Raw genomic sequence first — 110,515 nt, forward strand, 5'->3', positions numbered from 1 at the left:
GTCATGGCCGTGACCGGTCTCCTCTCCGGCACCCTGGCCGGGCTGCTCGGCGTTGGCGGCGGCATCGTCATCGTGCCGGTGCTGTTCAACGTCTTCCCGCTGCTCGGCATTCCGGAGACGGTGCAGATGAAGCTGGCGGTGGGCACCAGCCTCGCCACCATCATCCCGACCTCGATCGTCTCGGCGCGCAAGCATCACGCCAAGGGCGCCATCGACACCGGGCTGCTGAAGGCGATCTGGCCGTCCATGATCATCGGCGTCGCCATCGGCACGGTGGCGGCGATCTGGCTGCATGGCGATGCGCTCTCGGCGGTGTTCGCCACCATCGCGCTGCTGGTGGCGATCAACATGGGCTTCACCGGCGTCGACTTCAAACTGCGCGACACCACGCCGCGCGGCCCCGGCCTGTGGGGCATTGGCGGCTTCATCGGCACCGTCTCGGCCATGATGGGCATTGGCGGCGGCACGGTGGGCGTGCCGATCCTGTCGATGTTCGGCACGCCGATCCGCTCGGCCGTCGCCACCTCCTCGGTCTTCGGGCTGATCATCTCGATCCCGGCCACGGTGGGCTTCATCTATGGCGGCTGGGGCGCGCAGGACCTGCCGCCCTTCTCGCTGGGCTATGTGAACCTGATCGGCTTCGCGCTGATCGTGCCCAGCTCGATCCTGGCGACGCCCTGGGGCGTGCATCTGGCGCACACCATCCCGCCGCTGGCGCTGAAGCGCGCCTTCGCCGTGTTCCTGGCGGTCACCGCCATCCGCATGTTCTACGGGCTGATCTTCTGACGCCGAGATGACCGGGCGCGGCCTCCGCCGCCGCGCCCGGCCATGCTACAGCCCTCGCCGGAGCCGAAGCGGGCGAGGGAGGCGGCGTTGGCGAGTCGGGATGACGGAAGGGCGGAACGCAGGACCCTGATCGTCTCGATCCTGCTGACCATCCTGCTGGCGCTGGCCGGCATCGCCTGCGGCCTGCTGATCAATTCCAGCTCCATCCTGTTCGACGGCGTCTATTCGCTGGCCGATGCGGCGCTGACGCTGCTGGCGCTCGGCGTCTCCGTGCTGCTCGACCGCGGCGAGACGCGGCGCTTCCAGTTCGGCTTCTGGCATCTGGAGCCGATGCTGGTGCTGCTGAACTCCACCGTGCTGGCCATGTCCTGCGGCTATGCGCTGCTCGGCGCGGTGAACGACCTGCTGGGCGCCGGGCGCAGCGTCGCCTTCGGCCCCGGCCTCTGGTACGCCGCCGGCTCCGGCGCCGCCGCCCTGGCGCTGTTCCTGGTGATGCGCCGCCGCGCCCGCCGGCTCGGCTCCGAGCTGCTGGCGATGGATGCGCGGGGCTGGCTGGTCTCCGGCCTGCTCAGCCTGGCGCTGGGGGCGGGTTTCCTGGCGGCCGGCGCGCTGCAGGGCACGCGGCACGCGGCTCTGGTGCCCTATCTGGACCCCGCCGTGCTGGCGGCGCTGGGCCTCATGCTGCTGCCGGTGCCGCTCGGCGCCGCCTGGCGCGCCGGCAAGGAGATCCTGCAGCTGGCTCCGGCCGGGCTGGATGGCGAGGTGCGGGCCCTGGCCGCCGGCATCGCCGCGCGGCATGGCTTCGAGGCCTACACCACCCATGTCGCCAAGACCGGGCGGGTGCGCTTCGTCGACATCACCTTCCTGGCCGGCCCGGCGCTGGCGGCGAAGCCGCTGCGGGAATTCGAGGCGATCCGCGCCGAGATCGCCGCGGCGCTGGGGGCGGAGCCGCCCGGCCACTGGCTGAACATCGACTTCACCACCGACCGGCGCTGGCTGTAGCGCGCCTCAGGCGCCGGCCGGCGGCGCCTTCTCCTTCTCGCCCCAGCTTTCCCAGAATTTGCGGAAGCCTTCCTGCAGCTCGCTGCCCTCGGGCATGTGCCCGCGCGCGGCGTGGAAGCGGCAGAGATATTCGGTGAAGCCATAGCCGAGGCCATAGGTGGTGCTGCCGGCGACGGCGGCGGTGATGGCGCCGCCGGCCAGGCTGCCGAGTCCCGGGATCAGCTTCAGCACCTGCCCCGCCACCATGCGCCCGCCGGCCGAGGTGGCCAGCGCGCCCGCCAGGCTCGCCGCCATGGCCAGCATGTTCTTCTGGTCCATGGTGACGCCCATCGCCACCGCGATGGCGGCCACCATGCCGACATTCACCGCGAAGATGCCGGCGGCATCGGCCACCGGCACCGGCACGGCAGCCGCCGCCGCGGCCGAGGCGGCGGCGCCGGCGGCGAGCTTCAGGGCGCGCCGGCGCTTGCGCTCCACATCCACCTGCTGGGCGGCGATGAAGGCGGCCTGGCGCGCCTCGGGCAGCAGCGCCTCGGTGACGCGGATCAGCTCGTCCAGGCCGAAGGGCGGGCGGTCATCCCAGGGCTCGGCCAGCACGCGCACGATCTGCCGCGCCTCCGGGATCTCGGCGCGCACCGTGTCCTGGAAGGCGCGCGGGCCGATCGCCTTGGTCAGGATCGCCACCGTCGGGATGCCGTGCCGGGCGCAGAGCCTGGCCACCTGGCGCTCGCCCTCCTCGACCCGGGTGCCCGGCTCGCTGATGCACAGCCACAGGATGTGGATGCGCTGGTCGAACTGGCCGGTGGCGTTGGCGCGCTCGATCTCCGCCTCCAGCGCGGCCAGCGTCGCGTGGTAGGCCTCCATCTCCAGCCCCTTGGTGTCGCAGAGGCGCACCGGCAGGGCCGGGGGCTCATACCAGGCGATGTCCTGGGTGACGGGGCGGCCCATGCCGGTCAGCGCCACATTGTGGCCGAACACGGCGTTCACCAGCGTGCTCTTGCCCACCCCGGTCTTGCCGGCCAGCAGGATGTTCACCTTGCCCATGCGCTGCCTCTCCTCCTCCGCCCGCTTCTGGAAATCGGCGAGCAGCGGGGCGTTGCCGACGAACTGTCCGATGGTGGTGAACAGGTCCTGCACCAGGGGCGTGTCCTTTCGCGTCTTCGCCGTCCATATGGGGGCGCGCAGCGGCAGGCGCATCCGCGCGGCGCGCGCCAGCAGCGGCGCGCGCAGCCGGGCGAGGGCCAGGGCCAGCCCGGCCAGGGGCGAAGGCTCGGCGAGCGATCCGGCCCGTTCCAGCAGCAGCGCCTCCAGCGCCGGCAGGGTGGCGGCGGCGGGCGGGGCGGCGCCGGCCTCGGCCAGGGCGGCGGCGGCGAGGTCGGCCTGCGCCTCGCCATACAAGGCGGGGGCGTGCTGGCGGGCGGCCTGCGCCACCGCCTCGGCCAGCAGCGGGGCCGGGCAGCCCAGCGGCGGCGGCGGCGGCCCCGCGGCCGGCAGCCGGCGCAACGCCGCCTCCAGGGGCGCGCGCGCGGCCGGCCTCACCGCCAGGAACAGCCCGGCCAGATCCAGCAGCCAGTCGGAATGCTCATCCGTAGAGGTGTCGGCGGGCGGGGCGGCGGTCGGGTCCATGCGGGGTCCGGCTTGCATCGGGGGCAGAAGCTAACAAACTCCGCAGCGCGGTCGAGGGAGGCAGGTGGGCATGGCGGAAGGGCCGCTGGGGCGCGGGGCGGAGATGGCCGGGCGGCAGCTGGGCGACTGGGCGGCCGATCGCTGGGGCGCGCCGATCCGCGAGGCCTTCGAGAGCGGCAAGGGCCTGTCCGGCCCGCTGGCCCGCGCCCTGCTGGACGGGGTGGTGGTGGAGCAGGTGGTGGGCGCGGTCTGGCCCTCCTTCCTGGTGCTGGCGGCGCTGCTCGGCCTGCACGCGCTGGCGGTCTGGCTCGGCGCGCCGGAGCTGGAGCGGGTGATGACCGGCCTCGTGGTGTGCAGCGCCCTGCTCTGGACCGTCTATGGCGTCGTGGCAGGGCTGCGCGCCGCCATGCCCATGCTGCGGCTGTGGCTGGTGACGCGGCTCTCGCCGCTGGCCCAGGCGCGGCTGGTGCTGTTCCGGCTGATCCGCGCCGAGCATCGCCGCGCCCGCGCCCTGCTGCCGCAGGACGGGCTGGCCGGCGCCCTGCTGCGCGCCGCGCTGGCCGAGCTGGAGCGGCGGCTCGACCTCACCCCCGAGCGCGCCGCGCATGCGCTGGCCGAGCATCTGGCGCCGATGCTGCTGACGCATCTGCTGGGCCGGCTGGGGCTGCTGGTGGCGCCGGTGGCGGGCGCGCTGGTCTATTACCGCTTCGCCATCTATCCGGGGCTGCTGGCCATGGCCGGGGCGGGGCCCTGGGCGATCGCCCTCTACCCCTTCGCCGCGCTGTCGGACGCGCTGCTCGGCACCGGGCTGCGGGCGGCGCTGCTCGGCCTCTGACGCGGCGGGCCCGCCGCGCCGGCGACCGCCCTGCCTGTGCCGCGCCTCAGGCGGCGTCGCTGCGCGCCTCGCGCATGCGGCGGATGCGCTGCTTCACCGCCTGCAGCAGCAGCTCGGCCCCGTTGCGGTCCTTGACGATCCACTCATCGGCGACCGGGACCTGTGCCGGCCGGTCGTCGCGGGTGAAGACGATGGCATAGGGGCGCGGCCCGGCCCCGGCGCGGCCGGACAGGGCCAGGCCGTTGCCGTCGGGCAGGTTCACATCAATGATCAGGATGTCGAAATGCTCCTCGGCCAGCAGGCGCTGCGCCTCCTCCATGCCATGCGCCGAGCGCAGCACCACCTGCGGCGCCAGCAGCGAGGCCACGACGTGGCAGAGATCGCGGTCGTCATCGACATGCAGGGCGCGCGGCATCTCGCCCTGGCGCAGCACCGGCACCGGCTGCGGCACGCGCGGCCGCAGCAGCGGCAGGGTGATGGTGAAGACGGTGCCGCCGCCCTCGCGCGCCGCGAAGCCGATGCTGCCGGCATGGTGCTCGACCAGCGCCTTGGTGATGGCGAGGCCGAGGCCGGTGCCGCCCTTGGCGCGCCGGTCCGAGCCATCGGCCTGGGCGAAGCGGGAGAAGATGCGGCTGCGGAACTCGGCCGGGATGCCGGGGCCGCGATCGGCCACCGCGATGCGGGCGAGGCCCTCCTCCTCCAGCAGCGACAGGTGCAGCTCGACGCTCTGCCCGACGGGAGAGAATTTGATGGCGTTCGACATCAGGTTGCAGAGGATCTGCATCAGCCGGTTGGCGTCGCCATGGATCGGCGCCGGCACCAGGTCGCCATCCAGCTTCAGCTGGATGCCGAAGCTCGCCGCATAGCCCTCATTCGCCTCCAGCGAGCGCTGCAGGATGGTGGTGAGGTTCAGCTCCGTCCAGTCGAACTGGATGCGCCCGCTCTCGATCTTCTGCAGGTCGAGGATGTCGTTGACCAGCAGCACCAGCCGCTCGCTGTTGCTGAGCGCGATGCCGACCAGCCGCGCCGCCGCATCCGGGATGGTGCCGAGCTTGCCGGCGGAGACCAGGCTCAGCGCGCCGCGGATCGAGGTCAGCGGCGTGCGCAGCTCATGGCTGACGGTGGAGATGAATTCGTCCTTGGTGCGCTCCGCCTCCTTGCGCTGGGTGATGTCGACCATGCTGCAGAGCAGAGCGATCTGGCCGCGCTCATGCACCGGGGTCAGGCTGCATTCGACGGCCACCAGCGTGCCGTCGGCGCGGCGCACCGGCAGCTCCTCCACCCGCGCCGGCAGCGCCGCGCCATCCTCCGCGGTGGCGGGCGCCTCCAGCTGGCGGGTGATCCAGGCCGGATCGGCCAGCAGCTCGCCCATCGGGCGGCCGCGCAGCTCGGCCTCGGCCAGGCCGAGCAGCTCCTGCGCCATGCGGTTGCAGGATTGCACCCGGCCCTCGCGGTCGAGGCCGAGAATCGCATAGGGCGAATGGTCGATGATGATACGGCGCTGCTCCGCCTCCGCCCCTAGCGCCTGCTGCGCGGCCTCGAGCGAGCGGGTGCGCTCGGCCACCTGCTGCTCCAGCCCGCGGCCGAGTGCGGCGAGCCGGCCCAGCATGCGGTCGAGGTCGCGCACCAGGTCGCCGATCTCGCCATGCCGCACCGCGGGCAGGGCGATGGCGGGCAGCGCCGCCTCGCCCTCGCCGGCGGCGACGCTGCGCACCGCCTGGCTGATCTGCGCGATGGGCCGGGTGACGCGCCGCGCCATCCAGCCGCAGAGCAGGATCACCGGCGCCAGGGTCAGCGCCAGCAGCCACAGCGTGGTGTCGCGCTGCTCGCGCAGCACCGCCTCGCCGCCGCCGGCATCGCTGACCACCTGCACCGCCAGGTCGAGGCCACGGAACGGCCCTTCCTCGGCCACCCGCAGGATGTGCTCCTGCCAGATCCTGGGCAGCCCGGCCTCGCCCAGCTGCGCCAGCCGCTGGCCGCCGGCCAGCAGGGTGATGGAGACGCTGCGCGGCGCCAGCAGCCCGCCACCCAGCAGCGGCTCGGGCAGGATGGCGGCGACCACGGCGCCCTCCACCCGGCCGCTGACCAGGCCGGTGACCGGCGTCACCAGCCAGAGCACGTCGCTGCCGGGCAGGCGCCGCGCGGTCTGGCCCTGCTCCAGCAGCCCCTCCAGCGCCAGGTGGGGGGGCAGCGGCTCGGGCTCGTCGCGGCTGGCCGCCAGCCGCGTGCCATCCTGCCCGTACAGGCCGAAGGCCGGGCCGATATGGTGCGCCTGGGCCAGGCTGCGGGTGCTGAGCTGCAGATAGGGGCCGGCGGCGGCGGCGTCCTGCATGCCGCTCTCCACCAGCGGCTCGCGCGCCACGCTGGAGAACAGCATGGCCAGCTCGGCCAGCTCGGCGCTGAGGCGGCGGGCGATGCCCGTGGCCTCATTCGCCAGATCGCGCTGCTGCGAGGCCTGCACGGCCATCTTCACATGCATGTAGCCGAGCATGGCCTGCAGCCCGATGCCGATGATGGCGATCAGCCCGGCGGCCAGGGCGACCTGGGTGGAGAAGCGGCGGAAGGGCCGGACGCGGCGGTTCCACCAGGTCACGGCGCTTCCCCCGGCCGGGTGGCGGAGGCGGGCGGCGTGGGCGGGCTCATTCCCCGCCCCCGTAATAGCCGGCCAGGCAGAACAGGTCGGGGGCGAAGCGCAGCACGTAGCTGACCTTCTCCTCGAAGCGGCCGCTTTCCGGGTTCAGCCAGACATAGCTGACCCAGCCCTCGTCCCGCTCCAGCACCAGCCGGCGCATCTCCAGCGCGAAGGCGAAGCCATGCGCGTCGCGCAGCGCGCTGGCCTGGCGGCCGACCGTGGCCGGGTTGGCGCCGAAGGCCAGGATCTGCAGGTCCATGGTGGCGCAGGCGATGTAGTTCTGCCGGTCGCCGAAGCGGCCCTCCGCCCGGGTGAAATCGGCCATCGCCCGCTCCCGGCCGACGGTGCGGTAATGCGCCAGCGCGTCCTGCAGCAGGGCCTGCACGCGCTGCCGCGCGGCGCGGTCCTGCGGCGAGACGGGCGCCACAGCCGCGCCCTGCGCCGGCCGTTCGGCCGCCGCCGCCTGCGGCAGGGCCAGCGCCGCCAGCACGGACAGGGCGGGCAGGAGGGCCCGTGGCGCGGCGGGCAGGAGGGACAGGAGGGCGGCGGGCCAGGCGGGGCGGGCGGTGGGGCGCATGCGGTCGACCTGCGGCAGGGGACGAGGCGTCCCGGACCGCGCCAGTCTTGCCGAGGAAAGTGAGCAAGCGGTGAAGCGGCGACGCCCGTCGCTGCATCGCCGCAACCACCGGGCCGCGCCGCCGCCCGGCCGCCCGGGGCGGCGGCGGCGCGTGGTTCAGACCGGGGCGGGCGGGCTGATGGCGGCGTAGGCGCCCAGCACGACGATGGCCAGCGCCGCCAGCAGCAGCGGCACCGCCCAGTATTCCATGCGGATGAAGAAGAGGTCGTGCCGCGGCCGCAGCCGGATGCGCTCGCCGGTCTGCGCGTCGATCAGCTCGCGCCCCGGCGCGCCGTTCAGTTTGCGGCCCGACCACCAGACCAGCCAGGCCGACAGCAGCAGCCCGCCGGCCATGCAGGCCAGGGTGGCCGTGGTCGAGCGCGGCAGCACCAGATCCTGCACCGCGATCGCGGCGATGCCGCCGAGCAGCACGATGGGCAGCACCAGGATGCCCCAGCCGCGCCAGATGAGCATGATCGGTTCTCCTCGAAATCCTTCGCCCTTCCTTCGCGCCGCGCGCCGGGCCGCGTCACGCCCCGCGCCCGACACAAACCGGTGACGCCGCGCCTGGCGCGATCAAGGGCGTGCGAGGCGCGGGCCCGGGCGGTGGCTTGACCGGGCGGCGCGCCCCTCTAGCCTCCTGCCCGCAACGGAGCGGGATGCGCGCGATGACACTGGCCATGGGGTGGGAGGAATGGGCGGCGCAGGACGCCACGGCGCTGGCGGAGCGCGTGCGGCGCGGCGAGATCAGCCCGGCCGAGCTGGCGGCCCAGGCCGCCGCCGGCATCGCCCGCACCGATCCGGCGCTGTCGGCCGTGGTCGAGCTGTTCGAGGATGTGGTGGCCGACCCGCTGGCCGATGGCATGGACCCGCAAGGGCCCTTCGCCGGCGTGCCTTATCTGATGAAGGATCTGGGGCCCACCCTGAAGGGAAGGCTGCAGGAGATGGGCTCGCTGCTGATGCGCGGCAACCGCGCCACGGCGGACAGCTACCTGACGCGGCGGCTGCGCAAGGCGGGGCTCAACATCATCGGCCGCAGCACCACGCCGGAATTCGGCGTCTGCAGCTCGGCCGAGAACCCGGCCGTCTATGTCACCCGCAACCCCTGGGACACACGCTACACCACCTGCGGCTCCTCGGCCGGCAGCGCGGCGATGGTGGCCGCCGGCGCGCTGCCGATCTCGCATGCGACGGATGGCGGCGGCTCGATCCGCATCCCCGCCGGCGTCAACGGCATCATCGGGCTGAAGGCCTCGCGCGGCGTGTTCTCCATCGCGCCCGGCGCCTCCGACCTCACCGGCCTGGTCTCCACCCAGGGCTGCCTGACGCGCAGCGTGCGCGACATGGCGCTGTTCGTCGATTCCTGCCGTGGTGGCGCGCCGGGCGAGTTCATGCCCTACTGGACCGCGCCCGAGCCCTATACGACGCTGGTCCAGCGCGACCCGGGCCGGCTGCGCATCGCCCTGTCGCATGAATGGGGCGATTACCGCGCCACGCCGCAGCGGGTCGAGGAGCTGGCGCGCATCGGGCGCTTCCTGGAAGGCCTCGGCCATCATGTCGAATGGGCGCTGCCCAAGGTCGATTTCCGCGCCGCCTTCGCCGCGCAGACGCTGTGCTATGTCAGCAACTTCACCCAGACCATCAACACCATGCTGGCCCCCCTCGGCCTGGAGCGGCCGCCGGAGGACAAGGTGGAGCCGATCAATATCCGGCTCTGGGAGGCGGGGCGCGACATCTCCTATGCCGAGCGCTACCGCATGCAGGCGGCGTTCAACGCGACCGCGCGCGGCTTCGGCGAATTCTTCGAGGCATGGGACATCATCCTGACGCCGATCACCGCGCTGCCGACGCCGCTGATCGGCACCACGGAATACCTGACCACCAGCGACAACCCGGATGTCTGGGACTGGTTCGAGAATCTGTGGCGCAATTTCGCCTACACGCCGCTGACCAATCTCTGCGGCATCCCCGGCCTGTCGCTGCCGCTCGGCCGGCAGGACAACGGCTTGCCGCTCGGCATCCATTTCCAGGCGCGCCAGGCGAATGACGGGCTGCTGCTGCAGCTCGCCGCACAGATCGAGCGCGCCATCGAAGGGCGCTGGAATGAGGGAAGCCGCCCGGCCGTGCATGTGACCACGCCGGCCGCCTGACGGGTGGGGCAGGCGGTGTCCGGCGCGCCCGCCTGCCCAAGCCTTGCGCAGCCCGGCCAATCCGGTGGCGATCAGCGGGCTGTCGCGGTGTTGCGGCGGCGGATCGGGCCGGCCCGCCCCCTGGACGGGGGTGACCGCGCCGGGCAGGCTCCCGCCGCTTCAGCTGAGGGACAGGCGGCAAGGTGGTGAAGATCCTGGTGAAGTCCGGCGGGCCGCAGGCCGTGCCGGAATGGCGTGACGGCTTCGCGGCGGTCGATCCGCGGCTTTCCGCCCATTGGTGGGAAGACGCATCGGTGCGGCCGGAGGAGGTCGAATATGTGGTGGTGTGGGAGCCGAAGCCCGGCTGGCTGACCAGCCTGCCCAATCTGAAGATCGTTTTCTCGTCCGGCGCCGGGGTGGACCACATCACCGCCGACCCGGCCTGGCCGCGCCATCTGCCGCTGGTGCGCATGGGCGGCGACGCGACCGCGCAGCGCATGGGCGAGTTCATCGCCTGGTCCTGCCTGTCGCTGCTGCGCGACACGCGGCATTTCGCGCTTGGCCAGGAGCGCCGCGAATGGGCGCAGAAGGAGGTGCCGCACACGGCGCGGGAGCGCCGTGTCGGCATCATGGGCCTGGGCAATCTCGGCAGCCAGGCGGCAAAGATGCTGCAGGGGCTGGGCTTTCCGGTGCAGGGCTGGGCGCGCTCGCGCAAGACGCTGCCGGGGGTGGTGAGCTTCGCCGGCCCCGCCGAGCTGCCGGCCTTCCTGGCCAGCACCGACATCCTGGTCTGCCTGCTGCCCTCGACCCCCGAGACCACCGGGCTGATCGATGCGGCTCTGCTGGCCCAGCTGCCGCGCGGCGCCGCGGTGGTCAATGCCGGGCGCGGCGCGCATCTGCGTGTGGCCGACCTGCTCTCGGCGCTGGAATCCGGCCAGATCTCGGGGGCCGTGCTGGATGTCTTCCCGGAGGAGCCGCTGCCCGCCGACAGCCCGCTCTGGACACATCCGAAGGTGATCGTCACGCCGCATATCGCCTCCCTGCCCAGCCGGGCGGAACGCGCGCGTTATGTCGCCGGCGCCATTGCCGCCCATGAGGCGGGGCTGCCCTTGCCCAATCTCTTCGACCCCGACCGAGGCTATTGATGCCACTGCCCCCGCCGCCGATCCGCCCCGACCCGAACCGCGAGCCGACCGAGCAGGAGCTGCGCGAGGATCTCGCCTGCGCCTACCGGCTGCTGGCGCATTTCGGCATGACGGATCTGGTCTACACCCATCTCTCGGTGCGCATCCCGGGCGAGGGGCACCGCTTCCTGGTCAATCCCTATGGCCTGCTGTTCGAGGAGATCACCGCCTCCTCCCTGGTTGCCGTCGATGCCGAGGGCGCGCCGCTGCAGGAGACGAGCTGGCCGGTGAACCCGGCGGGCTTCGTCATCCATTCCGCCGTGCACCGCGCCGTCGATCGCGCGCGCTGCGTCATGCACACCCACACTTTGGCGGGCATGACGGTCGCGGCGCAGCAGGGCGGGCTGCTGCCGCTGAACCAGATGAGCATGGAGCTGCATGACCGCGTCGCCATCCACGACTACGAGGGCATCGCGGCCGACGACAATCTCGGCGAGCGCGAGCGCATCGTGCGGGACCTCGGCGCCAGGCCCTGCCTGATCCTGCGCAATCACGGGCTGCTGACCATCGGCCGCACCGTGGGCGAGGCCTTCTACTGGATGTACTATCTGGAGCAGTCCTGCCGCATCCAGGTGGCGGCGCAATCGACCGGCGCGCCTCTCGCCATGCCGCCGCTCGAGATGGTGCAGCGCGTGCGCGAGCAGTCGACGGATTCCCCGGTGAAGGGCTGGCTGCCCTGGCAGGCGCTGAAGCGCAAGATGGACCGCGAGCAGCCGGATTACCGGGACTGAGCCGGTGCCGGGGCTGGATCTCTCCCTGCGCGGCCTGGGCAAGCGCTATGGCGGCCAGGAGGTGCTGCGCGACGTCTCGCTGGAGGTGCCGGAGGGCAGTTTCCTGACGCTGCTCGGCCCTTCCGGCTCGGGCAAGACAACGCTGCTGATGGCGATTGCCGGCTTCGTCGCCCCCGATGCCGGCCGCGTGCTGCTGGGCGGGCGCGACATCACGGCGCTGCCGCCGGAGCAGCGCGATTTCGGCATGGTCTTCCAGGGCTATGCGCTGTTCCCGCACATGACCGTGGCGGAGAATGTCGCCTTCCCCCTGCGCGCCCGCGGCCTCGGCCGCGCCGCGCAGGCGGAGAAGGTGCGCGGCGCGCTCGACCTCGTGCAGCTCTCGCGCTTCGCCGATCGCCGCCCGGCCGAGCTGTCGGGCGGGCAGCAGCAGCGCGTGGCGCTGGCCCGTGCCCTGGTCTTCGACCCGGCGCTGCTGCTGCTGGACGAGCCGCTCTCCGCCCTCGACCGCCAGCTGCGCGGCGAGCTGCAGGCGGAGCTGCGCGCGCTGCAGCGGCGCATCGGCCGCAGCTTCGTCAATGTCACGCATGACCAGGAGGAGGCGCTGGGCCTGTCGGATCGCATCGCCATCCTGAACCAGGGCGTGCTGGTGCAGCAGGGCAGCCCGGCCGAGCTGTATGACGCGCCGCGCACCCGCTTCGTCGCCGGCTTCCTCGGCCGCACGAATTTCCTGCGCGGCGTGGTGACGGCGCCGGGCGAGGTGGCCTGCGGCGAGACGCTGCTGCGCGTGGCGCGGGCGCCCTTCGCCGGGCCGGTGCTGCTGTCGCTGCGGCCGGAGCGCATCCGCCTGCTGGCGCCGGGCGAGGCGGCCGACAACATCCTGGCCGCGCGGATCGAGGCGGCGACCTATCTCGGCGGCAGCGCCGCGCTGCGGCTGCACTCGCCGCTCGGGCCGCTGCAGGTGGTGCGGCAGGGCGGCGGCGCCTTGCCGGCGGAGGGCGAGACGGTGTCGCTGGGCTGGGGGGCGGACGCCGCGCTGCCGGTGGTGGAGGATGCGGAAACGGTATCGCAGGGCGCGCCGGGCTGAAGCCTGGCCGCGCTGCGACCGGTCCACGGAAACCGTAACGGAGCCGTTGCGCTTTCGTTTTTCCCGGTCTATCCCATCATGGTATCGCATCGCGCATAGCGTGATCACGCTGCAATGCAGCGTATGCCCGTGCCCTGGGCGCAAAAGGCATGGATTTGCCTGGAGCGCAGGCAAACCTGTTTGTGCTGCACTGCAAACCCCCTCACGACCGGTTGACGGGCTTCCGCACGGCTGATGACATTCTCCCAACCTGAGGGAGTTGGGTTCATGAATGTCGCCACCTCGCCCGCGCGGCTGGCCTGTTCCGAGGAAGAGTGGCGCATCCGCTGCGACCTTGCCGCGCTCTATCGCCTGGTCGCGCATTTCCGCATGACCGACTTCATCTACACCCATATCAGCGCGCGGCTGCCGGGGCCGGAGCACCATTTCCTCATCAACAAGTATGGCGTGCTGTTCGATGAGATGCGCGCCTCCGACCTGGTGAAGATCGATCTCGACGGCAATGTCGTCGAGGAGGGCACGGATTCCAAGCCGGTGAACGCCGCGGGCTTCACCATCCATTCCGCGCTGCACATGGCGCGGGATGACGCGATGTGCGTGGTGCACACCCACACCGCCGCCGGCATCGCCGTCTCCGCGCAGAAGGACGGGCTGCTGCCGATCAGCCAGCACGCGCTGAAATTCTACGGCCATCTCGCCTATCACGGCTATGAGGGCGTCGCCCTCGACCTCGATGAGCGCGAGCGGCTGGTCGCCGATCTCGGCCAGCACCGCGCGATGATCCTGCGCAATCACGGCCTGCTGGTGGCCGGGCGCAGCATCCCCGAGGCCTTCAACCTGATCTACTATCTGGAGCGCGCCTGCCAGGCGCAGGTGGCCGCGATGTCCGGCGGCGCCGAGCTGGTGCTGCCGCCCGAGGAGGTGCGCCGCAAGACCGCCGCGCAGTTCAATGGCGATCCGGAGCGCTCGCTGGCGCATAGCGAATGGGCCTGGGCCCCGGCGCTGCGGCTGATCGAGAATTCCCGGCTGGACTGGCGCCAATGAGCGCCGAGCTGCTGATCGAGGGCCGCATCTTCCGCGGCCTGCAGAACGGCTTCGCCGAGGCCGTTGCCATCAAGGATGGCCGCGTGCTGGCCGTGGGCTCGCGCGACGAGGTCGCGGCGCAGGCCGGCCCCGCCACCCGGCGCATCGCGCTGGGCGAGCGCGTTGCCATCCCGGCCTTCAACGAAGCGCATATGCATCTGCTGCCCTATGGCCTCGGCCTGTCGCAGGTGAATCTGCGCGCCGAGGAGGTGCGCAGCCTGGACGAGGTGCTGAGGCGCATCGCCGCCGCCGCCGCCACCACGCCGAAGGGCGAGTGGATCCTCGGCCGCGGCTACGACCATGGCGAGCTGGATATCGGCCGCCACCCGCTGGCCGAGGAGCTGGACCGCGCCGCCCCCGACCATCCGGTCATCATCACCCGCACCTGCGGCCATGTGGCGGTGGCCAACACCGCCGCGATGAAGCTCGCCGGGGTCAGCCACAACACCCCCGACCCCGAGGGCGGCGCCATCGAGCGCAAGGGCGGCAAGCTGACCGGCCTGTTCCAGGAACGGGCGATGCGGCTGATCCGCGACATCATCCCGCCGCCCTCCGAGGCGCAGATGGTCGACGCCATCGAGGCCGCCGGGCGCAACCTGGCGGCGCTGGGCTTCGCCACCGCCAGCGACATGAATGTCGGCATGACCGCCGGCATGGCCGAGATCGCCGCCTATCGCCGCGCCGCGGCCGAGGGGCGCCTGCTGCAGCGCATGTGGCAGGTGCTGGCCGGCAATCCGGAGGGCATCGCCGCCGCCGCCTGGGCGGAGGGCCTGCGCCCGAATGTCTGCGCCGGCGAGACGGCCGACGATCTGCTGGCCTGGGGCGCGGTGAAGGTGTTCGGCGACGGCTCCGCCGGCGGGCTGACCGCCGCCTTCTTCGACCCCTATCTGGACAGCGCCGGCGGCGGCACGGGCATCTTCTGCTTCCCCGAGGAGACGATGCACGCGCTGCTGAAGCGCTACCATGAGCAGGGCTGGCAGCTCGACATCCACGCCATCGGCGATGCGGCGATCGAGCAGGTGCTGGCCGGCATGGAGGCCGCCTCCAGCGAGGCGCAGCCGATCGCGGGCCGCCGCCACCGCATCGAGCATTGCGGCTTCCTCAACGCCGACCAGCGCCGCCGCATGCTGCGCCATGGCGTGCTGCCGGTGCCGCAGCCGGTCTTCATGTATGAGTTCGGCGATCTCTATGTGAAGAATCTCGGCCTGGCGCGCACGGAAGTGGCCTATCCGATGAAGACCTGGCTGCAGGAGGGCCATCACCCGGCGGCCTCCTCGGACAGCCCGGTCTGCACCGTGGACCCCTTCATCAACCTTTATGCCATGGTCACCCGCAGGACCAATCGCGGCACGGTGCTGGGGCCCGAGGAGGCGCTGACGCCGGAAGAGGCGGTGCATTGCTACAGCTGGTGCGGCGCCTACAGCCAGTTTGCCGAGACCGAGCGCGGCACGCTGGAGCCGGGCATGCAGGCCGACATCGCCATCCTCTCGCGCGACATCTTCACCTGCGCGCCGGAGGAGATCCTGACCACCCGGGCCGATCTCACCCTGCGCGGCGGCCAGGCCATTTTCGACCGGCATGGCGAGGCCGCCTCGCTCGCCGGAGCCGCGGACTGATCCCATGTTGCGTCATGTCTTCCAGCGCCTGCTGACCACCATCCCCGTCATGTTCGGCGTGCTGCTGATCGGCTTCCTGCTGATGCAGGTGGTGCCGAACGACGCCGCCACGGTGCGCGCGGGCCCGACCGCGACCGCCGAGCTGGTGGAGGAGATCCGCCGCGAGCTGGGTCTCGACCAGCCGCTCTACATCCAGTTCGGCCTCTATCTCTGGCGGCTGCTGCAGGGCGATTTCGGCGTCTCCATCATCAACAACGTCTCGGTCACCGCCGAGCTGGCCGGCACCATCGGCCCGACGCTGGAGCTGATGTTCGCCTCGCTCTTCTGGTCGATCCCGATCGGCATCGGCCTCGGCACCATCGCCGCCTATTGGCGCGGCTCGGTGCTGGACCGCGCGGTCACCGCCTTCTCGGTGGCCGGCGGCTCGGTGCCGGTGTTCTTCCTCGGCCTGATGCTGATCTGGTATGTCGGCTTCCAGTGGCAGCTGCTGCCCTTCACCGGCCGTGGCGGCCCGCTCTGGACGGTCGAGGGCTGGCAGGCCATCGCCCTGCCGGCGCTGACCCTGGGCGGCACCTTCATCGCGCCCGTCGCGCGCATGACGCGCACCGCCGTGCTCGAGGTGCTGGGGGCGGAGCATGTCCGCACCGCCCGCGCCAAGGGCCTGGCCGAGCGCGCCGTGGTGCTGCACCACGCGCTGCGCAACGCGATGATCCCGGTCGTCACCCTGATCGGCCTGCAGATCGGTTTTCTTCTGGGTGGCGCGGTCGTCACCGAGACCGTCTTCTCCTGGCCCGGCGTGGGCCGGCTGGCAGTGGGCGCCATCCTCTCCTCCGACTTCCCGATGGCGCAGGGCACCATCATCGTGCTCTCGCTCGGCTTCATCATCGTCAATCTGGTGGTCGATGTGCTCTATGTGGCGCTCGATCCGCGCATGCGGGGGCATTGAGCATGGCCGCGACGCAATCCGTGGCCGCCCCCGGCACGCCTTCCGCCACCGTGCCGCCGCCGCGCCGCCCGGGCCTGCTGAAGCGCCTGCTGCGCGAGCCGGTGGCCGCCATCGCCTTCGCCCTGGTGGTGCTGCTGATCGCCGCGGCGGTCTTCGCGCCGCTGCTGGCGCCGACCGACCCCTATGACAACAACCTGGCCGCCGCCATGGCGGTGCCGGGGACCGAGGGCCTGCCGCTCGGCGCCGACAGCCAGGGGCGCGACATGATCACGCGCCTGCTCTACGGGCTGCGCGTCACCATGCTGATGGGCCTCGCCTCGGTGCTGCTGGGCGGGCTGACCGGCGCGCTGATCGGCTTCTGCGCCGCCTATTACAGCCGCGTCGACGGGCTGCTGATGCGGCTGATGGATGTGCTGCTCTCCTTCCCCGCCATCCTGTTCGGCCTGGCCATCGCCGCCATCTTCGGCCCCGGCGTGCTGGCGGTGGTGCTGGCGCTCTCGGTCGCGACGGTGCCGCTGATGGCGCGCATCGTGCGCGGCGCCGCGCTGGTGGTGATGCGGCAGGACTATATCGAGGCGGCGCGCGCCACCGGCATGGGCGATGCGCGGCTGATCCTGCGGCATCTGGCGCCCAACTGCCTGTCGCCGATCTTCGTCTTCGCGACGCTGCGCTTCGGCCAGGTGATCCTGCTGGGCTCGGCGCTGTCCTTCCTCGGCCTCGGCGCGCAGCCGCCGGTGGCAGAGCTTGGCGCCATGGCCTCCGAGGGCCGCAACTTCCTGTTCTTCGCCCCGCATATCGCCGTCATCCCCTGCGTGCTGATCTTCGTGGTGGTGCTGGCCTTCAACGTGCTGGGCGACGCGCTGCGCGACGCGCTGGATCCGCGGCTGCGGGTCTGAGCCGCTCCTGGATGATTTCGCGCCGGCCCTTCGCGCCGGCGCCGCATGACCGAACCGGGCCCGGCGAACGGGTCCATGGGAGACGAGTGGATGAAGAAGACCCTGGGGGCCGCGCTGCTTTCGCTGGCCGCGACCATCCCGGCGCACAGCGCCTTCGCGCAGGCGGCGCCGCGCGACACGCTGGTGGTGCTGCGCGAATACGACGCCGACCGCTACGACCCGGCGCGCTCCACCGCGCGCAGCGCCGGCGAGGTCATCTACATGATGTCCGACACGCTGGTCTCGCTGGATTTCGACCAGAAGACGGTGCGCCCGGGCCTGGCCGAGAGCTGGTCGGTCAGCGAGGACGGCAAGCTCTACACTTTCCGCCTGCGCCGCGACGTCACCTTCTGCGACGGCAAGCGCATGACGGCGGCGGATGTCGTCTACTCGATCAACCGCTGGATCGCGCCGGAGACGCGCAGCCCGGTGCGCTGGCGCGCCGGCCCGGTGAAGGAGATCCGCGCGGTCGACGACTACACCGTCGAGTATGAGCTGACCGAGCCCTATGGCGAGCTGCTCTACCAGCTGACGCTGTTCTTCGCCTCCATCGTCGACAAGGAGAGCGTCGAGCGGCTCGGCGCCAATTTCGGCGTGCAGGGCTTCAACGGCACCGGCCCCTATTGCTGGCAGTCCTGGACGCCGCGCCAGGATCTCGTGCTGACGCGCCACCCCAACTACAGCTGGGGCCCGCCGATGTACCAGAACCGCAGCCCGCAGATCGGCCGCGTGATCTGGCGCATCATCCCCGAGGCGAATACCCGCCTGGCCGCGCTGCAGACCGGGCAGGGCGACATCACCCAGTATGTGCCGCCCTTCGCGGTGGCGCAGCTGCAGCGCGTGCCGACGGTGCGCGTCTCCACCCAGCCGAACTATTTCTGGGACTACTTCCTGGGCTTCAAGGTCGACAAGCCCGTGGTGAACGACCCGGCGATCCGCCAAGCGGTCAACATGGCGGTCAACCGCGAGGCGCTGGTGCGCGCCGTGTTCTTCGGCGCCGCCGAGCCGGCCAATGGCTATGTCAACCCGAACACGCTGGGCTATGACGCCGAGGCGGCGCGGCTGGTGCCGGAATTCAACGTCGAGGCGGCGCGCAAGCTGCTGGACGAGGCCGGCTGGCGCCCGGGCGCCGATGGCATCCGCGAGAAGGATGGCCAGCGCGCCAGCTTCAACGTCTATGGCATCCAGAGCGCCGAATGGCGCCGCATGACCGAGGCGATGCAGGCCGATCTGCGCCGCGTCGGCATCGATCTGCGCATCCAGCTCTGGGACGCGACGGTGGCCTGGGGCAAGCTGGCGACGCAGGAATTCGACAGCTTCGTCATGTCCTATCCCTACATCTCGGCCACCGACGGCTTCGCGCTGTATTTCGACGGCGCCAACCGGCCGACGCCGAACCGCATGAACTGGAATGACGAAGAGACCAACCGCCTGCTGAACACGGCCAAGACCGCGCTCTCGGCCGAGGAGCGTGCGCGCGCCATCGCCGAGGTGCAGCGCATCGTGGCGCGCAACAATGTCTGGTTCCCGATCGCCCGCGAGAATCTCTACGTCGCCTCGGCGCAGCGGGTGGAGGGCGCGCGCGCCCATGGCATCTACGGGGCGGGCCTCTACAAGGGCCTCGACCTGCGCCTGACGCGCTGACGAGAAGAAGGAAAAGGGCAGGGGACATGGCCACCACCGTCATCCGCAACGCCGACCTGGTGATCGCCTGGGACGCGTCCGAGCAGCAGCATATCTATCTCACGGATGCGGAGGTGGCCTACCGGGACGGCCAGATCACCTTCGTCGGCCGCGGCTATGACGGCCCGGCCGATGAGGTGATCGACGGCAAGGGCATGATGGTCATGCCCGGCCTGGTGAACATCCACTGCCACCCTTCCTCGGAGCCGATGAACAAGGGGCTGATCGACGAGATCGGCTCCCCCGGCCTCTACAATTCCTCCCTGTATGAATACATGCCGATCTTCCGGGCGGACGCGGAAGCGGTTCCCTCCTGCGTCCGCGTCGCCCTGTCGGAGCTGCTGCTCTCCGGCGTGACGACGGTGGCCGACCTCTCCATGGCGCATCCCGGCTGGCTCGATTTGCTGGGCGAGAGCGGCATGCGCGTCTGTGTCGCGCCGATGTTTCGCTCGGCGCGCTGGGCCACCAAGAACGGGCCACACCGTCGAGTATGCCTGGGACGAGGCCGCCGGCGAGAAGTCGATGGAAGAGGCCTTCAGCCTGATCGAGCGCGCCGAGCAGCATTCCTCCGGCCGGCTCTTCGGCATGGTGGTGCCGGCGCAGATCGACACCTGCTCGGAAACCCTGCTCCGCGAGAGCTTCGAGGAGGCGGCGAAGCGGAACCTGTCCTGGCAGATCCACGCGGCGCAGAGCGTGCATGAGTTCCACGAGATCACCCGCCGCAGCGGCTTCACGCCGATCGGCTGGCTGGACAGCATGGGCCTGCTCTCCGAACGCTCCATCATCGGCCATGGCATCTTTCTCGACGACCACCCGCGCACCAAGTGGCACACGGAGAACGATCTCGACCGGCTGGCCGCCACGGGGACGACGGTGGCGCATTGCCCGACGGTCTTCGCGCGCCGCGGCATCGCCATGCGCAGCTTCGGCCGCTACCGCAAGCGCGGCGTGAACATGGGGGTCGGCACCGACACCTATCCGCACAACATGCTGGATGAGCTGCGGCTCGTTTCCTACCTGGCCCGCACCCAGTCCGAGGATCCGCGCAGCCTGAACTCGACGGATCTGTTCGATGCGGCGACCATCGGCGGCGCCAAGGCGCTGAACCGCGACGATATCGGCCGGCTGGCCCCGGGCTGCCGCGCGGATTTCGTCATGGTCGATGTGACGCATCCGCAGATGCGCCCCGCGCGCGACCCGATGCGCAGCCTGATCTACGCGGCGGGCGACCGCGCCATCCGCTCCGTCCATATCGACGGCCAGGCGGTGGTGCGCGACGGCAAGGTGCTGACCATGGATTATGAAGGCGCCGCCGCGCATCTCGATGAGGCCCAGAAGCGCATCATCGCGCGCGCGCCGCAGCAGGATTGGGCGCATCGCCCGGTCGACAAGATCTCCCCTCCGACCTTCCGCTGGGCCTGATGCAGCACGATCTCCTGCGGCTCGAAGGGCTGCGCACCGTCTTCAAGACCTCATCCGGCCTGGTGCGGGCGGTGGACGGCATCGATCTCTCGGTGCCGCGCGGCCGCACCCTCGGCATCGTGGGCGAGAGCGGCTGCGGCAAGTCGATGCTCTCGCTCTCCATCATGCGCCTGGTGCCGCCGCCCGGCAAAACCACCGAGGGCCGCATCCTGCTGGAGGGGCGCAACCTGCTCGACCTCTCCACCGCCGAGATGCGGCAGGTGCGCGGCGGCCAGATCGCCATGATCTTCCAGGAGCCGATGACCTCGCTGAACCCGGTCCACACGGTGGGGCGGCAGATCACCGAGGCGATGCGGGTGCATTCGCCGAAGGCCAGCGCGTCGCAGCTGCGCGACGAGGCGATCGCGGCGCTGAAGCGGGTGCGCATCCCTTCGCCGGAGCGGCGCTTCGACGAATATCCGCACCAGCTCTCGGGCGGCATGCGCCAGCGCGTGATGATCGCCATGGCGCTGGCCTGCCGGCCCAAGCTGCTGATCGCCGACGAGCCGACCACCGCGCTCGACGTGACGGTGCAGGCCCAGATCCTCGACCTGCTGCGCGAGCTGCAGGAGGAGACGGGCATGTCGATCATCCTCATCACCCATGATCTCGGCGTGGTCGCCGAGATGGCCGATGAGGTGGCGGTGATGTATGCCGGCCGCGTGGTGGAGCGCGCCGCGGCGCGCGCCATCTTCGAGGACCCGCAGCACCCCTACACGCTCGGCCTGCTCGGCTCCGTGCCGCGCCTCGACGAGGATCGCGAGCGGCTGCTGGCGATCGATGGCTCGGTGCCGCCGCCCTTCGCCTTCCCCGCCGGCTGCCGCTTCAACCCGCGCTGCCCCTTCGCCATCGGCCCCTGCCGCAGCGAGATGCCGGCGCTGCGCGAGATCGTGCCTGGCCATGAGGCCGCCTGCCTGCGCGCGCCGATCGAGAATTCCCTGGCGATGGAGGCCGCATGACCCGCCTGCTCGAGATCGAGGGCCTGGCCAAGCACTACCCGGTGAAGAAGGGTGTGGTGCTGCAGAAGCAGGTCGGCACGGTGCGCGCGGTGGATGGCGTGTCCTTCCATCTCGACCGCGGCGAGACGCTGGCGCTGGTGGGGGAGAGCGGCTGCGGCAAGTCGACCACGGCGCGGCTGGTGCTGCGGCTGATCGAGCCCTCGGCCGGCAGCATCCGCTTCGACGGCCAGGACGTGACGAAGGTGACGGGCGGCGCCATGCGGACGCTGCGCCGGCGCATGCAGATCGTCTTCCAGGATCCCTATGCCAGCCTCAACCCGCGGCTGACGGTGGGCGATGCCATCGCCGAGCCGATGACGGTGCACAGGATCGGCGATTCCGCCAGCCGCCGCGCCAAGGTGCATGAGCTGCTGCGCCTGGTCGGGCTGCAGCCCTTCCATGCCGATCGCTACCCGCATGAATTCTCCGGCGGCCAGCGCCAGCGCATCGGCATCGCCCGCGCCCTGTCGGTCGAGCCCGATCTGGTGGTGTGCGACGAGCCGGTCTCGGCGCTCGACGTCTCGATCCAGGCGCAGGTGGTGAACCTGATGAAGGATCTGCAGGCGCGGCTCGGCCTGTCCTACCTGTTCATCGCGCATGACCTGGCCGTGGTGAAGCACATGGCCGACCGCATCGCCGTGATGTATCTGGGCGCGGTGATGGAGGTGGGGGGCAAGCACGCGCTCTTCGCCCGGCCGCTGCACCCCTATACGCGGGCGCTGCTGGCGGCGATCCCGCATCCGGACCCGGCGCGGCGCGGCCGCGTCACCCCGCTCGGCGGCGATCTGCCGAGCCCGATGGCGGTGCCGCCGGGCTGCCGCTTCCACACGCGCTGCCCCTTCGCCCAGGCGCGCTGCAAGGATGAGGTGCCGGCGCTGCGCCCGGTCGGGCCGGATGGCCAGCAGGTGGCCTGCCATTTCGCCGAGACGCTGCCGGATGCCGGGCTCGACTACACCGGCGGCCTGACCGAGGCGGCGACGCGGCGCCTCGCCCTCTACGACGCGGCGCGCCGCAAGGCGGCCTGAACCCATCCCGGCCCCGGAGGCGCCGCCGGCGCCCCGCGGCCGGGGAATGCCTCAGCCGCCGCCCACCACCTGCCAGGCCACCGGCAGCGCGCCGCTCACCGGCTGGGTCGGCTTCTGGAACACCAGCAGCGGCGAGCCGCCGCCGCTGCCATTGGTGAAGGTCAGGGTGAGGCCGCCGGCCACATCGTCCAGCGCCGTGTCCGGCAGGGCGCCGCCCCCGCCGCCGCCGCCACCACCGCCCTCCGGCTGCGGGGTGCGCCATTGCAGCAGCTCCTGCGCGGTGACGTCGAAGCCGGCCTGGCGCAGCAGCGCCACGCGCTGTTCCAGCGTCAGACCGGGCTCGGCCAGGCGGTTGCGCAGCGCCGGATAGGGCTCCATGGCCTGCAGCAGGGGGATCCAGTTCTCAGGGGTCATCGCATCCTCGGCCGTCGAGGGCCCGGGCGCCGGGCAGGCGGGGGCGGGGTTTTCGGGGATCATGGGGTGATGGCCGCAATGCTGCCGGCGCCGCTGTCCGGCCCCGGCGCCGCCAGCGCGGCGCGCAGGGCGGGGCGCCTGGCCAGCGGGCGGGTCCGTTCGGCAGGGCTCATCGCATCCATCCTCCGGCGCCGAAGGGCGGCGCCGCGATGCGGAGGCTAGGGCAGGGCGGGCCGGCGAGTCCCGGGAGGCACGTCTCTAATTCTGTGGAATCCGTCTCGGCAGCATCTCCAGCACGGCGGCGGCGGCGGCGGCGCTGGGGGTGCCCTCGGGCGGGCGCAGCCCGTCCATCACCCGGGCGAAGCCCTGGCGCTGCGCCTCGGCGGCCGCCGGGTCGGTCAGCAGGCGGTGCAGCCCGTCGGCCAGGCGCTCCGGCGTGCAATCCTGCTGCAGATATTCCGGGATGATGGGCGCATCGGCCAGCAGGTTGACCAGGCTGACATACTTCACCTGGATCAGCCGCCGGGCGATGGCGGCGGTCAGCGGGTTGACCCGGTAGCCCACCACCATCGGCACGCCGGCCAGCGCCACCTCCAGCGAGGAGGTGCCGGATTTGATCAGCCCCGCCCCGCCCTGCCGCGCCGCGGCATAGGCATCGTATTTCTCGGCCACGCCACGCAGCAGCAGGGGCTGCACCGCCCAGCCGGCGACGCCCTGGCGCACCGCAGCCTCGACCGGGCCGGCCAGCGGCAGCACCGGGCGCAGCCCGGGGAGCCGCGCCGAGAGACGCTCCAGCGCCGCGCCGAAAATGGGCAGCAGCCGGGCGATCTCGCCGCCACGGCTGCCCGGCATCACCAGCAGCACACGCTCCTCCGCGCCGATCCCATGGGTGGCGCGGAAGCGCGCCGCATCGCCGCGCTCGGCGCCCGATTCCAGGATGGAATGGCCGACGAAGCGCACCGGGATGCCGGCCCGTTCGAAGAAGGGCGCCTCGAAGGGCAGCAGCGTCATCAGCCGGTCGACCTGGCGGGCGATCCGGCGCACCCGGCCCGGGCGCCAGGCCCAGATCTGCGGCGCCACATAGTGCAGCACCGGGATGCCCATGGCCCGCGCCCGCGCAGCGACGCGGAGCGTGAAGCCAGGGCTGTCGATGGTCACCACCAAAGCCGGGCGGCGCGCGGCGATGTCGGCGGTCACCTCGTCCAGCCGGCGCATCACCCGGCGCAGCTTCGGCAGCACCTCCAGGAAACCCATCAGCGCCAGCTCGCCCAGCGGGAACAGGCTGTGGAAACCCTGCTCCGCCATGCGCTCGCCGCCGAGGCCGGCGAAGTCCAGATCGGGCCGCGCCTGGCGCAGGGCGGCGATCAGCCGCCCGCCCAGCGCGTCGCCCGAGGCCTCGCCGGCGACCAGATAGACCAGCGTCACGCGAATTCCGCCGGCAGGGGCTGCGGGAAGCTCTGGCGCGGCCAGTCGCGATGGTTCAGCACGGCGCCGTCGCGCCGCACCGCCGCGATCCGCGCCGGGTCGAGATCGGCATAGACCCATTGCCCATGGCCGGCCGTGCCCTCGGCGATCAGCCCATCCTCCGGGAAGCCGCGGTCGATCGGGCCATGGACGGAGGCGGTGCCCCGGTTCTGGTCGAGCGCCGCCGACCAGGGCGCATCGCCCACGGTGGGGGAGACGGCCACGAAGCACTGATTCTCCAGCGCCCGCGCGGCGGCCGAGAAGCGCACCCGGTTGAAGCCGTGCAGCGTGTCGGTGCAGGTGGGCACCAGCACCAGCCAGGCGCCGGCCTCGACCTGGGCGCGGACATGCTTTGGGAATTCGCTGTCATAGCAGATGGAGATGCCGATCCGCCCCCAGGGCGTGTCGAACACCCGCGGCCCCGCCCCGGCCGAGACGCCCCAGCGCTCGGTCTCGAAGCGGGTCATGGCGTGCTTGTCCTGGAAGGCCAGGCGCCCCTCCGGGGTGATCAGCGGCGCGCGGTTGCGGATGGCGCCATCCTCGTCGCGCATCGGCAGGCTGCCGGGCAGCAGCCACAGGCCGGCGCGCTGCGCGGCGCCGCGCATCGCTTCCAGGATCTCCGGCGCGGCGGCGACCATGGCGGAGAGCTCCTCCGCCTCGCTGGCCGGCGACAGGCCGGAGAGCGCCGAGCCCAGCTCGACACAGGCATATTCCGGCATCACGGCGAGCTCCGCGCCATGGGCGCGGGCCTCGGCCAGCCAGCGATCCAGCTTGGCTTCCCAGGCGGCGATGCTTTCCGGCCGCTCCACCGGATACTGGTGCAAGGCGAGGCGCAGGGTGGTCATGGCAGGGGCGCCCCCTCCAGCGCGCGGATCCAGAAGGTCAGGCGGTGCGGGCTCTCCTCGGCCTGCCCGGGCTCGCGCCAGGTGAATTCGCAGGCGAGGTCGGGATAGGGCGTATAGCCGCGCCTGCGCCAGAATTCGTCGAGTGGCGTGTAGTCGGCCGGGCGGCGCGGATCGTCGGCCGCGCGCTGCACGGCGCAGAAGGTCGCGTAGTCGAGGCCGAGGCTGCGCGCGTGCGCCTCCCGGTGCCGGAAGAAGGCGACGCCCGCGCCACGGCCGCGCCAGGGGCGGCGCAGCACGCTCTCGCCGAAATAGCAGAAGCGCGCGGGGTCGAGCCCGGCCGCGGTGAAGGCCTGGCGCACCGTGGCGTGGGTCTCGGCCATCGGCTCGCAGGTGGCGGCGCCCACCGCCTCCGCGCCGTCGCGGCAGAGGATCACCGCCGCCCCCGGCGCCTCGGCATAGGCGCGCATGTAGCGGGCCTCATAGGCCTCGTCGCCCTCGTAGAGATAGGGCCATTCGCGGAACACCTCGATGCGCAGCCGGGCCAGCGCCGGCAGCCAGGGGTGCAGCGCATCGCCGCGCAGGGTTTCGAAGGCGAGGGGGGAAACCGACATGGGGGTTGGAAGTAGGATAGAACGTCTCCGGGAAAAAGCCTGGGATCCGGAAAATCCCGGGCGGGCCCGGGCGTTGTGTGCGGATCGCCGCCCAGGCGGCGCAGCGGGAGAGCAAGGCATGGAACAGCAGCGGAAGAAGCGGATCCGGGGTGGCGTGCTGGGGGCGGGGCTGCTGGCCCTGCTGGCCGGCTGCGCCAGCGGCTCGGGCGACATGGCCAGCCCGCTGGCCGGCAATTGGCGGCTGGAAAGCCTGGGCGGGGTCGGCATCCGCAATGAGGGGCCGCGCGCCGCGGCGGTGGAATTCGGGCCGCAGGGCCGGCTGATGGGCTCGGGCGGCTGCAACCGCATCGCCGGCAGCTACACCCAGTCGGGCAGCCGGCTGACCATCGGCCCGGTGGCGGCCACCCGCATGGCCTGCATCGACCCGGTGGCGACGCAGAACGAGACCGCCTTCCTGGCGGCGCTGCAGAATGTGGCGAGCTTCCGCTACGATGCCGGGCGGCTGTTCCTGCTGGATGCGCAGGGCCAGGCCCTGGCCAGCCTGACCGGGCCCTGAGGCCCGGCCGATGCGTGGCGCCGGGGCTGAGCCCCGGCCCCCTTGGGCCTGACAGGCGCGAGCCTGCTCAGGCGCTCTTCTCCATGTTCCAGAAGAACTGCACGGGGGAGAGCACCATGCCCTTCAGGCTGTTGCGATAGGCCATGGGCTGCTGCACCAGCCCACCCGGGGCATAGGGCACCACCTCGAAGGCGCGGCGCTCGATCCGCGCGGCGATCTCCTTCTGCCGCGCGGCATCGTCGGTGGCGATCCATTCGTCACGCAGCGTCTCGATCGTCGCATCCTCCGGCCAGCCGAACCAGGCGGCGCTGCCATTGGCGCGGATCAGCGGGTGCAGCGCCGGGTTCAGCACATCGGCGCCCGACCACAGCGTGTGGAAGACCGACCAGCCGCCCTGGTCCGGCGCGCCGCGATTGGCGCGCTTGCCGATGAAGCTGGCCCAGTCGGTCGAGATGAACTCGACATTCATACCGAGATTCTTCAGCAGCTCCTGCGTCACCAGCGACTGGTTGTAGGCGATGGGCTGGTCGGCCGGGGCCAGCAGCACGACCTTCTCATTGTTGTAGCCGGCCTCCTTCAGCATCGCCTTGGCGCGCTCCAGATCGGCGCGCATCGCCTCCGCCCCGCCGGCACCGGTCGACATGGGCGAGCCCGGGGTGAAGAAGGTCTTGGCCTCCTGGTAGTATTCCGCGCTGCCGACGACGGATTGCATGTAGTCGTCCTGGCGCATCGCCATCATCACGGCGCGGCGGATGCCCGGATTGTTGAAGGGCGGCTGCTGGTGGTTGAAGCGCATCAGCAGGATCAGGCCGAGCGGCACGTTCTGGATGGTGATGTCGCGGTTGCGCTTCAGCACCGGCAGCAGATCGACCGGCGGCTGCTCATACCAGTCGACCTCGCCCTGCATCAGCGCGCCGGTGGCGGCCGAGGCCTCGGTCAGCGCCAGCCATTCGATGCGGTCGATCTTGGCGACCTTGCCGCCGGCCGCCCAGGAGGGCGCCTCCTCGCGCGGCACGTAGCGGTCGAAGCGGGTGTAGATGGCGTTCTGCCCCGGCACCCATTGCCGGCTCTCGAAGCGCCAGGGGCCGGAGCCGATGGCCTCCGAGATGGGCCGCGCCGCATCGGTCTGGGCGATGCGCTCCGGCATGATGAAGGGCACGTTGGAGGAGAGTTTTCCGAGCGCCGCCGGCAGCATGGGAAAGGGCTTCTTCAGGTCGATGCGGAAGGTGCGGGCATCGATGGCGGTGTAGCCGGCGGCGAAGCCGGCGAAGGTCTGGCCGAAGGCGTCGCGCTTCGACCAGCGCTGGATCGAGGCGATGCAGTCCGCGGCGGTGACCGGCGCGCCATCGTGGAAGACCAGCCCGTCGCGCAGATGGAAGGTCCAGGACAGCCCGTCCGGCGCGGTCTGCCATTCGGAGACCATTTGCGGCCGGATGTTGAACTGGGCGTCGGTGGCGAAGAGGGTGTCGTAGATCAGGTAGCCATGGTTGCGGATGACGTAGCTGGTGGCGACGATCGGGTCGAGCGAGGGCAGCGGCGTCGAGGGGATGAAGCGCAGCGTGGCGCTGCGCCCGCCCTGGGCGCGGGCGAAGGTGGGCGTGGCGAGGGCTGCGGCCCCGGCCAGCAGCTGGCGGCGGTTCAGCTTCATGACGAGCACTCCTGCGTCGGGGCGCGCAGCCCCCTGATGGCGGGGTCCGGGGGGACCCTGTCCCCCCGGCGGGGGTGCGGGGGCGGCGCCCCCGCGCATCGGGTCAGGCGGCGCGCGCCAGCGCGGGCAGGGCCGGCCGGTTGGCCAGTGCCGCGGAAATCAGGATCTCCACCTCGGCGCGTTCCTCGGCCGAGAGGGCCAGGCGCGGCGGCCGGGTCAGCGCCGAGCCGCGGCCCATGATGTGCTCGCACAGCTTGATGCACTGGACGAGGTCCGGCCGCGCATCGAGATGCAGCAGCGGCATGAACCAGTCATACAGCGCGCGCGCCTCGGCGTAGCGGCCGGCGCGGGCCAGGCGGAACAGCGCCTCGCCTTCCTCGGGGAAGACGTTGGACATGCCGGAGACCCAGCCCTCGGCGCCCAGCATGACGCTTTCCAGCACGGTGTCGTCGAGGCCGGCGAACATCAGGAAGCGCTCGCCCACCAGGTTGCGCAGATCGGTGAAGCGCCGGGAATCGCCCGAGGATTCCTTGAAGCAGACGATGGTGTCGCAATCGGAGAGGGACGCCAGGATCTGCGGCGTGACGTCGTTCTTGTAGATGGGCGGGTTGTTGTAGACCATCACCGGCAGGTCGGTGGCCGCCGCCACGCCGCGGAAATGCGCCGCCGTCTCCTGCGGCTTGGCCGAATAGACCAGGGCCGGCATCACCATCACCCCATCGACGCCGATGCGCGCCGCTTCCTTCGCCATGGCGCTGGCGAAGGGGGTGGTGAATTCGGCGATGCCGGCGATGACCGGCACGCGGCCGCCGGCGGCGTCCTTCGCCGCCTCCATCACCGCCACCTTCTCGGCGGCCGAGAGCGAGCAATTCTCCCCCACCGTGCCGCAGACGATCAGGCCGGAGACGCCATCGGCCACCAGGGCGCGGATGACCCGCGCCGTGGCGTCGAGGTCGAGGCTGAAATCCTCGTGGAACTGGGTGGTGACGGCGGGGAAGACGCCGGACCAGGCGGGCTTCTGGGCCATGGGAAGCTCTCTCCGGATTGCGATTTTGGATACGGTAGATTTTATACAATCGATGAGTCAACAATGCGCGGCTGGAAAAACCGCCGCATCCCGGCGATAGCCCGGCCCATGACGAAGCCCGGCCGCCCGGCCGGGCCAGAGGAGAGCGCATGAGCACCGCCCTGAAGCACCGCACCGTCTCGGCCGCGCTGCTGGAGGAGATCCGCCGCCGCGTGCTGGACGGGCGCTATCCGGCCGGTGCCCAGCTGCGGCAGGACATGCTGGCCGAGGAGTTCGGCGTCAGCCGCATTCCCGTGCGCGAGGCGCTGTTCCAGCTGGAGGCCGAGGGGCTGGTGCGCATCTCGCCGCACAAGGGGGCGACGGTCGCCGAGCTGTCGCCCGAGGAGCTGGAAGAGGCTTTCGGCCTGCGCGCGCTGCTGGAGCCGCGGCTGCTGCGCGCCTCCGCGCCGCGCCTGACGGAGGCGGATTATGCCGGGCTGGAGCGCATCCTGGAGGATTACGCCCAGGCGATGCGGCAGGGCGACACCGCCCGCTGGGGGGAGCTGAACACGGCGCTGCATCTCGGCCTTTATGCGCGGGCCGGGCAGAAGCGCACGGCCGGGCTGGTGGCGGCGCTGCTGCAGGAATGCGACCGCTACACCCGGCTGCAGCTGACCACCGAGACGGAGGGCCTGGCGCGGGCCGATCGCGAGCATCGCGAGCTGGTGCGGCTGTGCCGGGCCGGTGCGGTGGAGGAGGCCGCCGCGCTGCTGGCCCGGCATGTCGAGCAGGTGGGCCAGGCGCTGCTGGATTTCCTGCGGGGGCGGCAGGCGGGGTAGGGCCTGCCCGCCGGCGGTGCGTGCGGCGCGGTTGCCCGGCGGGGATGGGAAGGCGGGCCTGGCCCGGGCCGCTTCATCACGTCGCCATCGTATCGCAACACGGAAACGTGAGTAACTCTCCCTGTCCGGCCCTTACGCCGTTTCCATTTCATATATATAACGATATTCCTGCCGGGGGGGACATCATGGTTTCGATTTCGACCGAGTACAGAATTACTTTGGCGCGCCTGAGCGATAATGAATTCCAGGGCTATGGATTGTCCGGCAGCTATCTGCAGACGGAAGCGGTGGATGACGGCGTTTTCGAAATCGGCGAGACGGTCACCGTGACCTATCCGGGAGGGGATTTCGATTACGAGGTCCTCGGGACCTCGTCGGGGGGCTGGGTCGGATACTCCGCCAGACTTGGGGAGTATCACCTGTTTTCCGACAACCAGGATGCCTGGGGCGCGACGATCACCCTCACCCCGCAAAGCTTCACCACCTGCTTCCTGGAGGGCACGCGGATCGCCACCCCCGGCGGCGAGGTGCCGATCGAGGCGCTGCGCATCGGCGACCTGGTGCTGACGGCGGACGGCAGGGCCTGCGCGCTGCGCTGGATCGGGCGGCAGAGCGTGGTCACGGTCTTCGCCGACCGCGCCCGCCAGTTTCCCATCCGCATCCAGGCCGGCGCGCTGGGCAGCGGGCTGCCGCGGCGCGACCTGCTCGTCTCGCCCGATCACGCGCTGTTCCTCGACGGGCTGCTGGTGCAGGCCGGCGCGCTGGTCAATGGCGGCAGCATCCGGCAGGTGGAGCGGCCCGCCGCGCGCTTCACCTATTTCCACCTGGAACTGGCGGAGCACGCGCTGGTGCTGGCCGAGGGCACGCCGGCGGAAAGCTTCGTCGACAACGTCACCCGCGCCCGCTTCGACAACCATGCCGAGTATGTCGCGCTGTATGGCGAGGCCGCTTCGCCCACCGGCGAGCTGCCGGCGCCGCGCGTCAAATCCGCCCGCCAGCTGCCGCAGCGCCTGCGCGCCCGGCTGGCCGAAGCGGCGGCGCCCGAGAGCGAAGCGGCCTGACGGGGCAGGCGGGCCTCCGCCCCCCCCTTGGCAGGCCGCGCCGTCCGGCGCAGAAACCGGCCATGGCGGCTTTCATCCCTGGCGACCTCCTGCCCCCGCTCTCCCTGCCGGATGCCTCCGGCACGGCGGTGGATCTGTTCCACCAGAGCCTGGCCGGGCTGTCCTGCGTGCTGCTGCTGGGCTTCGCGCCCGGGGCGGCGGCGCTGGAGGCGGCGCGGCAGCGGGCCGGGGCGCTGCAGGCGCGGCTGTTCCTGGTGGCGCGCGGCCGCCCGGATGGCGCGGCCGAGGGCGCCGTGCCGCGCCTGTTCGACCCGGAGGGCAAGGTCTTCGCCGCGCTCGGCGCCAGCGGCCCCGCGGTCGCGGTGATCTCGCCGCGCGGCCGGCTGGCCCTGCTGCGCCCCGGCGGGCCGGAGGCGCTGCAGGCGGTGCTGGAGACGCTGCCCGAGCCGCCCGCCGCCCCGCCCGAGATCCGCCGCGCCGGCGCCCCGGCGCTGATCGTGCCGGAGGTGCTGGAGCCCGCCTTCATCCAGGCGCTGCTGGCGCATTGGGAGAAGGGGGAGAAGACGCGCGACCGCGTCGCCACCACCGCCGGCCAGGGCCAGGTGCAGAGCATCAAGCGCCGCACCGATGTCTGGCTGGACGATCAGGGCCTCTACGCCACCTATCGCCAGCGGCTGGAGCGGCGCGTGCTGCCGGAGCTGTGGCGCGCCTTCCGCTTCCGCGCGGCCAGCTTCGAGATGCCGCGCATCGGCTGCTACGAAGCGAGCGATGCCGGCGGCTTCGGCGCGCATCGCGACAACCGCACGCCCTTCACCGCGCATCGGCGCTTCGCCATGAGCCTGAACCTGAACACCGGCGACTATGCGGGTGGCGCGCTGAATTTCCCGGAATTCGGGCCGGAGCTGTACGAGCCGCCGGCCGGCGGCGCCGTGCTGTTCTGCTGCGACCTGCTGCATGAGGCGATGCCGGTGACCGCGGGCCGCCGCTTCGCCATCTTCACCTTCCTGACCGACGCGGCCGGGGCGGAGCAGGAGAAGCGGCTGATCGCCGAGCGCCAGGCGGCGGGCGAGCGCGGCGTGGCGCTGCGCTGAGCGCTACTCGGCGTAGATCATCTTGCGGGTCATCCCGCCATCGGAGACGAAATCGGCGCCGGTGACGAAGCCGGCATCGGGCCCGACCAGCCAGGCCGCCAGGCTGGCGATGTCATCCACCCGCCCGACGCGCCCGGCCGGGTGCTGGGCATGGTCCTCGGGGCGCAGCGCCTCGCCCTCGACATCGATCCAGCCCGGGCTGATGCAGTTGGCGCGCACCTCCGGCCCCAGGCTGATGGCCAGCGAATGGGTCAGGGCGACGATGCCGCCCTTGCTGGCCGAATAGGATTCGGTGTTCGCCTCCGACATGCGGGCGCGGGTCGAGGCGATGGTGACGATGCTGCCGCGCGCCGCCTTCAGCAGCGGATGCGCGGCGCGGGCCAGCAGGAAGGTGCTGGTCAGGTTGGTGTCGAGCACCCGGCGCCATTCCGCCAGGGACAGCTCGACGATCGGCTTGCGGATCATGATGCCGGCATTGCAGACCAGCGCGTCCAGCCGGCCCTCCTGCGCGGCCACGCCCTGGACCAGCGCGGTGACGGCGCCCTCATCCGCGATATCGGCGATGACGTGGCGGCTGCCGGCCGCGCCCGGCTTCAGATCGGCGGTGACGACGTGCCAGCCCTCGCGCTGCAGCCGCGCGGCGATGCCGGCGCCGATGCCATGCGCCGCCCCGGTGACGAGGGCGACACGGGAGGGGGAAGGGGAAGCAGGGCTGTCTGACATGTCGGGCAGTGCAACGTGCCCGTCAGGGGCGGGTTGCCGCCATCAGGCATCCGTGAAGGCCAAGGGGGCGTGAGGCCAGGGGCGCGAAGGCCAGGGAGCGTGAAGGCCAGCGGGCGTGAAGGCCAGGGGCGCGAAAGCTAGCGGGGGTGAAGGCCAGCGGGCGTGAAGGCCTGGCGGGCGCAAAGGCAGGCAGCGCTGGCGGGCGCGCAGTGCGGCGGGGGCGCTGACCGGCACCCCGGCGGGCCGGGCGGCAGGACCGCCCGGCGAGGGGGAAGGGGCGGGAGGGGCAGGCCCTCCCGCGCCCTCACATCATCGGCGCGTAGCGGGCGACCTCGGTGAAGATGTCGCGCACCGCGTCGGAGAGGGTGCGGTTCAGCTCCTCCAGATTGGCCACCTGGTCGATGCGCGGCTGGGCGCGGTCCAGCTCGGCCGGGGCCAGCAGCAGCGGGAACAGGCCGGCGGCGCGGGTCAGGCCGATCAGCAGCGAATCGCGCGGGTCGGGGATCTCGTCATTGAAGATCACCGCCATCAGGCGCGCCTTCACCTCGCGCTCCTCCTTGTCCGAGATCACCGGGTAGCGGCGCTCGGAGAAGAACCACAGGAAGCGGCCTTCCTCGCGCTTCAGCACGCCGCGCTGCACCAGCCGCTCGAAATAGACGTCGCGATACTTGTCGGCATCGCGCGCCAGGGTCTCGATCCACCAGCGGCTGTCATGCGGCTCGGGCTCGGCCATGATCTGCTGCACCACGCCGTCCAGCACCTGGTCGCCGGTGGGCTTGGTGTCGCCGACGAAGAGGCGCTTGGGGTCGGTGTCGATGCGGCCGGCCAGCGCCAGCTCCGCCAGGATGGCGCCGGCCAGCGCGTAGTCGCCGGACGGCGCCGCGCGGTCGATCAGCCGGCCCGTCTCGTCATCGAGCATGAGGAGCAGGATCTCCTCCGGCATGGTCAGCGACATTCTGGGCGCGCTCCGGTCATCAAAGGGTGGTTGCCGGGCTGAAAGGAAGCGCGTGGGGGGGCGCGCGTCAATTGCTCGTTCAGCTCAGGCCGTCTCGGAGCCTGTGCGCGTGGCCTCGACGAAGGCGGCGAGGCCTTCTTCCACCACCGCGCGCGGCAGGTCGCGCAGGATAAAGACGAGGCGGGAGCGGCGCTTTTCCCCCTCCGGCCAGGCCGGCAGCAGGGTCGGGCGGTGCCAGACGCTCTGCACGCCATGGATGGCGACGGGCCGCTCCTGGCCTTCGAGGTCGAGGATGCCCTTCACCCGCAGCACCGAATCGCCGCGCGTGGCGGAGAGCATCTCCAGCCAGGTGGCCAGCCCCTCCCAGGGGAGGGGGGTGTCATAGGTCAGGCAGAAGGCGTGGATGCGCGAATCGTGGCGGTTCGGGTCATGGGCGTGGTGCGCATGGCCGTGGTGACCGTCGTGATGGTGATGGTCGTGATGGTGATGGTCGTGGTGGTGATGGTCGTGGTGGGGATGCGCCTCGGCCGGCGCCAGCTCGGCCAGCCAGCGGGCGACATCCTCGCCGCGCGCGGCCGGGTCGAAGGGGCCGCAGGCCAGCAGCGCCGCGGGGTCGGCCTTGCCATGCGCCACCTCCAGCATCGGCGCGGCGGGGTTCAGCGCGCGCAGCCGGCCGCGCAGCGCCGCCAGGGCGTCGGGCGCGGCAAGGTCGGTCTTGCTCAGCAGCAGCCGGTCGGCGACCGCCGCCTGGCGCCGCGCCTCGACCTGGCTGTCCAGCGTGGCGAGGCCGGCGACGGCATCGACCAGCGTCACCACCCCGTCGAGCACGAAGAGCCGGGCGATGGCGGGCTCGGCCATCAGGGTCTGCAGGATGGGCAGCGGGTCGGCCAGGCCCGTGGTCTCGATCACCACGCGGTTCACCGCCTGGCCATTGCGCGCACGCTCGGCCAGGCGCTGCAGCGCGCCGACCAGGTCGCCGCGGATGGTGCAGCAGAGGCAGCCCGATTGCAGCAGCACCGCCTCCTGCTCCAGGCTCTCCACCAGCAGATGGTCCAGCCCGATCTCGCCGAACTCGTTGATCAGCACGGCGGCGCCGGCGAGCGCCGGCTGCTGCAGCAGATGGTTCAGCAGCGTCGTCTTGCCGGCGCCGAGGAAGCCGGTCAGCAGCGTGACGGGGATCGGGAAACGCGGCTCAGCCATGCGAAGGCTGCCCGTACAGCACGGCCGGATCCACCTCCGGCGCCGTGATCGGCACCAGCGCATCCTCGCGCAGCGCCTGGAAGAAGCAGGAGCGGCGGCCGGTGTGGCAGGCCACGCCCTTCTGCCGCACCAGCGCCAGGATGGTGTCGCCATCGCAATCCAGCCGCAGATCCACCAGATGCTGCTCCTGGCCCGAGCTCTCGCCCTTGCGCCAGAGCGCGTTGCGGCTGCGGCTGAAATAGACCACACGTCCGGTGGAGAGGGTTTCCTCCAGCGCGGCGCGGTTCATCCAGGCCATCATCAGCACCTCGCCGCTGGCCGAATCCTGGGCGATGGCGGGCACCAGCCCATCGGCGTTGAAGCGGGTGGCGGCCAGGAAGCGGGCAATGGCCTCGGCGCTGGGGCGGGTCTCGCCGTTGGGCAGGGTCTCGGTCATGGCGGGTCCTCACAGCGTCGGGTTCGGTTACTATATAACGTGGATGCAGCGAGGGGAGAGGGTCGAATGACGGCAGGTCAGGGCAGCGCCGGGCGGATGCCGCAGGCGGAGGCGACCCCCGCCCTGGCGCAGGCGCTGCACGCCGCCGAGGCGCGCTGCCTGCGCGCCGGGGTGCAGCTGACCGAGCTGCGCCGCCAAGTGCTGGCGCTGGTGCTGGAGGCGGAGCAGCCGCTCGGCGCCTATGCGCTGCTGGACAGGCTGAAGGCGCAGCGGCCGGGTGCTGCGCCGCCCACCGTCTACCGCGCCCTCGACTTCCTGCTGGAGCAGGGGCTGATCCACAAGGTGGAGCGGCTGAACGCCTTCATCGGCTGCGTCGAGGCCGGGCACGACCATGCGCATGAGCATGCCCACCCGCACCAGTTCCTGATCTGCGGCCAATGCGGCGCCACCATCGAGCTGAGCGACCATGCGGTGGCGCATGCGCTGGAGGCGGCGGCGCGGAAGGCCGGCTTCCAGATGCGCCATGCGACGGTGGAGGTGGAGGGGCTCTGCGCCGCCTGCGCCGCCGCGCCGGCGCCGGCCGCGGGGTGAGCGCCATGGCGGCGGTGGTGGCCAGCGCGCGCCGGCGGCGCAGCGAGATGATCGAGGAGACCCGCGCCCGGCTGATCGCCGCCGGGCGGCGCGCCTTCGCCGCGCATGGCTATGCCGCCGCCTCGATGGACGAGCTGACCGCCGAGGCGGGGCTGACGCGCGGCGCGCTCTACCACCATTTCGGCGACAAGAAGGGGCTGCTGCAGGCCGTCGTCGAGCAGATCGATGCCGAGATGTCGGTGCGGCTGGATGCCGTCACGGCGCGGGCGGCAACCCCCTGGCAGGGCTTCCTGGACCAGAGCGTGGCCTATATCGAGATGGCGCTGGAGCCCGAGATCCAGCGCATCATGCTGCGCGACGGCCCGGCGGTGCTGGGCGACCCGGCGCAATGGCCGAGCCAGAATGCCTGCCTGGCCGCCACCACGCGCAGCCTGCGGGCGCTGGTCGAGGATGGCACGCTGCGCCCGGTGGATCCGGAGGCGGCGGCGCGGCTGCTGAACGGCGCGGCGCTGACCGCCGCGCTGTGGACCGCCGCCGCCGAGCAGCCGGAGGCCGTGCTGCGCAAGGCGGTCGAGGGTTTTCTCCTGTTGGCCTCCGGGTTGCGGCGGCCGGAGGTGGAGCAGGGCAGGGCGGGGCAGGGCGGCGCCTGAGCGGCACCGCCCCGTCAGGCCTCAGCGCGCGCGGCGCTTCTTCGTCTTCAGGCAGAACAGCAGCAGCGAGCGGCCGGTGACGGTGTAGCTCTCGCCCACCGCGAAATCCGGCTCGTCCTCCTCCTCATCCGGCAGGTTGGTGTCCACCAGCCGGGTCCAGGCGACGCCGTCCTGCACCGCCGGCAGGGTGAACTCCACCGCGTCGTGATAGGCGTTCAGGATCAGCAGCAGCGTCGCGTCATGCGCCGCGACGCGGATATTGCTCTCCTGCGCCCGGCCATCCAGCAGCTTGGCCAGGCAGCGCGTGTTGGGGTCGTCCCAGTCGGCGCCTTCCATCTCCTCGCCCGAGGGCTTGATCCAGGACAGCGCCTTGGCGCCGCTGGCCTCGTGATACTCGCCGGAGAGGAAGCGGCCGCGCCGCAGCACGGGGAAGCGCTGGCGAAGGGCTGCCAGGCGCTGGGTGAAGGCCACCAGCCGCTCGCCGCGCTCGCCATAATCCCAGTCGAACCAGGAGATCTCATTGTCCTGGCAATAGGCGTTGTTGTTGCCCTGCTGGCTGCGGCCGAACTCGTCGCCGGCCAGCAGCATCGGCGTGCCCTGGCTCAGATACAGCGTCGCCAGCATGTTGCGGATCTGCCGCTCGCGCACCGCGTTGATCTCGGGGTCGTCGGTCGGCCCCTCGACGCCGTAATTGTGCGAGAGGTTGTGCGAATGGCCGTCGCGGTTCTCCTCGCCATTCGCCTCATTGTGCTTCTCGTCATAGGTGACGAGGTCGTTCAGCGTGAAGCCGTCATGCGCGGCCAGGAAGTTGATGCTGGCCCAGGGCTTGCGGCCATTGTGGTCGAACAGGTCGGCCGAGCCGGAGAGCCGCTTGCCGAGATCGGCCGCCTTGCCTTCCTCGCCCACCCAGAAGCCGCGCACCGTGTCGCGGTACTTGTCGTTCCACTCCGCCCAGCCGGGCGCGAAATTGCCGACCTGGTAGCCTCCCGGGCCGATATCCCAGGGCTCGGCGATCAGCTTCACATCCGACAGCACCGGATCCTGCATGCAGGCCTTGAGGAAGGCGGATTGCGTGTCGAACCCGTCCGGCTCGCGCGCCAGGATGGTGCCGAGGTCGAAGCGGAAGCCATCGACATGCATCTCATTGACCCAGTAGCGCAGGCTGTCGGTGACCATCTGCAGCACGCGCGGGTGCGAGAGGTTCACCGTGTTCCCGGTGCCGGTGTCGTTGATGTAGTAGCGCTTCTGGTCGGGCAGCAGCCGGTAGTAGCTGGCATTGTCGATGCCCTTGAAGGACAGCGTCGCGCCCTTCTCATTGCCCTCGGCGGTGTGGTTGTAGACCACGTCCATGATGACCTCGAGCCCCGCATCGTGCAGGCGGGCCACCATCTCCTTGAACTCGGCGAAGGCGAAATCCTGGTTGCGCGCATAGCGCCGGGCGGGGGCGAAGAAACCGAGGCTGTTGTAGCCCCAGTAATTCACCAGCCCCTTCTGCAGCAGGTAATCGTCATTCAGGAAGAAATGCACCGGCAGCAGCTCGACCGCGGTGACGCCGAGCGACTTGATGTGCCGGATCATCTCGCGGCTGGAGAGCCCCGAATAGGTGCCCTGGCGGTCGGGCGGGATCAGCGGGTGGCGCTTGGTGACGCCCTTCACATGGGTCTCGTAGATCAGCGTGCGCTCCCAGGGGATGCGCGGCCGGCGATCATCGCCCCAGGTGAAGGCCGGGTCGACAACACGGCATTTCGGCATGAAGCGGGCGCTGTCGCGCTCGTCGAAGGAGAGATCCTCCGCCTCATGCCCGATGGTGTAGCCGAACAGCGCCGGGTCCCATTGCAGGTCGCCCACATGGCTCAGCGCATAGGGGTCGAGCAGCAGCTTGTTCGGGTTGAAGCGGTGGCCTTCCTCGGGCGCGTAGGGGCCATGCACGCGATAGGCGTAGATGGTGCCCGGCCGCGCATCCGGCAGGAAGCCGTGGAACACCTCATTGGTGTATTCCGGCAGCTCGATCCGCTCCAGCTCGGTCTCGCCGCGATCGTCGAACAGGCACAGCTCGACCTTGGTCGCATGGGCGGAGAACAGGGCGAAATTGACGCCGAGCCCGGTCCAGGTGGCGCCCAGCGGATTGGGTCGGCCCTCGGTGATGCGGGAGCGGTGGATGGAAGCGGACACGGGTCACCTCAGGGCGGGGGGATGGCGGCAGCAGTGAGACGCGCCGCGCTCCGCAAGGTTGCAGCGCACCCGCTCGCTGCGCCGTGTTCCACGCTGCCGGAGTGTTGAAAGGGCGGCGCGGCGCGGAATGGCTAAAGCTCGGCGCGCGGCCCGCGAGGGGCCGGGGAGAGAGGAGAGCGCCGGCGCATGTCCTGGACCAATGGCTACACGCCCACGGGCGGGGTGACGATGATGCTGTCACCACAGGACCGCAACCAGCTGGTCATGGCGGTGGACCGTACCAATGCGCTGCGCGGCTCGGCCATCGTGTTCTGCCGCGCCGGCCAGTGCGAGAAGCTGCGCGAGGCGCCGCCCTGGGGCCCGCGCACCGTGGTGGTGTTCGAGGCGACCGGCGCGCCGCCCAACCCGGCGCCGCAATCCGTGCCGCCCGCGCGCAAGAGCAAGCTGGGCTGGGAGCTGTTCCAGCTCGGCCTCAATTGCGGCGGCACGGCGCTGGCCGCCGTCGGCACCATCTTCTTCAGCGCGGCGGCGGCGCCGACCGGTGGCGTGGCCGGCGTGGCGGCGGTCGCCACCGGCGCGGCGACAGCGGCCGGCGCGGTGCAATGCGCCGCCTCCGGCTATCGCGTCTACAATGAGCTGACCGACCAGGGCGCGACCAATGACAAGCTCGACGCCAACCCGGTCTATACCAACTCCATGCTGGCCCTCGACGTGGTCGGGCTGGCCGGGGTCGGCGGCGCCACGCGCGGCACGGCGCGCTTCGTGGGCTCGCTGAGCAAGGCCGGCGCCTCCAGCCGCGCCGTGCTGGCCGGGCAGAGCCTGTCGCGGCCGATGCGCAAGGCGGTCACCGCGAATCTCGGCGGCACCGGCCGCTTCACCTCGGCCGCGCTGACGGCGCGGGCGCGGGAGGAGCTGCTCTCCTCGATCGGCAGCGGGCTGAACCTGACCAGCAGCGCCACCGGCGGCACCATCAACGAGATGGTGGTCTACGTCGCCGAGAAGCAGTGAGGCGCGGCGCCCCCTCCCGGGGGGCGTGACCGGCCCGGCATTCGCGGCGCGGCCGCCGGTCGTGCTAGGCTTCCGGCATGAACCGCGACCCTCAACCGCATCTGCCGCGCCCCTCCGAGGCCGCGGCGGCGCTCGGCGTCTTCCTGGGCCAGGCGGTGCTGCCGGCGCTCAGCCTGGCCGTCGCCTGGCTGGCGCTCTTCGCCGAGCCGGCGCCGATCGCGGCCATCCTGGCGGTGGCGGCGATCTCGGTCGGGCTGTCGCTGAAGCTGCTCTACCGGCGCGGCCGGCCCTGGCCGCTGCCGGCCCTGCCGCTGCTGGCGCTCTGCGCCATCCTGGGCCGGCTGGCGCTGGGCCGGCCGGGCCTCGGGGAGATGGTGTTCCTGACGGCGCTGCTGGCGCTGTCGCTGGGCAGCGCGGCGCTGGCGCGCTCGCCGGCGCTGGAGCGTTTCCTCCGGCGCGGCCATCGCTGAGAAGGCGGGGAGAACAGGCAGGGCAGGGCGGCGGGACAGCCCGCCGCCCGCCCGCCTCAGCGCGGCAGGCTGTCCAGCCCGGCCTCCAGATCGGCGATCAGGTCGGCCGCATCCTCCAGCCCGATATGGAAGCGCACCGTCGGCCCCTGCAGCGCGCCGGCATCGGTCGCGGTGCGGGAGATGTAGTTGGTGGTGGGCAGCGCCAGGCTCTCATAGCCGCCCCAGGAGGCGCCGATGCCGAACAGCTTCAGCCCATCCACCACCGCGTCGATCTGCTGCGTGCTGTAGCGGGGCTGGAACACCACGCCGAACAGCGAGGCGCCGCCGGTGAAGTCGCGCTTGAACAGCGCGTGCTGCGGGTGGCTGGGCAGGGCCGGGTGGATGACGCGCAGCACCTCGGGCCGGCCCTCGAACCAGCGGGCGACGGCCAGGCCGGCCTCATACTGGTGCTTCAGCCGCATCGGCATGGTGCGCAGCCCGCGCAGCGCCAGCCAGCAATCATCCGGGCTGGCGTAATGGCCGATCTCGCGCGCTGCACCCGCGATGATGCGCCAATCCTCCTCGGTCGCCACCGTCACGCTGCCCAGCAGCACGTCGGAATGGCCACCGACATATTTGGTCAGCGCCTGGATCGAGACATCGACGCCCTTGGTGAAGGGCTGGAAATGGTGGATGCCCCAGGTGTTGTCCATCAGCACCTTGGCGCCATGCGCATGCGCCACCTCGGCCAGCGCCGGCACGTCCTGCAGCTCGAAAGTGTGGCTGCCCGGGCTTTCCAGATAGACGACCTTCGTGTTCGGCCGCATCAGCGGGGCGAGGCCGGCGGCGTCGATGGTCGGGTCGTAATATTCCGTCTCGATGCCGAAGCGCTTCAGCATGCCATCGGCGATGCGGCGCGTCGGACCATAGACGCTGTCCGGGATCAGGCAGTGGTCGCCGGCCGAGAGATAGGCCATCAGCGGCAGGGTGCAGGCGGCGAGGCCCGTGCCGGTGATCAGCGCGCGATGGCCGCCCTCGATCTCGGCGACCATGTTCTCCAGCGCGAAATGCGTCGGCCCGCCCGCGGTGCCATAGGTCATCACCTGCTCGAACGAGCGGGCATTGATGCTGCCGCGTGCCTCGCAGGAGGGGTAGAGCACCGTCGAGCCGCGATAGACCGGCGTGTTGACGAAGCCATGCTCGCGCACGCCGGGGCGGCCGCCATGCGACATGCGCGTGGCGAAGCCATGCCCGGAATTGTGGCCGGCGCTCTGGCCGGGCTTGCGGCCAGGGGGGAGGTGATCGGGCATCAGGGCGTGCTCTGCTTCGGGGTTTCGGGCCGCGCGGCCCATTCGGTCCAGGAGCCGTCATAGACGGCGGGCTCCGGCAGCCCCGCCTGCACCAGGCCGAGCGCCAGGACGCAGGCGGTGACGCCGGTGCCGCAGGTGGTGACCAGCGGCCGCGACCCGTCGACGCCGGCGGCGGTGAAGATCTCGCGCAGCCGCTCGGGCGGCAGCATGGTCTGGTCGGGCGCCAGCAGCTCGTTCACCGGCACGTTGCAGGCGCCGGGCATATGGCCGGAGGGCAGGCCCGGCCGCGGCTCCGGCGCCGTGCCGTCGAAGCGGCCGCGGGCGCGGGCATCGAGGATCAGCGCCGAGCCATCGGCGACGATGCGCTTCATGTCGCCGATGCCGGCCAGGCGGCGCGCCACGAAATCGGCCCAGAAATCCTGCGGCGCCGCGGCGGCCGGGGCGCCGCCCTCGGTCGCATGGCCCTCATCCCGCCATTTCGGCAGCCCGCCATCCAGCACCGCCGCCCGCTCATGCCCGAACAGCCGCATCAGCCACCAGCCGCGCGCCGCCGAGAACAGGCCCTTCTGGTCGTAGAACACCACGCGGTGCCGGTTGGAGATGCCGAGCTCCCCCAGCAGCCGCGCGGCGCGCCCCGGGGTCGGCGCCATATGCGGCAGGTTGGTCTCGGGGTCGGCGACCTCGTCGATGTCGAAGAAGCGGGCGCCCGGGATATGCGCCGCGGCGAATTCGGCCCTGGCGTCGCGCGGCTCGTTCGGCAGGTATTTGGTGGTGTCGAACACCAGCAGATCCGGCTGGCCGAGCTGTTCCGCCAGCCAGCGCGCGGAGACGAGATTGTCCATGCTGCCTCAGCCCTCCAGCGTCAGGTAGACGCGCCGGTTCTGCCGGCCCTTGTTCTCGAGCTTGGTCACCGTGATGGCGCCGATCTCCCCGGTGCGGCGCACATGCGTGCCGCCGCAGGGCTGCAGGTCGACCGGCGCATCCTCGGCGCCGATGCGCACCAGCCGCACCTGGCCGCTGCCGCGCGGCGGCTGCACCGAGAGGGTGCGCACCAGCGAGGGGTTGGCGTCCAGCTCGGCATCGCTGATCCAGCGCTCGGTCACCGCATGGTCGGCGGCGGCGAGCGCGGTCAGCTGCTCGGACAGCCATTCCTTGGTGGGCGGTTCGGCCAGGTCGAAATCCAGCCGCGACTTCTCGGTGCCCATCTGCCCGCCGGTGACGCCGGCGCCGGGGATCAGGCTGCACAGCAGATGCAGGCTGGTGTGCATGCGCATCAGCCGGTGCCGCCGCGCCCAGTCCAGCCGCGCGGTGACGCGCGCGCCCACCGGCGGCAGCGCGGCCTCGGGGCCAGGCACATGCAGCACCGCGCCTGCCTCGCCCTTCACCGCATTGGCGACCGGCATCTCGCCGCCTTCCCAGACCAATACCCCGACATCGCCGGGCTGGCCGCCGGCCTGGGCGTAGAAGGGGGTGCGGTCGAGCACGACCCCCTCGGGCCCGGCGGACAGGACGGTGGCCTCGGCTTCCTGCAGATAGGCGTCGGCGCGGTACAGCAGCTCGGTCATCGGGTGGTCCACTCTTCCTCCAGCCGCTTCGCGTTCAGCTGCAGCCACATCAGGGCCATCGCCGCGGTCACGTTGCGGATCTCGTTGCGCGCCACCATCGCATAGGCGGCGTCGGCGTCCAGCACCAGCACGCGCGTCTCCTCGCCCTCCGCCTCCAGCCCGCGCGTGCCGATCAGGCCGGGCTCGGGCAGGCGGGTGCGGCCGCAGAAGAAATGCATGCGCTCGTCGCAGCCGCCCTGCATCAGCAGGAAGGCGCCGATCGGCGCCACGCGGTCGGGGATGAAGCCGGTCTCCTCCTCCACCTCGCGGCGGGCGGCGGCCTCGGGGTCCTCGCCGGCCTCCAGCAGGCCGGCGGGGCATTCGGTCATCATCGGCTCCTCGCCGGCGGCCAGCGCCGGCAGGCGGAACTGCTCGATCAGCGCGACGCGCCGCGTCCAGGGATCATAGGGCAGCATCACCACCCCCTGGCCGCGTCGCCACAGCTCCCAGGTCAGGCTGTTGCTCGGCGTGCCGTCGCTGCGGCGGTAGCGGAAGCGCACGATCTGCAGCGCGAAGCGGCCGGACCAGACGACCTCGTCCCGCTCCGGCAGGTAGAGCGGGTGGGGCGGTACCTCCGGCGCCTTGGGCGGCCGCGCCGCGGCGCCGCCGGTGTCAGCGATGCCTTGCGGGGCAGGGGCCGGGGGTGGGCTGGCCTTCATGCGGGGGTGCGCCTAACCTGTCACGAAACACATCAGCGATCATGAGCCGGTCCACGCCCCGCGTCCATTCCCCCAGCCAGACCCCGTCCGGCGCCGCGGCCCTGCGCGCCGCGCGCGGCCGGGCCATCCTCTGCGTCATGGCGGCCGCCGCCACCTTCGCCCTCGCCGCGGTGGCGGTGAAGCTGCTGGGCGGCGAGGTGCCGGTGATGCAGGTCATCCTGTTCCGCAACCTCTTCGCCATCCCGCCGCTGCTGGCGCTGGCGCTGTGGACCGCGCCGCGCGGCCAGCGCCGCTCGGTGCTGGCCACCCGCAACCCGTGGAGCCATGCGCAGCGCACCCTCTACGGGCTGATGGGCATGTTCGGCAGCTTCTACGGCTATATGCACCTGCCGCTGGCGACGGTGACCGCGCTCGGCTTCACCATGCCGCTGTTCCTCACCGCCCTCTCGGTGCCGCTGCTGGGCGAGAAGGTGGGCTGGCGGCGGGCCAGCGCCGTGGCGGTGGGCTTTCTCGGCGTGCTGCTGCTGCTGCGCCCGGGCATGGGCGGCGGGGCGCTGCACCAGGGCGCGCTGCTGGCCGTGCTGGCCGGCGCGGTGGGCTGGGCCATGGCGATGATCACCATCCGCCGCATGGGCGAGCAGGGCGAGAGCGGCGCCGCCATCGTGCTGTGGTTCGCCATCGGCGGCGCGATCGTGGGCGCCGCCGCGGCCATCCCGGGCTGGGTCTGGCCGACGCCCACGCAATGGGCGCTGCTGGCCGCGGTCGGGCTGGTCTCGGCCCTGGCGCAGCTCTTCATGACGGCGGCCTATCGCAGCGGCGAGACCACGCTGATCGCGCCCTTCGAATATTCCGGCATCCTCTGGACCATGAGCTTCGGCATGCTGATCTGGGGCGAGATGCCGCAGGGCTGGGATTTCGCCGGCATCGCCGTGCTGGTCGCCTCGGGCCTCTACATCTGGCACCGCGAAGTCCGCCTCGGCCTGAAGCGTTAGTTTTTCGGGCTGCCGCCGTCTTGTGGGGCGGCGGGGCGCTACACCGGGCTCGGCGGGGCGGTTTTGAGCGCGAAGCCCAGATGCCGCGCCTGTCCTGCCCGTGTCAGCGCCTTCCGCAACGCGGGGCCGGAGCGAAGGCTGCCCCTGCAGCACCTCCCCTCCCGGCCCTGACCGGCAGCGGACAGATCAACGGATCTGGGTGAGGAAGGTGGCGACGGCGTGCTGCATCTCGCCGGTCTGGCGGCCGAGCGCGCCGGCGGCGCCGGTCAGCTGTCCGGCGACGGCCTGGGTCTCGTCGGCGCCGCGGGTCAGGCCGGCGGCCAGCTCGCTGACCTGGCGGTTGCCGGCGGCGGCCTGCTGCACATGGGCGGCGATCTGCCGGGTGGTCTGGCCCTGCTCCTCCACCGCAGCGGCGATGGCGCTGGCGACGCGGCTGACCTGGTCGATGCTGCGGGTGATCGCCTCGATCGCCTGCACGGCTTCCTGGGTCGCCGCCTGCACCTGGCCGATCTGGGCGCCGATCTCCTCGGTGGCGCGGGCGGTCTGGCTGGCCAGCGTCTTCACCTCGGAGGCGACGACGGCGAAGCCCTTGCCGGCCTCCCCGGCCCGCGCCGCCTCGATCGTGGCGTTGAGCGCCAGCAGGTTGGTCTGGCCGGCGATGCTGCTGATCAGCCCGACCACGTCGTCGATGCGGCGGGCGCCATCCGCCAGCGCCTGCACCACGCCATCGGTGCGGCGCGCCTCGGCCACCGCCTGGCCGGTCAGCTGGGCGGAATGCGCCACCTGGCGGCGGATCTCGGCCACCGAGGCGGAGAGCTGCTCGGTGGCGCTGGCGACATTCTGCACCGTGCCATTGGCGCCCTCGGCCAGCCCGGCCAGGCTGCGGCAGGATTCGGTCATGCGCCCGGCGGTGCCCGACATCGCCTGCACCGCCTGGTCCAGCGCGGCGGCGGAGCTGCCGACACCGGCGACGACATGGCTCACCTGGCTCTCGAAGCTGCCGGCCAGGCGGTCCATCACGGCGCGCTTGCTGGCGGCCTCGGCCGCCGCATAGCTCTCCAGCAGCACTTCGAGGTCGAGCCAGGCGATCTTCACCAGCGCCTCGCGCAGCCGCTCGGCGCGGCGGCGTGCGGCACCGCGGCGCAGCCAGGCCAGGGGGCCACGCGGCGCGGCGGCCTCGGCCAGCAGCCCGGCCACGGCGCGGGCCACGGTGGCGTGGCAGATGGCCACCGCGTAGCCGGGCACGCCATGGCGGTAGAAGGCATCGGCCAGCGCCCGGGCGGAGGCGGTGAAGCCCTCGCCGATCTCGCCGCCGGCCAGCCGCGTCCAATGCGCCAGCCGCACCCGGTGCACCTCGGGCCGGGTCAGCGCCGCCTGGATCTCCGGCCAGGCGTCGAAGCGGCCATGCAGGGATTCGAGCAGGGCGGGCAGGCGCTGCCGGATCAGGCCGGCCTGGCCGCGCAGCAGGTCGAGCTCGGCATCGCCGAGCTGAAAGGCCGCCAGCAGGGCGTGGCGAGCCTTGGGGGTATCCATGGGTGGGGTCCGTCAGGGCGGGGGGCGAGGGGGCCGGATCTTCCAGCCGGAGCCAAAAGCCGCCGCCCCCCGGCGAGTTGCAGTCCGAGGGGCGAGGCGGCGCGCCTCTTTAACGATTCTTGCAGATTATGGGAGAGAAATTTCCGATTCCGCCCCGTCCCAGCGCTTGGCGAACCACAGCCGGTCATGCCCGGCCGGGCGGCCGCGCAGCCGGCCGATCTCCGCATAGCCCTGGGCGCGGTAGAATTCCGGCGCCTGGAAGCTGCTGGTGTAGAGATGCGCCCCCACGGCGCCGAGGGCGCGGGCCCGTTCCTCGGCCGCGGCCAGCATGCGGCGGCCGATGCCCTGGCCGCGCAGCGCCTCATCCACCCAGAACTTGTCGACGAACAGCCAGTCCAGCGTGACGTCGCCGATCAGCCCGGCGCGGATCCGCCCCCCGGCGTCGCGCCAGACCAGCGAGACGGGCGGGCCGCCGGCGCTGTCCGGCCGCGCCGGCAGGGCGCTAGCGCGGTGCGCGGCCAGGCCCGCGCGCACCGCCGCCGCCTCCGGCCCGGCATTGTCGGCGATGAATTCGAAGCGATCCGCCAGCATCACCCGCCGAACCGCCCCCAGCCGGCGACGATGACGGTGAGAAGGCCGAGCGCCAGATTGGCCTGGATCAGCTGCCGCACCTTGTCCGCCGACGCCGCCGCGCCGGCCGTGTCGCCCGCCGCCAGCGCCGCGCGCATGCCCTTCCACGGGCCGAAGAACACCGCCAGGAACACCGCCGACATCAGCAGCCCGGTCAGGTGCATGGTGTGGATGTGCCAGCCGGCGCCGCGGAAGCCGCCATACCAGCCGAACAGCAGCGCATAGCCGCTGGCCAGCATCACCGGCATGGCGTGCCAGACCAGCAGGAAGAAGCGGCGATGCGCCGCCTGCGTCACCGCCAGGCGCTGCGGGCCCGGCAGCTCGGCCAGGGCCGGGCGCAGCACCAGCATGCCGAAGGCCATGCCCCCCACCCACAGCACCGCGAACACCAAGTGCAGCACATAGACCAGCGTCATTCCGTCACTCCTTGAAGGTGCCCGGGGCTTGGGGCTTGGGGCCCAGCCCCGGGGGGCAGTCAGGGTGGATTCAGGACCCGGCCGGGCCCAGGGATTCCTCGATGGCGCGCAGCACCGCCCGCGCCTCGGCCGCGGCGCTGCCGCGCGGCGCCGTCTCCGCCACGCCAAGCCCCAGGGCGAAGGCGCTGGCGAAGGCCGCCCGGTTGCCGAAGCCGTATTCCAGCAGCGGCAACCCGCGCCGCTGCAGCTCGGCCACGATCTCCTCGCGCAGCCTGCCATTCGGCGGCACGCGGTTCAGCAGCAGCCGCACCGGGCGCTTCTCCTCGGCCGCCACCGCCAGCGTCGCCTCCATCGCCCAGAGATCGGCGGCGGAGGGCTGCAGCGGCACCAGCACCAGATCGGCGGCGCGGATGGCGATTCGCGCATCGCTGTCGGCATGTGGCGGCGTGTCGATCAGCAGCGTGTCATGCGCGCCGCGCAGCCGCTCCAGCGTGGCCGGCATGCGCCAGCCCGACACGGCGGCGAATTCCAGCGGCCGGGCCTGGGCCTGGCCGGCGCGCAGGCCGTGCCAGCGCGCCAGGCTCTGCTGCGGGTCGCTGTCCAGCAGCGCCACGCGCTGGCCCTGCACCGCCAGGCTGGTGGCCAGCGTCGCCGCCACCGTGGACTTGCCCGCGCCGCCCTTGCGCTGCGCCACCGTCACCACGAAGGCCATGCCTTGCCCCTTCCTGCCTGTCGCCCCGCCGCCTGCCGCACCGCATCCCGGGCCCATCCTGCCCTGCGCCGGCCGATCCGGCCAGGGCGCAGAGGACCCGCCGGCGGAAGGGTGACCGGCGGTGGCATGGACGCCGGCCGGCCGCGACCCCACACTCAGGGGGAACGGCCACCGAGACGGAGGAACGCCATGAGCGTCGCCGACATTCCCCCCCGCGCCACCTGGGACGCGCTGAAGAGCGACCCCGAGGCGGTGCTGATCGATGTGCGCACCGATGCCGAATGGAATTTCGTCGGCCTGCCCGACCTGGCCGAGGCCGGCAAGCAGCCGGTGCTGATCCCCTGGCAGGTCTATCCCAGCATGCAGGTGAACGGCGCCTTCGCCGAGCATCTGCGCAAGGCCGGCGTCACCCCGCTGCACAAGCTGTATTTCCTCTGCCGCTCCGGCGCGCGCAGCCTGGCCGCGGCCCAGGCCGCCCAGGCCGCGGGCTACGCCAATGCCTACAACATCGCCGATGGCTTCGAAGGCCCGCCCGACGCCGAGGGCCATCGCGGCCAGGTCGCCGGCTGGAAAGCCGAAGGCCTCCCCTGGCGCCAGCGCTAGTTTTTTTTCGGGCTGCCGCCGTCCCGTGGAGAGGCGGGACGCTTGGTCGGGCGGCCGCCGTCTTGTGGAGAGGTGGGGCGCTTTTCCGGGCTGCCGCCGTCTCGTGGAGCGGCGGGACTCTTCGGGGATTGCCGCCGTCGGGTGGAGAGGTGCGCTTCTGGTCCGGGCGGCCGCTCTGCGAAGCGGGGCGCTTTTCCGGTGTGCGGCCGCCTCGCGGAGAAGCGGGGCGCGGTGAAGGCGCGCGGTTGCGGGGGAGCGGGGCTTCGCTCTCCCGGAACCCTCGGGCCTGACGCCTCAGCCGGCGGCGCGCGCCTTGCGGGTCGCCGCCGCCTTCTTCGCGCTGGCCGAGCGGGCGGCGGCCGGCCGGCTGGCCGAGGCCGCGCCGCCCTTGCGCCCGCCGCGATGCGACGCCGCATTGCTGTCCGGCGTGCCGCGGCCGGAGCCGCTCTGCTTGCCGCCGCCGGTATCCTTGTTCACCGTCGCCCAGGCGCGGCGCTCGGCCTCCGCCTCGGGCACGCCGCGCGCCTCGTAGCTTTCCTCGATATGCTCGGCCTTGCGCTTCTGCTTGTCGGTATAGGCGGATTTGTCGCCGCGGGGCATGCCGGCCTCCTCCTGGCTGGGACTGACCGGAAAACCGGTCAGGCCGGGGGAGGGTTGCCACCATCACCGCCGGCGCCGCCGCAGGGCGCGCGCCGCCCGGCTGCTCCCGGGCCATGCTCCGCGGGCCCCGGGGCCGGGAGGAGGGCAGGGCCGCCGCGCCGGGCGGCCCCGCATCATGGGGCGGCCGGGCCGCCTCAGCTGCAGCGCGGCTCGTGCGGGGTCGGGTCGTAGCCGGGCAGGCCGGGCACGCCATAGCCGGGGAAGACGGTGTTCTCGGCGTCATCCGCCGCCGGGCGCACGCCGAACCACTTCTCCGACAGGGCGGCGATGGTGCCGTCCTTCTTCATGCATTCCAGCACATTCTCGACCTGGTTGCGCAGCTCGGCATTGTCGCGGCGGAAGGGCGCGGCCCAGTGCGCGCGGGTCTCCTTGATGGTGTAGTCCGCCACCAGCAGCGGCGTGCGCGTCGCGGCGTAGCGGATGCCGGTGTTGCCGCCGAGGGTGGCGAAGGCGCGCCCCGCCACCACGGCCTGCACCGCATCCGGCTGGCTGTCGAAGGTCTGCACGGTGAAGCCCATGGCGGCGGCGTTGCGCTGCGCCCAGGCGTCATAGGCCGAGCCCTTGTTCACCGCGATGGTCTTGCCGCGGATATCCTCCAGCGAGCGGATCGGCGCCGAGCCGCGGCGGATGCCGAACTGGAACTCGGTGTAGAGATAGCCCTCGGTGAAAAGCAGGTTCTCGGCGCGCTCCGGCGTCACCGTCACCGGCGCGGCCAGGAAGTCGTAGCGCCCGGCATTCAGCGCCGGCACCAGGCCGGAGAAGCTGGCGCTGTCGATGGTGATCGGCCGGCCGAGACGCTTCGCCACCTCGGTGAACAGATCGACATTGAAGCCCTGCACGCCGCCATCCAGCTTGGGGAAGGCATGCGGGGCGAAGGTGCCGTCCACGGCGGTGCGCAGCGGCTGCTGCGCCTGCGCCCCCGCTGCCGCGAAAGCGAGCGGCACGGCGCAGAACAGGGCAAGGGCGAAGGAACGCATCGGCAAGAGACTCCCTGGCGGCCCGATATCGGCCGGAATGGCGTCCGGACCTGCAAGAAGCGTGCAAGGATGCGCGGCCCAGGCCAAGGGTGCCGCGCCGCGCCCCGCATGGCGCCTTTGCTGACGGGGCCGTGAGCAGGGCGGGCAGGGCCGCGTCGCGCGGGGCGTATCGCGTGGGCGGTACCGGTTGGACGATCGCGCGGCGTGGCGCCCGCCGGGCGTCTCGCCATCCCACCCGGGGCAGGATCGGCCGCGCCGCCCTGGCCGGTCATCGGAAAAGGGGCGGGCCCGCGCGGACCCGCCCCCTGAAACAGCCCGCCGGCCGATCCTGCGGCGCCCCGCTCCCGGCCCGGTCGCCCGGAGGAATCAGGCCGCCTGGCTGGCCATCTCCGGATAGAGGGAGAGCAGCCCTTCCTCGGAGGCGGCGCAGCGGCCGCGCTCGGTGATCAGCCCGGTGACCAGGCGGGCCGGCGTCACGTCGAAGGCCGGGTTGGCGCCGGCGCTGCCGGGGGCGGCGGTGCGCACCGTCTCGATGCGGCCATCCCAGGTCTGGCCGGTGGTCTCCAGCACCTCGCGCGCGTCGCGCTCCTCGATCGGGATCTCGCGCACCCCGTCGCGCACGCTCATATCCAGCGTCGAATGCGGCAGGCCGACCCAGAAGGGCACGTTGTTGTCATGCGCCGCCAGCGCCTTCAGATAGGTGCCGATCTTGTTGGCCACATCGCCCTGGCGCGTCACCCGGTCGGTGCCGACCAGCACGATATCCACCTGGCCATGCTGCATCAGATGCCCGCCGGCATTGTCGGCCACCACCGTGTGCGGCACGCCATGCTTGCCCAGCTCCCAGGCCGTCAGCGCCGAGCCCTGGTTGCGCGGCCGCGTCTCATCCACCCAGACATGCACCGGGATGCCGGCATCATGCGCCTGGTAGATGACCGAGAGCGCGGTGCCGTAATCGACCGTCGCGATCCAGCCGGTGTTGCAATGGGTCAGGATGTTGACCGGCTGGCCCGGCTTGCGCGCGGCGATCTCCTGGATCAGCGGCAGCCCGTGCTGGCCGATGCGGCGGCAGGTCTCGACATCATCCTCGGCGATCTCGGCGGCGGCGGCATAGGCCGCGGCGGCGCGCTGCTCGGGCGCCACCGGGCGCAGCGCCCGCAGCATGCGGTCCAGCGCCCAGCGCAGATTGATGGCGGTCGGCCGGGTGCGGCCCAGCATCGCCGCCACGCTCTCCAGCGCCGCATCCGAGGCATCGCGCCGCAGGGCCAGCCCCAGCCCATAGGCGGCGACCGCCCCGATCAGCGGCGCGCCGCGCACCTGCATCGACTTGATGGCGTGCGCGACCTGCTTCTCCTCGGTGAGGCGCAGGATCTCGACCGTCCAAGGCAGCCGGGTCTGGTCGAGGATGCGGACCGACCAGCCATCCTCCGGGTCCACCCAGACGCTGCGATAGGGAACGCCATCAATCTTCATCGAGGTAAGGCTCCGTCCGGGGTTGGCCGCGCGCGGGCGGGTTCAAGCATCGCGAGCGACGCATATAGTCGCATCCGGACCCCGGCGTCATGCGATGCGCGGGGGAGAGCCCCGCGCCGCCTGTCGGCCGGGGCATGGCCCGCCCGGAGAACCACCCCGCATGCGCCTGAGCTTCACCGTCGACGCGCCGCGGCGCCGCATCCTGCTGCTGGCGCTGCTCGGCCTGGTCCAGGGCCTGGCGCTGTGGTGGCTGGCCCGGCAGGCGCGGCCGGAGCAATGGCCCTTCCCGCTGAACTCGCCGGCGCTGTTCGCCTGGATCACGCTGGTGGCGGGGCTGCTGCCGCCGCTGGTGATGCTGGGCCTCGGCCATTGGCGCGGCCGGGTGCTGGCCCTCTGGATGGTGGCGGCGGCGGCGCTGCTGGCGGTGATGGCCTGGTTCGAGACGGCGCTGTTCGGCACCGAGCTGCCGGACCGGCTGCTGCCGCAGGCGGGTCTGGCGCTGCTGGCGCTGCACTGGCTGCTGGGGGCGGGGCTGGCGCGGCCCGGCCCGGAGGGCGGCCGCTTCTGGCCCAGCTATCCGGCGCTGTATCACGAGCATGGCCAGCTCGCCCTGCGGATCGGCCGCTCGGTGCTGTTCCTGCTGGTGTTCTGGCTGGTGCTGATCGCCGGGGCGCAGCTTTTCGTGCTGATCGGGCTGGAGGGCCTGTGGCGGCTGCTGCGGCGCGACCTGTTCACCTGGCCGCTGTCCGGGCTGATCCTGGGCGCGGCGCTGGCGGCGCTGCCGGCGGGCGAGCCGCCGCGCATGGCGCAGCTCGGCTGGCTGACGCCGATGCTGGCCGGGCTGGTCGCGCTGTTCCTGCTGGCGCTGCCCGTCACCGGGCTGCAGCCGCTCTGGGACACCGGCTTCGCCGCCGCCGGGCTGCTCGGCGCGGCGCTGCTGATGGCCTCCCTGGTCAATGCGGTGCATGAGGATGGGCAGCTCCGCCCGCCGGCGCTGCTGCGCGCTTCGGCGCGGCTCGGCGCGCTGGTGCTGCCGGCGCTGGCCGGGCTCGGCCTGCTGGCGCTGTGGCTGCGGCTGCAGCAGCACGGGCTGACGCCGGATCGCGTGCTGGGGCTGGTCGCCGCCGGCTACGCCGCCCTGGTCTCGCTGGGCTATTTCTGGGCGGCGCTGCGGCCGCGCATGGCGCCGATCGGCACCGTCAACACCGCGGCGCTGCTGCTTGGCGCGCTGCTGCTGGTGCTGCTGGCGACGCCGCTGCTCTCGCCCGAGCGGATCAGCCTGCGCAACCAGCTGGCGCGGCTGGAGAGCGGGGCGGTGGCGCCGGAAGATTTCGATCTCGGCCTGCTGCGGCGCAAGCTGGGCCGGCCCGGCCAGGCGCTGCTGGCCACGCCGCGCTTCGCCGAGATCGCCACCCTGCAGCGCAACCAGCGGAGCAGGGCCGACCAGCCGCTGGAGCCGGTGCTGTGGCCCGAGGGCGCCGCCATGCCCGCCGGCCTGGCCGAGGCCGCCGAGCGCACGCTGCGCCGCCGCTGCCGGGTGGACCAGTGCCATGTGCGGCTGATCGACCTCGATGGCGATGGCGCGGTCGAGGCGCTGATCGGCGACAACACGCCGGAGGTCTGGGGCCAGCGCGACGGGCGCTGGCAGCTGGTCGCCCGGCTGCGCTCCTGCGGTGTGGAGGCGGATGCGCTGCAGCTGCCGGTCATCGCGCTGCGGCCCTCGCCCTGGCCGGAGCTGGTGCTGCCGGATGGACGGCGCCTCTGGGTCGAACCGGTGGGCTGCCCCTGAGGCGCGCCGCCTCAGATCCGCTGGTGCAGCGCGCAGACCAGGGTGAAGAGGCGGCGGGAGGTCTCGAAATCCAGCGCCACGCGGCCTTCCAGCCGCTGGCAGAGCAGCTCGGCGCCTTCGTTGTGCAGGCCGCGGCGGCCCATATCGATCGCCTGGATGCGGGCTTCCGAGCCGCCCTCGGTCACCGCCTGCTCATGGCTCGCCACCACCAGGTGGTAATCCTTGATCAGCCGGCGGAACGGGCCGAGGGCGAGCGCGATCAGCCGCAGCGGCGCCTCGGCCGCGTCGCGGATGTCGAAGACCAGCCTGCCGTCGCGGATCTCCAGATGCAGCGCATAGGGGCCGGGCGGCAGGCCCTGCGGGTCGAAGCTGTTGCTGGCCAGCAGGTCGGCCACCGCCTGGGCGCGGTCGGCCTCGGCATAGGGGTTGGGCAGCGGCGCGCCGCCATCCGGCAGCGCGATGCTGATCAGCCTCTGGTCAGCCATCGCGCCGGGCCGGGGCCAGGGGGCGGGGGCTGGCGCGAGGCGGGGCCGGCGGCGCCTCCGCCTGGGGGTCTTCCATCAGGCCCAGGCGCAGCATCAGCCCGACCGTCGCCCCCTTGATCGGCCGCAGCATCAGGGTGGAGATCAGCGCGAAGAGCGGCAGCCACACCGCCATGTGCAGCCACATCGGCGGCTCATAGGCCTTCTCCACCCAGAAGATCACCGGCACCAGCAGATGGCCGACGATGAAGATGGTGAAATAGGGCGGCGCGTCATCGGCGCGCAGCCGGCCGAGCGGGGTGTGGCAATGGGCGCATTCCGGCACCACGCGCAGGAAGCCCTGGAAGACGGGCCCCTCGCCGCAGACCGGGCAGCGGTTGCGGGCGCCGCGGGCGAGCAGGGTGGTCATCGGCGGCAGGGGAGGGGGCGGCTCCGCGGCGCGGGCGGGCTCCCAGCGCGCGGGCTGGCTGTCCATCATCGTCATCCTGGCTGTTGTCGTTGTTCCGGCCCGCGCCTTTCCTGGCCCGGTGCCGGCTCCTCCGTGTGCAGCGCAATATCCGCATGTCCGGCTGCGCCGATCAAGAGAAGCCTGGGCGCGGAGGGGGCGCCCGTCTTGCCGGGGCGGCATGGCGCGGCGATGCTGGGCAGATGGGCAAGCGCATCCTGGTCATCAACCCGAATTCCTCGCAGAGCTGCACCGACGGCATCGCCGAAAGCCTGCGGGCCTTCGCCGCCCCGGGGCGGCCGGTCTTCGAGACGGTCTCCCTGCCCGGCGGGCCGCCGGCCATCGCCTCCTGGCGCGACTGGTACGGGGTGGCCGAGCCGCTCTGCCGCCTGGTCGAGACCAGCCCGGCCGATGCCTATATCCTGGCCTGCGTCTCCGACCCCGGGCTGGAGGCGGTGCGCAGCGTCACGCCGAAGCCGGTCTTCGGCCCGTTCCGCAGCGCGGTTGCCGCCGCCCTGGCGCGGGCCGAGCGGTTCGGGGTGATCGCCTTTGTCGACGCCTCCAAGGCGCGGCAGCGTCGGGCCCTGCAGGCGATGGGGGCGGAGGCGCGGCTGGCCGCCAGCATCGCGCTGAACCTGCCGATGGAGGTGCTGACCGACCCGATGGCCGCGCGCGGCGCGCTGTGCGACACGGCGCGCGCCCTGGTGGCCGAAGGGGCGGAGGTGGTGATCCTGGGCTGCGCCGGCATGGCCGGCCACCGCGCGGCGGTGGAGGACGCGGCCGGCGTGCCGGTGATCGAGCCCTGCCAGGCCGCGGCGGCGCAGGCGCTGCTGGCGCTGGCCTGACAGGGGTCGGGCGGGGAGACCCCGCCCGCCGCCCGGTTCAGGCGGGGCGTGCCGCGTGGCTCAGCCGAGGCGTGCCGCGTGGCTCAGGCGGCGCGTGCCGCGCCTGGCTCAATCATCATCATCATCATCCCGCTCCCGCCGGCGGCGCCAGCGGCGGCGGCGGTCATCATCGTCATCATCGTCGTCGTCATCATCGTCGCGGTCGCGCCGCCAGCGGGCCTGGCGGCGGCGCTCCTCCTCGCGCCAGCGCCAGGCATCGTGCCAGGGGTCGCGCCAGCCCTCGCGCAGGCCCTGGCCCCAGCGGGGACCGTCATCATCGGCGCGGGCGGCGCCGGCCAGGCCCAGCGTGCCGAGCAGCGCCAGGCCCAGGCCACGGGCGAAGAAGCGGCGGGTGGAATGGGACATGCATCACCTCCACCCGCAGAATCGCCCCAGCCTGCGGCAGGGTTGCGGCGGGCCGCGCCGCAATTCCGCCGCCGGCCGGCAACGCGCCTCAGCGCGAGGGCGTCCACTCCGCCGGCGCCTCGCTGCCCACCTGGCCGGTGATGCGGCCATAGGCCTCCGGGCGGCGATGGGCCGCGAAGTTGAAGATCGTCGTCCGGCCCAGCGTGCACTGGTCCAGATTGCAGTCGGCGACGATCAGCTCGTCATCCCATGTCGTGGCCTGGGCCACGATCTCGCCCTGCGGGTTGACGATGATGGAATGGCCGAACAGCTCGCACCCATCCTCGACGCCCGCCTTGGCGACGCCGGCGGCGAAGCAGGCATTCTGGTAGCAGCCGGCGCGGATCGACAGATGGCTGTGCTCGACGCGCAGGTGATGCGCCTCGAAGCCCTTGGCGTCCTGGTTGATCGAGGGGGTGTTGTAGCCCAGCATCACCAGCTCGACCTGCTGCAGGCCGAGCTCGCGCCAGGCCTCCGGCCAGCGGCGGTCATTGCAGATCAGCATGCCGATATTCACCGGACCGGCCTGGCCGATCGGCGCCCGCACCACCGGGAAGCCCAGATTGCCGACCTCGAAATAGCGCTTCTCCAGATGCTGCACCTTGCGCTTCGGGTCGAATTCGCGATGCCCGGGCAGATGCACCTTGCGGTATTTCAGCACCACCTCGCCATTCGGGTGGACATAGACGGCGGTGTTGAAATGGCGCTTGCGCACCACGCCGGTCTCATCCGCCTCATGCGCGATCTCGGCATAGCCGAGATGGAAGCCGATATTGAACTTGCGCGCGGCCTCGAACAGCGGCGCCGTCTCGTTGGAGGGCAGGCTCTGCTCGTACCAATGGTCGGCGTTGTTGATGTCCTCCTCATACCAGCGCGGGAAGAAGGTGGTCAGCGCCAGCTCGGGGAAGACGACGACCTCGGCGCCGCGCTTATGGGCGGTCTCCATCAGCCGCACCATGCGGCCCGTGACGACATCGCGCCCCTCGGCCTTCTGGATGGGGCCGAGCTGCGCGGCGGCGAGGGTCAGGCGACGGGACATTTTTTTCGGTCTCTCCAGGCGGGTCGTTCAGTTGGTCGCGGGCGGCATCGGGTCGATGAAATCGGCCGCGTATTCCTCCTGGACCTCGGAGACGGCGCGCAGGAAGGCGTCGTCCCAGGCATCCTCCAGCGCATCCACCAGGGCATGCGCTGCCGCTTCCGTGCGCAGCACGGCCAGGCGCTCGCCACCGGCGATCCAGACGGCAAAGGCGCCGTCGCGTTCCTCACGCACTTCGAACATCAGCCATCTCCTTGCCGGGGCCGCCAGGCCGGCGGCGGGACGGGGTGCGGGGTGGGCGGGGCGGCGCCCGGCGCCGCCTCCGTCCCGGTCTCCGCCTCCAGCTCCCGATCCGGCTCCGGGGCGGTGTCGTGGTCCAGGGACCGTGGCGTAAGCAAGCGATAGGCCAGCCGCCCCGCCAGCAGCGCGAAGATCCCGCCGCCCAGCGCCAGCATCAGGCTGGTGCCGGGGCCGGTCAGCCAGACCCACAGCGCCAGCGCCGCCAGCCCGGTTCCGGCCACCAGCGCGGCGCGCATCAGCCGAGCGCGCTGTCGCGGTGCTGGCGCGGCACGAAACGGCCCTGGCCGGGGCGGGCCAGCACCGCGCTGCCATCCCACACGCAGGCGCCGCGCAGGAAGGTGGCGGCGACGCGCCCGGTCATCTTCCGCCCGTGATAGGGCGACCAGCGCGCATCCGGCCGGTCCTGGATGGTGGATTCGTCGAACAGATACTCGCCCTCCTCCATCACCAGGAAATCGGCGTCGGAGCCGAGGCGGATGGCGCCCTTCTTCGGGAACAGCCCGTGATAGCGCGCGGTGTTCTCGGCGCAGTACTTTGCCATCAGGGTCAGCGGCAGGCCGCGCTCGCGCAGCAGGCTGAACATCAGCGGCGCGAAGGATTGCAGCCCGGTCAGCCCGGCGCCGCAGGCGAAGATGTCGTCGCCGAGCTTCTTCTCGCGCTGCCAGGGCGCGTGGTCGGTCGAGACATAGGCGATCTTGCCGGCGGCGAAGGCCGCCCACATGCGCTCCACCTCCTCCGCCGTGCGGAAGGGCGGGTTGCACTTGCCGAAGCCCTTGAGGCGGACCAGGTCCTCCTCGGTCATGCAGAGATACTGGATGCAGGCCTCGCCGCTGGCCTTGGCGCCCATGGCGCGGAAGCTCTCGGCGATGTCGAAGCCGCGGGCGACCGAGGAATGCGCGATATGCACATGCGCCCCCGTCTCCAGCCCGATCTCGAAGATCTCGAGATCGGCCATGGTCTCGGCCAAAGGCGGGCGGGTGCGGGCATGCATGATCGGGTCGACGCGCCCCGTCGCCTTGGCCTCGGCGGTCAGCCGCTCGACCAGCTCCTGATCCTCATTGTGCACCGCGACCATGAGACCGGTTTTGGCGATCTCGGCGAAGGCCGCGACCATGGTCGGGTGGTCGATGCGCGGGAAACGCACCGCGTCATACTCATAGGTGGAGAGCTTGAAGGCCGAGGCGCCGGCCTCGGCGAGGCCCGCGATCTCGTCGACTCCGCCGCTCTTGCGGATGGTGGCGTAGAGCGCGACATCGACATGCGATAGCTGGTGCACCGCCTCCACCTTCTCCTGGAAGATGGCGGCGGAGGTCACGGCGCGCGGCACGTCATAGGGCATGTCGCAGATGGTGGTGACGCCGCCGGCGGCGGCCGACATGCTGGCGCCCTCAATGCCCGGCCAGCCGATGGCGCTGCCGGTGTGCATGTGACCGTCCACCAGCCCCGGCAGGATATAGCGTCCGGAGAAATCATCGACCGCGGCGGCGGGCGGCAGCTCGCCCTCGCCGATCGCCGCGATGCTCTCCCCGCGCACCGCGACATAGCCATCCTGCAGGATGCCGTCGGGCAGCACGAGGTTGCCGCGCAGCACGCGGTCATAGGGAAGCGGCATGGGCAGAGGCTCCGTTCTGGCGAAGGAGGGCGAGACTAGGCCCCGTCTCCTCCTTTGTCAGCCCAGGGGCCCTGTTCCTTTCCCGGGCGGTGCCGGTTCCAGTCTCAGGGAGAGATCACCATGCAGGGCCCGCGCAACGCGCCGCAGGCCTGGCGCGCGCTGGCGGCGGACAGGCCGGTGACGCGCGCCCGCCAGTAGGTGCGGCCATTGACGCGCACGCGCTCCACCTCGCCCTGGCCGGCGGCGGCGTGGTGGCCCCGGCTGGCGGCGCGGTTGGCGGCGCTGCGGGCGGTGGCCTGGTCGCCGAAGGCGCCGACCTGGATCGCCCAGGCGCCGCGCTGCGAGCCGGGCGCGCGGGCGGCGGCGCGGCGCGGCTCGGGCCGCGCCGCAGCCCGCGGCTGCGGCGGCGGCACGGCGCGGGCGCGCGGCAAGGCCGGGGCGATGGCGGCGGCCTGCGCCGCCCCCACCAGACGCGGGCCGGCGGGCAGCGGCGCGCCGGCGCGCCCGGCCACCATCATGTCGCTGCCGCGCCCGCGCTCCTGGAAGCCGCGATCGAGCAGCGCCATCACATGGTCGTCGCGCTCGCGGCTGGTGGCGCCGCCGAAGACCACGACGATCAGCCGCACCCCGCCGCGCTCGGCGCTGGAGGCCAGGTTGAAGCCGCTGGCGCGGATGAAGCCGGTCTTCAGCCCGTCGGCGCCGTCATACTCGTCCAGCACGCGGTTGTGGCCGCGGATGGTCTGGCCGCGCCAGCTGAAGCTGCGCGCGTTGAAATAGGCATAGTGCTGCGGGAAGTGGCGGATCAGCGCGCGGCTGAGCAGCGCCATGTCGCGCGCCGTCGTCACCTGGTTGGCATCCGGCAGGCCGGAGGCGTTGCGGAAGCTGGTATCGCGCATGCCGAGCGACTGGGCGCGCCGCGTCATCATGCGGCCGAACTGCACCTCGCTGCCGCCGATATACTCGGCGACGGCGGCGGCGACGTCATTGGCGGATTTCGTCACCAGCGCCAGGATGGCGTCGCGCGCGCTGATGCTGCTGCCCGGCTTCAGCCCGAGCTTGGAGGGTTCCTGCCCCGCCGCGTGGCGCGAGACGGGGATGCGGGTCGCCAGCGTCATGCGGCCCTGCTGCATCGCCTCGAACATCATGTAGAGCGTCATCATCTTGGTCAGCGAGGCCGGGTAGCGCGAGGCGCCGGCATTGACCGAGATCAGCTCCTCGCCGGTCGCCGCATCCATGACGATGGCGGAGTAGCGCGCGCCGCCGATCTGCGCCGCCGTGGGCTGCGCGCCCATGGCCAGCAGCAGCAGCGCCAGCATGGGCAGCAAGGCGCGCCGCATGGCGCGCGCCGCGATATGTCCGATCCCCGGCATGGCGTCCCCCTCGTGCCGCGCGCCGCCCGGCGGGCGCGCGGCCTCACACTCCCCAACACAGGGCCCGGCCGGCATCCCGCCGCCGAAGCGGCGACGGGTTCCCCAGCGCGGCGGGGCCGGCTGCAACATGCCGACATCCAGCGTGAGAAGAAAGCGCTTATGCTCTGATTGGCCAAGAAAATTACGGCCAGTTCAGCTTGACGGAAGCGTGGCGGCGGGTGGGAAGACACGCTGCGCGACGCTGAGCGCCGCCGCCGCCGCCTCGCTCGGCCGCTCCTCATTCCAGGCCAGCGCCACGGCGACGGCCTGCACCGGCGCGCCGCCCGGCCCCTGCACGGCGCGGAAGACCACGCCCGGCGGATGGATGCGCGCCATGCCCGAGGAGACGAGCGCGATGCCGAGGCCCGAAGCCACGAAGCCCAGCTGCGCCATCGCCGAGCCCACCTCGCGCACGCCGCGCGGCTCGAATCCGGCGGCGCGGCAGGCGGCGACCAGCCCGTCGAAATAGGCCGGGCTGATCGAGCGCGGCAGGGTCAGCAGCGGCGCGCCGGCCAGCGCCGAGAGCGGCAGCGCGCCGGGCTGCTGCAGCAGCGCATGCCCCTCCGGCAGCGCCGCCACCAGGTGATCCTCGCCGAGCGGGCGCACCCGCAGCGGCGGCCGGTCGCGATCGAGGCGCAACAGGGCGAGGTCGACCTCGCCGCGGCGCAGCGCCTCCTGCGCGTCGACACTGTCCATCTCGCGCACCGCGATGGCGGAATCCGGCAGCGCCTCGCGCAGCGCGCGGACCAGGGGCGGCAGGTGGTCGAACAGGCCGGAGGTGACGCAGGCGATCGCCACCGGCGCGCCGCGCCCCTCGCGCAGCGCGCGCGCCAGCGCCTCCAGCGTGCCCGCATCGCGCGCCAGGCGGCGGGCCAGCGGCAGCAGCGCCTCGCCCTCGCGCGTCGGCCGGGCGCCCTTGCGCGTGCGCTCCAGCAGCCGCACGCCCAGCTCCGCCTCCAGCGCCTGGATCTGCGCGGTCAGCGGCGGCTGCGACAGGCCGAGCCGCGCGGCGGCGCGGCCGAAATGACCTTCCTCGGCGACGGCGAGGAAATGCCCGAGGCGGCGGAGGAGTCGGAAATCCATCGCGATACGGAAAAGCTATCGTGCCGCCCCGTCAATCGGAATGGACGATGGCGCGGGGGCGGCGCACAACAGCCGCGGTTTTCGGCAAACGGGAGAACGCCAGAGATGAAACTGCATCCGGTGAAGGTCCATCCCTCCAAGGCGCTGCTGCCGCGCGAGGAGCAGCTGGCCTGGAAGATCGCCGGCGTCGCCGCCGACAAGGTCGCGGTGCAGAAGCCGGTGGCGGAGATGATCATCAACCGCATCATCGACAATGCGGCGCGTGGCGATCGCGGCGATCAACCGCTCCGCCCCCACCTCGGCGCGCAGCATGGCGATGGGCCATCCGCGCCGCGGCGGCGCCACCATCTTCGGCCTGCCCGGCAGCAAGGGCTTCTCGCCGGAATGGGCGGCCTGGGCGAATGGCACGGCGGTGCGCGAGCTCGACATGCACGACACCTTCCTCGCCGCCGACTATTCGCATCCCGGCGACAACATCCCGCCCATCCTGGCGGTGGCGCAGACCATGGAGCGCTCGGGGCGCGACCTGATCCGCGGCCTGGCCACCGGCTACGAGATCCAGGTCGATCTGGTGCGCGCCATCTGCCTGCATGAGCACAAGGTGGACCATATCGCCCATCTCGGGCCCTCGGCGGCGGCGGGGATCGGCACGCTGCTCGGGCTGAAGCAGGAGGTGATCTACCAGGCGGTGCAGCAGGCGCTGCACACCACCATCACCTTCCGCCAGAGCCGCAAGGGCGAGATCTCCTCCTGGAAGGCCTTCGCCCCCGCCCATGCCGGCAAGCTGGCGGTCGAGGCGGTGGACCGCGCCATGCGCGGCGAGGGCGCGCCGAGCCCGATCTATGAGGGCGAGGATTCGGTCATCGCCTGGGTGCTCTCGGGGCGCAGCAACCGCTCGGACGTCTACGGCCCCACCTATTACAATGTGCCGCTGCCGGAGAAGGGCGAGGCCAAGCGCGCCATCCTCGACACCTATACCAAGGAGCATTCGGCCGAGTACCAGTCCCAGGCGCTGATCGACCTGGCCTTCCGCATGCGGGAGAAGATCGCCGACCAGGAGGCGATCGAGAAGATCATCCTGCACACCTCCCACCACACCCACTACGTCATCGGCACCGGGGCGAACGACCCGCAGAAGATGGACCCGAAGGCCAGCCGCGAGACGCTGGACCATTCCATCATGTACATCTTCGCCGTCGCCCTGCAGGACGGGTCCTGGCACCATGTCGACAGCTACGCGCCGAAGCGCGCCGGCCGGGCCGACACGGTGCGCCTCTGGCACAAGATCGAGACGCGCGAGGATCCGGAATGGACCCGCCGCTACCACTCGACCGACCCGGATGAGAAGGCGTTTGGCGCGCGGGTGGAGATCCTGTTCAAGGACGGCACCAGCCTGGTGGACGAGATGGCGGTGGCCAATGCCCATCCGCTGGGGGCGAAGCCCTTCGGCCGCGAGGACTATATCCGCAAGTTCCGCATCCTGACCGAGGGCATCCTGGCGCCGCGCGAGGTGGAGCGCTTCCTCGAGGTGGTGCAGGACCTGCCGCGGCTGCAGGCGGGCGAGCTGCACCTGCTGAACCCGGCCCTGCCGCGCGGCACGCTGGCCGAGGGCAAGCCGGGCATCTTCTGATGCGCGGCGGCGCGCCGCTCTGGCTGCGCGCCGGGCGGGCGGAGGATGCGCCGGCGCTGGCCGCCATCCATCGCCGCGCCCGGCAGGCGGCCCTGCCCGGGCTGCGCGAGGCGCATGCGCCGGAGGATGTGGCGCGCTGGATCGCCACCACCCTGATGCGCGAGCACCGGGTGGTGGTGGCCGGGCAGGGCGGCACCCTGCTCGGCTATATCGGCTTCGGCCACGATGCGCGGCACGGGCCGATGGTGCTGCATCTCTACCTGGCGCCGGAGCGGCGGGGGATGGGCATCGGGCGCCGCCTGCTGGCGGCGGCCGCGGCCGAACTCGGCCCGGCCCTCAGCCTCGTCTGCATCGCCCGCAACGCGGCGGCGTTGCGCTTCTACGCGCGGCAGGGTTTCCGCGTCATCGCCCGCGGCGACGGGCGCGACAGCGAGGAGGGCGAGCCCGAGCTGCTGCTGCACCGCGCGGCACCCCCCGGCGCCGCGCCCGACCACGAAACAGAACAGGGAAGACACTCCATGAGCGAAACCGAGCCCGACATCCGCAAGGGCCTGGTCGGCGTCGTTGCCGATGTCTCCGCCGTGTCCAAGGTGATGCCGGAGACCAACAGCCTGACCTATCGCGGCTATGCCGTGCAGGACCTGGCCGAGCAGTGCAGCTTCGAGGAGGTCGCCTATCTGCTGTGGAATGGCGAGCTGCCGGATGCCGCGCAGCTCGCCGCCTTCCGCGCCGAGGAGGCGGCCAACCGCGCCATCAGCCCGGCGCTGCACCAGGTGATCCAGGCCTTCCCGCATGACGCCCACCCGATGGACGCGATCCGCACCGCGGTCAGCTTCCTCGGCATGGAGGATCCGGAGAGCGCCGACACCACCGAGCCCGCCACGCGCCGCAAGGCGATGCGGCTGCTGGCGAAGATCCCGACCGCCATCGCCGCGGCGCATCGCGCCGCCAAGGGCCAGGCGCCGGTCGAGCCCGACCCGAAGCTGGGCTTCGCCGAGAATTTCTTCCACCTGGTGTTCGGCCGCGTGCCGCAGCCCGAGGTGGTGAAGGCCTTCGACGTCTCGCTGATCCTCTATGCCGAGCACGGCTTCAACGCCTCGACCTTCACCGCCCGCACCGTCACCAGCACGGGGGCCGACCTGCATGGCGCCATCACCGCCGGCATCGCCGCGCTGAAGGGGCCGCTGCATGGCGGCGCCAATGAGGCGGTGATGCACATGCTGGCCGAGATCGGCGAGCCGTCGAAGGCGCTGGCCTGGCTGGAGGGCAAGTTCGACCACAAGGCGCTGGTGATGGGCTTCGGCCACCGCGTCTACAAGAATGGCGACAGCCGCGTGCCCACCATGACGAAATACGCCGAGAAGATGGCCGAGGTGGTGGGCGACCGCCGCTGGATGGAGATGAGCCGCGTGCTGGCCGGCGCCATGCTGGAGCGGAAGAACATCCATCCGAACCTCGATTTCCCGGCCGGCCCCGCCTACCACCTGATGGGCTTCGACATCCCGCTCTTCACGCCGATCTTCGTCGCCAGCCGCATCACCGGCTGGGCGGCGCATGTCATCGAGCAGGCGGCGGACAACCGGCTCATCCGTCCGCTGTCGCACTACACCGGGGTGGCGCAGCGCGGCGTGCCGCCGATCGGCCAGCGCTGAGCGCTCCGCTTCAGACTCTCGAAAGGCGGCCTGGGCAACCAGCGCCGCCTTTTTGCTGTTTGCGCGCGGGAATGCGCGGCGTTTTGCAACGGCGGCACGCGGATTTCGTTGACAAGCAGATTGCGCGTGAAGATAGCGTGTTCCTCGCGCGCATCGGTTGAGCGCGATTCGCGGAACAGCCTGTCAAGGCGGGTTCGCGCATCGGAAGCGGTAGGGTGCGTCGCGGTTCGGAAGGACGGTCAAAGGAAGCATGGGCGGGCAGGCGGCAGGCGACGCAGCGCTCCCATCCCGGAGGACACGGCTTCCGCATCGCTGTTTTCATGAGTCGAACAGCATCATGGGACGAGAGGGGAGTTCGGAAGCAGCCGCTCCCCGCCGCGCATATCCGCCAGCCTGCATCGCGCGGAGCCGGCACGGCATCCATCTACGGGTAAGGAGATCCAGCACGTGAGCGACAGCAACGAGACCAGCCCGCCCCGGGCCCGCGCCATGGCGATGAGCAGCAGCACGCGCCGTGGCGGCGCGACGCGCAAGGCCAGCACGGCGGGCCGCAAGCCGGCCGCGACGAAGAGCGCGACCAAGGCCGCGGCGCCGAAGAAGGCCACCACGGCGAAGAAGCCGGCGGGCGCGAAGAAGGCGACCACCGCCAAACCCGCCGCGCCGAAGAAGGCCGCGTCGACCAAGACGGCTGCCGCCCGCAAGCCGGCCAGCACGCGCACCGCCAAGGCCGCCGCGCCGAAGAAGGCCGCGTCGACCAAGACGGCCGCCGCCCGCAAGCCGGCCAGCACGCGCACCACCAAGGCCGCCGCGCCGAAGAAGGCCGCGCCGACCAAGACGGCTGCCGCCCGCAAGCCGGCCAGCACGCGCACGGCCAAGGCCACCGCGCCGAAGAAGGCCGCGTCGACCAAGACGGCTGCCGCCCGCAAGCCGGCCAGCACGCGCACGGCCAAGGCGGCCGCGCCGAAGAAGGCCGCGTCGACGAAGACGGCTGCCGCCCGCAAGCCGGCCAGCACGCGCAGCGCCAAGGCCGCCGCGCCGAAGAAGGCCGCGTCGACGAAGACCGCCGCCCGCAAGCCGGCCAGCACGCGCACCACCAAGGCCGCCGCGCCGAAGAAGGCCGCGTCGACCAAGACGGCTGCCGCCCGCAAGCCGGCCAGCACGCGCACCGCCAAGGCCGCCGCGCCGAAGAAGGCCGCGTCGACGAAGACGGCTGCCGCCCGCAAGCCGGCCAGCACGCGTACGGCCAAGGCGGCCGCGCCGAAGAAGGCCGCCACGGCCAAGGCGACCACCGCCCGCAAGCCGGCGGCCGCCAAGACCGCCGCGCCGAAGAAGGCCGCGGCGCCGCGCAAGCCCGCCACGCGCCGCGCCAAGCCCGCCGCTGAGGCGGTGGTCGAGACGCCGGTGGCGCCGGCCGCCGAGGCCGCGCCGAAGCCTGCGCGCAAGCGCAGCGCGTCGCCGCGCCGCAAGCCCGCCGCCGCCCCGGTGCTGCCGCCGGTGGAGGCCGAGGAGGTGGAGGCCGAAGCCGTGCCCGCCGCGCCCTCGCCCGAGGCGCCGCTGGACAGCGCGGCCGACTGAGCCGGGCGCCGGACGCCCTGAAGATGGCGCCATCCCGCGAGGGGTGGCGCCTTTTTTCATGGCCGCGCGGCCAGAGAAGCGTCGCCGGTTTTTGTCCCCCGCCACCTTTGCCGCGCCGCCGCGCTGGCCTAGCTTCGCGGCGCGACGTCCGGGGGAAACACCATGTCCGAGAATCTGCACCGCATCCTGTATCTGAGCTACGCGCCGGAGGCGGTCTACGCCATGTGGCGCAAGGCGCTGCCCGAGGGCTGCGAGCTGCTGACGCTGACTGCCAATGACGATGCGGAGCGTGTGGCGAAGCTGGCCGAGGCCGATGCGGTGATCGTCGCCCCCGCCGTGCTGCGCCCCGAATGGGTGGCGCAGGCGCCCAGGCTGAAGCTGGTGCAGCACCAGGGCGTGGGCTGGCAGGGCGAGACGCCGATCCCCGAGCTGCGCGCGCGCGGTATCCGCCTGGCCATCAACCCCTCCGGCACCGCCGATGTGGTGAGCGAGCACGCGCTGGCGCTGATGTTCGCCTGCCTGCGGCACATCCCGCGCACCGATGCGGCGATGCGGCGCGGCGAATGGCTGGGCACGGCGCTGCGCACCGTCTCGCGCAATCTGCGCGGCCGCACGGTGGGCATTGTCGGCATGGGGCGCATCGGCTCGGCCGTCGCGGCGCTGCTGCAGCCCTTCAAGGTGCGCGGCCTGTATGTCGACCCCTACCAGAAGCTGCCCGAGGGGCTGGAGCTGGCGCTGGGCTTCCGCCGTGTCGAGCTGGACGAGCTGCTGCGGGAGTCGGAGGTCGTCACCCTGCATCTGCCGGCGACGGCGGAGACGCATCACCTGTTCAGCGACGCCACCTTCGCCAGGATGCGGCGCGACGCGGTGCTGATCAATTGCGCCCGCGGCGCGGTGGTGGATGAGGAAGCGCTGGCCCGCGCGCTGAAGGGCGGCACCATCCGCGCCGCCGGCATCGACGTGTTCGAGCCGGAGCCGCCGCGCCCGGACAACCCGCTCTTCGCGCTCGACAATGTGGTGCTGACGCCGCATGTGGCGGCCGGCACGCTGGACGCCATGCAGGCCAAGGTCGATGGCGCCACCGCCAATATCGGCCGCTTCTTCCGCGGCGAGGCGCTGCAGGACGAGATCGACCTGCAGGCGCCCTGAGCCTGGCGCGGCGCGCAGCCATGTGTTGTGCGCCGCGAAACTCCAGCCTGGCGGCGGGCTTAGACCGGCATGCGCCTTCTTGTCCTGCTCAATGCCGCGGGCGGCAGCGCGGGGGATGACACCCTGCCGGACCGCATCGCCTCGGCCTTCGCCGAGGCGGGGGTGGAGGCGCGTGTGCTGACACCGCCGGGAGAGGAGCTGGCCGAAGCCGCCCAGACACCGGGCTATGATGGCGTTGTCGCCTGCGGCGGCGACGGCACGATCAATGCCGTGGCCAATGCGCTGGTGGGCGGCGATGTGCCGCTCGGCGTGCTGCCGCTGGGCACGCTGAACCATTTCGCGCGCGATCTCGGCCTGCCGGTGGAGTGGGAGGCGGCGATCGGTGTCATCGCCTCCGGCCACACCCGCCATATCGATGTGGGCGAGGTGAATGGCCGCATCTTCGTCAACAATTCCTCGGTCGGGCTCTATGCCGAGATGGTGACGGAGCGCGACCGGCAGCGGCGGCGGCGCGGCTGGCGCAAGGGGCCGGCGATGCTGCTGGCCGGCTGGCGCACGCTGTGGCGCTTCACGCGGCGGCGGCTGGTGATCCGGGCGGATGGGGCGCGCGCCGTGCTGCGCTCGCCGCTGGTGTTCATCGGCAACAATCTCTACGAGACCAGCCTGCCCAATCCCGGCACGCGCCACGCGCTGGACAAGGGCGAGCTCTGCCTGGCGGTCACCCGCCACCAGAGCCGCTGGGGCCTGCTGCGCTCCGGCCTGCGCGCCATGTTCGGCCGGCTGCGCGAGGATCGCGACTTCACCCTGACCAGCGTCAGCGCGGTCGACATCGACTCCCCGCTGCCGATGCTGCGCGTGTCCTATGATGGCGAGGTGCGCAGCATGGCGCCGCCGCTGCGCTACCGCTCCCGCCCGGGTGCCCTTCTGGTCTTCGCCCCGCCCGCCGACAGCGTCGGCGGGCCCTGACAGAAAAAAGAAGAGGGGGCCGGGGGAGAATTCATTCTCCCCCGGAGAGCAGCCCCCCCGCCACCAGCAGATCGGCCGTCGCCGGCGAAAAGGCGCAAGGCACGTCATAGACCAGGGCGATGCGCAGCAGCGCCTTCACATCCACATCATGCGCCTGCGGTGCCAGCGGATCGGGGAAGAAGATCAGCGCCTGGACCTCCCCCTCGGCGATCATCCCGCCGATCTGCTGATCCCCGCCCAGCGGCCCGCTCTTCACCGTGCGGATGGCGAGGTCCGGGTTGCGCTCGCGCAGCACGCCGCCGGTGGTGGCGGTGGCGACGACGCGGTGCGGCGCCAGCTGCGCCGCGTGGCGCGCCGCCCATTCGGCCAGCGCCGGCTTCATCCGGTCATGCGCGACGAGGGCGAGGGTGATGCTCATGGCTGGAAGGCCTTCAGGAAGAAGTCGCGGGCGCCGAAATTGCCGGATTTCAGCGCCAGGTGCAGCCCCTGCACCTCGGCATGGGTCCAGGGCACGCCGGGGTCGATCTGCGGCCCGATGCGCAGCGTGGTGATGCCCAGGCGCTGCACCACGGCGCCGGAGGTCTCGCCGCCCGCCACCACCAGCCGCTTCACGCCGCGCGCCACCAGCGCCTCGGCGATGCCGGCAAGCGCTTCCTCGACCAGCGCGCCGGCTTCGTCGCGCCCCAGCTTCGCCTGCAGCGCCGCCACCTGCTCCGGCGGGGCGGAGGCGGCGATGACGATGGGCCGCGCCTCGGAGAGCTTGCCCTCCGCCCAGTCCAGCGCCTGGTCGCGCAGCGCGGCGGCGTCGGGGGTCGCCAGCGGGTCCAGCGCCAGCACCGGCACATGCAGCCGCGCCATGCCGAGCTGCGCCAGCGTGGCGCGGGAGCAGGAGCCGGACAGCACCGCCATGGCGCCCCTGGCCGGGGGCAGCGCATCGGCGTCGCTGCGGTCCGGCAGCAGCCCGGCGGCGCGGAAATTCTGCGGCAGCCCCATCGCCAGGCCGGAGCCGCCGGTGACCAGCGCATGCCCGTCGCAGGCGGTGCCGAGTGCCAGCAGATGCTGCTCGGTCAGCGCATCGGCGATGGCGTAGCGGCGGCCGCCATCGCGCAGCCGGTGCATCGCCTGGCGGATGGCCGTCACACCCTGCTCGACCACGGCGAAGGGCAGCAGCCCGACGCCGCCATCGGTCTGCCGCGCCAGCACGCGCAGCAGGTTGGGGTCGCGCATCGGCGTCAGCGGGTGGTGCTCCATGCCGCTCTCGCTCAGCAGCGACGCACCGACGAAGAGATGCCCCTGATAGACGCTGCGGCCATTCGCCGGAAAGGCCGGGCAGGCGATGGCGAAGCCCGATTGCAGCCGGCGCAGCAGCGCATCGGCGACGGGGCCGATATTGCCGGCCTCCGTGCTGTCGAAGGTGGAGCAGTATTTGAAGAAGATCTGCTTCGCGCCACCGGCCAGCAGCGCCTCGCAGGCGGCCAGGCTCTGCGCCACCGCCTCCGCCACCGGGGCGGTGCGGGTCTTCAGCGCGATGATCACGGCATCCGCCTCGGGCAGCGGCGCATGAGGCACGCCGATCACCTGCACGCTGCGCATGCCCTGCGCCACCAGCATGGCGGCAAGGTCGGTGGCGCCGGTGAAATCATCGGCGATGCAGCCGAGCAAAGGCATAATCCAAAAACTCCCAAAAGCAGGGGCTCCGCCCCTGACCCCGCTGGGGGGACAGGGTCCCCCCAGACCCCGCCATCAGTGGGGGGGCAAGGCCAGCAGATCGGTGTGGCCAATGCGGACGGAGAGGCGGCCGCGGCGGGCCTGGGCGCGACGCGCCTCGGCCCAGCCGCGCAGCAAGGGCGCGGTGCCGGGGGGCAGGGCAGCGCGGGCCGCCTGCGCATGGCCCTCGGCCAGCGTGTCCGCCATCACCGGCGTGGCGCCAGGCACGAACCAGGGGCTGGGGGCGGTCTGCACCCGGAAGCCCGCCCCCCGGAAGGCGCGCGCCATCGCCGCCGGCGCCGCGGGGCCCAGCGCCCTGCCAAACCCCTTGTCGCGCCCCTGGTCGCGGCGGAAACCACGCGCCACCAGCCCATCGGCCGGATGCGGCGGGCTGAAACGGTCCCGCCCATCGACATTCAGCGCGGCATAGAAGGGCACCCGCAGCGCGCCCGCCATCTGCCGCACCCAGCGATGCGAGACCAAATCGCACAGCGCCGTGCTGACCACGCCATCCGCCTTGTCCAGCGGCAGGGCGGAGGGTCCGGCGGCGAGGTCGGCCACCAGCCCCTCCACCCGCCAGACGCCCTGCGGCGTGTGCACCAGCAGCGTGGTCGGGCGCGGCCAGGTGGTGGTCCAGCCGGCCAGGATCGCCCGCTCCTCGATGGTGGCGAAGGCGCGCTGCAGCAGCGCTGCATCGGCATCCACCAGCGTCCAGAATTGCGACCGCCCCAGGATCGGCGCCAGCCAGCGCAGCAGCGAGCCGGTGCCGGCGCCGAGATCCAGCAGATGCGGCCGCGGCGGCAGCGCCTCGGCCAGGGCGATCGCCAGCGACGCGTTGCGGGCGCGGGCGTCGAAGGGCTCGCGCAGCTCCAGCCAATCGGCCTCGAAGGGTTCGCTCATGCGCTGACCTGCTCCAGCTCGGCGGCGAAGGCGGTGGCGCGGTCCGTCCAGCGCGGCAGGCGCTGCCCGGCCTGCCAGGCGGCCTCCGCCATGTCGGCGCGCAACCGCGTGTCGAAGATCACCCGCCGCATGGCGCGGGAGAGCGAGGTGACATCCCCCGGCGCCGCCACCACCCCGGCCTCGCGTGGGACGAGGTCGGCGATGGCGCCGCCGGCGGTGATGGCGACCGGCAGGCCGCGCGCCAGCGCCTCGGCCGCCGCCATGCCATAGCCTTCCCAATGGGTCGCCAGCGCGAACAGGTCGGCGCGGGCATAGAGCGCCTCCAGCGCCGCCTGCCCGACCTCGCCGGCGAAGCTGACGCGCTGGTCGATCGCCAGCTCCACGGCCAAAGCGCGCAGCCCCTCGGCATGCACGGGGTCGCGCGGCGCGCCGGCGATGGTCAGCGACCAGTCGAGATCCGGCAGCTTGGCCAGCGCCCGCATCAGCACGTCATGCCCCTTGCGCGGCACCAGCACGCCGACGGCCAGGATGGCGCAGCCCGGCCCGCCCGAGCCCCGCGCGCGCGGCGCCGGGTCGGTGCCCGGCTCGACCACGCCGATGCGCGCCGGATCGGCGCCGAACTCGCCCGGCAGCCGGTCGGCGGTGAGGCGGGAGGTGGCGACCAGCCGCGCCAGGCGTGGGAAGAGCAGCGCCTCGCGCCGCTTCAGCTCGGCGCGCTCCGCCTCGGTGAAGCCGGGCTCGATGGCGGTCGGGTGGTGGATCAGCCCGACGGCGCCGCGCGCTTCCAGCTCCTCCACGAAAGGCGCGAAGGCGGGCAGGCCGAGCCCGTCGATGATCAGCCGCGTCCCCTGCGGCACCGCATCCAGCGCGGCGCGGGCCGAGGCCTCGGCCGCGTCATCGGGCAGCGGGTGGCGGCCGGACAGCTCCACCACCTCCACCGCATGCCCGGCTTCGGAGAAACCCTGCACCAGGCGGCGGTCATAGCCATAGCCGCCGGAGATGGTGGCGAAGGGGCCGGGGACCAGCAGGGCGATGCGCATGCTCACGCCGGCTCCGCCTCATAGGCCGCCCAGGCCAGCGGGCTTTCGCGCAGCAGCACCTTGATGCCGGTGACGGCACCGCCGCCCGCGCCCAGCCGCCCCTCGCGCAGCGCCGCCGAGAGCAGGGCATGGATGTGCTGGCAGAGGAATTCGGTGCTGGTGTTCTGCCCGGCGAATTGCGGCAGCGTGTCGAGATTGTTGTAGTCGAACCCGTCCAGGATGCGGCGCAGCTCGACCCGCGCGGCGGCGATGTCGATCAGCAGATTGTCGGGGCCGAGGCGCGGGGCACGGAACTCCGCCTCCACCACGAAGGTGGCGCCGTGCACGCGCTGCGCGGGCCCGAAGCCCTCGCCGCGGAAGCTGTGCGCGACCATGATGTGGTCGGCGACGGTCAGGCTGAACATCGGCATCCCTTCGTAAAAGTCACGGAGCGTAGGTGATGACGGGGCAGAGCGGCGCAACCTCTCCCTCGGCCGGCTTGCCGAGCAAAGCGGGCAGCCGCGCCGGCAATTCGGCGAAGGGCAGGGTCGGGCCGCACAGCGTGTCGAGCGCCGGATCCGCCAGCAGCGAGAGGGCCAGCGCCATGCGCTGCCCATGGCAGCGGCGCCCGCGCATGCTGCCCGAGACGGCGCCGACCTGGGTGGAGCGGAGGGTGAGGCGCTTGGCGTGGAAATCCTCGCCCAGCGGCAGGGAAACGGGCGCGTCGCCGAACCAGGAGGCTTCGAGGATGCGCGCCTCGAAGGCCGCATGGGCCAGGGCATGGCGCAGCCCGTCGCCGCTGGCCGAGGCGTGGATGATCAGCTCCTGCTCGCCCGGGCTGTCCTCGGGCAGGGCGAAGCGGCAGCCCAGCGCCTCGGCCTGGGCGCGGCGGCGCGGATCGGTGTCCAGCAGCGTCACCTCGGCGCCCGGCAGCCGCGCCAGCAGGAAGCCGGCCAGCAGCCCGACCACGCCGGCGCCGATCACCAGGATGCGCTCGCCGAGCCGCGGCTCGGCATCCCAGACGATGTTCAGCGCGGTTTCCATATTGGCGCCGAGCACGGCGCGATGGTCCGGCACCGCATCCGGCACCGTGGTGCAGAGCGCGGCGGGGGCGATGAAGCGGTCCTGGTGCGGGTGCAGGCAGAAGACGCGCTGGCCCCGCCACTCCGCCGGACCCTGCTCGACATGGCCGACCGCGGCGTAGCCATATTTCACCGGGAAGGGGAAATCTCCCTCCTGCAGCGGCGCGCGCATCGCCGCCCATTGGCTTTCCGGCACGCGGCCCTGCAGCACCAGCCGCTCCGTCCCGCGCGAGACGCCGCTGGCCAAGGCGCGCACCAGCAGCTCGCCCTCGGCGGGCGGGGAGAGGTCTTCCTCGCGGATCTCGCCCTGGCCCGGGGCGGTGGTCCAGAAGGCCCGCGCCCTCATGCGGCGCAGACCGCCGGGCGGGCGCGGTGCAGGGCGATGTCGAACAGCACATCCTCGCCCAGACGGTGCACGCCCCAGGCGAAGCGCAGCCCATCGGCGATGCGCGCCGCCTCGGGCAAAGTGAAGGCGGGGATGCCGCTGCCCAGCAGCACCGGCGCCACGGTGACATGCAGCCGGTCCAGGCAGCCGGCGGCGAGGAAGCGGGAGACGGTGAGGCCGCCGCCCTCGACAAAGATGCGCCGGAGCCCGCGCGCGGCCAGCATCGGCAGCAGGGCCGGCAGGTCGATGCCGCCGATCGCGGCGCGGGGCGCGCGCAGCAGCTCCGCCGCGCCGTGCCGGTCGCGCGGCAGGCCGCGCTCCGGCGCGTCCTCGGCGCAGACCAGCAGCGTCGGCGGGCCGCCCGCGGCGAAGACGCGATATTCGGTGCCAAGCGTCCGGCTGGTGTCGATGACCACCCGCACCGGGTTGGGGCCGGGGCAGTCGCGCGTGGTCAGGCGCGGATCGTCATGCTTCACCGTGCCGGCGCCGACCAGCACGGCATCGCAGAGCGCGCGCAGCCGGTGGGTGTGCAGCAGGTCGCCGGGGCCGCCGATCCACTGGCTGGAGCCGCCGGCGGTGGCGATGCGGCCATCCAGCGTCTGCGCCAGCCGGCCCAGCACCAGGCAGCCATCCTGCGCCTGCGCGCTGGCCAGGATGGGGGCGAAGAGTTCGGTGAGCGGGCCGGGCGGCAATGCCGCGAGGTCGCCGCCCTGCCGCGCGCGCAGCAGCGCCTGCCAGGCGGGGCTGTCGGCCGCGCATTCTTCCGGGGGCTGCGGCGGGGTCGGGGCGGTGGCGTGCATGCGCGGCCTCTATGCCCGAAAACCGCATGGGGATGTATCCCCCCGGCCGCGATGGGCGGCCGGGCCGGGCTGTCGGGCAGAGCCAGCCGGCGCTGCTGCAACGCGGGGCGCGCGGCAAAGGCGGCAGCACGGCGCCGCATCGTGCGGGAACGGACCGCGCCCCGCCCCGTCACGGCGGCAGCCTGGCGGGACAGCGCGCGCTCTTCGCGGGGCTGCACTTCATCGCGCTGTCGGCGGCGTCAGCCCGGTGGGAACAGCCAGCGCCGTTCCCCTTCGCCCCGCGTCCCGCCTGTCCACGCGACCGCGGCCGCCCGACCGAGTCCCGCCCCTCCACAAGACGGCGGCAGCCCGACAAAAAAATCAGGCGGGGAGGATGCCGCGGCGGGCGTCGGCGCGGCGCAGCCAGGCGGTCAGCGGCAGGGCCAGCAGCACCATCCACAGCTTGCCCATCACCTGGCCGGGCAGGTAGCCGAGATCGCCGAAGGCGATGGCCAGGAAGAACACGCTGTCCACCACCAGCCCGACCAGGCCGGAGGCGAGCACCGCCAGCACCAGGTTGCGCCGCTGCAGCGGGGTATAGACCAGGAGGTCGGCGGTCTCGCTGAGCAGGAAGGCGGTGGCCGAGGCCAGCACCAGCGCCGGCGGCGCCAGCAGGGCGGAGAGCGCGGTGCCCGCCACGATCGCGGCCCAGGCGAAGCGCAGGCCGAGGCGGCGCTGCACGAAGTCGCGCAGCACCAGGGCCAGGCCGATCATCAGCACGCCGGAGGGCGCCATGATGCCCGGGGCGACCGGGATGAGGCAGGGCCCGTTCGGCACGCAGACCGTGCCGGCATGGCCGATCAGCCAGTTCGCCGCGGGAATGGTGAGGCCGAAGGCGATGAGGGCCAGGAAGCCCTCCCACCGGCGTGGGTCGGTCATCTGCGAGTTTTCCATTGCTGGGCGGGAGCATCCGCGCCGACGAAAAGCCGTCAGCGGCGCGACTGGTACTCCGCCCAGCCCCTGGCGCGCAACTCGCAAGCCGGGCACGCAGCGCAGCCATGCCCCCAGGGGTGCAATGCGCCGCGCTCGCCGCGGTAGCAGGTATGGGTCTTCTCGACGATGTCGCAGACCAGGCGCTGGCCGCCCAGCCGCTCGGCCAGCGCCCAGGTCTCGCCCTTGTCCAGCCACATCAGCGGGGTGTGCAGGATGAAGCGGCGCTCCATGCCGAGGTTCAGCGCCAGCTGCAGCGCCTTGATGGTGTCGTCGCGGCAATCGGGGTAGCCGGAGAAATCCGTCTCGCACATGCCGCCGACGATGTGGCGCAGCCCGCGCCGGTAGGCGAGCGCGGCGGCGAAGGTCAGGAACAGCAGGTTGCGGCCGGGGACGAAGGTGTTGGGCAGCCCGTCCGCCTGCATGGCGATCTCGGTCTCGCGGGTCAGCGCGGTGTCCGACAGCTCGCCCAGCGCGTCGAGCCGCAGCGTGTGGTCAGGGCCGAGCCGCGCCTGCCAATCCTCCGGCAGGCCGCTGCGGAAGCCCTCGCGGCATTCCAGCTCGATCCGGTGGCGCTGGCCGTAATCGAAGCCCAGCGTCTCCACCCGCGCGAAGCGGGTCAGCGCCCAGGCCAGGCAGGTGGCGGAATCCTGCCCGCCGCTGAACAGCACCAGCGCGCCATCCTCCACCGTATGGCGGCCGAGCAGCCCGTCCGGGGTGATCTGGGATGTGGTGCCGTCCTGCATGCGCCTGCCTCCTGCTGCGCCGGGCTTGCGGCGCGGCGGGCGGCGCGTCAAGCGCGACGTCAGAACAGGCCGAGAATGCCGCGCCCCGCGCGCTCCGCCTTCACCAGCAGCGTCGCCTGCTCGGCGGCATAGGTGCGGCGGGCGGTCAGGCCGGGCAGGCCGATGCCCTTGCGGTCGCACCAGGGGAAGAATTCCTGCGGCCGCACCGCGATGCGGATGACGCGATAGCCTTCACCCACCGCGCGCTGCAGATCCTTCTTCGCGCCGAGCAGCCAATCCTCATAGGATTCGCTCATATCCGGCATCCGGGCACGCAGGGCCTCGAAGGAATCCCTGTCATACCAGGCGAAGCCCATCACGCGGTCATCCTTCATCCCACCCTCCTGGCAAGCCCGCCGCAGGGTAGGCGCAAGATCTCAAAGATTAGGTTGACGGCGCCGCGGCGGAGAGCCGCGCCCGCGCCCAGCGGGCGGCCTCCGCCACGATCTCCGACGGGTCGGCGGCCAGCCGCTCGGCCACCGGGCGCAGCGCCGGCTCGGCCGAATTGCCGATGGCGATCAGCACATTGCGCAGGAAGCGGTCGCGCCCGATGCGCTTGATGGGCGAGCCGGAGAACAGCGCGCGGAAGCCGGAATCGTCCAGCGCGGCCAGCTCGGCCAGGCGAGGCGCGGTCAGGTCCTCGCGCGGGATCAGCCCGGGCTCGCGCGCCGCCTGGGCGAATTTGTTCCAGGGGCAGGCGGCCAGGCAGTCGTCGCAGCCATAGATGCGGTTGCCGATGGCGGCGCGGAATTCCTCCGGGATCGGGCCCTTGTGCTCGATCGTCAGGTAGGAAATGCAGCGCCGCGCATCCAGCCGGTAGGGGGCGGGGAAGGCCGCCGTCGGGCAGGCGGAGAGGCAGCGCGTGCAGCCGCCGCAATGATCCTGCCCGGCGCCAGAGGGCGCCAGGTCCAGCGTGGTGTAGACCTCGCCCAGGAACAGCCAGGAGCCGTGGCTGCGCGAGACCAGATTGGTGTGCTTGCCCTGCCAGCCGAGCCCCGCCTGCTGCGCCAGCGGCTTCTCCGCCACCGGGGCGGTGTCGACGAAGACCTTCAGCTCGCTGCCGCGCCAGCGCTCCACCATCCAGCGGGCCAGCGCCTTCAGCCGCTTCTTGACGATGTCGTGGTAGTCCCTGTGCCGGGCATAGACGCTGATGGCGCCCACGTCGCGCTGCGCCTGGAGCGCGCGCGGGTCGTGATCCGGCCCGTAATTCATGCCCAGCGCGATGACGGAGACCGCCTCGGGCCACAGCGCCTGCGGATGGGCGCGCTGTCCGGCCCGGTCGGCCAGCCAGCCCATCTCGCCCTGCATGCCGGCAGCCAGGAAGGCATCCAGCCGCGCCCGCACCTCCGGCCCCAGCCGCGCCGGGGCAAAGCCCACCGCATCGAAGCCCAGGCGGAGGGCTTCGTCCCGGATGGCGGCGGCGCGGGCTTCAGGGGTGTCTATGTTCAGTTCCTTCTTTTTCTGAAGAAAAAGAAGCAAAAAGACTTTTTGCCAGGCTGCCGCCGTCTCCCGGTGAAGCGGGACGCCAAACTGACAAAAGTTTTTTGGTTCTTTTTTCCAAAAAAGAACAAATACCTTCAGCCACGCCCCTTATAGGGCGGCACCCCTTGCTCCGGGATCCAGACCCCCTCCGGCGCCGCCCCCGTCTGCCAGAACACGTCGATCGGGATGCCGCCGCGCGGGTACCAGTAGCCGCCAATGCGCAGCCAGACGGGGGCGAGCGTCTCGGCCAGGCGCAGGCCGATGCCCACCGTGCAGGCCTCGTGGAAGGCGCCATGGTTGCGGAAGCTGGTCAGGAACAGCTTCAGGCTCTTGCTCTCCACCAGCCAGTCGCCGGGGATGTAGTCGATCACCAGATGCGCGAAATCCGGCTGGCCGGTCAGCGGGCAGAGGGAGGTGAATTCCGGCGCCACGAAGCGCACCGTGTAGCGCTGGCCGGGATGCGGGTTGGGCACGCGCTCCAGCACCGCCTCCTCGGGCGATTGCGGCTGGGCGACGGCCTGGCCCAGCATGGTCAGGCCGGAGACGTCGTGAGAGGTGGTCATGCGGTGGTTTCCTCGGCCTGCGGCGCCCAGCCGGCCTCGATGGCGGCGGCTTCCTGCTCGAAGCGACCATCGAGGATGGCCTGGCGCAGGCGCTGCATCAGGCGCTGGTAGTAGCGGATATTGTGCCAGGAGAGCAGGATCGGCCCCAGCATCTCATCCGCCTTGAACAGATGGTGCAGATAGCCCCGGCTGTGCCTTGTGCAAGCGGGGCAGTCGCATTCCGGGTCGAGCGGCGAGGTGTCCTCGGCATGCCGGGCATTGCGGATGTTCAGCACGCCGCGGCTGGTATAAGCGCGCCCCGTGCGGCCCGAACGCGTTGGCATCACGCAATCGAACATGTCGACGCCGCGCCGCACCGCCCCGATCAAATCCGATGGCGTTCCGACGCCCATCAGGTAGCGTGGATGCGTCTCCGGCAGCATCGGCACGCAGAAATCGAGGACGCGGAACATTTCTTCCTGTCCTTCGCCGACCGCCAGGCCGCCAATGGCGTAGCCCTCGAAGCCGATCTCGCGCAGGGCCTTGGCGCTCTCGGCGCGGAGATCCTCATAGACGCTGCCCTGCTGGATGCCGAACAGCCCATAGCCCGGCCGCTCGACAAAAGCGGCGCGGGAGCGCGCGGCCCAGGCCATGGACAGCCGCATGGATTGCGCCGCCACCTCATGCGTGGCCGGGAAGGGTGTGCATTCGTCGAAGCACATGGTGATGTCGGCATCCAGCAGGTGCTGGATCTCGATGCTGCGCTCCGGCGTCAGGCGGAATTTCTGGCCGTTGATGTGGCTCTGGAAGGTGACGCCGTCCTTGTCCAGCTTGCGCAGCTGCGACAGGGACATGACCTGGAAGCCGCCGGAATCGGTCAGGATCGGCCCGTGCCAGTCCATCATCTCGTGCAGGCCGCCGAGTTTGGCGACCCGCTCGGCGCCCGGGCGCAGCATCAGGTGATAGGTGTTGCCGAGCACGATCTGCGCGCCGGTGGCGCGCACGGCGTCCGCCGTCATGCCCTTCACCGTGCCGGCGGTGCCGACCGGCATGAAGACCGGGGTGGCCACATCGCCATGCGCGGTGTGCAGCGTGCCGGCACGGGCCTTCCCGTCCTGGCACTGGCAGCTCCAGGAGAGTGTCATGGGGTCGGGTCCTCCCGGAACAGCAGGCTGGCATCGCCATAGGAGTAGAAGCGGTAGCCCTGCGCCACCGCATGGGCATAGGCGTCGCGCATGCGCGCCTGCCCGGCGAAGGCCGAGACCAGCATGAACAGGCTGGATTTCGGCAGGTGGAAATTGGTCAGCAGCAGATCGGCCGAGCGGAAGACATGGCCGGGCAGCAGGAAGATATCTGTGAGTCCGCGGAAGGGGTGGACGACACCGTCCGTGTCCACCGCGCTCTCCAGCAGCCGCAGCGCCGTGGTGCCGATGGCGATGATGCGCCCGCCCTTGGCCCGCGTCTCGTTGATGGCCGCCGCCGCCGCCTCGGAGATATGGCCCCACTCGGCATGCAGCTTGTGCTCGCGCGGGTTGTCGCCGCGGATCGGCAGAAAGGTGCCGGCGCCGACATGCAGCGTCAGGGAGACCTGGCCAACGCCACGCTCCGCCAGGGCTGCCAGCAATCCGGGCGTGAAATGCAGGCTGGCGGTGGGGGCGGCGACCGCCCCGGGCTCGCGCGCGAAGATCGGCTGGTAATCCTCACGATCCTCGGGCCGGGGGCCGTCGGGCCGCGCGATATAGGGCGGCAGCGGGATCTCCCCGGCCTTTTCCAGCGCGGCGGCCAGCTTCCCCTGGTCGGGGCCGAAATCGATCAGCGCCGCGCCGCCTTCCTGCCGCTCCACCACCCGCGGGGCGAGTTCCGGCGCGCCCTCGATCGTCAGGATATCGCCAGGGCGCAGCTTCTTCGCGTTGCGCACCAGGGCGTGCCACATCCCGCCGCTCTCGGCGCGGTTCAGCATGATCTCCAGCCGCGCCTCGCCGCGCCGGGCGCGCAGGCGGGCGGGGATGACGCGGGTGTCGTTCACCACCATCAGATCGCCGGGGCGCAGCCAGGCGGGCAGGTCGCGCACGCCCTGGTCGCGCAGCCCGTCGTGGGCTGCCACCAGCAGGCGGGCGGCGTCGCGCGGCCGGGCGGGGGCCTGGGCGATCAGCGCCTCGGGCAGGGCGAAGTCGAAATCCTCGGCCCGGAGCTCGGGCAGGGCGGGGGGTGTGGTGCTGGTCATGGGGGTTTCCGCCGGCGGCGGTAGCGGAGGGGGGGCGCGAAGGCAAGCGCAGACGCCGCCATGCCGCCATGCGGGGGCGGGCCAGACAGGGAGTAAGGGGGGGGTGGGGTTGCCGCCCCGGCCCCGGCCGGGCAGGCTGGCCGCCGAGGAAAACGGAACCAGGACCGACCATGCGCCAGAACGGGGCGGAATGGCTGGCGCGCAGCATCGCGCGTTCCGGCCAGAGCCATGTCTTCTTCATCGACGCGGTGCTGCGCCCGACGCTGATGGCCCTGCAGGCCGAGGGGGTGCAGCCGGTGCTGGCGCATTCCGAGAAGGGCGCGGCCTATATGGCCGATGGCTATGCCCGCATCGCCGGCCTGCCCGGCATCGTCGCCGCGCAATCCGTGGGCGCCGCCAATCTGGCCGCCGCCTTGCAGGACGCGTATCTGGCCCGCGCGCCGCTGCTGGCGCTGACCGGCCGCAAGACGCCCGCCGCCCAGCACCGCAACGCCTATCAGGAGGTGGCGCACGCCCCGCTCTTCGCGCCGGTGACCAAATTCTCGGCCGCGGTGGAGAGCACGGCGGAGCTGCCGCGCCTGTTCCGCCAGGCCTGGGCGGCCGCCGTCTCGGCCTCGCCCCGTCCGGCGCATCTCGACCTGAACGGGCTGATGGGGGAGGTGGTGGAGCAGGGCGAGGCGCCCGAACCCCCGGCCGAGCTCGGCGCCTGGCGCGCGCCGCGCCACCGCCCGCTGCCCGACCCGGCGCTGGTGGAGGATGCCGCGCGGCGGCTCGCCGCCTGCCCGCGTGTGGCGATCCTGGCCGGCGATGGCGCGGCGCAGTCGCGCTGCGGGGCGGAGCTGCTGGCCCTGGCCGAGCGGCTGCGCGCCCCCATCGTCACCAGCCTCGGCGCCCGGGCGCTGGTGCCGACGCGGCATCCATTGGTGGCGGGCGTCTCCGGCACCTATTCCGCGCCGCCAGCCAACCGCGTGCTGCATGCCGCCGATCTCGTGCTGATGGTGGGCTGCGATGGCGGCGATCAGGTGACGCTGAACTGGCGCCTGCCGCGCGCCGGGGCCGGGATCATCCGCCTGGATGCCGACCCGATGGAGCTGGCGCAGGACAGCGCCGGCGGGGCCACGGCGCTCGATCTGCTCTGCGATCCGGCCGCCGGCCTCGCGGCGCTGGCCGACGCGCTGGGCCGCCCCGAGCGGGACGACAGCTTCGCTGGCCAGGCGGCGGGCTGGATGGCGGAGTGGCGCCAAGCCATGGCGCCGCGCCTCACCTCCGACGAGGCGCCGATCGACCCCGCCCGGCTCTGCGCCGAGATTTCTGCCAGTTTGCCCGAGGATGGGGTGCTGGTGGCGGATACCGGCTATTCCGGCATCTGGACCGGCACGCTGGTGGAGTTCAACGGGGCGGGGCAGGAGTATCTGCGCGCCGCCGGCTCGCTGGGCTGGGCCTTCCCGGCGGCGCTCGGCGCCAAATGCGCGGCCGGGGCGCGCAAGGTGGTCTGCTACAGCGGCGACGGCGCGCTCTACTACCACCTGACCGAGCTGGAGACCGCCAAGCGCCGCGGCATCGCGGTGACGCTGGTGGTCAACAACAATCGCGGCTTCGGCCAGGGCTGGCCGAACCTGCTGCGCGCCGCCGGCAACCGGCCGGAGGTCGCCGGCACGCTGCTGCGCTTCGGCGAGCACACGGATTTCTGTGCCATCGCCCGCGGTTTCGGCCTGCGCGGCATCCGCGTCGAGCGCGCCGGGGAGATCGGCCCCGCCTTGCGTGAGGCCATGGCATCGGACGAGACCGTGCTGGTCGAGGTGATGACCGGCATCGACCACCGCGCCCCCGAACCCTGGTCGCCGGAGAGCTGACCCCATGAACATCGCCATCATCGGCGCCGGGCTGATGGGCCATGCGCTGGCCCTGGTCTTCGCCATCGGCGGCCACCGCGTGCGGCTCACCGACAGCAACCCGGAGGCGCTCGCCCGCGCGCCCGGCCTGATGGAGAAGGCCCGCGCCACGCTGGAGCGGGAGGGGGAGGCCGGGGGCCTGTCCGCCGAGGGGCTGCGCGAGCGCGTCACCCTGCACGACACCCTGGCCGCGACGGTTGCCGACGCCGCCCTGGTGATCGAGGCGATCATCGAGAAGCCCGAGCCCAAGCGCGCCCTCTTCGCCGAGCTGGACGCGCTGATGCCAGCGGAGGCGCTGCTGGCCAGCAACACCTCCTATCTCGACGTCTTCCCGCTGATGCCGCCCGCGCGCCTCCCGCGCGCGCTGATCATGCACTGGTACACGCCGCCCTATCTGGTCGATCTGGTCGATCTGGTGGGCAGCCCGGAATGCCCTGAGGCGGTGGTGGAGGAACTGGCGGCGGAGCTGCGCCGCATGGGCAAGGTGCCGCTGGTGATGCGCCGCTTCCTGCCCGGCTACATCGCCAACCGGCTGCAATCGGCGCTCTCCCTCGAATGCTACCGGCTGATGGATGAGGGCTACGCCACGCCGCAGGAGATCGACGAGGCGATCATCCACGGCCTCGGCCTGCGCCTGCTGCTGCTGGGCCAGATGGCGAAGGGCGATTTCACCGGCCTGCCGCTCTCCGCCCATGCGCTGGCCAACCGCATGTATGCGCCGCCCGAGCCGCAGGGCCGCAGCGCCACGCTGGACGCGGCGCTGGAACAGGGCCGCACCGGCGTGATGGCCGGGCGCGGCTTCTATGATTGGGGCGGGGCCGACCCCGCCACCCTGATGGCCGAGCGCGACCGCAGACTGATCGCGCTGAAGCGCGCGCTGCGGCAGATCGGCCCGATGGCCGGGCTCGGCGCCGGCACCACTTCCGACAACAGGCAGGACGAGACCACGCGATGATCCGCTACGAGCTTTCCGGCAAGCGCGCCCTGGTCACCGGCGGCGCTTCCGGCATCGGGCTGGCGACGGTGCGGCTGCTGGCCGGCGCCGGCTGCCGCGTCGCCATCAACCACCTGGAGAACGACCCGCGCGGGGCCGAGATGGTGGCCGAGCTGCGCGCCGCCGGGCATGACGTCATCGCCGCCCCCGGCAATGTCGGCGATGCCACGGACGGGCCGCGCATGGTGGCGCAGGCGATCGCCGATCTCGGCGGGCTCGACTATCTGGTGAACAATGCCGGCACGCCCGGCACCAGCAGCCTGATCCCGCCCACCGCGCTGGAGCGGCTGACCGAGGAGCTGTGGCAGACCGTGCTGCAGGTGAACCTGCTCGGCGTGTTCCGCTGCGCCAAGGCGGCGGCGCCGGCACTGCAGGAAGCCGGCGGCGCGGTGGTCAATGTCGCCTCCATCGCCGGGCTCGACAGCCCCGGCAGCTCCATGGCCTATGGCGCCACCAAGGCGGGTGTCGTCAGCCTGACGAAGAACCTGGCGCGCGGCCTCGCACCCCGGGTGCGCGTCAATGCGGTCGCGCCCGGCGCCGTCGATTCCTCCTGGATGGTGGAGTGGACGCCGGAGCGGCGCGCCGCCTCGGCCGAGAAGGCGCTGCTGAAGCGCCGCTGCACGCCGGAGGATCTGGCGGAGGTGATCGTCTTCCTGCTGGCCGGGGCAGGCATGGTCACCGGCCAGACCGTGGTGGTCGATGGCGGGCTGACGCTGGAATCGCGCTGAAGCCCGGCCGCGGGGCGGCGCGGGGCATCGCGCCGCCCGGCTAGCGCAGCCGCCCCAGGAACCAGGGGGAGAGCGGCACCTCCCCCGCCGCCATGCGCCGCGCCGCCTCGGCCTTGTGGCGGCGGATATCCTCCGCGCTCACCTCATAGCCATAGCGCTGCAGCACCAGCGCCGCATCGGCGGCGTCGGTCACCAGATCGAGCTCCTCATGGATCGCCTCGGCGAGCGCCGGACGCAGCTCCATCTCGGCGATGAAGCGCTGCAGCTCATCCGCGTTCATGGCGAGCCCCCGCAAGCGAAGCCTGTGCATGACGACCTCTCCCGCCCGATGGACACTTGCATGCCACGCTGAAGTTCGTTTTGCAAGCGGTTCAAAATTGCGGCTTTGTGCGGTGCGCGCAGCTTCTTGCCGCGCGCCGCGCCGCGCCGCACCATCGCGCCTTCGCCGCTGAGGAAACCCCGCCATGCCGAAGGCCGACACCGCCCGCTTTCTCCAGGATCTGCACGAGCTGCGCCAGATCGGCGCCTATCGCACGGGCGTGCATCGCCCGACCTACTCGCCGCAGGACATGGAATCGCGCCGCTGGCTGATGCGGAAGCTGGAGGAGGTGGGGCTGGAGGCCAGCATCGACGGCATCGGCAATGTCTATGGCCGCCACAAGGGGGCGGGGCCGCATCTGTTGGCCGGCAGCCATATCGAGACGCAGAACGAGGCCGGCTGGCTGGATGGCGCGCTCGGCGTCGTCGGCGCGCTGGCCATGGCGCGCGCCGGACTGCCCGTCGATGTCTGCGCTTTCGCCGATGAGGAAGGGCATTTCGAGGGCGGCTTCCTCGGCAGCCGGTCGATCATCGGCGACCTGTCGGAGGAGGAGATCGACCGCAGCCGCAACCGCACCGACGGGACGCCGCTGCGCGACGCGCTGGCCGCCGCCGGCCTCGCCGGCCTGCCGCGCATGCAGCTCGAGCCCGGGCGGCACAAGGGCTTCTTCGAGATGCATATCGAGCAGGGCACGCAGCTGGAGCGCGCCGGGCTGCGGCTCGGCATCGTCAGCGGCATCGTCGCCATCTGGCAGTGGCGGCTGCTGGTGGAGGGGCAGCAGGACCATGCCGGCGGCACCACCATGGCCGAGCGCCGCGATGCCGGGCTGACCGCGGTGCGGCTGCTGGCCGCGATCGACGCCGAATTCCCGCGCATCTGCGGCGAGCGCAGCACCTGGACCACAGGCCGCATCACGCTGGAGCCGGGCGCGCCCAGCATCATCCCCGGCCGCGCCGATGTGCTGTTCCAGTTCCGCGATGTCTCGCTGGCCAGGCTGGAGGAGATGGAGGCCGGGCTGCGCCGCCTGGTGCAGGAGAGCAACCGGCGCGAGCGCTGCGAGACCACGCTCTCCGCCGTCGGCAAGGCGACGCCCGCGCTCTGCGACCCCGGCATGATGCGCGCGCTGCAGGCGGCGGCCGAGGCGCTGGCGCCGGGCGCCTGGCAGGTGATGCCGAGCGGCGCCGGGCATGACGCACAATACATCGCGCAGCTCATGCCCTCCGCGATGCTCTTCGTGCCCTCGATCGGCGGCATCAGCCATCACTGGGCGGAGGACACCAAGGAGGAAGACCTGGCGCTCGGGGTCGAGACGCTGGTGGAAGCGGGGGCGCGCTTCCTGGCGGGGTCGAATTGAGGGCATCGGAGGGCTCGGGGAAGGGTTCTTTTTTGTAAAAAAGAACCAAAAAACTTTTGTCAGTGGGCGTCCCTCCTATGGCCTGAGGCGGGACGCCAAACTGAAAGAAGTCTTTTTGCTTCTTTTTCTTCAGAAAAAGAAGATTTGTTAATCTGCTATTCCTTGGTCACGCGCCGCGCCATGCCGCCCGCCAGCACCTCGGCCATGCATTGGTAGCCGAGATCGTTCATGTGGAACCCGTCCTCGGACAGCATCAGCACCGGCTGCGGCAGGGCCTGCCAGAAGCGCATGATGGCGTAGCGCCGCATCATCGGGATGCGCCGCTCCGCCGCCACGCGCTCGATGCTCTGCACGAAGGTCTGGTAGAGATCCTGGTTCGGGATGCTCGGGAAATATTGCGGGTTGATCAGCACCAGGTCGCGCCCGCGCTCCAGCACGAAATCGGCGCCGTCGCGCAGGATGCCGGCGAAGGCGGCGGCGGTGACGCCGCGCAGCGCGTCATTGGTGCCGAGCTGCCACAGCACCACATCCGGGTCCCATTCCTCCACCGCTCGTTTCATGCGCACCAGGGTGGTGGAGGCGACCTCGCCGCCGATGCCGTCATTCTTCACGGTGATGTCGGCGCCGGGCAGCAGCCGCTCCAGCGCGGCCTCCAGCCGCGGCGGATAGGCGTGGGAGGGCACGGTGGCGCCGATGCCGGCGGTGGAGGAGGAGCCGATCGCCAGGATGCGCACCGGCTGCCGGTCCTGCAGCAGGGCCCGCATGCGGGGCAGGCCGAATTGCAGGTCGCGCAGCTCATCCGGCACGGTGCAGGCGGCGGGAACATTGTCGGTGCGGACCGGGGGCGGCGGGGCCGCCGGCTGCGCGCCGGCGGGAGGGGCTGCCGCCAGCAGGGCGATGGCGAGCAGGGCAGCGGCAGCCAGATGCATCGGCGGCGGGATCCTCAGGAGAGGCGGGCGATGGCGGGCAGCGGCGCCGCCTCGGCGGGCTTGCCGCCGCGGCGCTTCTCGGTCAGCGTCAGCAGGCCCGCTACCAGCACCTGGGTGAAGATGCCGGCGCTGACATAGGTGATGTCGAACAGCACCCCGTCATAGCCGGTCTGGCGGAAGGCGACGCCGGTCAGGCTGACCAGCAGGCCGGTGCAGAAGATCGGCAGCGAATGCCGCCCCATCATCGCCAGCGGGTGGGTGCGCGGCGCGCTGCGCGCCCAGTCCTGCAGCGGCGAGAACACCACCACATAGGCCAGCGCCAGCACATGCAGCAGCCGCGGCAGGGAGAGGTACTGCTTCTCCGGCACGGTCAGGAAATCCGGCAGCGGCAGCAGCCAGCCATGGCCGGGCAGGCCGGTGCCCAGCATCACCACCGCGCCCAGCCCCACATAGGCCAGCGCCGCCCACCACAGCCCGCGATGATAGCGGACCGCCGCGCCGGTGCGGCTGCGCCGCGCGCCCAGCGCGAAGCCCAGCACGAACAGGAACTGCCAGGAGAGCGGGTTGAAGAACCAGCCGCCGGGCAGCAGGCTGGGGAAATTGGCGCCCGTCAGCCCGGCTGCCAGCCAGATGGCGAAGGACAGGCCGAGCGCCGCCTGCATGCTGCGCGCGGCGAGCGCCATCAGCAGCGGCAGCAGGCCGATCAGCACGAAATACAGCGGCAGGATGTTGAGGAAGCCGGGCTGGTAGCGCAGCGTCGCGGCATCGACCAGGGCACCCGCCGGGTCGAGCATCAGCGGCTCCAGCGCGATCACCGACATCAGGCCGAGATCGCCATTCTTCAGCGCCTTGGTGGCGAAGACGGCGGCGCCCAGCACGACGAGCGCCAGATGCGTGGTGTAGAGCTTCACCGCCCGGCTCAGCACCTTCATGGTGATGCCGAAGCGCTCGCCCTCCAGATAGCGGCTGAAATAGGCGGAGGCCGCCGCGTAGCCGGCGAAGAAGACGAACAGATCCGCCGCGTCGGAGAAGCCGAAATTCTTGTGCGTCCAGTTCTCCAGCACATTGCCGGAGACGTGGTTGACGAAGATCGTCACCAGCGCGAAGCCGCGCCAGACGTCGAGGGCCGTATCGCGGCCCGGCGCGGCCGATGCAATGGGCGCCGCCATGTCGTCCTCCTCCGAGACGGCGCAAGGGGCGCCGCAGCAAAAACCGCCCTTTCGCCTTGGCGGTTTCAGGTGGGGCGGGTGACGGTCGCGTCAACGGCCGGGGGGCGTATGCGCGCGCGACGGTGATCGCGCCAGGCGGCGAGGCCGAGCTGCAGCGCCAGCCCCGTGGCCAGCCAGAGGAGATCGGGCAGCAGCCCCGCCCCCGGCGGCCGCAGCGCCATGCCGAGCAGGCTGAGCGCCAGGCCGAGGGTGAAGACCGGCAGGGTGTTGCGGCCGAGCCGCGCCAGCGGGTGGGTGGGGCCGGCGCGGCGCGCCCAGCGCTGCAGCGGCGAATGCGCCACCACATAGCAGAGCGCCAGCACATGCAGCAGCCGCGGCAGGGCGAGGTACTGCTTGTCCGGCAGTACCAGCAGCGCCGGCAAGGGCCAGTCGGCGGGGCTGGGCAGGCCCCGCAGATGCATGGCGAAGGGGCTGGCCAGCAGCAGCGCCAGCGCCGCCCACCACAGCGCCGGATGCCAGGGCAGGGGGCGCCCCAGGCTTCGCCTCGCGCCGCAGGCGAAGCCCAGGGTGAACAGCAGCTGCCAGGAGAGCGGGTTGAAGAACCAGCCGCCGGCCGCGCCCTCCGCCGGCAGATTGACCCGGCCGAGCCCGGCCGCCAGCCACAGCGCGGCCGAGGCGCCGAGGGCCAGGGCCAGATGCCCGCGCGCGGCGGCCAGCAGCAGCAGCGGCAGCAGCAGCAGCAGCACCAGGTAGAGCGGCAGGATGTCGAGATAGTGCGGCTGCAGCGCCAGCGCGAGCAGCGGGCCCAGCAGGCCCGCCGGATCGTCCAGCAGCGGGGCCAGGCCGAGCCGCGTGGCGTAGCCGGGCCGCGCCCAGGGCACCAGCAGCAGCGCCAGGGCGACCAGGCCGAGATGCGCGGCATAGAGCAGGCCGAGCCGCGCCAGCAGCCGGCGCAGCACGGCGCGCGGCTGCGCGCCGCCGCGGCGGAAGCGCGGCAGATAGGCCAGCGCCGCGACATAGCCCGCGAACAGCACGAACAGCTCGGCCGCGTCGGAGAAGCCGAAATTCAGCGGGGTCAGCCGGCGCAGCAGGCTGTCGCCGGCATGGTTGACGAAGATCGCCACCAGCGCCGTGCCGCGCCAGAGATCCAGCGCCGCGTCGCGCCCGGCCGGGCAGGGCACGGCCAAGGCGGGTTTCGTTTCGGTGTCGGACATATCGGCCGGCAGATGGGGTGTCGCGAGCGCCGGCATAAGCCCTCTCAGGCCGGGGTGAGGTCGACGCTGACCGTCAGGCCGTGCCGCCCGCCGCCCAGGATGATGCCGCGCAGTGGCGAGATGTCCTGGAAGTCGCGCCCCCAGCCCAGCACCACATGCTCTTCCTGCACCACCAGATCATTGGTGGGGTCGAGGTCGATCCAGCCGAAGGGCTCGCCCAGCCAGGCGCCGACCCAGGCATGCGACTGGTCGGCGCCCAGCCGCGCCGTGCCGCCCGGCGGCGGGCGGGTGCGGATATAGCCCGAGACATAGCGTGCCGGCAGGCCGAGGCCGCGCAGCCCGCACAGCATCAGATGCGTGAAGTCCTGGCAGACCCCCGCGCGCTGCGCCAGCACCTGCGCCACCGGCGTGGCGATGCCGGTGACGCCGGGGCGGAAGGCGAAGTCGCGCTTGATGCGCCGGTTCAGCTCCAGCAGCCCCTCCAGCACCGGCCGGCCGGGCGGGAAGGAGAAGGCGGCATAGTCGCGCGCCCCCGCCTGCTCGGGCAGCATGGGGGAGGGGTAGGTGAATTCGGCGGCCTCCGGGTGGCGGGCGGCCTCGGCCGCCACCTGCTCCCAGGGCGGCGTCAACCCGGCCAAGGGCGGGGTGGGGAAGGCGGTCTCCACCTCGGCCTCGGAGACCACCTCGAAGCGGGCATGCGGGCGGTCGAGGAACAGCCAGGTCACCCGGTTGCCGAAATGGTCGGTGTCGCCGGCGACGCGGGCCGGCTCCGGCGCGCAGGCGATGCTGTCCCACACCACGCGCTGCTGCGGCAGCGGGCGCGGCGAGAGATGCAGCATATGCGACGCGATATCCACCGGCTCGGCATAGCTGTAGGCGGTGGCATGGCGGATGCGCCACCTCATGCGGCACCCCAGAACAGCACGGCGGGCTCCTCGGCCATGTCCGGGCCCAGGGTCTGGGCCGGCGGCAGCAGGGCGAAATAGCGCCGCGCGATGCCGTCCGACAGGGTGGCGATCTCGCCCTCCATGGCGGCGATGCGCGGGGCGAGCTGGACGGCCATCTGCGCCTGGTCGGTGGCGGCCAGCAGCTGCTGCGGGATGGCCTCGACATCCGCCAGCAGCGCGTCGAGGCCGGGCAGCAGCGCCTCCTCGGCGCCGCCATCCAGCGCCACCAGCCGCCGCCGCATGGCCTGCAGCTGATAGGCCAGGCCGCGCGGATTGCCCGGGTCGGCCAGCACCAGGTCCAGCGCCGGCGCCGGCTGCAGCACGGCGAGGTAGCGGCTACGATAGGTGATGACGGAATCGCACAGCTCGAGCGCCAGCCGCAGCCCGCCCTCGATGCGGCTGGCCGGCTGGGCGAGGGCGAAGCCGAGCTGCGCGGCGATCGCCTGGGCGCGCTCCAGCCGCCGCCCCAGATCAAGGAAGGCATAGCCGCCGGCGCGCACCATGTTCTCCGCCGCGGCGCCGGCCACGCCGGCCGAGAAGCGCAGGATGCCGGCCAGCACCTCCTCCAGCCCCGGCAGGCCGCGGCCCTGCTGCGCCGCCTGCACCCGCACCGCGCGCAGCGGCAGGGTGAACAGGGTGTGCATGTCGCCGGTCAGCCGGTCGCGCACCGATTCGACCAGCCGGGCGATCTCGCCCATCAGCCAGGCCATGGTGCCGCCCTCGCGCAGGGCGCGCCACAGCGCCGCCTGCAGCGCGGTGTTGGCGGCGCCGTTCGGCGCATCCTCCGGCTGGGCCAGCCCGGCATGGCGCAGCGCCGCGGCGAGTGCCGCCAGCTCCGCCTGCTCGCGCGGCAGCAGCGGCCCGCGGTCGAGCCGTTCCAGCACCGCGCGCATCAGCCGCGCCGAACCCTCCAGCCGCTCCACATAGCGGCCCAGCCAGAACAGGTTGTCGGCGACGCGCGAGGGCAGCTCGCCGGCGCCGCGCTGGATCGCCAGCGGCGGCGCGGGCAGGGCGGCGGGGCCCAGGATCTGCGTGCCTTCCTCGCTCAGCACCCAGACATCCTTGGCCACGCCCTGGCGCGGCAGCCGCCCGCCCAGGCCCTCGCCGGGCTGCGGCACGCGGGCCAGGCCGCCCGGCAGGGCGTGCCATTCGCCGGCCTCCTGCACCAGGAACATGCGCAGGATGACCGGGGCGGGGGAGAGCTGCGCGCCATCGGCGCAGGGCGCGACGGAGGGCGGCATGGCGCGGCTGGCGGCGAAATCCTGCGGCCGCTCGCGGATGCGGGCCAGCAGCGCGGCCAGCGCCGCATCCTCCATGCCGGCCAGCGCCTGGGCGGGCTGGGCGCCGTCATAGGCGTGCCGCACCATCCAGGGCGCCGGATCGGCCAGCAGCGCGGCGCGTGCCCCGGGCTCGGCCAGCCAATGCGTCTCCAGCACCGGCAGGCGCAGCGCCTCGCCTAGCAGGCGCTGGCAGAGGGCCGGGAGGTAGGGGGCAAGCGCCGGCGCCTCGGCCATGCCGCAGCCGGGGGTGTTGACGATGCGCAGCGCGCCATGCCGCATGGCGTCCATCATGCCCGGCACGCCGGGGCCATGGCCGCCGAATTCCAGCGGGTCCAGGCTGCGGCCATCGACCCGGCGCAGCAGCACATCGACCGGACGCAGCCCCTTCAGCGTCTTCAGCCACAGCGCGCCGCCGCGCACCGTCAGGTCGCCCGGCTCGACCAGGGCGCAGGAGAGCTCGCCGGCCAGCAGCACATGCTCGAACCAGAGCGGGTGGTGCACGCCCGGCGTCAGGAGCGCGATGGCGGCATTGTCGCGGCCGCTGGGGGCCAGGCGCTGCAGGCTGTCCTGCCAGCGGTCGAAGAAGGGGCGCAGCGGCCGCACCTGCTGGAAGCGGAAGAGCTGCGGCAGCACCCGCCCCAGCATGCGCCGGTTCTCCTGCGCATGGCCGATGCCGGCGGCGCGGCTGGTGCGGTCGGCCAGCAGGCGCCAGCGCCCATCCGGGCCGCGGATCAGGTCGGCGGCATAGGCGTGCAGCAGCGGCAGCGCCGGCGGATGCGCCGCGCTGCGCACCGGGCGCAGGAAGGCCGGGTTGGCGAAGACCAGCGCCGGCGGCAGCAGCCCCTCGGCCAGCAGGCGCTGCGGGCCGTAGCAATCGGCCAGGATGGCGTCCAGCAGGCGCGCGCGCTGCGCCAGCCCCTCGGCCAGCTCGGCGAATTCGGCCGCCGGCAGCACCAGCGGCACCGGGTCGCAGCGCCAGGCGCGGGCCGAGCGGCCGCCGCCGGGCAGCAGGGAGGAGACGCCCTCATCCTCGAAGGCACGGTCGAGGCGCCGCGCCGCCTCGGCGGTGCCGCTGCCGGCATGGTCCGGCGGCAAATCGGCGAAGGCCGCCAGGATGCCGCGCCAATGCGGGCGCACCTGGCCGCGGCCATCCACCATTTCATCGAGCGGGGCGAGGCTGTTCACCCAGCCGCCGGTATCACGCGAAACGGCGCAGGTCGAGCGTGCGTCGCAGCTCCGCGCTGTCCACCGGGCGCGGCTCTGTGCTCGGGCCGGGGCGATGGCCGAAGGGGAAGAAGCGGGCGCGGCGGCGGGCCTCCGCCTCCTGGGCATTGACCGGGAAGCGCTCATAGTTGCGCCCGCCCGGATGCGCCACGTGATGGGTGAAGCCGCCCAAGGCGCGGCCGGTCCAGCGGTCCCACAGCTCGAACACCAGCGGGCCCTGCGCCGGCACGCCGGGATGCAGGGCGGAGGGCGGCGCCCAGGCCTTGAAGCGCACCCCGCCCACATACTCCCCGGCGCGGCCGGTGGGCGCCATCGGCAGGGCGCGGCCATTGACGCCCAGCACATAGCGCTCCGGCGAGAGGCCGCTGGCGCGCAGCTGCAGCCGCTCGGTCGAGCTGTCGACATAGCGCGCCGTGCCGGCGCCGGTGCTCTCCTCGCCCAGCACATGCCAGGGCTCGAGGGCGTGGCGCAGCTCGAGGCCCACGCCATGCAGCGTCACCTCACCCAGCAGCGGGTAGCGGAAGGCGAAATGCGGCGCGAACCAGTCCTTTTCGAGCGGGGCGCCGAGGGATTTCAGCTCCTCGATCGCATCGGCAAAATCCTGCTCGGCATAGTGCGGCAGCATGAAATCGTCATGCAGCCGGGTGCCCCAGCGGACCAGGCGGCGCTCATAGGGTGTGCGCCAAAAGGCGGCGATGGCGGCGCGCATCAGCAGCATCTGCGCCGCCGACATCTGCGGGCTGGGCGGCATCTCGAAGGCGCGGAACTCGACCAGCCCGCGCCGGCCGCCGGCATGGTCGGGCGAGTACATCTTGTCGATGCAGAACTCGGTCCGGTGGGTGTTGCCGGTCATGTCCGCCAGGATGTTGCGGAACAGCCGGTCGGTCATCCAGGGCGCCATCTCCTGCCCCGGCCGCACCTGCTGGAAGGCGATCTCCAGGTCGTGCAGCGCATCCTGCCGCGCCTCGTCGATGCGCGGATGCTGGCTGGTCGGGCCGATGAACAGCCCGGCGAACAGGAAGGACAGGCTCGGATGGTTGTGCCAGAAGCCGAGCAGCGATTTCAGCAGGTCCGGCCGCCGCAGGAAGGGGCTTTCCTCGGGCGTCGCGCCGCCCATGACGACATGGTTGCCGCCCCCCGTGCCGACATGCCGGCCATCCAGCATGAATTTCTCGGCCGCCAGCCCTTCCTCCCGCGCCAGCGCATAGAGCTGCTCGGTGCGCGCCACATGCTCGGGCCAGGAGAGGGAGGGGTGGATGTTCACCTCGATCACCCCCGGATCGGGGGTGACGGAGAAATGCAGCAGCCGCGGGTCGGAAGGCGGGCCATAGCCCTCCAGCACCACCTTGCGGCCCTGCGCGGCGGCGGTGTCCTCGATGGCGGCGGTCAGCTCCAGCCAATGCTCCAGCCGGGCGAGCGGCGGGTAGAAGATGTGGATCTTGCCCTCGCGCGCCTCGACCGTCAGCGCGGTGCGCACGAGGTCGGGCTGCGGCTGGCCGACCACCGGCGGCACCGCCCGGGGATAGGCCAGGTCGCGCCAGGCGGCGGCCGGCGGCAGGGTGCCGCCCGGGGCGTCCTCGGCCGGCAGCGGCGCCGGCTGGTGGCGCAGCGGGAAGCCGGGCATGCCGTCGCGCGGCTGCGGCCGGCCGGGCAGGGCGGGCTGGCGGTGATAGTGATCGGCCGGCGGCAGCCCGGCGCGGGGCGCGAAGGGGTCGGCCTCGAATTCGGGCTCGATCTCCTTCGGGTCGGCCCAGGGCAGGCTTTCCAGCGGCAGGCGGAAGCCGATCGGCGAATCGCCGGGCAGCAGGAAGATCGGGTCGCCCTCGCGGAACAGCCAGAGCCCGCTCTCCCAGCCCTGCCCGTCGGCGCGGCGGCGCAGCGGCAGCACCGAGCCGACCTCCGAGGACAGGCCCTGGCCGAAGACGCGCGCCAGCCGGGCGCGCTCCAGCGGGTCGCGCAGTTTGGAATCCTCGACGATGACATTCGCCGGCAGCCGCTTCTCCCGCCACAGATAGTGGTGGATGTCCTCATGCGCCGGCTGCACGAAGCCCTCGGCCAGGCCCAGCCGCAGCGCCAGCGCCTGGGCGAAGGCGCGGGCCTGCGCGGCGGTGGCGTCGCCGCTGTCGTCATCGCCGGCGAGGCGCGCCGGGTCGAGCCAGACCGGCTCGCCATCCGCCCGCCAATAGGCGTTCAGCGCCCAGCGCGGCAGCTGCTCTCCGGGATAGTGCTTGCCCATGGCGTATTGCACCACGGCGCCCGGCGACCACAGCGGCAGCAGGCGCTGCAGCAGCCGCCCGGCCAGGCGGCGCTTGGTCGGGCCCAGGGCGGCGGTGTTCCACTCCGCCCCCTCCTGGTCGGTGGCGGAGACGAAGGTGGGCTCGCCACCCATGGTCAGCCGCACCCCGCCGGCGGCGAGCTGCGCATCGACCGCATCGCCGGCATCGAGGATCGCCCGCCAGGCGGCCTCGGAATAGGGCTTGGTGACGCGCGGCGTCTCCCGCACCCGGGCGACGGTCATGGCGAAGTCGAACTCGACCTCCGCCTTGCTCATCAGGCCGGAAATGGGGGCGGCGGATTGCGGCTCCGGCGTCGCCGCCAGCGGGATATGCCCCTCGCCGGTCAGCAGGCCGGAGGTGGCGTCCAGCCCGACCCAGCCGGCGCCGGGCAGGTAGACCTCGGCCCAGGCATGCAGGTCGGTGAAATCGGCCGACGGGCCCTCGGGCCCCTCCAGCGGCTTCTGGTCGGCCACCAGCTGGATCAGGTAGCCGGAGACGAAGCGCGCCGCGTAGCCCAGATGCCGCAGCATCTGCACCAGCAGCCAGGCGCTGTCGCGGCATGACCCCTTGCCCTGGCCCAGCGTCTCCTCCGGCGACCAGACGCCGGGCTCCAGCCGCACGATGTAGTCGATGCGCTCGGAGAGCATCTGGTTCAGCCCGGTGATCATGGTCACCGTGCCCTGCTCGCCGCGCGGCACCCGCTCCAGCAGGCCCGCCAGCAGCGGGCCGGCGGGGGCGGCGCGGCGGAACGGCGCCAGCTCCTGCTCCAGCACCGGGTCATAGGCGAAGGGCCAGGTCTCCGCCTCGGGCTCCAGGAAGAAGTCGAAGGGGTTGATGGTGGCCATGTCGGCCACGAGGTCGACGGTGACCTCGAAATGCCGCACCGCCTCGGGGAACACCACGCGGGCCTGGAAATTGCCCTGCGGGTCCTGCTGCCAGTTGATGAAATGCGGCTTCGGCGAGATGCCCAGGCTGTAGGACAGCACTGGCGTGCGCGAATGCGGCGCCGGCCGCAGCCGGATGGTCTGTGGCCCCAATGTCACCGGCCGGTCGTAGCGGTAGCGGGTACGATGGGTCAGCGCGACATGGATGGACATGCAGGATCCCGGGACTCGTTCCTGCGCAGCAGCATAGACAGCCGCCGGAGGCAGGGGAAATCATCGCGCCGGCGAAATCTGCATCGCGGCGCGGCAGGACGCCCGGGCGCTGCCCTGCCGGTGCCGTTTCTGCCTAAGGGTTGTGCGCCCGGCTGGCCGGCAGCGTCTCGATCACGCCCGAGAGCAGGCCGGATGCCGCGCGCAGCGCCACCGGCGCGCCGCCCGGCAGCCAGGAGCTGACCCGCGTCTTGACGAAGCGGCCGCCCAGCACGGTCAGGCAGACCGCCTCGCCGGTGGTGCTGCCATCCTCCTGCACCGCCTCGAAGGTGGCGCAGCGCAGCCCGGGCACGCCGTTGCGGTCGGGTACCGCGCTGCTGGTGGCGGGCGTCACGGCGCGGTAGCGGCCCATCTGCACCATCGCCCGCATCTCGGCGGCGGTCTGGTTCAGCTCCAGCTCCAGCGCCGGGCTGCCGGCGCCCTCCGGCCCCTGGCGGCGGCCGCGATCATAGAGATAGAGCGTGGCGACCAGCCGCTCGCCGGAGACCGGCACATAGCGCTGGGCGACGCCGAGGCCCGGCGGCGCCGCCGGGTTGGCGCCGAAATCCGTGGCCGGGCCGTGGCGGCGCAGGCCGGCCAGCGGGTCCGGCAGGGCGGCCATCAGCCGCAGCTCGGGCGAGGCGGCGGCGGCCAGCTGCGCGGTGCCGGCGGCCTGGCCGCTGGCGGCGGGCAGCCCGGCCAGCGGCGCGGCCAGCAGGAGGGCGGTGAGGAGAGCGCGCATGCCAGGCTCCGCGATGAGTTGCGGAAGCGTTGCAAAGCGCGGGCCACAGGGCAACCGGGAAGCTGGTGACAGATCGAAGATGTTGCGCCGCCGCGGGCGTCGCGGCGGCGGCTCAGCGGCGGATGCGCATCATCTCGGCCGCTATGGCCTGCGCCGCCTCGGCGGCGCGGGGCAGGGCCGGCAGGCTGGCCAGGCGCTGCAGCGTGGCCTGCCCGCCCAGGGTGAAGAAGGGCGCGCGGTCCAGCGTGGCCAGGGCGGTCGTGCGGTCGCTCGCCTCCATCGCCCAGGCGGTGCCGTCCAGCGTCGCGATGACATCCGGCGGCGCGGCGCCGGGGTCGATGCCCAGCGCCTGCCGCACCTCGGCGCGCGCCGCCTGCAGCTGCAGCACCACGGTCGGCGAGAATTCCGGCGTGTAGAAGGGATCGTCCTGCAGCGCATCGGCCAGGTGCTCCAGCGCCGCCACGGCGCGGGCGGCGGCGCCGGGCTGGCCGTTCCAGCGCGAGAGGTCGCCGAAGGCCCAGGGCGCCTCCAGCGCCGGGCCGCGCACGGAATCGCCGAAGCCCACCGGGCTGTCCTCCGGCAGCCGCAGATCCTCGCAGGCCGCCAGGGTCAGGGCGGGCAGGGCGAGGGCGGGGAGGAGGGTCAGCAGGGTGCGGCGGCGATGCATGGCGGCCAGCCTAGACCGCAAGCCGCCGCGCCGGGAGGCGTCGCGCCGCCCGCTTACCCTTTGACACGCAGATGCGATGTCTCAGCCGACCCGCAGCGCGCGCCGCGCCTGCTCGGCCAGCGCCGGGTCGGGGCCGGTGGCGAAGCGGGCCAGCCAGGCCTGGCGCCCCGGCAGATCGCGCAGATGGAAGGCCAGCCAGAGCAGGGATTCCCGCTCGGCCGGGCGGGCCATGGCGGCCTCCAGCCGCGCCGCGACCCGCTCCGCCGGCAGCAGGGAGAGCAGGCGCAGCAGCAGCGGCAGCAGATCCGCGCCATCCCGCCACGCCGAGAGATAGCGGTCGAACACCCAATCGGCATCCGTCCGGTCGAGCAGCGGCGGCAGCAGGCGGCGCGCCGTCACGATCTCCAGCGCCTGCCAGCGTGTCGCCGAGCCGCGCGGGCTGCGCCGGCCCTGGTGCAGCGGCAGGGCGCGGTCGGCCCGCGCCACCAGCCAGGCCTTGTGGCGCGGCCCGCCCCAGGCGGCCAGCACGCGCAGCGCCAGCACCCGCAACCCCCAGCGCGGCTGGGCAAGCGCCAGGGCCACCTCGGCCCGCCGCGACTCCGTCTCGTCCCACAGTGCCAGCTCGCGCAGCCGCGCCGCCAGCAGGCGCAGCCGGTCCGGCCGTCCGGGGGCGGCCAGCAGCATCGGCAGGGTCGGGCCCGGGTCGCGGTCGCGGCGCATCCCGGCTTGCTGGCCCGGCCGGATCGCCACCGCAAGCGCCGCTCCGGTCACGCCTGGCGGCGCGGCATGGCCCGGCTGCGCGATCCGCCCTTGCCCCGCGCGCCCTCGGCTGCCACACACCGCCCCGTTTGCCGACGCAACGCCGCCGCCCGCGCCGGGCGCCCGGCCCGCCGCGCGGTGTCCTGGCCCTGGAACCATGACCGAAGACCTGCCCAACCCCGCGCTGCTGCCTTCCGGCCTGACCGACCTGCTGCCGCCCGAGGCGGCGCATGAGGCGGCGCTGGTGGAGGCGATGCTCGCGGTCTTCGCCGGCCATGGCTATGAGCGCGTCAAGCCGCCGCTGCTGGAATTCGAGGATTCGCTGCTGGCGGGCTCGGGCGGCGCCGTCGCCGACCAGACCTTCCGGCTGATGGACCCGGACAGCCACCGCATGATGGGGCTGCGCGCCGACACCACGCCGCAGGTGGCGCGCATCGCCGCCACCCGCCTGGCCGATATGCCGCGGCCGCTGCGCCTGTCCTATGCCGGGCAGGTGCTGCGCATCCAGGGCAGCCAGCTGGCGCCGGAGCGGCAGATCCCGCAGGCCGGCATCGAGCTGATCGGCACCGACTGCCCCGAGGCCGATGCCGAGGTGGCGCTGCTCGGCGTCGAGGCGCTGGCGGCGATCGGCATCCATGGCGTCAGCCTGGACCTGACCCTGCCCACCATGGCGCCGGCGCTGCTGGACGCCGCCGGCGTGCAGGGCACGCTGCGCCGCAGGCTGGCCCGCGCGCTGGACCGCAAGGACGCCGCCGCCGTGCAGGAGCTGGCCGCCGAGGCCGGGCCGCCCGCCAATGGCCTGCCCGGGCTGCTGACCGCCGCCGGCCCGGCCGATGGCGCGCTGGCGGCGCTCGCCGCCGCCGCCCTGCCGCCCGCCGCGCGCGCCATCGCCGACAATGCGGCCGCCGTCATCGCCGCCATCCGCGCCCGCGCGCCGGGGCTGCGCATCACCCTGGACCCGGTCGAGTTCCGCGGGCTGCAATACCATGTGGGCGTCGCCTTCACCCTGTACGGGCCGGGCGGCACCGGGGAGCTGGCGCGCGGCGGACGCTACCGCAGCGGCGAGGAGCCGGCGACCGGCATGACGCTCTATCCCGACGCGCTGCGCCGCGCCGCGCCGGCGCCGCAGGAGGCGCCGCGCCTCTTCCTGCCGCTGGGCAGCGACCCGGTGGCGGCGGCGCGGCTGCGCAGCCAAGGTTTCATCACGGTGGCGGCCCTTTCGCCCGCCGACACGCCGCGGCGCCTGCGCTGCGGCCACATCCTGCGCGGCCAGGATGCCGCGCCCATCGAGGAGATCGCGTAGCCATGGCCAATGTCGCCGTGATCGGCGCCCAGTGGGGCGACGAAGGCAAGGGCAAGGTCGTCGACTGGCTGGCCAGCCGTGCCGACATCGTCGTGCGCTTCCAGGGCGGCCACAATGCCGGCCACACGCTGGTGGTGGGCAACCAGACCTACAAGCTGTCGCTGCTGCCCTCCGGCGTGGTGCGCGGCAAGCTCGGCATCATCGGCAATGGCGTGGTGCTGGACCCGGATGCGCTGCTCTCCGAGATCTCGCGCGTGCGCGGGCAGGGGCTCGATGTCGGGCCGCACAATCTGCGCATCGCCGAGAACACGCCGCTGATCCTGCCGCTGCACCCGGCGATCGACAAGGCGCGCGAGGAAGCCCGCGGCGAGGCCAAGATCGGCACCACCGGCCGCGGCATCGGCCCGGCCTATGAGGACAAGGTGGCCCGCCGCGCCATCCGCCTCTGCGACCTGGCCGAGCCGGAGACGCTGTCGGCCAAGCTCGACGAGCTGCTGCTGCACCACAACACCCTGCTGAAGGGCCTCGGCGCCGAGACCTTCGAGAAGCAGGATCTGCTGGACCGGCTGCTGGCGCTGGCGCCGAAGCTGCTGCCCTATGCCGAGGCGGTGTGGGAGCGGCTCGACGAGGCCCGCCACAGCAACAAGCGCGTGCTGTTCGAGGGCGCCCAGGCGGTGATGCTCGACGTCGACCACGGCACCTATCCCTTCGTCACCTCCTCCAACACGGTGGCGGGCAATGCGGCGGCGGGCGCCGGCGTCGGGCCGCACAGCGTCGGCATGGTGCTGGGCATCGCCAAGGCCTACACGACGCGCGTGGGTTCCGGCCCCTTCCCGACCGAGCTGCAGGACGAGATCGGCAAGCGCCTGGGCGAGCGGGGCCGCGAGTTCGGCACCGTCACCGGCCGGCCGCGCCGCTGCGGCTGGTTCGATGCCTGCCTGGTGCGCCAGGCGGTGAAGGTCGGCGGCGTGCAGGGCCTGGCGCTGACCAAGCTCGACGTGCTGGACGGGCTGACCGAGCTGAAGATCTGCACCGGCTACGAGATCGATGGCGAGGTGGTGAAGCGCCTGCCGGCCGCCGCCGCGGCCCAGGCCAAGGCGAAGCCGATCTACGAGACGCTGGAAGGCTGGAGCCAGTCCACCATGGGCGCGCGCTCCTGGGCCGACCTGCCGGCCACCGCCATCAAGTACGTCAAGCGGATCGAGGAACTGGTGGAGGCGCCGGTCACGCTGCTCTCCACCTCGCCGGAGCGGGATGACACGATCCTCGTGAGCGATCCGTTCTCGGATTAAAAGACAAGGCAGGGGGCTCCGCCCCCTGACCCCCGCCGGGGTGGCAGGGCCACCCCGGACCCCGCCTTCCGGGGGAGCAACCGGGCAGGGCAGCACGCCGTTTTTGCCGCATCCCCTACAGGAGGCTGGCATGGCGGGCACCGCCCAGAAGACCGATCCCAAGCTCTGGGAGAAGGTCAAGGCCAAGGTCACGCGCGAGGCCAAGGGCGGCAAGCCCGGCCAATGGTCGGCCCGCAAGGCGCAGCGCGCCGTCGCCGAATACAAGGCGGAAGGCGGCGGCTATCGCGGCGGCAAGGACCGCGACAACCATCTCGACCAATGGCAGCGCGAGGATTGGGGAACGAAGTCCGGCGCGCCCAGCGGGCAGACGGGCGAGCGTTACCTGCCGCGCAAGGCGCGCGAACGCCTCTCCGACAGCGAATACGAGCGCAGCAGCGCCAAGAAGCGGGCCGACAGAAGCAAGGGCCGGCAGTTCAGCGCCCAGCCGCGCCCCGCCGCCCGCAAATCCGCGGCCGCCCGGCGCGACAGCCAGACCAAGGCCCAGCTGATGGAGCAGGCGCGGAAGAAGGACATCCGCGGCCGCTCCCGCATGACCAAGGCGCAGCTGGTGGAGGCGTTGGCGTGAGCGAGGATGTCTGGAAGGAGTTTCGCGCCGTGGCCAACATGCCGCCCGCCCGGCTGCGGCGCTGGCTGGAGAGCGAGGCGAGCCGTTCCGTCGGCATGACCAAGGGCGGGGAGAAGGTGACCGCGCCCGGGGAAGGGGAGGCGGTCGGCCACCGGATGGGCGAGCGCATCCTGGAGATCAAGGCGCGGCGCAAGGCGGAGCTGACCGAGCGCGACCAGGCCGATATGCGCAAGGTGATCGGCTATGTGCACCGCCATGCCGCGCAGCGCCCGAAGGGCGACATCCGCGACAGCCGCTGGCGCCACTCGCTGATGAACTGGGGCCACGACCCGCTGAAGTGAGCCGGCCGCCAGCGGCGGCCGGCCCTGACAGAGAAAAGAAGGGGTCCAGGGGAATTCATTCCCCTGGCCTTTTCATGCAGAAAGGGCAGGGCCCTTCCGGACCCTGCCCCCCTTTTTGCCCGGAGCTTCTGGTCTGGCGGCTCAGTCCACCGCCAGCCGGCGCTCCATGATCTGGCTCTTCATACTCTTCTGCAGCTTCTCGAAGGCGCGCACCTCGATCTGGCGCACGCGCTCGCGCGAGATGTTGTATTGCTGAGAGAGCTCCTCGAGCGTGGTCGGCTCGTCCTTCAGCCGGCGCTCGATCAGGATGTGGCGCTCACGCTCGTTCAGCGTCTTCAGCGCCTCGCCGAGGAGCTGCCGGCGGTTGGACATGTCCTGCCGCTCGGCGATCTCGGTTTCCTGGCTCTCGCTCTCGTCGACCAGCCAATCCTGCCACTCGCCCTCGCTGTCGGCGCGCACCGGCGCGTTCAGCGAGTTGTCGGGCGAGGCCAGGCGGCGGTTCATCGAGACCACGTCCTGCTCGGGCACCTGCAGCACGCGGGCGATCTTCTCGACCTGCTCGGGCTGGAGGTCGCCCTCCTCGAGCGCGGCCATCTGGCCCTTCAGCCGGCGCAGGTTGAAGAACAGCTTCTTCTGCGCGGCGGTGGTGCCCATCTTCACGAGCGACCAGGAATGCAGGATGTACTCTTGGATCGCGGCGCGGATCCACCACATGGCGTAGGTGGCCAGGCGGAAGCCGCGGTCGGGATCGAAGCGGCGCACCGCCTGCATCATGCCGACATTGCCCTCGCTGATCAGCTCGCCCACCGGCAGGCCGTAGCCGCGGTAGCCCATGGCGATCTTGGCGACGAGGCGCAGATGCGACGTGACGAGCTTATGCGCGGCCTGCTGGTCGCCATGCTCCTTCCATTCCTTCGCCAGGCGGAATTCCTCCTCCGGCGAAAGCATGGGGAATTTGCGGATCTCCTGCAGGTAGCGGGAGAGGTTGCCCTCGGGGGCGATCGGAATCATCGAAGTCGTGGAAGCCATACTGCAACTGCCTCCTGCACCGGCCGGGAGCCCCTGTGACGGCGATCCCCGGCTCAAGCTCCGGGTCGCCTCCCGCTCGGGCCCTGACGCGCCGCCCTGACCCCGTTCACAGTCGGGGACAGGCCCGGCGGCCGCGCCATGGTGGTGGCACCCGGCGTTGGCGACAGGTGAACGCTACCTCTCCCTTCGCGGTTGCGCAAGAAAATCCCGACTGTAATAGTCGGGTTACCCCGGGTTACCGTCCAGCAATGCGAGCAGCCCCTGCATGTCGGGCGGCAGGGGGGCGTGGAAGCGCAGCATTTCGCCGCTGACGGGGTGGCGGAAGCCCAGGGATTCCGCGTGCAAAGCCTGGCGCGGGAAGGCCAGCAGGGCGTCGCGCGCCTGCGCCGGCAGGGAGCGGGCGGCGGCGGGCAGGCGGCGCAGATAGACCGGGTCGCCCACCAGCGGGTGGTTGATATGCGCCATATGCACCCGGATCTGGTGGGTGCGCCCGGTCGCGAGTCGGCAACGTAACAGCGCGCAACCGGTGCCCCAGGCGCGCTCCGTGGCAAAGCGGGTCAAGGCATGTTTACCGTTGCGCGCGACCACCGCCATGCGCTTGCGGTCGGTCGGATGGCGGCCAATCGGGGCATCGACCTCGCCGCTGGCCGGCGACGGCACGCCCCAGGCGAGCGCCAGATAGGCGCGTTCCAGGTCGCGGCTGGCGAAGGCGGCGGAGAGCGCCTGGTGCGCCGTGTCGCTCTTGGCCACCACCATGACGCCGGAGGTGTCCTTGTCGAGCCGGTGGACGATGCCGGGGCGCTTCTCGCCGCCGATGCCGGTCAGCTCATCCCCCGCATGGGCCAGCAGCGCGTTGACCAGCGTGCCGTCCTGGTTGCCGGGGGCGGGGTGGACCACCAGCCCGGCCGGCTTGTCCAGCACGATCAGGTGCCGGTCCTCGAACAGGATGGTCAGCGGGATATCCTGCGCCTGCGGCGTCGCCGGCTGGGCGGCGGGCGGCGCCAGCAGATAGGTGGCGCCGGCGCGGATGCCCTCGGACGGGTCGGTGGCGGGCTGGCCGTCGCGCAGCACATGGCCGGCCTCGATCAGCGCCTTGACGCGCGAGCGCGACAGCGTGCCTATCGCCGCCGCCAGGAAACGGTCGAGGCGGTTGCCCGCATCGGCCGGCCCTGCGGTCAGGGTGAAGGGGCCCTCCGGCGCGGTGCCGGAAGCGGCCTGGCTTTCGCCGGAAGGAGAGGTGTCGGTGCGCGCGCTCAAATTTGCTGTCGGTCTGATGGGGGTGATGATCATCGCCGGCACGGTGGCGCTGGTGGTGCTGCTGGTGCAGCGCATGAACAGCGCGGCGCGCGGGGTCAGCGCCGGGGTTAGCACGGAACTGGCGCTGCGGCAGCCGCCCGGTTCGCGCATCGGCCAGATCGCGCCGCTGGATGGCGGGCGGCTGGCGGTGTGGGTGGAGCGGCCGGATGGCGCGCGCATCCTGCTGGTGGATCCGCAGGGCGGCCGGGTGGCGGGCGAGATCCGGCTGGGCGAGTAAGAAGGAAAGGGTTCTTTTTTAGAAAAAAAGAACCAAAAAACTTTTGTCAGTTTGGCGTCCCGCCTCGGGCCCCAGGCGGGACGCCAAATGAGGAAAAGTCTTTTTGCTTCTTTTTCTTCAGAAAAAGAAGATTCTGCCTGCAATGCCGCCTCGCAAGCCCAACCTCCCCGAGAAGCCCTGCGCCGCCTGTGGCCGCCCTTTCGCCTGGCGGAAGAAATGGGCGCGGGTGTGGGAGGAGGTCCGCTATTGCAGCGAGGCCTGCCGCGAGGGGCGCCACCCAAAAAAGCATTCCGGCGGCGGAAATATGAAATCAGCCCCTTGATCGACCCCCGCCTGGCCGATAAAAGCCCCCTCACACGACGCCTCCAGTCCCCTTCGTCTAGAGGCCTAGGACACCGCCCTCTCACGGCGGCAACAGGGGTTCGAATCCCCTAGGGGACGCCAAGGCTTTCTTCGGAAAGTCCTGGTTCACCGGAAAGGCGTCGTTTTTTATTTCCCGACATTCCGGTTTCCACGGTGGCGCGCCTCAGGGCGCGCTCACCGCGTGGCCATGCCCGCGACCCAGGCGCTGCCGGGCAGGGAGCGCGCCGGCAGCGGCGCCGGGCCCGGGCCGCCGGCGGCCAGCCGCGCCGGCAGGGTGACGCGGCAGCACAGCCCATCCGCCTCCCAGGACAGGCTGAGCTGCCCCTGCAGCTGGCGATGCACCAGGGATTGCAGCAGGCGGGAGCCGAAGCCGGCATGGCGCGGCGGCCGGTCGATGGCCAGGCCATGCTCCTTCCAGCAGAGCAGCAGCTCGCCCTCCGGCGCCAGCGACCAGCCGAGCGCGACCCGCCCCTCCGGCGTGCTGAAGGCGCCATGCTTGGCGGCGTTCACCACCAGCTCATGGATCACCATGGCGGCGGGCTGCACGGCATTGGCGGTCAGCCAGATCTGCGGGCCCATCAGCGCGACGCGGTCGCGATAGGCGAGGATCTCGCCCTCGATCAGCGCCTGCAGCTCGGCCCCTTCCCATTGCTGCTGCGCCAGCAGGGAATGCGCCCGCGCCATGGCGGCCACGCGCCCCTCGACCGAACTGGCATAGGTCTCGGCATCCTGGCGCGGCGTCAGCCGCAGCAGGGAGAGGGCGACGGCCAGCGCGTTCTTGGCGCGGTGATCGACCTCGCGCAGCAGCAGATGGCGCATCTCCTCGGCCTGGCGGCGCTCGGTGATGTCGCGGACGATGCCGGTGAAGAACTTCTCGCCATGCGAGTCGAAGGAGCCGACGGACAGCTCGATGGGGAATTCCGAGCCGTCGCGGCGGCGCGCCATCAGCTCCCGCCCCGGCACGCCGATGGCGTGGGATTCGGCCTGGCCGCCGCGCGCCAGGCTGGCGCTGTAGCGGGCGAGATAGCCGTCATGCCGCGCCCCTTCGCCCTGCGGCATCAGCACGGCGAGGTTGGCGCCCACCAGCTCCTCCGCCCGCTTATAGCCGAACATGGCCAGGGTGGCGCGGTTGGCCGAGACGATGCGCCCCTGCCCATCGGCGACCAGGATGGCGTCCGCCGCCGTCTCGAACACCGAATGCAGCCGCGCCTCGCTGGCGCTGCGGGCGAATTCGGCGCGGCGGCTGTGCCCGGCATCGCCCAGATACTCGATCACCACCGGAGGCTGGCCGCCCGGCGGCTGGTGCAGCGCCAGATGCGCCTCCACCAGCCGCGGGCTGCCATCGCGCGCCGTCTGGCACAGCGTGCCGCGCCACTGCCCGTCGCGCACCAGCTCGCGGCTGACGCTGAGGAAATCCTCGCCCGCCGGAAAGACGGTGCGCAGCAGCAGATGCAGCTTGCGGCCGCAGGCTTCCGCCGCGCCCCAGCCATAGAAGCTCTCACAGCCGCGCGGCCAGTGCCGCACTGTGCCGTCGAGCTCCCTCTCGATGATCATTCCGGCGAGACTGGCCATCCCCTCAGCATGCGAAGCCGGAGATTGATAAAGTGCCAAGGCACGGCCGGGCGCCGTGCCATGCAGCGTCCGCGTCACGGCAGGCGCATGAAATTGGCGGCGCCCGAGGCGCGCGAGATCAGCGCCTGCATGGCGGGGTTGGAGGCGCCCTCGGCATCGGTCAGCGCGTCCATCGGGCAGAAATACTCATGCGCCTGCGGCATCTGGGTGCGGGCGAAGCCGTCATATTGCCGGTTCTTCAGCCCGTAGAGCACCCGCACATCGCGCACCGGCAGCACCAGCGGCTCCACCGGCTCCTGCCGCACCAGCTTGATGCGGCGCCAGCGCGGCAGCTTGTCGTCGGGCTGCAGCGGCGCCGTCAGCCAGGCCAGCGGGCAGACCGCCAGCAGCGAGGTGGTGGAGGGGGCGAAGCGCGAGCGCTTGTCGAGCAGGTTCTGCAAGGTTGAGCAGGCCTCGATGCAGAGGATGTCGACATAGGCATCCGCCGGGTCGGGGCTGAAATGCAGCCACATGCCGTCCGGCACAGTGCGCAGCCGGTTCGAGCCGGGCAGGCGCAGGAAGGGATGCGCCGTGCCATCCTGCTCACCGGGTCTGGCCCGCATCCACACCCCGCGCTGCTTCGGGCTGTCCAGCGCGCCGGGCGGGCGCTGCGGCCATTGCCGCAGGCGCCGGCGCACCAGGTCATCCAGCGAACGGTGAACGAGTTCCGGCCTGTCAATGTCGCGCATTCCAGGAGTTCCGCTCGTGGTTTCCAACTTCCGGTTGGTATTCATTAACGATCACGCTTGCGTGAGCAAGAGCAAATCCACTGCTGCGCGAAATGCCGCCCAGAAATGTCCGCATGCCGCGAGGCGGCGTGCCGTGGCACCGGTGCGCTATAGCTGAGCCGGCGGCGTCGGATTGTGCGGGCCGCGTGGCGGTTGTGGGTGTTGCGCGGCTTTCTTGTGTCCGCGCGCAAAGAAAACCCCGCCGCGGCGGGGCCGGGCGGGGTTGCTGGGGGGAGGCGGGCCGGGGGCCCGCCCCTGGCGCCGGGCGACTCGCCTCAGCGCTTGTCCATGTCGACGAAGTCGCGGTTCGCGGCGCCGGTGTAGATCTGCCGCGGGCGGCCGATGCGCTGCGCCGGATCCTCGATCATCTCCTTCCACTGGCTGACCCAGCCCACGGTGCGCGCCACCGCGAAGAGCACGGTGAACATGTGGGTCGGGATGCCCATCGCCTTCAGGATGATGCCCGAATAGAAATCGACATTCGGGTAGAGCTTGCGGCTGACGAAGTAGTCGTCCGACAGCGCGATGCGCTCCAGCTCCATGGCGAGGTCGAGCAGCGGCTCGTCCTTGATGCCGAGCTCGGCCAGCACCTCGTGGCAGGTCGCCTGCATGATCTTCGCGCGCGGGTCGAAGTTCTTGTAGACCCGGTGGCCGAAGCCCATCAGCTTCACGCCGGAGTTCTTGTCCTTCACCTTCTCGATGAAGGCGGGGATGTTCTCGACCGAGCCGATCTCGGCCAGCATCTTCAGCACCGCCTCATTGGCGCCGCCATGGGCGGGGCCCCAGAGGGCGGCGATGCCGGCGGCGATGCAGGCAAACGGGTTGGCGCCGGTCGAGCCGGCCAGCCGCACCGTCGAGGTCGAGGCGTTCTGCTCATGATCGGCGTGCAGGACCAGGATGCGGTCCATGGCGCGGGAGAGGATGGGGTTGGGCTTCCACTCCTCGGCCGGCACGGCGTTCAGCATGTACAGGAAGTTCTCCGCATAGGAGAGGTCGTTCCGCGGGTACATGAAGGGCTGGCCGATGGAATACTTGTAGGCCCAGGCGGCGATGGTCGGCACCTTGGCCAGCAGGCGGAAGGCCGCGATCTCGCGCTGCTGCGCGTCGTTGATGTCGAGGCTGTCATGGTAGAAGGCCGACAGCGCGCCCACGACACCGCAGAGGATCGCCATCGGGTGGGCGTCGCGGCGGAAGCCGTTGAAGAAGCTGCGCAGCTGCTCATGCACCATGGTGTGCAGGGTCACGCCGCGGTCGAACTTCGCCAGCTGCTCCTTGGTCGGCAGCTCGCCATGCAGCAGCAGGTAGGAGACTTCCAGGAAGTTGCTCTTCTCGGCCAGCTGCTCGATCGGATAGCCGCGATACAGCAGCACGCCCTGGTCGCCATCGATATAGGTGATGGCGCTCTCGCAGGCGGCGGTGCCGCCATAGCCGGGGTCGAAGGTGAAGACGCCCAGTTCGCCGTAGAGCTTGCGGATATCGAAGACATCGGGGCCAATCGAGCCCTGGATCAGCGGCAGTTTGGCGCTCTTGCCAGACTCGTCGAGCGTGACGGTAACGGACCCTTTGGCCGTGCTGCTCATGGCGTCTTCCTCGTTTCGGGGAGGGCGGCGGCGTCCCGGGGGTGGCCGCGCCGTCTATGATGCAGCGCAAGATTATGCGCTGGGCTGCACCCTTGTCCATCCGGGGGCCGGTGCCGCAGCGGTTCCGGAGCCCGCTTCGCCGTGAAAATGCCGCAATTCCACGGAGCGGAACAGGCCGACTCGGAAGGCGGCGCCGGGGCCGCCCGGCGGGCGGTTCAGAAGCGGGCGCGCCAGCTCTCGGGCGCGCCCTCGGGGTGCGACCACAGGCCGCGGCGGGCGGCGCGGGCGCCCTGCTCGGCCGCCTGCAGCTCGGCCCCGCCGGCGCTCTCGGCCAGGGCCCAGCCGGCGGCGACCAGCGCCGCATTGGTCTCCACCCCGCCGGCCTGGCAGGTGCCGAGCGCCCGGCCGAAGCGGTCGCGGCCCTGCACGCGGCAGCTCAGATCGCGATTCTGCACCAGCTGCGCCAGCGCCTGCGCGGCGGCGCCGCCGCAATCGAAGCCGACGCCATTGGCGGTGCTACAGGTCTGGCCGCGCGGCGGCGAGACCAGCCCGGCCAGGCGCAGCGTGCGCTCGCCCAGGCGCAGCGTGTCGCCATCCACCACCCGCACCTGGGCGGCGGCGGCATTCCAGTCCTGTTCTCGGGGGGCGGAGCCGAACAGATTGGCCGGCAGGCCGAGACCGGCCAGCGCCAGGGCCATGACACCCAGGACGCTGCCCATGGCGATCCCGCGCCAGCGGCGCGGGGCGGGGGCGGGGCGGAAGATACGGCGACGGGTCAACACGCGGCGAAGCGTTAGACGAGGGGGGTTAACGGTTCAAGCGTTGAAAAAGTTTCCATTCACTCGCCTTGCAGCAGAGTTGGAGGTTAACGCCCAGCCATGCCTTGGCGGCAGAGCGGCCGCACCCCGCCGGCGCGGCGGGGCACGCCTCCGGAACGTTCCAGCCGGGCGGAGGATGCGCGCGGGCCGCCGCCGACACCAGGCGTCGGCGGGGCGCTCAGCCGGGGCCGGCGCCGGCCCTCAGGCGGTCCAGAACGGGTCCTGCCTGGCGAAGCGGCGCCAGGAGTCGAGCGCCGCCTCGCGCATGCCGCGGGCCGAGGCCAGGGCCCAGCCCTCCACCAGCCCGACCGCCCAGGCGGGGGCGGCCGGGAGCGCCTCGTCCCGCTCGGCCAGGGCCTGCATCAGCCCGCGCGCCGCCACCCCGTCATTCGACAGGCCCAGCGCCTCCTGCAGCGCCGAGAGGCGCCTGATGTAGCGGCGCGACGCCTTGCCGGGCCAGAGCGGCGCGAACAGCTCGGCGGCGTAGCGCAGCCGCTTCGCCTCCAGCCGCAGCGCGTGCAGCGCCTCGTCCGACAGGGCGGCGATGCCGGCGGCGCGCTTCATCAACTTGCGGCGGCGGCGCGCCAGGATGGCCCGCGCCGCGGCGCGCAGCGGCGTCGCCGGGCCGGTGGCGGAGGGTTGCAGCGCCTCCTGCATCGCCTGCCAGATCAGGGCGCGGAATTGCGGGCCGCGCAGCAGCCCGGCCAGCCGGGCATAGGCGGCGTCGCGCCGCTCCTCGGCCCGGCGCAGCAGCCGCGACCAGCGCGGATCGGGGCCCAGCGCGGCGCCGAGCTCGGCCGCCATGCCGCCCAGGAAGACATCCCATTCCCGCGCCGCGCCCAGCGTCCGGGCCAAGTCGCGCAATCCGGCATCCAGCCGCCGCAACTCCTCGGAATCGCGCAGCGGGCGGAACAGCTTCAGGCAGGAGCGCAGCCGCCGCGCCGCCACCCGCAGCTGGTGCACGGCGGTCGGCCCGGCCTCGGGCCGCGCCAGCGGGGCGTAGCTCAGCAGCACCCCGGCGACATGGGCGATGGCCAGCGCCAGCGCCGCCCCCGCCTCCTCGGTGCCGCCGAGATCGGGCGGGCCGCGCCGGGCCGGCGCCTCGGCCTCGCCCTCGGCCAGCGCCAGGGCGGCCTCGTCCAGCCCGCGCAAGGCGGGCAGCAGCGGCAGATCGGCGGCCAGCGCCAGGGCCAGCGCCAGCACCGCCGGCGGCGGGCCCTGCAGCAGCAGGCGCTGCACGGCGCGCTCGGGCACCGCCTCGGGGGCGGGCAGGGTCGGCGCCCCGGCGGAGAGCGGCCTTGCAGCGCGCAGCACCCCCTGGCGCAGCAGCAGCGAGACGCCCTGCGGCGTCATCAGCCGCGTCGCCTGCCCGGCATAGGACGCGATGGGCAGCAGCGCCTGGCCGCTGGCCGCGGCGGGCACCGCCTCCTCCGGCAGGGGCTGCGGCCCGGCCGGCAGGCCGGGCAGGGGCAGCGCGCCGGGCGGCTGCAGGGGCAGCAGGGCGCGGCTGCCCTGCGGCGGCGCGCGCAGCGCCTGTCCGGCCTGGCGCAGCGCCCGGTCGGCGCTGTCCAGCCACAGCCATTCCTCCGGCTGGGCGCGGCCGCGCCGCGTGCCGGCCAGCGCCGCGTGGCGCCACAGCGCCTGGGCGCTGCCCTCCAGCTGCAGCTCCAGCGTCAGCGGCGGCGCCTCGGC

The 110,515-nt window shown here is 72.2% G+C and carries 107 protein-coding genes, 1 tRNA gene and 1 pseudogene (2 of these 109 cut by a window edge); 43 read left to right on the plus strand and 66 right to left on the minus strand.

The window, feature by feature from the left end:
- Together QE401_RS05140 and QE401_RS05145 are read left to right on the plus strand one after the other, a co-directional pair.
- On the plus strand, positions 1-786 hold the 3' portion of the coding sequence (locus tag QE401_RS05140; RefSeq protein WP_475638072.1) for a TSUP family transporter. The gene continues 36 nt to the left of window position 1, outside the view; 786 of the gene's 822 nt are visible here — the last part of the coding sequence; its start codon lies off the left edge, out of view; the stop codon is at positions 784-786.
- A gap of 87 nt (positions 787-873) precedes the next feature.
- Positions 874-1,788: a cation diffusion facilitator family transporter gene (locus QE401_RS05145; protein WP_307137189.1), complete on the plus strand. Its 915-nt coding sequence runs from the start codon at positions 874-876 to the stop codon at positions 1,786-1,788.
- Positions 1,789-1,794: 6 nt separating this feature from the next.
- Here the strand turns inward: QE401_RS05145 and QE401_RS05150 are convergent, their stop codons facing one another.
- Complete coding sequence (locus QE401_RS05150) at positions 1,795-3,414, minus strand: YcjF family protein (RefSeq protein ID WP_307137190.1); 1,620 nt, start codon at positions 3,412-3,414, stop codon at positions 1,795-1,797.
- 70 nt (positions 3,415-3,484) lie between these two features.
- Between QE401_RS05150 and QE401_RS05155 the strand changes: the two genes are divergently transcribed.
- Positions 3,485-4,249 (plus strand): hypothetical protein, encoded by a 765-nt coding sequence (locus QE401_RS05155; RefSeq protein ID WP_307137191.1) that lies wholly within the window; start codon positions 3,485-3,487, stop codon positions 4,247-4,249.
- A gap of 46 nt (positions 4,250-4,295) precedes the next feature.
- Here QE401_RS05155 and QE401_RS05160 read toward each other — a convergent pair whose 3' ends face one another.
- The 3 genes from QE401_RS05160 to QE401_RS05170 all read right to left on the minus strand — a co-directional run bounded on the left by QE401_RS05160 (position 4,296) and on the right by QE401_RS05170 (position 7,971).
- Complete coding sequence (locus tag QE401_RS05160) at positions 4,296-6,842, minus strand: ATP-binding protein (RefSeq protein WP_307137192.1); 2,547 nt, start codon at positions 6,840-6,842, stop codon at positions 4,296-4,298.
- 46 nt (positions 6,843-6,888) lie between these two features.
- The gene (locus QE401_RS05165) at positions 6,889-7,458 is read right to left on the minus strand and encodes a cache domain-containing protein (protein ID WP_307137193.1); all 570 of its coding nucleotides are present in this window, start codon (positions 7,456-7,458) and stop codon (positions 6,889-6,891) included.
- A gap of 156 nt (positions 7,459-7,614) precedes the next feature.
- Positions 7,615-7,971, minus strand: coding sequence for a hypothetical protein (locus tag QE401_RS05170; protein ID WP_307137194.1), 357 nt, complete (start codon positions 7,969-7,971; stop codon positions 7,615-7,617).
- A gap of 194 nt (positions 7,972-8,165) precedes the next feature.
- On the opposite strand from QE401_RS05170, the gene QE401_RS05175 reads away from it, so the two are divergent.
- From QE401_RS05175 to QE401_RS05230, 12 genes are all read left to right on the plus strand, one after another.
- Complete coding sequence (locus tag QE401_RS05175) at positions 8,166-9,647, plus strand: amidase (protein WP_307137195.1); 1,482 nt, start codon at positions 8,166-8,168, stop codon at positions 9,645-9,647.
- 182 nt (positions 9,648-9,829) lie between these two features.
- On the plus strand, positions 9,830-10,771 hold the full coding sequence (locus tag QE401_RS05180) for a 2-hydroxyacid dehydrogenase (RefSeq protein WP_307137196.1): 942 nt from the start codon (positions 9,830-9,832) through the stop codon (positions 10,769-10,771).
- Positions 10,771-11,541 carry a class II aldolase/adducin family protein gene (locus tag QE401_RS05185; RefSeq protein ID WP_307137197.1) on the plus strand — a complete coding sequence of 257 codons (771 nt, stop codon included), beginning with the start codon at positions 10,771-10,773 and terminating at the stop codon, positions 11,539-11,541. Before QE401_RS05180 ends, QE401_RS05185 begins: the two co-directional genes overlap by 1 nt.
- Positions 11,542-11,545: 4 nt before the next feature.
- Positions 11,546-12,625: an ABC transporter ATP-binding protein gene (locus tag QE401_RS05190; RefSeq protein ID WP_307137198.1), complete on the plus strand. Its 1,080-nt coding sequence runs from the start codon at positions 11,546-11,548 to the stop codon at positions 12,623-12,625.
- A 267-nt stretch (positions 12,626-12,892) separates the two neighbouring features.
- On the plus strand, positions 12,893-13,669 hold the full coding sequence (locus tag QE401_RS05195) for a class II aldolase/adducin family protein (protein ID WP_307137199.1): 777 nt from the start codon (positions 12,893-12,895) through the stop codon (positions 13,667-13,669).
- Positions 13,666-15,324 (plus strand): amidohydrolase, encoded by a 1,659-nt coding sequence (locus QE401_RS05200; RefSeq protein WP_307137200.1) that lies wholly within the window; start codon positions 13,666-13,668, stop codon positions 15,322-15,324. Before QE401_RS05195 ends, QE401_RS05200 begins: the two co-directional genes overlap by 4 nt.
- 4 nt (positions 15,325-15,328) lie before the next feature.
- Positions 15,329-16,270, plus strand: a complete 942-nt coding sequence (locus tag QE401_RS05205; protein WP_307137201.1) for an ABC transporter permease — start codon at positions 15,329-15,331, stop codon at positions 16,268-16,270.
- Positions 16,271-16,272: 2 nt separating this feature from the next.
- A complete protein-coding gene (locus QE401_RS05210; protein ID WP_307137202.1) occupies positions 16,273-17,166 on the plus strand; it encodes an ABC transporter permease in 894 nt (297 codons plus the stop codon).
- Between the two features lie 90 nt (positions 17,167-17,256).
- Positions 17,257-18,849 (plus strand): ABC transporter substrate-binding protein, encoded by a 1,593-nt coding sequence (locus tag QE401_RS05215; RefSeq protein ID WP_307137203.1) that lies wholly within the window; start codon positions 17,257-17,259, stop codon positions 18,847-18,849.
- A gap of 561 nt (positions 18,850-19,410) precedes the next feature.
- Positions 19,411-20,310, plus strand: a complete 900-nt coding sequence (locus QE401_RS05220; protein ID WP_307137204.1) for an amidohydrolase family protein — start codon at positions 19,411-19,413, stop codon at positions 20,308-20,310.
- The gene (locus QE401_RS05225; RefSeq protein WP_307137205.1) at positions 20,310-21,308 is read left to right on the plus strand and encodes an ABC transporter ATP-binding protein; all 999 of its coding nucleotides are present in this window, start codon (positions 20,310-20,312) and stop codon (positions 21,306-21,308) included. The genes QE401_RS05220 and QE401_RS05225 overlap by 1 nt, the downstream gene beginning before the upstream one ends.
- Positions 21,305-22,372 carry an ABC transporter ATP-binding protein gene (locus QE401_RS05230; protein ID WP_307137206.1) on the plus strand — a complete coding sequence of 356 codons (1,068 nt, stop codon included), beginning with the start codon at positions 21,305-21,307 and terminating at the stop codon, positions 22,370-22,372. Before QE401_RS05225 ends, QE401_RS05230 begins: the two co-directional genes overlap by 4 nt.
- Positions 22,373-22,423: 51 nt before the next feature.
- Here the strand turns inward: QE401_RS05230 and QE401_RS05235 are convergent, their stop codons facing one another.
- The 4 genes from QE401_RS05235 to QE401_RS05250 form a co-directional block, all read right to left on the minus strand.
- Positions 22,424-22,786 carry a Nif11-like leader peptide family natural product precursor gene (locus QE401_RS05235; RefSeq protein ID WP_307137207.1) on the minus strand — a complete coding sequence of 121 codons (363 nt, stop codon included), beginning with the start codon at positions 22,784-22,786 and terminating at the stop codon, positions 22,424-22,426.
- 258 nt (positions 22,787-23,044) lie between these two features.
- Positions 23,045-24,211, minus strand: a complete 1,167-nt coding sequence (gene lpxB, locus QE401_RS05240) for a lipid-A-disaccharide synthase (RefSeq protein ID WP_307137208.1) — start codon at positions 24,209-24,211, stop codon at positions 23,045-23,047.
- Positions 24,208-25,095, minus strand: coding sequence for a carbon-nitrogen hydrolase family protein (locus tag QE401_RS05245; RefSeq protein ID WP_307137209.1), 888 nt, complete (start codon positions 25,093-25,095; stop codon positions 24,208-24,210). Before QE401_RS05245 ends, lpxB begins: the two co-directional genes overlap by 4 nt.
- Positions 25,092-25,706 carry a GNAT family N-acetyltransferase gene (locus QE401_RS05250; protein ID WP_307137210.1) on the minus strand — a complete coding sequence of 205 codons (615 nt, stop codon included), beginning with the start codon at positions 25,704-25,706 and terminating at the stop codon, positions 25,092-25,094. The genes QE401_RS05245 and QE401_RS05250 overlap by 4 nt, the downstream gene beginning before the upstream one ends.
- Before the next feature lie 118 nt (positions 25,707-25,824).
- Here QE401_RS05250 and QE401_RS05255 point away from each other — a divergent pair, with 118 nt between their 5' ends.
- The gene (locus QE401_RS05255; protein ID WP_307137211.1) at positions 25,825-26,262 is read left to right on the plus strand and encodes an META domain-containing protein; all 438 of its coding nucleotides are present in this window, start codon (positions 25,825-25,827) and stop codon (positions 26,260-26,262) included.
- Positions 26,263-26,329: 67 nt separating this feature from the next.
- Here the strand turns inward: QE401_RS05255 and QE401_RS05260 are convergent, their stop codons facing one another.
- Together QE401_RS05260 and QE401_RS05265 are read right to left on the minus strand one after the other, a co-directional pair.
- Positions 26,330-27,910: an ABC transporter substrate-binding protein gene (locus tag QE401_RS05260; RefSeq protein WP_307137212.1), complete on the minus strand. Its 1,581-nt coding sequence runs from the start codon at positions 27,908-27,910 to the stop codon at positions 26,330-26,332.
- A gap of 103 nt (positions 27,911-28,013) precedes the next feature.
- The gene (locus QE401_RS05265; RefSeq protein ID WP_307137213.1) at positions 28,014-28,937 is read right to left on the minus strand and encodes a dihydrodipicolinate synthase family protein; all 924 of its coding nucleotides are present in this window, start codon (positions 28,935-28,937) and stop codon (positions 28,014-28,016) included.
- Positions 28,938-29,086: 149 nt separating this feature from the next.
- Here QE401_RS05265 and QE401_RS05270 point away from each other — a divergent pair, with 149 nt between their 5' ends.
- The 3 genes from QE401_RS05270 to QE401_RS05280 all read left to right on the plus strand — a co-directional run bounded on the left by QE401_RS05270 (position 29,087) and on the right by QE401_RS05280 (position 31,907).
- Positions 29,087-29,755, plus strand: a complete 669-nt coding sequence (locus QE401_RS05270) for a GntR family transcriptional regulator (protein WP_307137214.1) — start codon at positions 29,087-29,089, stop codon at positions 29,753-29,755.
- Positions 29,756-29,940: 185 nt separating this feature from the next.
- Entirely contained in the window at positions 29,941-30,816 is an 876-nt protein-coding gene (locus QE401_RS05275) for a Hint domain-containing protein (RefSeq protein WP_307137215.1), read from the plus strand.
- 62 nt (positions 30,817-30,878) lie between these two features.
- Complete coding sequence (locus tag QE401_RS05280; protein WP_307137216.1) at positions 30,879-31,907, plus strand: 2OG-Fe(II) oxygenase; 1,029 nt, start codon at positions 30,879-30,881, stop codon at positions 31,905-31,907.
- A gap of 3 nt (positions 31,908-31,910) precedes the next feature.
- On the opposite strand, the gene QE401_RS05285 is transcribed toward QE401_RS05280, so the two are convergent.
- The 4 genes from QE401_RS05285 to hisI form a co-directional block, all read right to left on the minus strand.
- Complete coding sequence (locus QE401_RS05285) at positions 31,911-32,630, minus strand: SDR family oxidoreductase (RefSeq protein WP_307137217.1); 720 nt, start codon at positions 32,628-32,630, stop codon at positions 31,911-31,913.
- Positions 32,631-32,934: 304 nt separating this feature from the next.
- The gene (locus tag QE401_RS05290; protein ID WP_307137218.1) at positions 32,935-33,585 is read right to left on the minus strand and encodes a GOLPH3/VPS74 family protein; all 651 of its coding nucleotides are present in this window, start codon (positions 33,583-33,585) and stop codon (positions 32,935-32,937) included.
- Positions 33,586-33,669: 84 nt separating this feature from the next.
- A complete protein-coding gene (locus tag QE401_RS05295; RefSeq protein ID WP_307137219.1) occupies positions 33,670-34,785 on the minus strand; it encodes a CobW family GTP-binding protein in 1,116 nt (371 codons plus the stop codon).
- The gene (gene hisI, locus QE401_RS05300; RefSeq protein ID WP_307137220.1) at positions 34,778-35,221 is read right to left on the minus strand and encodes a phosphoribosyl-AMP cyclohydrolase; all 444 of its coding nucleotides are present in this window, start codon (positions 35,219-35,221) and stop codon (positions 34,778-34,780) included. The genes QE401_RS05295 and hisI overlap by 8 nt, the downstream gene beginning before the upstream one ends.
- Before the next feature lie 66 nt (positions 35,222-35,287).
- On the opposite strand from hisI, the gene QE401_RS05305 reads away from it, so the two are divergent.
- Both QE401_RS05305 and QE401_RS05310 read left to right on the plus strand, forming a co-directional pair.
- Positions 35,288-35,812 carry a Fur family transcriptional regulator gene (locus QE401_RS05305; RefSeq protein ID WP_307137221.1) on the plus strand — a complete coding sequence of 175 codons (525 nt, stop codon included), beginning with the start codon at positions 35,288-35,290 and terminating at the stop codon, positions 35,810-35,812.
- 5 nt (positions 35,813-35,817) lie between these two features.
- On the plus strand, positions 35,818-36,462 hold the full coding sequence (locus QE401_RS05310; protein ID WP_307137222.1) for a TetR/AcrR family transcriptional regulator: 645 nt from the start codon (positions 35,818-35,820) through the stop codon (positions 36,460-36,462).
- A gap of 21 nt (positions 36,463-36,483) precedes the next feature.
- Here the strand turns inward: QE401_RS05310 and glgX are convergent, their stop codons facing one another.
- Positions 36,484-38,634 (minus strand): glycogen debranching protein GlgX, encoded by a 2,151-nt coding sequence (gene glgX / locus QE401_RS05315; RefSeq protein ID WP_307137224.1) that lies wholly within the window; start codon positions 38,632-38,634, stop codon positions 36,484-36,486.
- Positions 38,635-38,820: 186 nt separating this feature from the next.
- On the opposite strand from glgX, the gene QE401_RS05320 reads away from it, so the two are divergent.
- Positions 38,821-39,642 carry a hypothetical protein gene (locus QE401_RS05320; RefSeq protein WP_307137225.1) on the plus strand — a complete coding sequence of 274 codons (822 nt, stop codon included), beginning with the start codon at positions 38,821-38,823 and terminating at the stop codon, positions 39,640-39,642.
- 77 nt (positions 39,643-39,719) lie between these two features.
- The gene (locus tag QE401_RS05325) at positions 39,720-40,112 is read left to right on the plus strand and encodes a hypothetical protein (protein WP_307137226.1); all 393 of its coding nucleotides are present in this window, start codon (positions 39,720-39,722) and stop codon (positions 40,110-40,112) included.
- Between the two features lie 56 nt (positions 40,113-40,168).
- On the opposite strand, the gene metC is transcribed toward QE401_RS05325, so the two are convergent.
- From metC to QE401_RS05345, 4 genes are all read right to left on the minus strand, one after another.
- A complete protein-coding gene (gene metC, locus QE401_RS05330; protein ID WP_307140184.1) occupies positions 40,169-41,323 on the minus strand; it encodes a cystathionine beta-lyase in 1,155 nt (384 codons plus the stop codon).
- 77 nt (positions 41,324-41,400) lie between these two features.
- Positions 41,401-42,243 carry a sulfurtransferase gene (locus tag QE401_RS05335; RefSeq protein WP_307137227.1) on the minus strand — a complete coding sequence of 281 codons (843 nt, stop codon included), beginning with the start codon at positions 42,241-42,243 and terminating at the stop codon, positions 41,401-41,403.
- A gap of 6 nt (positions 42,244-42,249) precedes the next feature.
- Positions 42,250-42,966, minus strand: a complete 717-nt coding sequence (locus QE401_RS05340; protein ID WP_307137228.1) for an alanyl-tRNA editing protein — start codon at positions 42,964-42,966, stop codon at positions 42,250-42,252.
- Positions 42,963-43,664 carry an NUDIX domain-containing protein gene (locus tag QE401_RS05345; protein WP_307137229.1) on the minus strand — a complete coding sequence of 234 codons (702 nt, stop codon included), beginning with the start codon at positions 43,662-43,664 and terminating at the stop codon, positions 42,963-42,965. Before QE401_RS05345 ends, QE401_RS05340 begins: the two co-directional genes overlap by 4 nt.
- 41 nt (positions 43,665-43,705) lie before the next feature.
- Between QE401_RS05345 and QE401_RS05350 the strand changes: the two genes are divergently transcribed.
- A complete protein-coding gene (locus tag QE401_RS05350) occupies positions 43,706-44,656 on the plus strand; it encodes a DMT family transporter (protein ID WP_307137230.1) in 951 nt (316 codons plus the stop codon).
- A gap of 186 nt (positions 44,657-44,842) precedes the next feature.
- Here QE401_RS05350 and QE401_RS05355 read toward each other — a convergent pair whose 3' ends face one another.
- The 4 genes from QE401_RS05355 to parA all read right to left on the minus strand — a co-directional run bounded on the left by QE401_RS05355 (position 44,843) and on the right by parA (position 47,947).
- Positions 44,843-46,189: a globin-coupled sensor protein gene (locus QE401_RS05355; RefSeq protein ID WP_307137231.1), complete on the minus strand. Its 1,347-nt coding sequence runs from the start codon at positions 46,187-46,189 to the stop codon at positions 44,843-44,845.
- Between the two features lie 126 nt (positions 46,190-46,315).
- On the minus strand, positions 46,316-46,780 hold the full coding sequence (locus QE401_RS05360; RefSeq protein WP_307137232.1) for a GNAT family N-acetyltransferase: 465 nt from the start codon (positions 46,778-46,780) through the stop codon (positions 46,316-46,318).
- A complete protein-coding gene (locus QE401_RS05365) occupies positions 46,780-47,235 on the minus strand; it encodes a CopD family protein (protein WP_307137233.1) in 456 nt (151 codons plus the stop codon). Before QE401_RS05365 ends, QE401_RS05360 begins: the two co-directional genes overlap by 1 nt.
- 70 nt (positions 47,236-47,305) lie before the next feature.
- Positions 47,306-47,947, minus strand: coding sequence for a ParA family partition ATPase (parA, locus tag QE401_RS05370; RefSeq protein ID WP_307137234.1), 642 nt, complete (start codon positions 47,945-47,947; stop codon positions 47,306-47,308).
- Between the two features lie 189 nt (positions 47,948-48,136).
- On the opposite strand from parA, the gene QE401_RS05375 reads away from it, so the two are divergent.
- A complete protein-coding gene (locus QE401_RS05375; protein WP_307137235.1) occupies positions 48,137-48,550 on the plus strand; it encodes a rhodanese-like domain-containing protein in 414 nt (137 codons plus the stop codon).
- Between the two features lie 294 nt (positions 48,551-48,844).
- On the opposite strand, the gene QE401_RS05380 is transcribed toward QE401_RS05375, so the two are convergent.
- The 3 genes from QE401_RS05380 to mtnA all read right to left on the minus strand — a co-directional run bounded on the left by QE401_RS05380 (position 48,845) and on the right by mtnA (position 51,660).
- Positions 48,845-49,150, minus strand: a complete 306-nt coding sequence (locus QE401_RS05380) for a plasmid stabilization protein (RefSeq protein WP_307137236.1) — start codon at positions 49,148-49,150, stop codon at positions 48,845-48,847.
- 194 nt (positions 49,151-49,344) lie between these two features.
- A complete protein-coding gene (locus QE401_RS05385; protein WP_307137237.1) occupies positions 49,345-50,187 on the minus strand; it encodes a transporter substrate-binding domain-containing protein in 843 nt (280 codons plus the stop codon).
- 366 nt (positions 50,188-50,553) lie between these two features.
- Positions 50,554-51,660 carry an S-methyl-5-thioribose-1-phosphate isomerase gene (gene mtnA, locus QE401_RS05390; RefSeq protein WP_307137238.1) on the minus strand — a complete coding sequence of 369 codons (1,107 nt, stop codon included), beginning with the start codon at positions 51,658-51,660 and terminating at the stop codon, positions 50,554-50,556.
- Positions 51,661-51,820: 160 nt separating this feature from the next.
- Here mtnA and QE401_RS05395 point away from each other — a divergent pair, with 160 nt between their 5' ends.
- Positions 51,821-53,449 (plus strand): DUF4153 domain-containing protein, encoded by a 1,629-nt coding sequence (locus tag QE401_RS05395; protein WP_307137239.1) that lies wholly within the window; start codon positions 51,821-51,823, stop codon positions 53,447-53,449.
- A gap of 11 nt (positions 53,450-53,460) precedes the next feature.
- Here the strand turns inward: QE401_RS05395 and QE401_RS05400 are convergent, their stop codons facing one another.
- Both QE401_RS05400 and QE401_RS05405 read right to left on the minus strand, forming a co-directional pair.
- Positions 53,461-53,934, minus strand: a complete 474-nt coding sequence (locus QE401_RS05400) for a UPF0262 family protein (RefSeq protein ID WP_307137240.1) — start codon at positions 53,932-53,934, stop codon at positions 53,461-53,463.
- Positions 53,927-54,406, minus strand: coding sequence for a DUF983 domain-containing protein (locus tag QE401_RS05405; protein ID WP_307137241.1), 480 nt, complete (start codon positions 54,404-54,406; stop codon positions 53,927-53,929). Before QE401_RS05405 ends, QE401_RS05400 begins: the two co-directional genes overlap by 8 nt.
- 173 nt (positions 54,407-54,579) lie before the next feature.
- Here QE401_RS05405 and QE401_RS05410 point away from each other — a divergent pair, with 173 nt between their 5' ends.
- Positions 54,580-55,221 (plus strand): aspartate/glutamate racemase family protein, encoded by a 642-nt coding sequence (locus tag QE401_RS05410; RefSeq protein WP_307137242.1) that lies wholly within the window; start codon positions 54,580-54,582, stop codon positions 55,219-55,221.
- 108 nt (positions 55,222-55,329) lie between these two features.
- Here QE401_RS05410 and QE401_RS05415 read toward each other — a convergent pair whose 3' ends face one another.
- The 7 genes from QE401_RS05415 to QE401_RS05445 form a co-directional block, all read right to left on the minus strand.
- Positions 55,330-55,626 (minus strand): hypothetical protein, encoded by a 297-nt coding sequence (locus tag QE401_RS05415; protein ID WP_307137243.1) that lies wholly within the window; start codon positions 55,624-55,626, stop codon positions 55,330-55,332.
- Between the two features lie 88 nt (positions 55,627-55,714).
- Positions 55,715-56,704 carry an N-carbamoyl-D-amino-acid hydrolase gene (locus tag QE401_RS05420; protein WP_307137244.1) on the minus strand — a complete coding sequence of 330 codons (990 nt, stop codon included), beginning with the start codon at positions 56,702-56,704 and terminating at the stop codon, positions 55,715-55,717.
- A 27-nt stretch (positions 56,705-56,731) separates the two neighbouring features.
- Positions 56,732-56,944, minus strand: a complete 213-nt coding sequence (locus QE401_RS05425) for a hypothetical protein (protein ID WP_307137245.1) — start codon at positions 56,942-56,944, stop codon at positions 56,732-56,734.
- Positions 56,944-57,237: a hypothetical protein gene (locus QE401_RS05430; RefSeq protein WP_307137246.1), complete on the minus strand. Its 294-nt coding sequence runs from the start codon at positions 57,235-57,237 to the stop codon at positions 56,944-56,946. The genes QE401_RS05425 and QE401_RS05430 overlap by 1 nt, the downstream gene beginning before the upstream one ends.
- The gene (locus QE401_RS05435; RefSeq protein ID WP_307137247.1) at positions 57,237-58,613 is read right to left on the minus strand and encodes a dihydroorotase; all 1,377 of its coding nucleotides are present in this window, start codon (positions 58,611-58,613) and stop codon (positions 57,237-57,239) included. The genes QE401_RS05430 and QE401_RS05435 overlap by 1 nt, the downstream gene beginning before the upstream one ends.
- Positions 58,614-58,717: 104 nt before the next feature.
- On the minus strand, positions 58,718-59,983 hold the full coding sequence (locus QE401_RS05440) for a D-alanyl-D-alanine carboxypeptidase family protein (protein WP_307137248.1): 1,266 nt from the start codon (positions 59,981-59,983) through the stop codon (positions 58,718-58,720).
- A gap of 192 nt (positions 59,984-60,175) precedes the next feature.
- Positions 60,176-61,105 (minus strand): LysR substrate-binding domain-containing protein, encoded by a 930-nt coding sequence (locus tag QE401_RS05445; RefSeq protein ID WP_307137249.1) that lies wholly within the window; start codon positions 61,103-61,105, stop codon positions 60,176-60,178.
- A gap of 105 nt (positions 61,106-61,210) precedes the next feature.
- Between QE401_RS05445 and QE401_RS05450 the strand changes: the two are divergent.
- The 5 genes and pseudogenes from QE401_RS05450 (at position 61,211) to QE401_RS05470 (ending at position 68,077) form a co-directional block, all read left to right on the plus strand.
- Positions 61,211-62,735, plus strand: a pseudogene (locus QE401_RS05450) (MmgE/PrpD family protein).
- Positions 62,735-64,387 (plus strand): bifunctional 2-methylcitrate synthase/citrate synthase, encoded by a 1,653-nt coding sequence (locus QE401_RS05455; protein WP_307137250.1) that lies wholly within the window; start codon positions 62,735-62,737, stop codon positions 64,385-64,387. The pseudogene QE401_RS05450 and the gene QE401_RS05455 overlap by 1 nt, the downstream one beginning before the upstream one ends.
- Before the next feature lie 489 nt (positions 64,388-64,876).
- Positions 64,877-65,962, plus strand: a complete 1,086-nt coding sequence (locus tag QE401_RS05460) for a hypothetical protein (protein ID WP_307137251.1) — start codon at positions 64,877-64,879, stop codon at positions 65,960-65,962.
- Positions 65,963-66,124: 162 nt separating this feature from the next.
- Positions 66,125-67,111 carry a 2-hydroxyacid dehydrogenase gene (locus QE401_RS05465; protein WP_307137252.1) on the plus strand — a complete coding sequence of 329 codons (987 nt, stop codon included), beginning with the start codon at positions 66,125-66,127 and terminating at the stop codon, positions 67,109-67,111.
- 69 nt (positions 67,112-67,180) lie between these two features.
- Complete coding sequence (locus QE401_RS05470) at positions 67,181-68,077, plus strand: diacylglycerol/lipid kinase family protein (protein WP_307137253.1); 897 nt, start codon at positions 67,181-67,183, stop codon at positions 68,075-68,077.
- Between the two features lie 31 nt (positions 68,078-68,108).
- Here the strand turns inward: QE401_RS05470 and QE401_RS05475 are convergent, their stop codons facing one another.
- The 14 genes from QE401_RS05475 to queA all read right to left on the minus strand — a co-directional run bounded on the left by QE401_RS05475 (position 68,109) and on the right by queA (position 79,972).
- Positions 68,109-68,495 carry a methylglyoxal synthase gene (locus QE401_RS05475; protein ID WP_307137254.1) on the minus strand — a complete coding sequence of 129 codons (387 nt, stop codon included), beginning with the start codon at positions 68,493-68,495 and terminating at the stop codon, positions 68,109-68,111.
- Positions 68,492-69,745, minus strand: a complete 1,254-nt coding sequence (gene otnK / locus QE401_RS05480; protein ID WP_307137255.1) for a 3-oxo-tetronate kinase — start codon at positions 69,743-69,745, stop codon at positions 68,492-68,494. Before otnK ends, QE401_RS05475 begins: the two co-directional genes overlap by 4 nt.
- Before the next feature lie 75 nt (positions 69,746-69,820).
- Positions 69,821-70,684, minus strand: coding sequence for a class I SAM-dependent methyltransferase (locus QE401_RS05485; protein ID WP_307137256.1), 864 nt, complete (start codon positions 70,682-70,684; stop codon positions 69,821-69,823).
- A complete protein-coding gene (locus QE401_RS05490) occupies positions 70,681-71,724 on the minus strand; it encodes a glycosyltransferase family 4 protein (RefSeq protein WP_307140185.1) in 1,044 nt (347 codons plus the stop codon). The genes QE401_RS05485 and QE401_RS05490 overlap by 4 nt, the downstream gene beginning before the upstream one ends.
- Before the next feature lie 2 nt (positions 71,725-71,726).
- The gene (locus QE401_RS05495; RefSeq protein WP_040611909.1) at positions 71,727-72,128 is read right to left on the minus strand and encodes a 6-pyruvoyl trahydropterin synthase family protein; all 402 of its coding nucleotides are present in this window, start codon (positions 72,126-72,128) and stop codon (positions 71,727-71,729) included.
- A 19-nt stretch (positions 72,129-72,147) separates the two neighbouring features.
- Positions 72,148-73,131, minus strand: a complete 984-nt coding sequence (locus QE401_RS05500) for a zinc-dependent alcohol dehydrogenase (RefSeq protein ID WP_307137257.1) — start codon at positions 73,129-73,131, stop codon at positions 72,148-72,150.
- Positions 73,128-73,970 carry a RibD family protein gene (locus tag QE401_RS05505; protein WP_307137258.1) on the minus strand — a complete coding sequence of 281 codons (843 nt, stop codon included), beginning with the start codon at positions 73,968-73,970 and terminating at the stop codon, positions 73,128-73,130. The genes QE401_RS05500 and QE401_RS05505 overlap by 4 nt, the downstream gene beginning before the upstream one ends.
- 360 nt (positions 73,971-74,330) lie before the next feature.
- Positions 74,331-74,888, minus strand: coding sequence for a VUT family protein (locus QE401_RS05510; protein ID WP_307137259.1), 558 nt, complete (start codon positions 74,886-74,888; stop codon positions 74,331-74,333).
- A gap of 50 nt (positions 74,889-74,938) precedes the next feature.
- Positions 74,939-75,685, minus strand: a complete 747-nt coding sequence (queC, locus tag QE401_RS05515) for a 7-cyano-7-deazaguanine synthase QueC (protein ID WP_307137260.1) — start codon at positions 75,683-75,685, stop codon at positions 74,939-74,941.
- A gap of 59 nt (positions 75,686-75,744) precedes the next feature.
- Positions 75,745-76,059, minus strand: coding sequence for a hypothetical protein (locus tag QE401_RS23040; protein ID WP_307137261.1), 315 nt, complete (start codon positions 76,057-76,059; stop codon positions 75,745-75,747).
- A 49-nt stretch (positions 76,060-76,108) separates the two neighbouring features.
- On the minus strand, positions 76,109-77,173 hold the full coding sequence (gene queG / locus QE401_RS05525; RefSeq protein ID WP_475638098.1) for a tRNA epoxyqueuosine(34) reductase QueG: 1,065 nt from the start codon (positions 77,171-77,173) through the stop codon (positions 76,109-76,111).
- 128 nt (positions 77,174-77,301) lie between these two features.
- Positions 77,302-77,769 (minus strand): preQ(1) synthase, encoded by a 468-nt coding sequence (gene queF, locus QE401_RS05530; RefSeq protein WP_307137262.1) that lies wholly within the window; start codon positions 77,767-77,769, stop codon positions 77,302-77,304.
- Entirely contained in the window at positions 77,766-78,893 is a 1,128-nt protein-coding gene (gene tgt / locus QE401_RS05535) for a tRNA guanosine(34) transglycosylase Tgt (RefSeq protein WP_307137263.1), read from the minus strand. Before tgt ends, queF begins: the two co-directional genes overlap by 4 nt.
- Entirely contained in the window at positions 78,890-79,972 is a 1,083-nt protein-coding gene (gene queA / locus QE401_RS05540; protein ID WP_373461421.1) for a tRNA preQ1(34) S-adenosylmethionine ribosyltransferase-isomerase QueA, read from the minus strand. The genes tgt and queA overlap by 4 nt, the downstream gene beginning before the upstream one ends.
- 170 nt (positions 79,973-80,142) lie before the next feature.
- Here queA and QE401_RS05545 point away from each other — a divergent pair, with 170 nt between their 5' ends.
- From QE401_RS05545 to QE401_RS05555, 3 genes are read left to right on the plus strand one after another with little or no spacing between them, the layout of a single operon-like run.
- Positions 80,143-81,825 (plus strand): thiamine pyrophosphate-binding protein, encoded by a 1,683-nt coding sequence (locus tag QE401_RS05545; protein ID WP_307137264.1) that lies wholly within the window; start codon positions 80,143-80,145, stop codon positions 81,823-81,825.
- A 4-nt stretch (positions 81,826-81,829) separates the two neighbouring features.
- Positions 81,830-82,819 (plus strand): 3-hydroxyacyl-CoA dehydrogenase family protein, encoded by a 990-nt coding sequence (locus tag QE401_RS05550; protein WP_307137265.1) that lies wholly within the window; start codon positions 81,830-81,832, stop codon positions 82,817-82,819.
- A complete protein-coding gene (locus QE401_RS05555; protein WP_307137266.1) occupies positions 82,816-83,586 on the plus strand; it encodes an SDR family NAD(P)-dependent oxidoreductase in 771 nt (256 codons plus the stop codon). Before QE401_RS05550 ends, QE401_RS05555 begins: the two co-directional genes overlap by 4 nt.
- Before the next feature lie 40 nt (positions 83,587-83,626).
- Here QE401_RS05555 and QE401_RS05560 read toward each other — a convergent pair whose 3' ends face one another.
- On the minus strand, positions 83,627-83,866 hold the full coding sequence (locus tag QE401_RS05560) for a hypothetical protein (RefSeq protein ID WP_307137267.1): 240 nt from the start codon (positions 83,864-83,866) through the stop codon (positions 83,627-83,629).
- A gap of 184 nt (positions 83,867-84,050) precedes the next feature.
- On the opposite strand from QE401_RS05560, the gene QE401_RS05565 reads away from it, so the two are divergent.
- Complete coding sequence (locus tag QE401_RS05565) at positions 84,051-85,259, plus strand: Zn-dependent hydrolase (protein ID WP_307137268.1); 1,209 nt, start codon at positions 84,051-84,053, stop codon at positions 85,257-85,259.
- Between the two features lie 155 nt (positions 85,260-85,414).
- On the opposite strand, the gene QE401_RS05570 is transcribed toward QE401_RS05565, so the two are convergent.
- The 9 genes from QE401_RS05570 to QE401_RS05610 form a co-directional block, all read right to left on the minus strand.
- Entirely contained in the window at positions 85,415-86,188 is a 774-nt protein-coding gene (locus QE401_RS05570) for an SGNH/GDSL hydrolase family protein (protein WP_307137269.1), read from the minus strand.
- A 14-nt stretch (positions 86,189-86,202) separates the two neighbouring features.
- Positions 86,203-87,357, minus strand: coding sequence for an OpgC family protein (locus tag QE401_RS05575; RefSeq protein WP_307137270.1), 1,155 nt, complete (start codon positions 87,355-87,357; stop codon positions 86,203-86,205).
- Between the two features lie 65 nt (positions 87,358-87,422).
- The gene (opgC, locus tag QE401_RS05580) at positions 87,423-88,571 is read right to left on the minus strand and encodes an OpgC domain-containing protein (protein ID WP_307137271.1); all 1,149 of its coding nucleotides are present in this window, start codon (positions 88,569-88,571) and stop codon (positions 87,423-87,425) included.
- A gap of 44 nt (positions 88,572-88,615) precedes the next feature.
- Positions 88,616-89,476 carry a transglutaminase family protein gene (locus QE401_RS05585; RefSeq protein WP_307137272.1) on the minus strand — a complete coding sequence of 287 codons (861 nt, stop codon included), beginning with the start codon at positions 89,474-89,476 and terminating at the stop codon, positions 88,616-88,618.
- A complete protein-coding gene (locus QE401_RS05590) occupies positions 89,473-91,983 on the minus strand; it encodes a circularly permuted type 2 ATP-grasp protein (protein ID WP_307137273.1) in 2,511 nt (836 codons plus the stop codon). Before QE401_RS05590 ends, QE401_RS05585 begins: the two co-directional genes overlap by 4 nt.
- A 13-nt stretch (positions 91,984-91,996) precedes the next feature.
- On the minus strand, positions 91,997-95,395 hold the full coding sequence (locus QE401_RS05595) for a transglutaminase family protein (RefSeq protein ID WP_307137274.1): 3,399 nt from the start codon (positions 95,393-95,395) through the stop codon (positions 91,997-91,999).
- Positions 95,396-95,528: 133 nt separating this feature from the next.
- Entirely contained in the window at positions 95,529-96,173 is a 645-nt protein-coding gene (locus QE401_RS05600; protein ID WP_307137275.1) for a hypothetical protein, read from the minus strand.
- 112 nt (positions 96,174-96,285) lie between these two features.
- Complete coding sequence (locus tag QE401_RS05605) at positions 96,286-96,840, minus strand: hypothetical protein (RefSeq protein ID WP_307137276.1); 555 nt, start codon at positions 96,838-96,840, stop codon at positions 96,286-96,288.
- Positions 96,841-96,921: 81 nt separating this feature from the next.
- The gene (locus QE401_RS05610) at positions 96,922-97,560 is read right to left on the minus strand and encodes a hypothetical protein (protein WP_307137277.1); all 639 of its coding nucleotides are present in this window, start codon (positions 97,558-97,560) and stop codon (positions 96,922-96,924) included.
- Between the two features lie 196 nt (positions 97,561-97,756).
- On the opposite strand from QE401_RS05610, the gene QE401_RS05615 reads away from it, so the two are divergent.
- The 4 genes from QE401_RS05615 to QE401_RS05630 all read left to right on the plus strand — a co-directional run bounded on the left by QE401_RS05615 (position 97,757) and on the right by QE401_RS05630 (position 101,160).
- Entirely contained in the window at positions 97,757-98,902 is a 1,146-nt protein-coding gene (locus QE401_RS05615; RefSeq protein ID WP_307137278.1) for an ATP phosphoribosyltransferase regulatory subunit, read from the plus strand.
- 2 nt (positions 98,903-98,904) lie between these two features.
- Entirely contained in the window at positions 98,905-100,194 is a 1,290-nt protein-coding gene (locus QE401_RS05620; RefSeq protein ID WP_307137279.1) for an adenylosuccinate synthase, read from the plus strand.
- Positions 100,195-100,324: 130 nt separating this feature from the next.
- Positions 100,325-100,819 carry a hypothetical protein gene (locus tag QE401_RS05625; protein WP_307137280.1) on the plus strand — a complete coding sequence of 165 codons (495 nt, stop codon included), beginning with the start codon at positions 100,325-100,327 and terminating at the stop codon, positions 100,817-100,819.
- Positions 100,816-101,160 (plus strand): DUF3140 domain-containing protein, encoded by a 345-nt coding sequence (locus QE401_RS05630; RefSeq protein ID WP_307137281.1) that lies wholly within the window; start codon positions 100,816-100,818, stop codon positions 101,158-101,160. Before QE401_RS05625 ends, QE401_RS05630 begins: the two co-directional genes overlap by 4 nt.
- 141 nt (positions 101,161-101,301) lie before the next feature.
- Here the strand turns inward: QE401_RS05630 and rpoH are convergent, their stop codons facing one another.
- Together rpoH and QE401_RS05640 are read right to left on the minus strand one after the other, a co-directional pair.
- Positions 101,302-102,189, minus strand: a complete 888-nt coding sequence (gene rpoH / locus QE401_RS05635) for an RNA polymerase sigma factor RpoH (RefSeq protein ID WP_307137282.1) — start codon at positions 102,187-102,189, stop codon at positions 101,302-101,304.
- 225 nt (positions 102,190-102,414) lie between these two features.
- Complete coding sequence (locus tag QE401_RS05640) at positions 102,415-103,446, minus strand: RluA family pseudouridine synthase (RefSeq protein ID WP_307137283.1); 1,032 nt, start codon at positions 103,444-103,446, stop codon at positions 102,415-102,417.
- On the opposite strand from QE401_RS05640, the gene QE401_RS05645 reads away from it, so the two are divergent.
- The 3 genes from QE401_RS05645 to QE401_RS05655 all read left to right on the plus strand — a co-directional run bounded on the left by QE401_RS05645 (position 103,433) and on the right by QE401_RS05655 (position 104,167).
- Positions 103,433-103,723 carry a DUF6476 family protein gene (locus tag QE401_RS05645; protein ID WP_307137284.1) on the plus strand — a complete coding sequence of 97 codons (291 nt, stop codon included), beginning with the start codon at positions 103,433-103,435 and terminating at the stop codon, positions 103,721-103,723. The two genes, QE401_RS05640 and QE401_RS05645, sit on opposite strands and share 14 nt — an antisense overlap.
- Before the next feature lie 142 nt (positions 103,724-103,865).
- Complete coding sequence (locus tag QE401_RS05650) at positions 103,866-104,045, plus strand: DUF2256 domain-containing protein (protein ID WP_307140188.1); 180 nt, start codon at positions 103,866-103,868, stop codon at positions 104,043-104,045.
- A 46-nt stretch (positions 104,046-104,091) separates the two neighbouring features.
- Positions 104,092-104,167: transfer RNA gene (locus tag QE401_RS05655), tRNA-Glu, on the plus strand.
- 93 nt (positions 104,168-104,260) lie between these two features.
- Here QE401_RS05655 and QE401_RS05660 read toward each other — a convergent pair.
- The 5 genes from QE401_RS05660 to QE401_RS05680 form a co-directional block, all read right to left on the minus strand.
- Complete coding sequence (locus tag QE401_RS05660; RefSeq protein WP_307137285.1) at positions 104,261-105,640, minus strand: PAS domain S-box protein; 1,380 nt, start codon at positions 105,638-105,640, stop codon at positions 104,261-104,263.
- Between the two features lie 92 nt (positions 105,641-105,732).
- A complete protein-coding gene (locus tag QE401_RS05665) occupies positions 105,733-106,386 on the minus strand; it encodes a hypothetical protein (protein ID WP_307137286.1) in 654 nt (217 codons plus the stop codon).
- Between the two features lie 314 nt (positions 106,387-106,700).
- On the minus strand, positions 106,701-108,005 hold the full coding sequence (gltA, locus tag QE401_RS05670) for a citrate synthase (RefSeq protein WP_307137287.1): 1,305 nt from the start codon (positions 108,003-108,005) through the stop codon (positions 106,701-106,703).
- A 215-nt stretch (positions 108,006-108,220) separates the two neighbouring features.
- Positions 108,221-108,784, minus strand: a complete 564-nt coding sequence (locus QE401_RS05675; RefSeq protein ID WP_307137288.1) for a thermonuclease family protein — start codon at positions 108,782-108,784, stop codon at positions 108,221-108,223.
- A gap of 240 nt (positions 108,785-109,024) precedes the next feature.
- Positions 109,025-110,515, minus strand: the 3' portion of a protein-coding gene (locus tag QE401_RS05680; RefSeq protein ID WP_307137289.1) for a CHAD domain-containing protein. Its footprint extends 42 nt past the window's final position; only the last 1,491 of its 1,533 coding nucleotides appear in the window; its start codon lies off the right edge, out of view; it ends in the stop codon at positions 109,025-109,027.

Source organism: Pseudoroseomonas cervicalis (assembly GCF_030818485.1).
GTDB classification, from domain to species: Bacteria; Pseudomonadota; Alphaproteobacteria; order Acetobacterales; family Acetobacteraceae; genus Pseudoroseomonas; species Pseudoroseomonas cervicalis_A.

Bases quoted from the DNA above. Each gene is read 5' to 3' on its own strand.
- QE401_RS05650 (WP_307140188.1), top strand. From the start codon at position 103,866: ATGCCGCCTCGCAAGCCCAACCTCCCCGAGAAGCCCTGCGCCGCCTGT.
- QE401_RS05205 (WP_307137201.1), top strand. From the start codon at position 15,329: ATGTTGCGTCATGTCTTCCAGCGCCTGCTGACCACCATCCCCGTCATG.
- QE401_RS05280 (WP_307137216.1), top strand. From the start codon at position 30,879: ATGGCGGCTTTCATCCCTGGCGACCTCCTGCCCCCGCTCTCCCTGCCG.
- QE401_RS05270 (WP_307137214.1), top strand. From the start codon at position 29,087: ATGAGCACCGCCCTGAAGCACCGCACCGTCTCGGCCGCGCTGCTGGAG.
- QE401_RS05550 (WP_307137265.1), top strand. From the start codon at position 81,830: ATGAACATCGCCATCATCGGCGCCGGGCTGATGGGCCATGCGCTGGCC.
- QE401_RS05285 (WP_307137217.1), bottom strand. From the start codon at position 32,630: ATGTCAGACAGCCCTGCTTCCCCTTCCCCCTCCCGTGTCGCCCTCGTC.
- QE401_RS05320 (WP_307137225.1), top strand. From the start codon at position 38,821: ATGTCCTGGACCAATGGCTACACGCCCACGGGCGGGGTGACGATGATG.
- QE401_RS05310 (WP_307137222.1), top strand. From the start codon at position 35,818: ATGGCGGCGGTGGTGGCCAGCGCGCGCCGGCGGCGCAGCGAGATGATC.
- tgt (WP_307137263.1), bottom strand. From the start codon at position 78,893: ATGACACTCTCCTGGAGCTGCCAGTGCCAGGACGGGAAGGCCCGTGCC.
- QE401_RS05295 (WP_307137219.1), bottom strand. From the start codon at position 34,785: ATGGCTGAGCCGCGTTTCCCGATCCCCGTCACGCTGCTGACCGGCTTC.
- rpoH (WP_307137282.1), bottom strand. From the start codon at position 102,189: ATGGCTTCCACGACTTCGATGATTCCGATCGCCCCCGAGGGCAACCTC.
- QE401_RS05165 (WP_307137193.1), bottom strand. From the start codon at position 7,458: ATGCGCCCCACCGCCCGCCCCGCCTGGCCCGCCGCCCTCCTGTCCCTC.
- QE401_RS05445 (WP_307137249.1), bottom strand. From the start codon at position 61,105: ATGGATTTCCGACTCCTCCGCCGCCTCGGGCATTTCCTCGCCGTCGCC.
- QE401_RS05225 (WP_307137205.1), top strand. From the start codon at position 20,310: ATGCAGCACGATCTCCTGCGGCTCGAAGGGCTGCGCACCGTCTTCAAG.
- QE401_RS05615 (WP_307137278.1), top strand. From the start codon at position 97,757: ATGACCGAAGACCTGCCCAACCCCGCGCTGCTGCCTTCCGGCCTGACC.
- QE401_RS05440 (WP_307137248.1), bottom strand. From the start codon at position 59,983: ATGCCGGGGATCGGACATATCGCGGCGCGCGCCATGCGGCGCGCCTTG.
- QE401_RS05620 (WP_307137279.1), top strand. From the start codon at position 98,905: ATGGCCAATGTCGCCGTGATCGGCGCCCAGTGGGGCGACGAAGGCAAG.
- QE401_RS05215 (WP_307137203.1), top strand. From the start codon at position 17,257: ATGAAGAAGACCCTGGGGGCCGCGCTGCTTTCGCTGGCCGCGACCATC.
- QE401_RS05595 (WP_307137274.1), bottom strand. From the start codon at position 95,395: ATGTCCATCCATGTCGCGCTGACCCATCGTACCCGCTACCGCTACGAC.
- QE401_RS05175 (WP_307137195.1), top strand. From the start codon at position 8,166: ATGACACTGGCCATGGGGTGGGAGGAATGGGCGGCGCAGGACGCCACG.
- QE401_RS05245 (WP_307137209.1), bottom strand. From the start codon at position 25,095: ATGACCACCCTGCGCCTCGCCTTGCACCAGTATCCGGTGGAGCGGCCG.
- QE401_RS05560 (WP_307137267.1), bottom strand. From the start codon at position 83,866: ATGAACGCGGATGAGCTGCAGCGCTTCATCGCCGAGATGGAGCTGCGT.
- QE401_RS05230 (WP_307137206.1), top strand. From the start codon at position 21,305: ATGACCCGCCTGCTCGAGATCGAGGGCCTGGCCAAGCACTACCCGGTG.
- QE401_RS05490 (WP_307140185.1), bottom strand. From the start codon at position 71,724: ATGCGCATCGCCCTGCTGGTCCCCGGCCCCTTCGCCACCATCTCCGGC.
- QE401_RS05430 (WP_307137246.1), bottom strand. From the start codon at position 57,237: ATGCGCGCCGCGCTGGTGGCCGGAACCGGGCTGGCGGCGCTGGCGCTG.
- queA (WP_373461421.1), bottom strand. From the start codon at position 79,972: ATGACCAGCACCACACCCCCCGCCCTGCCCGAGCTCCGGGCCGAGGAT.
- QE401_RS05345 (WP_307137229.1), bottom strand. From the start codon at position 43,664: ATGAAGGCCAGCCCACCCCCGGCCCCTGCCCCGCAAGGCATCGCTGAC.
- QE401_RS05495 (WP_040611909.1), bottom strand. From the start codon at position 72,128: ATGTTCAGCCTGACCGTCGCCGACCACATCATGGTCGCGCACAGCTTC.
- QE401_RS05505 (WP_307137258.1), bottom strand. From the start codon at position 73,970: ATGCACGCCACCGCCCCGACCCCGCCGCAGCCCCCGGAAGAATGCGCG.
- QE401_RS05585 (WP_307137272.1), bottom strand. From the start codon at position 89,476: ATGAGGTGGCGCATCCGCCATGCCACCGCCTACAGCTATGCCGAGCCG.
- QE401_RS05395 (WP_307137239.1), top strand. From the start codon at position 51,821: ATGCGCCTGAGCTTCACCGTCGACGCGCCGCGGCGCCGCATCCTGCTG.
- parA (WP_307137234.1), bottom strand. From the start codon at position 47,947: ATGGCCTTCGTGGTGACGGTGGCGCAGCGCAAGGGCGGCGCGGGCAAG.
- hisI (WP_307137220.1), bottom strand. From the start codon at position 35,221: ATGACCGAGACCCTGCCCAACGGCGAGACCCGCCCCAGCGCCGAGGCC.
- QE401_RS05200 (WP_307137200.1), top strand. From the start codon at position 13,666: ATGAGCGCCGAGCTGCTGATCGAGGGCCGCATCTTCCGCGGCCTGCAG.
- QE401_RS05375 (WP_307137235.1), top strand. From the start codon at position 48,137: ATGAGCGTCGCCGACATTCCCCCCCGCGCCACCTGGGACGCGCTGAAG.
- QE401_RS05255 (WP_307137211.1), top strand. From the start codon at position 25,825: ATGGAACAGCAGCGGAAGAAGCGGATCCGGGGTGGCGTGCTGGGGGCG.
- QE401_RS05250 (WP_307137210.1), bottom strand. From the start codon at position 25,706: ATGTCGGTTTCCCCCCTCGCCTTCGAAACCCTGCGCGGCGATGCGCTG.
- QE401_RS05575 (WP_307137270.1), bottom strand. From the start codon at position 87,357: ATGGCGGCGCCCATTGCATCGGCCGCGCCGGGCCGCGATACGGCCCTC.
- QE401_RS05365 (WP_307137233.1), bottom strand. From the start codon at position 47,235: ATGACGCTGGTCTATGTGCTGCACTTGGTGTTCGCGGTGCTGTGGGTG.
- QE401_RS05170 (WP_307137194.1), bottom strand. From the start codon at position 7,971: ATGCTCATCTGGCGCGGCTGGGGCATCCTGGTGCTGCCCATCGTGCTG.
- QE401_RS05195 (WP_307137199.1), top strand. From the start codon at position 12,893: ATGAATGTCGCCACCTCGCCCGCGCGGCTGGCCTGTTCCGAGGAAGAG.
- QE401_RS05210 (WP_307137202.1), top strand. From the start codon at position 16,273: ATGGCCGCGACGCAATCCGTGGCCGCCCCCGGCACGCCTTCCGCCACC.
- QE401_RS05565 (WP_307137268.1), top strand. From the start codon at position 84,051: ATGCCGAAGGCCGACACCGCCCGCTTTCTCCAGGATCTGCACGAGCTG.
- QE401_RS05600 (WP_307137275.1), bottom strand. From the start codon at position 96,173: ATGCGCGCTCTCCTCACCGCCCTCCTGCTGGCCGCGCCGCTGGCCGGG.
- QE401_RS05410 (WP_307137242.1), top strand. From the start codon at position 54,580: ATGGGCAAGCGCATCCTGGTCATCAACCCGAATTCCTCGCAGAGCTGC.
- QE401_RS05340 (WP_307137228.1), bottom strand. From the start codon at position 42,966: ATGACCGAGCTGCTGTACCGCGCCGACGCCTATCTGCAGGAAGCCGAG.
- QE401_RS05605 (WP_307137276.1), bottom strand. From the start codon at position 96,840: ATGCATCGCCGCCGCACCCTGCTGACCCTCCTCCCCGCCCTCGCCCTG.
- QE401_RS05360 (WP_307137232.1), bottom strand. From the start codon at position 46,780: ATGCTGGCGGATCGCTTCGAATTCATCGCCGACAATGCCGGGCCGGAG.
- otnK (WP_307137255.1), bottom strand. From the start codon at position 69,745: ATGCCTTTGCTCGGCTGCATCGCCGATGATTTCACCGGCGCCACCGAC.
- QE401_RS05355 (WP_307137231.1), bottom strand. From the start codon at position 46,189: ATGGATACCCCCAAGGCTCGCCACGCCCTGCTGGCGGCCTTTCAGCTC.
- QE401_RS05325 (WP_307137226.1), top strand. From the start codon at position 39,720: ATGAACCGCGACCCTCAACCGCATCTGCCGCGCCCCTCCGAGGCCGCG.
- QE401_RS05380 (WP_307137236.1), bottom strand. From the start codon at position 49,150: ATGCCCCGCGGCGACAAATCCGCCTATACCGACAAGCAGAAGCGCAAG.
- QE401_RS23040 (WP_307137261.1), bottom strand. From the start codon at position 76,059: ATGAAGGATGACCGCGTGATGGGCTTCGCCTGGTATGACAGGGATTCC.
- QE401_RS05420 (WP_307137244.1), bottom strand. From the start codon at position 56,704: ATGTCCCGTCGCCTGACCCTCGCCGCCGCGCAGCTCGGCCCCATCCAG.
- QE401_RS05610 (WP_307137277.1), bottom strand. From the start codon at position 97,560: ATGCGCCGCGACCGCGACCCGGGCCCGACCCTGCCGATGCTGCTGGCC.
- QE401_RS05510 (WP_307137259.1), bottom strand. From the start codon at position 74,888: ATGACCGACCCACGCCGGTGGGAGGGCTTCCTGGCCCTCATCGCCTTC.
- QE401_RS05335 (WP_307137227.1), bottom strand. From the start codon at position 42,243: ATGGACAATCTCGTCTCCGCGCGCTGGCTGGCGGAACAGCTCGGCCAG.
- QE401_RS05220 (WP_307137204.1), top strand. From the start codon at position 19,411: ATGGAAGAGGCCTTCAGCCTGATCGAGCGCGCCGAGCAGCATTCCTCC.
- QE401_RS05305 (WP_307137221.1), top strand. From the start codon at position 35,288: ATGACGGCAGGTCAGGGCAGCGCCGGGCGGATGCCGCAGGCGGAGGCG.
- QE401_RS05385 (WP_307137237.1), bottom strand. From the start codon at position 50,187: ATGCGTTCCTTCGCCCTTGCCCTGTTCTGCGCCGTGCCGCTCGCTTTC.
- QE401_RS05260 (WP_307137212.1), bottom strand. From the start codon at position 27,910: ATGAAGCTGAACCGCCGCCAGCTGCTGGCCGGGGCCGCAGCCCTCGCC.
- QE401_RS05460 (WP_307137251.1), top strand. From the start codon at position 64,877: ATGGCGATGAGCAGCAGCACGCGCCGTGGCGGCGCGACGCGCAAGGCC.
- QE401_RS05350 (WP_307137230.1), top strand. From the start codon at position 43,706: ATGAGCCGGTCCACGCCCCGCGTCCATTCCCCCAGCCAGACCCCGTCC.
- QE401_RS05415 (WP_307137243.1), bottom strand. From the start codon at position 55,626: ATGTCCCATTCCACCCGCCGCTTCTTCGCCCGTGGCCTGGGCCTGGCG.
- QE401_RS05435 (WP_307137247.1), bottom strand. From the start codon at position 58,613: ATGCCGCTTCCCTATGACCGCGTGCTGCGCGGCAACCTCGTGCTGCCC.
- QE401_RS05470 (WP_307137253.1), top strand. From the start codon at position 67,181: ATGCGCCTTCTTGTCCTGCTCAATGCCGCGGGCGGCAGCGCGGGGGAT.
- QE401_RS05425 (WP_307137245.1), bottom strand. From the start codon at position 56,944: ATGTTCGAAGTGCGTGAGGAACGCGACGGCGCCTTTGCCGTCTGGATC.
- QE401_RS05555 (WP_307137266.1), top strand. From the start codon at position 82,816: ATGATCCGCTACGAGCTTTCCGGCAAGCGCGCCCTGGTCACCGGCGGC.
- QE401_RS05150 (WP_307137190.1), bottom strand. From the start codon at position 3,414: ATGGACCCGACCGCCGCCCCGCCCGCCGACACCTCTACGGATGAGCAT.
- QE401_RS05185 (WP_307137197.1), top strand. From the start codon at position 10,771: ATGCCACTGCCCCCGCCGCCGATCCGCCCCGACCCGAACCGCGAGCCG.
- QE401_RS05290 (WP_307137218.1), bottom strand. From the start codon at position 33,585: ATGTCGCTGACCATGCCGGAGGAGATCCTGCTCCTCATGCTCGATGAC.
- QE401_RS05570 (WP_307137269.1), bottom strand. From the start codon at position 86,188: ATGCATCTGGCTGCCGCTGCCCTGCTCGCCATCGCCCTGCTGGCGGCA.
- mtnA (WP_307137238.1), bottom strand. From the start codon at position 51,660: ATGAAGATTGATGGCGTTCCCTATCGCAGCGTCTGGGTGGACCCGGAG.
- queF (WP_307137262.1), bottom strand. From the start codon at position 77,769: ATGACCACCTCTCACGACGTCTCCGGCCTGACCATGCTGGGCCAGGCC.
- QE401_RS05265 (WP_307137213.1), bottom strand. From the start codon at position 28,937: ATGGCCCAGAAGCCCGCCTGGTCCGGCGTCTTCCCCGCCGTCACCACC.
- metC (WP_307140184.1), bottom strand. From the start codon at position 41,323: ATGTCGCATGGCGGCCGCCCCGGCGTGCGCGAGCATGGCTTCGTCAAC.
- QE401_RS05545 (WP_307137264.1), top strand. From the start codon at position 80,143: ATGCGCCAGAACGGGGCGGAATGGCTGGCGCGCAGCATCGCGCGTTCC.
- queC (WP_307137260.1), bottom strand. From the start codon at position 75,685: ATGCAGGACGGCACCACATCCCAGATCACCCCGGACGGGCTGCTCGGC.
- QE401_RS05625 (WP_307137280.1), top strand. From the start codon at position 100,325: ATGGCGGGCACCGCCCAGAAGACCGATCCCAAGCTCTGGGAGAAGGTC.
- QE401_RS05485 (WP_307137256.1), bottom strand. From the start codon at position 70,684: ATGAGCGAACCCTTCGAGGCCGATTGGCTGGAGCTGCGCGAGCCCTTC.
- QE401_RS05405 (WP_307137241.1), bottom strand. From the start codon at position 54,406: ATGGACAGCCAGCCCGCGCGCTGGGAGCCCGCCCGCGCCGCGGAGCCG.
- QE401_RS05155 (WP_307137191.1), top strand. From the start codon at position 3,485: ATGGCGGAAGGGCCGCTGGGGCGCGGGGCGGAGATGGCCGGGCGGCAG.
- QE401_RS05475 (WP_307137254.1), bottom strand. From the start codon at position 68,495: ATGAGCATCACCCTCGCCCTCGTCGCGCATGACCGGATGAAGCCGGCG.
- QE401_RS05665 (WP_307137286.1), bottom strand. From the start codon at position 106,386: ATGCGCGACATTGACAGGCCGGAACTCGTTCACCGTTCGCTGGATGAC.
- QE401_RS05455 (WP_307137250.1), top strand. From the start codon at position 62,735: ATGCGCGGCGGCGCGCCGCTCTGGCTGCGCGCCGGGCGGGCGGAGGAT.
- QE401_RS05500 (WP_307137257.1), bottom strand. From the start codon at position 73,131: ATGAGGGCGCGGGCCTTCTGGACCACCGCCCCGGGCCAGGGCGAGATC.
- QE401_RS05465 (WP_307137252.1), top strand. From the start codon at position 66,125: ATGTCCGAGAATCTGCACCGCATCCTGTATCTGAGCTACGCGCCGGAG.
- QE401_RS05400 (WP_307137240.1), bottom strand. From the start codon at position 53,934: ATGGCTGACCAGAGGCTGATCAGCATCGCGCTGCCGGATGGCGGCGCG.
- gltA (WP_307137287.1), bottom strand. From the start codon at position 108,005: ATGAGCAGCACGGCCAAAGGGTCCGTTACCGTCACGCTCGACGAGTCT.
- QE401_RS05660 (WP_307137285.1), bottom strand. From the start codon at position 105,640: ATGATCATCGAGAGGGAGCTCGACGGCACAGTGCGGCACTGGCCGCGC.
- opgC (WP_307137271.1), bottom strand. From the start codon at position 88,571: ATGTCCGACACCGAAACGAAACCCGCCTTGGCCGTGCCCTGCCCGGCC.
- QE401_RS05235 (WP_307137207.1), bottom strand. From the start codon at position 22,786: ATGACCCCTGAGAACTGGATCCCCCTGCTGCAGGCCATGGAGCCCTAT.
- QE401_RS05275 (WP_307137215.1), top strand. From the start codon at position 29,941: ATGGTTTCGATTTCGACCGAGTACAGAATTACTTTGGCGCGCCTGAGC.